Here is a 113,919-nt window from a genome sequence, read left to right as displayed (position 1 = left end):
GACTGACCGCGAGCGGCGACATGAGGAAGCAGGGCTTCACCGCGAGCACGGTGTCACGCGCCCGCCCGATCAGCTCCCGCACGGCCAGGTGCCGGGTCTCCTTCATACCTTCCCGGCGCAGCAGGGCAAGATCCTCCGGCTTGCGCGCGGCCGCCTTGCGTTCGCTGAGGACCGTCGCGATCGCCGCGGGCGCGCTGCCGGCGAGCGCCGCGTCCATCCGCCGGAACTCCTCGACCAGCCGGTCCCGCTCGGCCGAGCCACCCGGGTGCAGTCGCCGGTCCGAGCGGATCACCGCGTCGGCCCAGGCGGCCAGCAACGCCCGGTCGAGCAACTCCCGAATCCGCTCGGGCGGCACCCGCTGCTCGGCACAAGAGTCGACGGCCGCGTCCAGCCCGTGCGCGGCGAGCGCCCGCCGGGCGGCGAGGTGGCCGAACCACTCCTGCTGACCCGTGCGGTCCTCGATCAGGTCATCGAGGAAGCGGCTGGCGTACGCGTCGAGAGCCGCACCGATCTCCTCGTGCCGGGTGGTCGCGAACGCGGCGACGACACCGTTCCGGGCCTGCTCCCAGGCGCCGGCACGCTCGGCGAGGGCGCCCGCCGCCACGCAACCGTCCAGGGCCGCCGCCTGCTGGTCGGTCAGCGGCCGGTCCGTGCCCGTGGCGAGTCGCCGGGCGGCCGACGCCCAGCCGATCGCCTCGTCCAGGCCCTCGCCCAGGCCGGCCAGGGTCCCGTCCTCGTCTGTCCGCGACGCGAGCTCCTGCTCCGCCTCCACGACGGCCTTGCGCAGCCGGGCCAGGCGCAGCGCCTCGGCCAGGTCGACGTCCCGCTCGCAGGCTCGACTGTAGGCGCGCAGCACCGTCGCCGCGGCCTTCAGCGGCTCCACCCGGGCCCGCAGCCCCGCGATCTCCTCGCGGATCGTCTCGGCTTCCGGCTCGCGGACCCGGCGCGCCTGAGCGGCGATCCGCGCGAGCCCCGGCAGCGGCTTGCCCACCTGTTCGGCGACCTGCTGCACGGCCTCGGGCGGCGAGAGCCGCAGCACCTCACCAGCCACCTGCACCGCCTCGTGGATGGCGTTGAAGTCCGTGGCCTGGCGCCGCCAGTAACGGCCCAGCAGGGGCGCGTACTGCCGCTCGGCCGCGGCCTGCTCGCGCAGTGCCACCTTCCAGGCCACCGCTGTGCCCAGATGCGCGACCGCCTCGGCCGGAGCCATCGCCGGCTGGGCGAAGGCGGCCACCGCTTCCCAGTCCCGGCGGTACGCCCGGAACAGTTTCCGCAGGCCGCGGTGCACGTTGGTGAGCCGGTCGGCGAGCTGCTCCACCGGCTGCTCGACGATCGACTCGTGGAAGTAGCGGCGGGCCTGCGCCTCGGCCGCGGCCACCGCCTCGGCCGAGCGGCGCAGTGCGGTGGCCGCGGCCGACACGGTGGCGAGCACCCCGGCGCCGAACCAGAACGGCTCGGGGCGGTTCGGCCGCGACGCCAGGTCGGCGATCGCGGCCAGCCGGGACAGGTCGGCGAAGGTGACGACGGGCGGCAGGCCGAGCCGCGAAGCGATCGGGCCCAGGTCGTGCAGCGCCTCGTCGAGCACGTCGGCGTCCTCGGCGTGCCGGTGGGCGGCCTCCTCGGCGGCGTCCGCGGTGAGCGTGCGCGGTTCCAGAGCCGGTGGGGCGACGTCGGGCAGCTCGTGCCATTCGACGCCGGCGGCGGAGCGGACCGCTGCCCGTGCCTGCCGGACCGCGGTGAGGTCGCGGCTGCGGCGCTCGGCCGAGCGGCCGACGGGCTCCAGGCTCGTCGCGGTGAGCCATTCGCCGGGCACGCCGTCCGGGCGCCGCGCGGCGTGCGTGACCAGGGCGGCGAGCTTGCCGGCCTGGGAGGGCCGGGTGACGCCGAACGCCTCGGCCGCGGCCTGGTTGCGGCCGGCGACCTCGGCCAGCGAGCGCAGCGCGGCCCGGGCACGGCGGAGGCGGTCGTCGAGCGGTTCCCGCTCGATCACGTCACGCCAGAGGAAGTCCCCGGCGATGGGCCGCCAGCAGCGGGCGAGCTCGTCGGCGGCCTCGCCCAGGCGTTCCAGCGACTCGGGCGTCAGCGAGTTGACCGAGACGTCGGGCAGCGGGACCTCGGCCGGGCCCAGCACGCCCAGCACGTCGTAAAGGCTGCGTCCGAGCGGCTGGCGCACCTCGTTCATCGCGACGGCGTAGTCGCTGAGGCGTTCGCGCCGCTCGCGGAGCTGCTCGCGGTCTACCGGGCGGCCGGCGTCCGGTACCGGTTGGTCGTCGAGCGCCGCGGCGAGCTCGCGGGCCACCTCCTTCCGCGTCGCCTTGTGGCTGTGCAGTTCGAGCAGGTACCCGTCCAGGCCCGCGCCCGCGAGCCGGTTGTGCACGACCTCGAGCGCGGCCGCCTTCTCCGAGACGAAAAGGACACGCTTGCCGGCGTGCAGCAGGCAGCCGATCATGTTGGCGATCGTCTGCGACTTTCCGGTGCCGGGCGGGCCGTCGAGCACGAAGCTGTGGCCCTCGACCGCGGCGGCCACGCAAGCCCGCTGCGAGGCGTCCGCGTCGAGCACGAGCGGCATGTCCTCGGGCGGGGCCAGCCGGTCGATGTCGGCGATCGGGATCGGGTCGAATCCGGCACCCGGTTCGCCGCCGGCCAGCGCGCGGATCAGCGGGTGGGCGGCGATGCGCTCCTCGTTGTCGAGCAGGTCGCGGTACATCGCCTCCTTGTGGAAGGAGAACGTGGAGAGCAGGACCGTCTCGTCGGCGTGCCAGTCGCGGGTGCCGATGGCCTGCCGCACCTGGGCGAGGTAGTCGGGCACGTTCAGTTCGGCCAGGCTTCCGGTGGCGGGCAGGTCGACGCCGAGCCGGCGCAGGCGTACGGCAAGCGCGGGGTTGACCACGGGGTCGTCGCCGGTGGACCGCAGCTTGGGCACATCGCCCGGCCCGAGCGCGGTCAGCTCGACCGGGAGCAGGAGGATCGGGCTGGTGAAGGCGACGTCCTCCTCGTCGCGCCAGCGCAGCATGCCGGCGGCGAGATGCAGCACCGGCACGCCGCGGTCGAGGAAGTCCTGACGCGACTTGCGCAGCAGGCGGCGCAGGTGGCCGCCGAGCGCCGAGGCGGTGAGCTCCGTCTTGAACAGGCCACCGGCCTGAGGCTTGGCGCCGAAGGCGAGGAAGCCGTAGTCACGGCCGTCGCGGATCGCGCGGACGATGTCGTCGGCCGGTGGGCCTTGGACGTCGATGGTGCCGGTCTCCGACCGCTTGAAATTCAGCAGCCGGTTACCGGCGTCAAGATTGACCAGACCGTCACGCCAGGCACTCAGGGCCGCACGCTCCGCAGACAACTCGGACATGCAACACATTTCATCAACTGGCGCTCACGTTCGCTGGAGAATCACCAATCCAGCTCTTCACCAATAGTGGTCCTCGTCCGCCTTGCGGTAGTCGTTGATCTCGTCGAGACGGCCCTCGCCGGCCAGGCGGACCCACGCCGGGTTACCCAGCAGCACCCGGCCGAGGGCGATCAGGTCGTACTCACCTTGACGGCGGCGGTCGAGCAGTTCGGTCATCCGCGACGAGCCGATGAAGTCCCGGGTCAGGCCGACCGAGCCGACGGTGATCGACGGCAGGCCGGTGAGCCGCTTGGCCCAGCCGGCCAGGTTGAGCGGGCTGCCGTCGAAGGCGGGCTCCCAGAAGCGCCGCTGCGAGGCGTGCAGCACGTCGGCACCCGCGGCCGCGAACGAGCCGAGGATCGTTCCGAGCTCGTCCGGGGTGTCGGCGATCCGCGCCGCGTAGTCGCGCTCCTTGAACTGGGAGAACCGGACGATCAGCGGCATCGACGCCGGGATCTCGCGGCGGACGGCGCGGATCACCTCGGCCGGGAAGGCGGCCCGGTCGGCGCCGAAGCGGTCGGACCGGCGGTTGGTGCGGGGCCACAGGAACTCGTCGAGCAGGTAGCCGTGCGCGGCGTGGATCTCGACCGCGTCGAAACCGGCTCGCACCGCGGCCCGGGCCGCCCGGGCGTACGCGTCGAGCAGCACCGGGAAATCTCGGCCCGCCATGGCATGGGTGTCCGGGCGACCGGCCTCGGGCACGGCCGAGGAAGTCCAGGCCTGCACCCCGTCGACGGGCTCCCGCTGGCTGCCGAGATGCCAGAGCTGGGCGGCGATCCGGCCGCCGGCGGCGTGCACCTCGTCGGTGACCAGGCGCCAGCCCGCCTCGCGCATCCGGGGGACGTCCGTCTCATGACCGGCCGACGGGTGGTCGATCAGCACGCCCTCGGTGATGATCAGCCCGACGCCGTTCTCGGCGCGCCGGCGGTAGTAGCCGGCCGTGCGCGAGGTGGGCGTACCTCCCGGCGACTGCGAGCGCGTCATCGGCGCCATCACGAACTGACTGCTCAACGACATTCCGGCCAGCGTGACCGGCTCACTCAGGGCGCTTGTGGTCATCATGGAGTCACGGTAAAACTTGACATCCGTGTAAGGGTCAAGAGGAGTTTCTGTGATGCGTATCGGCGACCTCTCCGCCGCGACCGGCGCCAGCCCTCGTTCCCTGCGGTACTACGAAGATCAGGGCCTGCTGACGAGTTCGCGGAGTTCGGGCGGACAGCGGCACTACGCGGAGGCGGCCGTCGAGCGGGTGCGCCTGATCCAGTCGCTGCTCTCGGCCGGCCTGAACAGCGCCACGATCCAGGACGTCCTGCCCTGCATCAACAACGAGGCCATCCGTACGCCGTGGCTGGCCGCCCGCCTCACCTCCGAGCTCCAACGGGTCGAGTCGCAGATCGAGGACCTGCACCGGACCCGCACCGTCCTGGCCGGGCTGGTGAAGCAGTACCGCGTCGAGTGAAGTTGTCGTACCCCCGTGCCATGCTTCGGGGCGTGGAGGTCGACTTCGAAAGCGAACTGTGGATCTGGGACGCGCGTAAGGGTGAGAGCTGGACCTTTGTGACGCTGCCGGCGGAGGAGTCCGAGGACATCCGTCATCTGACCGAGGGCATACGGCGGGGGTTCGGGTCGCTGCGCGTGCGCGCCTCGGTGGGCAGCAGCACGTGGCAGACCTCGATCTTCCCGGGGAGCCAGAAGGGAGCATTCGTTCTGCCGATCAAGCGCGCCATCCGCGAGGCCCAGCGCCTGGAACCCGGCGACACGGCCGCGGTCACCGTCAAACTGCTCGACGTCTGAGACGGCCGGTCCCGGCGTACCACGCGGGCGCGCCGGGACGGGTGAAGCGGCTCAGAACCAGCGGCGACGGCGGTAGTGGCCGTGGTGCCGGTAATGGCCGTGATGACGGTAGTGGCCGTGGTAGCCGGGGGCCTGACGGTAGTGACCGTGGTGGCCGTAGCCGCCGGGGTAGGCGCCCGGGTGGCCGTAGGCGCCCGGATGCCCGTACGCGCCGGGGTGGCCGTAAGCGCCCGGGTGGCCGTAGGCGCCGGGGTGCTGCCCGTACGCGCCGGGGTGGCCATGGTGGCCCTGGCTGCGGGCGATTCGGTGGTTCACCTCGCGCAGCATGCCGTCGACAACCGCGTTGTGGCCGCCTCCGTGGCTGCGCTTCTGGAGTTTCGACGCGACCATCGAGAGCACGAACCTCTTGAATCCACCGCTCATTGGTGCCAGCCTCCCTGCCTGGGTGACCATCAACGGTACGTGGTCCGGTCGAGTACCAACTGTGACCTGGCTGGCGGTTTCCTGAGATCGGCGCCTACGCCACGCCGGGCCGGGCCGGGCCATCAGGGGGTTCCGCAGGTGCACGGCCTGCTGGCCGAAGGCGCCGTCCGCGTAGAAGCCGTTCTCCGCCACCCAGAACTGGTAGCCGTAGCCGCGCGCCGATCGAACGGGACGACATTCCCTGAGCCGCCGGGTCCGAGCGCGGGAGCACCATCAGACGAAGGTCGTCCAGGCCGGGGCCGTGGGCGTCGCCCGCAGGGGCATGCGCGCCTCGGCCGGGGTGCGGTCGCCCTTGCGCTGGTTGCAGCCGCCGCACGCGGCCACCGTGTTGGTCCAGGTGTTCAGGCCGCCGCGCGAGCGGGGCAGGACGTGGTCGATGGTCGACGCCGCCCGGCCGCAGTAGGCGCAGCGCCGGCCGTCGCGGGTCAGCACCCCGGCGCGGGACCACGACGGGCCGCGGCTGTGGCGCCAGCGGGTCACCACGTACGAGACGAGGCGCACCACCTTCGGCACGGGCCAGACGCCGATCACCGCGTCCGGCTGGGACTCGTGAACCTCGGCCACCCGCCGCACCAGCATGCGGACGGCGTGCCGCAGGCTGACCCGGTGCAGCGGGCCCAGATCCGCATTTATGACAAGTACGTCGCTCACGTTCACAAACTAAGGAGATCAGCGCGCGTTGATCAATCGAATAATCGCCTCACCCCTTGACCGCGCCCGCGGTCATGCCGGCCACGATGCGCTTGTTGAAGAACAGGAACATCAGCAACGGCGGGATCGTGATCAGCAGGATGTCCATGAACAGAAGGTTGTATTGCGTTGAGTACGCCGACGAGAAGTTGTACAAAGTCAACTGCACTGTCGCGTTCTGATCGCCCGGGAGGAAGTACAGCGGATTCGTGAAGTCGTTGAAGATGGTCACCGATTGCACGACCACCACCGTGATGATGACCGAGCGCAACAGCGGCAGAATCACCCGGAAGAACAACCTCAGCGGACCGGCCCCGTCGATGACGGCCGCCTCGTCCAGCTCCCGCGGAATCGTCGAGATGAACGCCCGGAACAGCAGGATGCAGAAGGACAGGCCGAACGCCACCTCGATCAGGATCAGCCCGGGCATCGTCCGGAACAGGCCCAGTTTCTGCAGCACCCAGATCGTCGGCACCACGGCCGGCGGAATGATCAGCCCGGACAGGACCAGGAAGTTGATCAGGCCGCTCCAGCGGGTCCGGCGGCGCTGCAACACGAAGGCCACCATCGCCGCCAGCACCACCAGGATCGACACGCTCGCCACGGTCAGGATCGTGCTGTTGATGAAGGCGATGATCAGCATGTAGTCGCGGGCCTGCACGACGTCGGCGAAGTTCTGCACGAACTGGAACTGTGTGGGCCACGAGAAGTCCAACTGCGACGCCTCCTGCCGTGACTTCACCGCGGTCAGCAGGATGAACGCGAACGGCACCAGGAACACCACGACGGAGAGCAGGATCGCGACGAGGCTGAGAAGAACGCGCGGGCGACGAGAAGAGGCAACAACGGTCACAAGTCCACCTCTTTCTTGTTGAGGTAGCGCGACAGCGGAAACACGATCGCCGTGACCAGCAGGAACAGCACCACGTTGCCCGCGGTCGAGAGCCCGTAGAACCCGGCCTGGTACTGCTTGTAGATCACCGACGCGATCACGTCCGAGGTGAAGCCGGGGCCGCCGCGGGTCATCGCCCAGATCAGGTCGAACGACCTCAGGCCGCCGATCAGCGACAGCAGGATCACCGTGAACGTGGCCGGCCGGGCCAGCGGCAGCACGATCCGGCGGAAGTTCTGCCAGGCCGAGGCGCCGTCGACGCGGGCCGCCTCGAAGTACTCCTGCGGGATCGACACGATGCCGGCGATGTAGATCAGCGTCGCCAGCCCCACACCCTTCCAGACGTCGACCAGGGCCACCGACAGCAGCGCGTACGACGGGTCGGTCAGCCAGCCCGGGCCGTCGATGCCGATCACCGCCAGCGACTGGTTGATCAGGCCCTGCTCCGGGTCCATCAGGATCGTGAAGGTCAGGCCGACCCCGATCGTGCTGACCAGCACCGGGAAGAACACCACCGAGCGCAGGTAGCCGCGCCCGATGATCTGCGAGGTCAGCAGGACCGCCAGCCCCAGGCCGAGCACGACCTTCAGGCCGGACGTCACGACCGCGTAGACGATCGTGTGAGTGAGGCCGGAGACCAGCGCCGGCTCCTTGAAGAACGTCACGTAGTTGTCGAAGCCGATGAACTTCGAGTCGAACAGCGTCCAGCGGGTCATGCTGAAGTAGAACGACGTCACGGTCGGCACGATGAACAGCACGGCGTAGACGAGCGCCGCCGGCAGATAGAACCAGTTCGGGTACGGGCTCTTGGCCCGCTTGCCGCCGGCCGGCCCGGCCGCGCGCGAGCGCGACCGGGCGGACGACTTCTCGACGATGGCAGTCAAGGTGACCTACCAGCCCGACAGACCGAGCTGTTGCGCCTGCTTCTTGACGTCCTCGTCGTAGAGCTTGGCGCCGGCGTCGGCCTTGCGGATGCCGGAGCCGACCTCGACGCAGATCTGCTCGAGGGCCGGGCCCTTGACCGGGGAGAGGAATTCCAGGGCCAGGCTGGACGCGCCCGGCTGGTCGATGTACGCCTGCATGTCCTTGACCGCCTGCGGCACGGTGTCCGGGACCTTGCAGCCCTTGACCGCGAACGGCCCGGTCGGCTGGGACGCCGCCGCCTGCGAGGCGCAGCCGTCGGGGCCGGCGACGAAGTCGAGGAACTTCTTGGCCGCCTCGGCCTTGTCCCCGGTGGTGCTCGACGGGAGGTAGACGGCGGACGGGCTCCACACGGTCAGGCCGTTCTTGGCCGTGTCACTTCCGGGGATCGCGAACAGGCCGATCTTGTTCTCGGTGCCCGGGTTGTCGGCGATGAGCTGGCTGAGCATGGCCGACAGGATCGGGTACTGGGCACCCTGTCCCTTGGCCAGTTTGGTCAGGCCGTCGGTCAGTTTGGCCGAGGCGAAGTCCTTGTTGATGTAGCCGGCGTCGTGGACCTGCTGCAGGTGCTCGAAGCCGGCCCGGGCGGGCGGCGACGTCGCGTACTTGGCCTGGTTCTTGGTGTATTTGTCGGCCCAGCCGGGCTCGGCCGCCTCGACGTTGTGGTAGTCGCCCAGGATGAACAGCTGGGAGGTCCAGGTCTCGCCGTACGTCTGGATGACCGGGTCGACGCCGGAGGCCTTGATCTTGGCGTTGTTGGCCATGAACTCGTCCCAGGTCTTGGGGACCTGGAGGCCGAGCTTCGCGTAGACGTCCTTGTTGTAGAGGATCGCGCCCGCCATGAAGTTACCGAACGGGGCGCCGTACACCTTGTCCTCGAAGGTCACCGTCTTGGCGAAGTTCTCGTCGAGGCGGTCGGTGAAGCCGTCGACAGCGGTCAGGTTCTTCGACGGCGCGAGCGCCTGGAACAGCGAGCCCGAGTTGTACTGGAAGACGTCGGTCATGTCGCCGGTGGAGAGCCGGGTCTTGACGATGTTGTCGCCCTCGGTGCCCTGCGGGCGGGTCTCCACCTTGACCGTGATGTCGGGGTTCTTGGCGGTGAAGTCCTTGGCCAGCCCCTCCGCGATCTTGACCGTCTCCGGCTGGTTGTCGGTCAGGAACGACAGGGTGACCTTGCCGCCGCCGCCCTCGTCGTCACTGCTGCCGAGGCTGCCGGCGCTGCAGGCGCCGAGCGCCAATGTCGCCGACGCGAGAACTGACAGCGCTATTCTGCTGCGTTTCATCGATGCTCCTTAAAGGGAGAGGAGGGTGTGCAGGCGGGCGGCGAGCTCGTTCCCGCCGGGGATGAAGCCGTGTGCGGTGGCGGCGTCGACGAACTCGCTCGCGGGGGCGTCGAGGAACGGCGCCAGCCGGTCGGCCAGGACGGCCTCGTCGTCGGCCACGCCCGCTTCGCGCGCGGCGGCCAAAGCCTTGTCCCAGCTGGGTTCGTGGTCCATCAGCTGCCGGAGTGTCAGGTCGGCGGTGCTTGCGCTTGCTTCTTGCGTGTACGGGTCGTCAGCCGTCCACGAGTGCTTCCCGTGCCCCACTTCGATCGAGTGGCCCGCACCGGGAACGGTCACGACGGCCCGGGCGCCGACCGGGATCACGACGTCGAGGCGGACCGATCCGTCGGCGCGCTCCCAGGAGACCGAGGCTTCCCCGTACGGCGTCAGATGCTTGGCCGAAGCACGCGTGAGGTGCCGGCTCAGCAGCGGGCGCACCTCGACGCGGCGGTAGCCGGGCTGCGCCGGGGCGAGGCCGGCCACCCGGCGGTGCAGCCAGTCGGCGACCGCACCGAGCGCGTAGTGGTTGAACGAGGTCATCTCGCCCGGGTTGATCGAGCCGTCCGGGAGCATGCTGTCCCAGCGCTCCCACACCGTGGTCGCGCCCATGGTCACCGGGTAGAGCCAGGACGGGCATCCGGTCTGCAGGAGCAGGCGGTAGGCGAGATCCGCCTCGCCCGCGTCGGCCAGCGCGTCGGTCATCAACGGCGTGCCGACGAAACCGGTGCTGATCCGGAATCCGGCCGTACGGACGAGATCGGCCAGCCGCTCGGCCGCGTGTTCGCGCTGCTCCGGGGTGGGCAGCAGCGCCCACTGCAGGGCCAGCGCGTACACGGTCGGCGCGTCGCTGAGTACCCGGCCGCCCGCTGTCACGTACTCCCGGGCGAACGCTTCCCGCACCCGCTCCGCGAGTTCGCCGTACTCCCGGGCCACCTCGCCGTCGCCGATCGCGAGCGCCGCCTTGGCCACCAGCGAGGCCGAGTAGGCCAGGTGGGCCGTGGCCACCACGTCGGGGTCGGCCTTGGCCCGGAACGGGTCGGCCGGCGGCGCGGCCGGGTCGAGCCAGTCGCCGAACTGGAAGCCGCCGCTCCACAGCAGGTCGGCCCCGGCGAGACCGGAGATCCGGTCGACCCAGGCCCGCATGCTCGGCAGCTGCCGCTCGAGCAGGCCCACGTCGCCGGTGCGCTGGTAGAGCACCCACGGCACGACTGTCGCGGCGTCGCCCCAGGCCGCCGCGGCCGGTCCGGGCTGGCGGATCACGTCGGGCACCACGTGCGGGACCGAGCCGTCCTTCTGCTGCTCGGCCGCGAGGTCGGCCAGCCAGCTGCCGAGGAAGCCGGCGGTGTCGAACAGGAACGTCGCGGTCGGCGAGAACACCTGGATGTCGCCGGTCCAGCCCAGCCGCTCGTCGCGCTGCGGGCAGTCGGTCGGCACGTCGACGAAGTTGCCGCGCATGCCCCAGACCACGTTCTCGTGGAAGCGGTCGAGCAGTTCGTGCGACGACGAGAACCAGCCCGTGCGCCGCAGGTCGGAGCCGACCACCACGGCTTCGACGTCCTCCGCGCGCAGCCCGTCGACGCCGGTCACCTCGGCGTAGCGGAACCCGTGGAAGGTCAGATTCGGTTCCAGGACGACTTCTTCAGAGCCTTCCCAGATGTACGAGTCGGTGGCGCGGGCCGTGCGCAGCGGGCGCACCCCGAGCTCACCGTCCTGGAGCACCTCGGCGTGCCGGACGACGACCTCCCCGCCGGCCCCGCCGCGCACCTTGAGCCGGACCCAGCCGACCAGGTTCTGCCCGAAGTCGACCAGGGTCCGGCCGGCGGGCGACGTGCTGACGGCGACGGCCGGGACGACCTGGGTGATCCGCACGGGCGGGCCGTCCGGCGCGACCAGCAGGGAGAGGTCGGCCTCGACCACGTCGACCGGGGTCTCGGGGCCGGGCGGCCGGCGCAGGTCGACGCTCTGGCCGTCGTACAGGTCGTCGGCGGTCACCGAGCTTTCCCGGGCGGTCCAGGAGCCGTCGGTGGCGAGCACGTGCACCGCGCCGTCGGTGGTGACGACCTCCAGTTGCGCCAGCAGCGCGAGCCGGTCCCCGTACACACCGTGTTTGCCCTGGAATCCGAGGCGGCCGCGGAACCATCCGTTGCCCAGGAGCACCTCGAGGCGGTTGGTCCCGGTCGTGATCAGGTCGGTGACGTCGTGGGTCTGGTAGCGCAGGCGGTGTTGATAGGCGGTCCAGCCCGGCGCCAGCTGCTCGTCGCCGACCCGGTGGCCGTTGAGGTTCGCGATGTAGAGGCCGTGCGCGGTGACGTAGAGGCGGGCCCGGACCACGCCGTCCGGGATGTCGACGACGCCGGTCAGCAGCGGAGCCGGCGCGCCCCAGGCGCCGATCTCGCGCGGGCTGACGAACCGGGCGGTCCAGTCGCCCGGGCTCAGGAGCCCGGCCTCGACCGTGCTCGGCGCACTCCACTCGCTCCACGAAGCGTCGTCGCCGGCGCGGACCCGTACCTTCGCCCGGTCGCGAGCCGCGAGGGGCGCACCCGGCCAGGGCACCAGGATCTGGTCGCCGGAGACGACCGCGAAGGTCTCGGCCGAGCCGTCGCGCTCGATCTCGATCTCGTAGCGGGTCTGCGCGTAGCCGTCGGGGGCGGCCGGAACCTGCCAGGAGAGGCGCGGGGTGGCCGAGCCGATGCCGGTCACGGGACTCAGATGATGATCGAAGCGGAGGTCGGTGGGTGCGGCGATGTCCGGCATTTCTCTCCAGAACTAGTGCGTGAAACGATTCAAAGGCGGCCGGGACGATCCGGTGATCGATGTTTCGGGCTGATGGCGAAACCGTTTCGCTTGGCACCGATCGTGCGTTGTGGCGCAGGCCACGGCATAGCCCGAGATGAACCGGAGGTAGCACGAAATTCACCTGGGGCCTACGGTGAGGCATGACCGACGAGCCCCCCGTCGAGACCACCGGCACGCTGCTGCACTTCATCGAGGGATCGGCCGTGTGGGCCGGGCACTACCTGCACGAGGACGCCCATCCGGTGCACACGCACAGCTTCGTCGAGATCGCGGTGATGACCGGCGGGCAGGGCACCCACCACAGCCTGGCCGGGCGGCACGAGCTGAGCGTGGGCGACGTGGTGCTGCTGCGGCCGGGCGTGTGGCACGGCTACGAGCAGTGCGTGGGCCTCGACCTGTACAACTGCTGCTTCTCGACCGAGCTGATGCGGCGCGAGCTGGCCTGGACCCGGCAGGACCCGCAACTCGGCCATCTGCTGTGGACCGGCCCGTACTCGGGTCAGCGCCGCGGCATCCTCTACGCCCACCTCGAGCCGGACCAGCTCGCCGGATCCCTCGAACACCTCGACGGCCTGCAGAAACTGCGCTCCCAGCCGCCGGCCCGCTACCGGGGCGACATGGTCGGCCGGCTGGTGCTCTTCCTCAGCACGCTGGCCCGCGTGGTGGCCGAGTCGGACGACCTGGCCGGCGACGCGGCCGGCATCCACCCGGCGGTCCTCGACGCCATGCGGATGATGGAGGCCCGCCCCGAGTACCAGTGGACGCTGACCGAGCTGGCGGCCGAGCTGCACCTCGCACCCGGCTACCTGGTCCGGCTGTTCAAGTCGGCGACCGGCCTGCCGCCGATGGCGTACCTGTCACGTCATCGTGTCGAACTGGCCGCGGCCCGCCTGCTGCACACCGACCAGCCCATCAACAAGATCGGCGAGTCGGTGGGGTGGCCCGACCAGAACTACTTCGCGCGCCGCTTCAAGTCGCACTACGGGCTGAGCGCGTCCACGTACCGGTCGCGCTTCACCCGTACCGTCAAGCGCTGAAAAGCCTTTCCAACTGGGAGTCCAGGGCGGCCAGCGCCTGCTCGGGGGTGTACTGGCCGCCGAGAACGTACAGGCCTAGGCCCTCCATCAGCGCCAGCAGCCCGGCCGCGTCATCGGCCCGCCCGCCGAGAAGGCTCGCGATGAAACCGACCATCTGCTCGGTCTCGGCCCGCAGGGCCGGTTGCGGGTGGACGGCCGTGTAGGCCAGGAAGGCCAGCGCCACCCGCCCGTTCTCCCGGCTCGGCTCGTCGAGCGGCAGCAGCGCGGTCACCAGCGCGCGCAGCAGCTCGCGCGGCGGCGGGTCCTCGCCGAGCCGGGCGACCGCCTTTTCCGCCCGGTCCCGGCTGCGCTCCTGCACCACCGACAGCGCGAAGGTCATCATCTCGTCCTTGGTGCGGAAGTAGTGCTGCACCATGCCCGCGCTCACGTCGGCCGCGGCCGCCACATGCCGCAGGCTGACCGCCTCGAGCCCCTGCTCCGCCGCCACCCGCATCAGGGCGTCGGCGATGAGCCGGCGGCGCTCGGCGTGGTCGACCTTCTTCGGCATGCCAGCGATGCTTTCACGCCGGTTCCGGCTGCCTCGCCCGGGCCGCCGCGACGAACCCGTCCGGGTCGTCCACGTAGATCCGGACGTCCCCGGCGTCCGCCCTTTCGATGTCCACGCTGGTCTGCCCGGCCATGACGATGTGCTTGACCCCGTCGACGACCTGAACGGACTTGTTCGACGGCAGCGAGCGGTACCGCTTGCTGACCGAGACCACGTCCGCCCACGGAATCGTGAAGTCGACGCCGTTGCCCAGCCGCACCCGGATCCCGTCGTCGCCGACCAGATGCGGATGCCGCCGCAGCCCCGCCGCGAAACCGATCATCCAGAGCAGCCCCCACACCCCGAGCGCGAGCACGATCCACCGCGCCGGCCCCCACGGCACCACCTCGCGGACGATCAGATCGAAGATCGGGATCTCGACGGCCGACAGCCCGATGAACACCCCCAGGATCGGTTTGACGACCCCGTGATAGGTGTACGCCATCTCGCCCTCCTTCAGAGGCACGGGCCGGCGCAGCATCCACGCGAACAGGTTGCGCCACATCGCCGCCTCGACGGCCAGAAGCTTCCTCATGCCCTCGTCACCGTTCCCGCTCGCCCGTCCACCGTCACGACCTCACCCGTCCGGATCCGCGTGGTGGCCCCGGGCACGCAGATGACGGCCGGGATCCCGTACTCCCGCGCCACCGTCGGCCCGTGCGCCATGACCGCGCCGGTCTCGGTGACCAGCGCCGCCGCCGTCAGGAACAGCGGCGTCCACCCCGGATCGGTCGTCGCGGTCACCAGAACCTCACCCGGTTCCACGTACGCGCCGGCCGGGTCCAGCACGATCCGCGCCTTCCCGGTCACCCGCCCGGCCGAGGCCGCCACCCCACGCAGATCGGCCCCGTCGTCGCCCGGCAGCGTCGCCTCGACATCGGTGCCGTCGGACAGCAGCGCCACCGGCACGGCCCGGCGCCGCATCTCGCGCCGATACACGGCCTTGCGGGCGTCGATCACGGCCCGCGCCGGCACGGCGTCCAGCTCCTCGACGGTCAGGAACATGACGTCGTCCGGGTCGTCGAACAGCTCGGCCCCGATCAGCAGCAACTGACGGCGTACCTGCTGAAGCCGGTAGAGCCCGGCGAACTTGCCGGCCTCCCGCAGCCCGGCCAGCTCCCGGGCCCGCCCCAGCAGAAACCCGGCGAGGCGGTTCTTGCGGCGCAGGTCGCGCAGCGCCCGCTCGGCCCGGTCCGCGGCCCGCGCAAACCGCCGATCGGGCGCCTGCTCCGGGTCGGTCACGCGCAGGCAGTTCTGCATGGCGGCGAAGACGGGCGCCGGATCCTCACTCCACCGCGGCACCCCGACGTCGACCTCGGCCGCGCCGCGATGCCCGTACGCCCGGAGAAAGGCACCCAGGCCGAACTCCGGCAACGCCCCCGCCAGCCATCGCTCGGAGAGCTCGCCCGGCGGGGTGCCGAGCAGAAGATCGCGGTGCTCCCCCACCTGCTGCGAGAGCCGCCACAGCGCGAGATCCATCTCGATGGTCACGTTGTGCGGCATTCCACCGAGCGCGGTGTGAACGTCGCCGTCGTTCTTCAGCAGATATCCCGGCACCGTCGCGGCGAGCATGCCGGCCGCAATGGGCCAAACCAGATCGTCCGGCGACTCACCTGTGCCCCATTCCCGAACAAAACGCACCCGTTCGGCGTGCGCCTCCTGCCCCCTCGGCTCCTGTCCCCTCGGCTCCCGCCCCCTCGGCTCCCGCCCCCTCGCCTCCTGCCCCCTCGGCTCCCGCTCAGCACTCGTAGCCGCCGTCTCAGGGCTCCGGTGCTGCGGGGCCGGCTCTGCCGCCGGAAGGCCGACAACTGGATCCGTATCGGCGGACACCTGGCGCATCCGCTCGACGGCGGCGGTGAGGCGGATCCGGGCCGCGGCCGGACGGGCCAGCGCGCGGGCGATGCCCGAGGCCGCGCGGAAGGCGGTACGTGGCGACGGGGTGGTGCGGCGCGGGGCGCTGCCTGGAACAGGCGCGAAGCGCGGGTCCGCCAGGACATGCCGGATGGCCGCCTGCGCTCGCGGGCCGAAGTCGACCGCGAGGAGCTTGACGAGCCGCTTGCGGGCCTTCGGGTCGCGTACCAGGTCGGTCATGTCGCCATAGAGGCGGCCGCCGATGTCGGTGATCTCGACGTGCAGGCCGAGCGGCTTGAGCATGGCGGTCACGAGAGCCTTCAAGGTGGACATGCCCATCGGCGTGGCCGGCTGGAGCATCCCCTGCACGTGCCCGAACTCCAGATAGACCCGCAGGTCCCCGGTCGGTGGCGGCAACGGGAAGAGTGTCGTGATCGGCCGCGATTGCAGGAGCCACAGCTCGCCGGCCTTGTCGAAGGCCCACTCGACATCCTGCGGCACCCCGAAGCGCGCCTGAAGCCTCTCGCCGGCGGCCCACAGGGTGGCGAGCGCTTCGCTGGTCAGGCAGCCACCCTCAGCCGGCCCTCCCCCGCGGAGATAGTGGTCGACGGAACCCTCCCCGTCCACGACGGCCGGTCCGGCACCGGCGGCCGCGTCGACCGCCATCTCGGTGCGGCAGCCGGTCACGGGATTGGCCGTGAAGAGCACCCCGGCCACCTCGGCTTCGATCATCCGCTGCACGACAACCGCGACATCACCGGAAGCGCCGCCACCCCGATAGGACGTCACGCGTTCCCCGGCGGCCGACCCGCGGCAGACCTCGATGGCAGCGAGCAAGGGTTCCAGACCCTCGACATCAAGCAGCGTCTCGTATTGACCGGCGAAGCTCGCCTCATCACCGTCCTCACCGGGAGCACTCGACCGCACCGCGACGCGGCCCCCACCAAGGGCGGCGTAGGCCCGCGCTATCTCAGCGCGCGGAAGCCCTCCGGCCCCGACTCGCACCCACTCACCGTCCTCAGCGCGCGCCCGCTCTCCGACCCCGACTCGCGCCCACTCACCGTTCTCAGCGCGCGGCCGCCCACCATCCTCAGCGCGCGGCCGCCCACCGGACTCGACACCCGTCGGGCCGCCGGCCTCAGCGCGCGGCAGGTCGCCCGCGTCGGTGGTGAGGCAGAAGCCGGGTGGGACCGGCTCGCCTTGCTGGATCAGGTCGCCGAGGGTGGCGGCTTTGCCTCCCACCAAGGGGCGCAGGGAGGCCGAACACTTCTCGAGGCCGATGATCTGCACGGGCGCACCTCCACGGTTTGGCAATGCAGTTGCATTGCGTCCACCGTAGCGCGGATGCAATACGACTGCAATGTCAAAGCTTGGCGTCAACACGCGGTTCACCGCGCGGAAACATTGACTCCGTGCAGGATGCATTTGTACGTTGTGTGCCTCGCTGGTTGTGGTCCCGGCCACGCCATCGACGCGCGCTCCGGTGGTGGCGGATTCCTTCGCTTCCGCCACCACCGGTGAAGCCGCCTCCGGTGAAGGCAGCGCCACCCCAAGCAGCGCCACCCCAAGCAGCGCCACCCCAAGCAGCGCCACCCCAAGCAGCGCCACCCCAAGCAGCGCCACCCCAAGCAGCGCCACCCCAAGCAGTGCCACCCCAAGCAGCGCCGCCGAAGGGGCGAACGGTGAGCCGCACCGGTGGAGCGCAATCGGTAGACAGTCATCGGTGGAGCGGCCGACGGTGGAGTCGGCGCGGCAACCCGGTTGGAGCATTTTGCGGGGAAAGCGGAACCTCACCCCCGTCCGGATCGTCTGATCCGGCATGACTCGTCTCCGCAACACCCTCATCGCCGCCGCCGCTCCGCTGGCGCTGCTCTGTGCCTGTGCGCAGCCGGACGGGGCGGGCGCGGCCCCCAGTCAGTCCAGCGAGCAGGCCGGTGCCCCCACGTCCGGGGAGGGGGCGAACTATCTGGTCGCGCGCACCGAGTCGTACGGCGGCTTCGTTCCGCCCGACCGGACCGTCGGGGCGCTTCCGGCCGTCAGCGTCTACGCCGACGGGCGGGTCATCACCGAGGGGCCCGTTCCGATGATCTATCCGGGGCCGGCGCTGCCCAACGTGCAGGTCAGCCAGATCAGCCCGGAGCAGGTTCAGGAGCTCACCCGTCAGGGCGCCGCGGCCGGCGTGCAGGACGGCACCGATTTCGGGCGCCCCAACGTGGCCGACGCGCCGACCACCCGGGTCACCGTGCGCACCGGGCAGGGCACCCAGTCCGTGGCCGTCGAGGCGCTGCGGGAGAGCCAGGCCAACGATCCGATGCTCACCCAGCCGCAGCGGGACGCCCGCAAGAAGCTGTCCGACTTCGTCGGCACGCTGACCGGGCTGGCCGGCGACGCCAAGAGCACCACGTACGAGCCTGAGGAGATGGCGGTGCTGGCCCGGCCGTACACGGAACCGGGTGGCTCCGATCCGAAGAGTCCCGAGGTCGCCTGGCCCGGTCCGGCGCTGCCCGGCCCGTACCTGAACGCCGCCTTCAAGATCGGCTGTGTGACGGTGACCGGCGCCGAGCTCGACAAGGTGCTGACCGCGGCCGGGAAGGCCAACGCCATGACGCCGTGGACGTCGGGCGGTGCCCGGTACCTGATCACCTTCCGTCCGCTGCTGCCCGACGAGTCGGGGTGCTCCACCTTCACCGTCACCAAGGGCCGGCGATGACACCGATCGGTGATCCGGTCGAGCCGGGCCCGGACGACGAGCGGGACGAAAGAGGGCCGGGACAGGCGACGCCCGTCCCGGCCCGGCCGGCATGCCGGCCCGCGCTCACTGAACGCCGAGGAGATCCACGACGAAGATGAGGGTCTCGTTCGGCTTGATCACGCCGCCCGCGCCGCGCGAGCCGTAGCCCAGGTGCGGCGGGATGGTGAGCTTGCGGCGGCCGCCGACCTTCATGCCGGCCACGCCCTGGTCCCAGCCGCCGATGACCTGGCCGCCGCCGAGCGGGAACTCGAACGCCTCACCGCGGTTGTACGACGCGTCGAACTCCCGGCCGGTCGAGTGCGCCACGCCCACGTAGTGGACGCTCACGTACTGGCCGGGCTTGGCCTCGGGGCCGTCACCAACGGTGATGTCCTCGATCACGAGCTCGGCGGGCGGCTCGCCCTCGATCGGGCCGACGTCGGGCTTGTCCATGAGTTCTCCTTCATTGTTTCGTCGAACCCGACCACTCAATCACAGCGCCCCGGACGCACCGACAGTGACGTGCTGAACGACTCACGCCGATTCTCCGTATAGCTCGTGGTGAGGATCTACCGTCTCGCGGCGTGCGCTCTCGCCGCGGCACTCGTCTGGCCGGCCGCGCCGGCCTCCGCGCACGGCTCGCCGACCACGCCGATCAGCCGCACGGCCGCGTGCGCGAGGGGCGGCGAGGACACGGACGGCGCCGCCTGCAAGGCCGCCCGGAAAGCCAACGGCGGCGGTTTCGGCTCGTTCGACAACCTGCGCATCGCGGGCGTGGGCGGGCGGGACCGCGAGGTGGTGCCGGACGGCGAGCTGTGCAGTGGCGGGCTCGACGCCTTCAGGGGCCTCGACCTGCCGCGGGACGACTACCCGTCGACGAAGGTCACCGCCGGCGGTTCGCTGAGCGTCAGGTACCGGGCGACGATCCCCCACGCCGGACAGTTCCGCATTTTTCTGACCAAGTCGGCGTACGACCCGTCGAAGCCCCTGGCCTGGGACGACCTCGGCAGCAAGCCGCTCCTCACGGTCACCGATCCCCCGCTGACCGACGGCGCCTACGCCATGAAACTCAAACTGCCACAAAGGACCGGACGGCACATTTTGTACGTCGTCTGGGAGACCTCGAGCACCCCGGACACCTATTACTCGTGCTCTGACCTGGTGTTCCCGGCGGCGGCCGCCGACACCGTGACTCCTCAGGCACCCGCGACACCCAAGGCGACGAAGGCTCCCACGAAGGCGAAGCCCGCAGCCGCGCCACCCGCCGCCACGAAAGCCCCTGTCGTGACAAATCGGACGACGACGGCGGCAGCGGTAACCGAGGAGGCGACGCCGGAAGCGGCGCGGGCCGTGACGCCGGTGGCGGACACCAGCAAGGTGACGCTGGGTCATCAAATCATCATCGGTGCGCTAGTGCTCGGCTTCGGCGCCGTGGCGTACGCCGTGATCACCGGCGTTGTCCGCAGACGCCGCGAAAACCGTTGAACCCCACCGAGAGCCGCTTCGTACTGATGGTCGTCGACAGCAGGTCCCGCGCCCCCCGGGGACAGACGAAAGGCCGAGCATGAGTCGAGTTGGCTACGGAGAGGCGTCGTTCGGAGCCGCGGATCCGGATGCGGAGTGCTCCGATCTGTACGCCTTCGTCAGCCCGGAGGCCCCGGAGACCGTGACCATCATCGCCAACTACGGGTTCCTCAACCTCGAGTTCGGCGACGACGTCCTCTACGAGATCCACGTCGACTACAACGGTGACGCCCGGCCCGACCTGACGTACCAGTTCCGGTTCCGCACCGAGCTGCGCCACCGCGACACGTTCCTCTACAACACCGGCCCCATCGAGTCCCTGGACAGCGAGAACTGGAACCGGCGCCAGTTCTTCTCGGTGACCAGGGTCGACGCGTACGGCAAGAGCACCGTCCTGGCCACCCACCTGCCGTGCCCGCCGCGCAACCTGGGCCCGGCCGCCACCCCCGGCTACGACGCGCTGGCCGCCGCCGCCATCGCCGACCTGCCTTCCGGCGAGCGCGTCTTCGCCGGTCAGCGGGCCGACGCGTTCTTCGTCGACCCGGCCGCCGTCTTCGAGATCGGCGAGAACACCCGGGCCGTGGCCACCGGACCCGCGACCGTCAACAGCATCGCCGTCCAGCTGCCGCACCCCGGCCGGATGATCGGCGTGTGGACCACCGCCAGCCGCCGCGAACTGCTCACCACCGGCGACGACGTCCTGGTGGGCCCGATGGTCCAGGTCGCGCGGCGGGCCAACCCGCTGTTCGCCGAATTGTTCGTGCCGGCCGCCGACCGGGCCCGCTGGAACGGCATGCCGCCCTCGGACGACAAGCGCTTCGCCGACCTGGTCGAGCACCCCGACCTGGCCGTGCTCCTGCCGGTCGACCACCCCGGTCACTTCCCGCGCCTGGAAGGGCTGACCGCGCGCCGGGCCGACCTGGTGGCGATGCTGCTCACCGGCCTGCCGGACGGCCTGGTCGACGGCCTGCACACCTTCACCGGCGACGTGCAGGCCGACATGCTGCGGCTGGACACGACGGTGCCGCCGTCGGCCGAGGAGAACCCGTTCGGCCTGCTCGGCGGCGACTTCGCCGGCTTCCCGAACGGCCGGCGGATCGGCGACGACGTCACCTCGGTCATGCTGCGGGCCATCGCCGGCGCGACCTTCCCCATGGTCGACGAGACGTACGAGCCCGACGACGCCGCCGCTCAGGCCGGCGCCGAGGCCCACCCCCGTACGCACGACGTGACCTTCCCCTACCTCGCGGCCCCGGAGGTTTTGCCGTGAGGCGCTCCGGGCACGGAGTGGTCGTGCTCAACATCGGTACCGGTATCGGCGCGCTCGTCATCCGAACGCCGCGCTGCATGCATGGTCATGACATCGAGATCAGCCCGGTGGAGGACCCCGCGCTGCGCACCCAGGCCACGGTCCGGGCCCGCTACGGGCGCGGCGGCGTCAACTACACAGTGGTCGTCGACTGTCTGCGCCCCGGCCGCTACACCATCTGGCGCGACCCGGTGACGCCACTGGCGGAGATCGATGTCCGGGGCGACCGGGTCGTCGAGTTCACCTGGCCGGTGACCGCACTCGCGGCGTGACCCACCGTGGCGGCATCCGGTCTAGGGTGGACGCCATGACGCGCGTGGACAAGCCCGTGCACGTCTCCCTGTCGACCACCGACGTGGAGGAGGCGCGGTCGTTCTGCCGCAAGCTGTTCTACGGGCCGTTGCAGGTCCACCCGACCGGTGACGTCTCGCGGTTCGCGTTCAGCGGCGACGTGGTGCTGCTCGGCCCGATCACGCTCGGCGAGATCAGCTACGGCGCCGACATCCACGTGGCCATCTCCGACCTGGAGACGGCCTACCACGTGCTGGCGCCGGTGACCGGCACGCTGCGCTCGCGTCATCGGGGCACGGTGGTGATGGCCGATCCGACGCGGGCCGCGGTCTACCGGCCGGTCGGCGACATCGACCTGGAGTGGCCGGGCAGCTGCCGGCTGCTGAGCGTCAAGGTGGAGCGGGCGGCGCTGGAGCGAGAGCTCGACGCGGCCCTCGACCAGCAGATCGTCTCGCCGCTGCTGCTCGGGGCGAGCTTCGATCTGATCGACGGCCCGGGGCGTACGTGGGCGTCTCTGGTCCGGCTCCTGCTGGCCGAGTTGCGGCACGCGGACGGGCTGGCCGCTCAGCCGCGGATGGCCGCCCGCTGGCGCGACCTGCTGGTCAGCGGCCTGGCCATGACGGTCGAGCATCCGTACGGCGAGGAGCCGGCCGGCATGCAGGGGCCGAACCGGCCGCGCACGGTGAAGCGGGCGCTGGACGCGATGCACGCCGAGCCCTGGCGGCCGTACACGGCGAACGATCTGGCGGCGATCGCCGGGGTCGGGGTCCGGGTGCTCCAGGAGGCGTTCCGGCAGCACGTCGGCATGTCGCCGCTGACGTACCTGCGCCGGCTGCGGCTCGACGGGGTGCACGCCGAGTTGTCCCGGTCCGACCCGTGGCAGGTGAACGTGTCCGAGGTGGCCTACCGCTGGGGTTTCACCCACCTCGGACGGTTCGCCGGCGCCTACAAGGCCCGGTACGGCGTACCACCGTCACAGACCCTGCGGGAACGCCGTTAGAGCTCGACTTTCTGGCCCTTGCCGATGACGACCACGCCGTTGTCGGAGACCGTGTAGAGCTTGCGGTCGCGGTCGAGGTCGACGCCGATCTGGGCGCCCTCGGGGATCACCACGTTCTTGTCGATGATCGCGTTGCGGATGATCGCCCGGCGGCCGACCGACACGCCCTCCATGAGCACCGCGCCCTCGACGTGGGCCCACGAGTTGACCCGCACGTTGGGCGAGATCACCGACCGTTCCACGAGCGAGCCCGACACGACCACCCCGGGCGAGATCATCGACTCGATGGCCCGGCCCTGGCGGTCGTCGTAGCCGTGCACGAACTTCGCGGGCGGCCACGAGCCGTAGTTCGTGAAGATCGGCCACTCGTGGTTGTACAGGTTGAAGATCGGCAGCGTGGCGATCAGGTCCATGTGGGCGTCGTAGAACGAGTCGAGCGTTCCCACGTCGCGCCAGTATCCGCGGTCGCGGTCGGTGCTGCCGGGCACTTCGTTCTCGCGGAAGTCGTAGACGTTGGCCTCGCCGCGCTCGACGAGCATGGGGATGATGTTGCCGCCCATGTCGTGCTTGCTGTCGGGGTCCTTCGCGTCCTTGGTCACCGCCTCGCAGAGCGCCCTGGTGGTGAAGACGTAGTTGCCCATCGACGCGTAGATCTCGTCCGGCGCGTCGGGCAGCCCGTCGACCTCTTTGGGCTTCTCGCGGAAGGCGCGGATGCGCTTGCCGTCCTCGGCCACGTCGATCACACCGAACTGGTCGGACAGCGACTTGGGCTGGCGGATGCCGGCCACCGTGACCGCGGCGCCCGAGGCGATGTGGTCCTGGACCATCTGCTTCGGGTCCATGCGGTAGATGTGGTCGGCGCCGAAGACGATGACGTAGTCGGGCGACTCGTCGTTGATCAGGTTGAGGCTCTGGTAGATGGCGTCGGCCGAGCCGGCGAACCAGCGGGGGCCGAGGCGCTGCTGGGCCGGCACCGGCGTGACGTAGTTGCCGAGCAGCGTCGACATGCGCCACGTCTTGGAGATGTGCCGGTCGAGCGAGTGCGACTTGTACTGGGTCAGCACCACGATTTTGAGGTAGCCGCCGTTGGCGAGGTTCGACAGCACGAAGTCGATCATGCGGTAGATCCCGCCGAACGGGACGCCGGGCTTGGCCCGGTCCGCCGTCAGGGGCATCAGGCGCTTGCCCTCACCACCGGCCAGAACGATTGCAAGGACCTTGACAGCCATGGAAGGACGCTAACTTTCCGCCAGCACAAGCGCCAGCCGAAGAGGGCAACTCGCCGTGATCGTCCCGGCGGACGGCCAGGATACCTGATCTTGAGCGTTCATGGGGAGGGAGTACTAGGCTGCGTGAGTGCTTCGAGTCGACCTGATCACACGCGAATATCCGCCGGAGGTGTACGGCGGCGCCGGCGTACACCTCGAATATCTGACCCGCGATCTGCGGGCCCTGGCCGACGTGCGGGTGCACTGCTTCGGGGCCCCGCGCACCGAGCCCGGCGTCACCGCCTATCCGGAGCCGGCCGAGCTGGCCGGGGCCAACGCGGCGCTGCGGACGATGGGGGTCGACCTCGAGATCGCCGCCGGCACCGAGGGCACCGACATCGTGCACAGCCACACCTGGTACGCGAACTTCGCCGGCCACACCAGCAAGCTGCTGCACGGCGTCCCGCATGTGGTCACCACGCACAGCCTCGAGCCGCTGCGCCCGTGGAAGGCCGAGCAGCTCGGCGGCGGCTACGCGCTGTCGTCGTTCTGCGAGCGGGTCGGCATCGAGAACGCCGACGCGATCATCGCGGTCTCCGGCGGCATGCGGCGCGACGTCCTCACCGCGTACCCGTCGGTCGACCCGGACAAGGTGCGGGTCGTCTACAACGGCATCGACACCGAGATCTACCAGCCCCACCGCGGCACCGACGTGATCGAGCGCCTGGGCATCGACCTGAGCCGGCCCAGCGTGGTCTTCGTCGGCCGCATCACCCGGCAGAAGGGCCTGCCCTATCTGCTGCGGGCCTGCCGGTCCCTGCCCGCCGAGACGCAGATCGTGCTGCTGGCCGGCGCGCCCGACACCAAGGAGATCGCGGCCGAGGTCGAGGGCCTGGCGAGCGAGCTGCGAGCCGCACGGGACGAGAAGGGTGTCATCTGGGTTCAGGAGATGCTGCCCAAGCACGAGGTCGTCCAGGTGCTCACGCACGCCACGGTCTTCGTGTGCCCGTCCATCTACGAGCCGATGGGCATCGTCAACCTCGAGGCCATGGCCTGCGAGACGGCGGTCGTGGCCACGGCCACCGGCGGCATCCCCGAGGTGGTCAGCGACGGCGAGACCGGCATCCTCGTGCCGATCGAGCAGGCCGAGGACGGCACCGGAACGCCGACCGACCCCGAGCAGTTCATCGCCGACCTCGCGACGGCGATGACTCAGCTGATCGAGGACCCGGCCCGGGCCGCGCAGATGGGCCTGGCCGGGCGGTGGCGCGCGATCGAGCATTTCAGCTGGTCGCACATCGCCGAGGAGACTCTCAAGGTCTACCGGTCAGTTCTCTGACGATCTGACGTGCGGCCGCCCGGCCACTGAGCCAGGCGGTCTGCACGCGGGGGCGGCCGAAGGCGTCGCCGCAGAGATAGACGTTCCCCCGGCGGGCGAAGCCCTCACGGCCCGTCCGGGGCTGGGCGAGGGGCCAGCGGAACAGCTCGACCGTGGGCTCGTCCTCGATGCCGAGCAGGTCGCCGGCCGCGCGAGCGAGCGCGGCCTCACCCCCGTACTCGAATTCTTTGAAGTAGCTCGCCGTCGAATGAGCGACGAGCACCGGAGCGCGATCGCCGCGACGGTCGCCGTCGTCGCAGAGCGTGGCCAGCACCGGATGATCGTTCACGAAGGCGCCGGCAAAATCGGGCCAGGTTCTTTCCGGGTACGTCAACACGGCCGTCAACACGGGCGACCAGGACTGTTCCCGGGCCTCGGGCAGGTCGGCCAGCCGCAGCGCCTGCGGCCCCGGCATCGCCAGCACCACGGCGTCGGCCGCCGGCAGCTCGGTCACCTCGGCCCCGAGCGTGACGTCGAGCCCGTCCGCGAGATCCTTGGCCAGGCTGCGCAGACCACCCGGCGCCGACCAGCGCATCGGTCCCGCGCCGTGCTGACCCCGGAACGTGTCGGTCCACGGGTGAGCCAGCCCGGCTACGCGCCACGACTGGAGCCGCCCCTGGAAGGACGGGTCGTCGGCGGTGACGTACGCGGCGCCGACGTCGACCGGCCGACCCGCCCGGGTGACACTCGCCAGGCGGCCCCCGACCACGTTGGCACGTTCGAGCACCCGTGTGGGCACACCCGCTCCGACCAGCTCACGAGCGCACGCCAGCCCCGAAATCCCCGCACCCACCACCACGACAGTCACACCCGGGAACTCTACGTGCGGCACACTGGTCCCCATGCTCCGCGTCCGCCGCCCACCCGTACGACTGACCTTGACCCTCGCCGCGGTCCTGTTCGCGACCGCCGTGCTGGGCCTCGGGCTGCTGCGAGCGGCGACGTACTCCGCGCCCGCCGCCTACTCCGCCCCGGTGCCGCCGGTGGCGTCGGCCCCGTTCACCGCCACCGCCTCCTGTGGCGCCTATCCGACCAAGGCCACCCGCGAGCTGCGCGGCATGTGGCTGACCACGGTCACCAACATCGACTTCCCGAGCAAGCGCGGCCTGTCCCCGGCGCAGGTCAAGGCCGAGTACCAGCGCTGGCTCGACCTGGCCGTGGCCCAGCGGCACAACGCGATCTTCGTGCACGTGCGGCCCTCGGGCGACGCCTTCTGGCCCTCGGCCTACGCGCCGTGGTCGGAGTGGCTCACCGGCAAGCGGGACGGCAAGTCCCCCGGGTGGGACCCGATGGCGTACATGGTCGACGAGGCCCACAAGCGCAACCTCGAGTTCCACGCCTGGTTCAACCCCTACCGCGGCACCCAGCCCGGCCCGGTCGGTCCGGGCGCCGACTTCCGCAAGCTCGCGCCGAACCATCCGCTGATCAAGCACAGCCAGTGGGCGATCGCCTTCCCGAAGGGCGAGACCGCGCGGCTCTACTTCGACCCGGGCATCCCCGAGGCGCGCAAGTTCGTCGAGGACTCGATGCTCGAGGCGGTCCAGAAGTACGACGTGGACGGTGTGCACTTCGACGACTTCTTCTACCCGTACCCGGTCGCCGGTCAGGACTTCCCCGACAACGCCAGCTACGCCCGGTACGGCGCCGGCAAGTCGAAGGCCGACTGGCGGCGCGACAACGTCAACACGCTGGTCCGCGAGATGAACACGCGGATCAAGGAGCTCAAGCCCTGGGTCAAGTTCGGGATCAGCCCGTTCGGCATCTGGCGCAACAAGACCACCGACCCGACGGGATCCGACTCCAAGGGCCTGGAGGCGTACGACGCCATCTACGCCGACACCCGCAAGTGGGTCCAGCAGGGGTGGCTCGACTACATCGTGCCGCAGCTCTACTGGACCATCGGGTTCGACAAGGCGGACTACGCCAAGCTGCTGCCGTGGTGGGCGGCGCTGGTCAAGGACACCAAGGTGCAGCTCTGGATCGGCCAGGCCGACTACCGGGTCGGCGAGGAAGGCGCCTGGAGCGACCCGACCCAGCTCGACCGGCAACTGTCCATGAACGACGAGTACGGCGTACAGGGCCAGGTGCACTTCAGCGCCAAGCAGGTCCAGGGCGACAAGCTGGGCGCGGTGACCCGGTACCGGGACAAACACTACGCGGCGCCCGCCCTCGTACCGGTGATGAAGCAGTTGCCGGCCGCGCCGCCGCCGGCGCCCACGCTGACCGGGGCGGCCCGCGGCGACGACGGAGCCGTGCACTTGCGGGGTACGAGCGCGGGGGCGAGCTGGGCCCTGTACCGGGTGAACGGCAAGACGGCCGACCTGGTGGCCACCGGTCGCGGCGGCACCGAGGTCGTCGACCCGGCGCCGCCCGCCGGACCGGCCACCTACTGCCTGGCCGGGCTGGACAGGTCGGGCAACGAGGGCGGGGTCAGCGCGCCGATCGCCGTCGCCGCGTAGTCCCAGAGCCGGTCGGCGGCCACCGGGTCGACCGACCACTCGGCCACCCCGAACATCGGCTCGGGGCCGCCCGGGACGACCTCGGCGATCTGGTTGTCCTCGTCGAGGTAGGCGCCGGAGACGCCCGCGAGCAGCGGCGACGCGGCGAGCAGCACCTCGCCGGCCGCGCCCTGCTCGGGGGTCTTGAAGCCGTCGGCGTGGATCAGATTGCCGTCGTCGTCCATGGCACCCATGGCCCGCATGGCCGCCGGGTCGATGTGGCGCTGGAGGTTGGTGTGGACGCGGCCGGGGGCCATCGCGTTGGCGGCGAGGCCGCGGCGGCTCAGCGCCACGGCCAACAACACCTCGGCCGCCTTGGACTGGCTGTAGGCCACCCACGGGTCGTAGGGGCGGCGCTCGAAGTGCGGGTCGTCGAAGTCGACGCCGGCCCGCAGTTGGGCGCCGGAGCTGACCAGGACGATCCGGGCGTCGTCGGTGAGGTGCTGCCGCAGGCCGGTGATCAGGGCATAGTGGCCGAGGAAGTTCGTCGCGAGCTGGAGCTCCCAACCGTTCTGCGCGGTTCGGCGCTCAGGCACCGCCATGATTCCAGCGTTGGCTATCACCGCGTCGAGCGGCTTTGTCCACTTCTTCGTGAAATCTCGGGTCTTTTCCAGGTCGCTCAGGTCAAGTTCCCGACGGGTCGGGGTGATGACCTCGGCACCGGCGTCCCGGAGGGCTTTCGCCGCCGCCTGACCGAGCCCCGAGCCGCCGCCGGTGATCAGGAAGCGCTTGCCGGTCAGATCGACACCGGCCAGCACCTCGGCGGCCGTGCTGGTGGCGGTGAAGGGAATGTTGATCGTCGTCATGGTTCGAGTGTGGCGCGCTCAGGCTGGACGGTGAATGGCTCAGGGTCCAGTATTGTTTCGTGAGCGTCCAATCCGATCCTCTGCATGACGTCCTCGCCCTTGTCGGTACGACCAGCCGGCTGTCGGTGGGGTTCGCGGCCGGCGGCGACTGGGCGGTGGCCTTCGAGCCGCCTCCGGCGGTCAAATTCAATGCCGTACGCCGGGGAAGCTGCCTCCTGCAGGTCGACGGCGTCACCTATCCCCTGTCGGCCGGCGACTGCTTCCTGCTGACCCGCCCCCGGGCGTTCACGCTGGCCAGTTCGCTCGACGTGCCCGCGGTCCCGGCCGGCCCGATCTTCGCGGCCGCCACCGGCGGCGTGGCCCACGCCGGCACCGGGTCCGGCGTCTTCATCCTCGGCGGCCGGTTCGGCTTCGGCGAGCGCGCCGAGGAACTTCTGCTCGACGCCCTGCCGGCGGTGATCCACGTGCCCGGGTCCTCGCCCGCCGCCGCGACCGTGCGCTGGGCGCTCGACCAGATCGACGCCGAACTGCGGGACCACCCGCCCGGGGCCGGACTGGTCACCGACCACCTGGCCCAGGTCATGCTCATCCACCTGCTGCGGCTGCACCTGCGGGCCCACCCGCCGGCCGGCTGGCTGTCCGGCCTGTCCGACCCGGTGGTCGCGCCCGCCCTGCGAGCCATGCACGCCCGCCCGGCCCACCCGTGGACGGTCGCCGAACTGGCCGCGGTCGCCGCCGTCTCCCGCTCCACGCTGGCCGCCCGCTTCAAACAGACCGTGGGCCAGGGTCCGCTCGACTACCTCACCCGCTGGCGCATCGAGCTGGCCTCGGCCCGCCTGCGCCGCTCCGACGGCACCATGGCGGCCATCGCCCACCAGGTCGGCTACGCGTCGGAGAGCGCCCTGAGCACGGCGTTCAAACGGGTGACCGGCGTATCCCCCCGCGACTACCGGAGCGCTCATCTCGTAACTGCGGGAAGATGAGCCATGAGCAGCGAGCGCCCGTCCTCCCTCGACGCCCACTTCGACCGCCTCGCACAGATCGCCGACGACATGGCCACGACGGCCGAGGCGAGCGCCCGCCTCCACGAGCAGATGGCCGGCACGCTGCCCTCCGCCGCCGAGCACGCCGCCCGTGACCGCCTTTTCGCCGCCGCGGAACGCCGGGCCGCCGAGGCGTACCGCGCCCACCGTCTGCCGCCCGAGGACGTACGGCAGGCCGTCCGCGCCGCCCGCCCCGGTCCGGAGGAGATGCGGCAGCTCGCCGACCAGCGGATCGTCGGCGGAGAGGAACAGTGGGACAGCCGGGAGAAGAGCCTCCGTGATCGCGAACAGAAGCTGCGCGACCGCGAAAGCTTCCTGGACCGGCGCGAGGCGTTCCGCAGCGACCGCCGAGCCGAGCGCGACCACGCCGCCGAGACCCGCGACCACGCCGCCGAGACCCGCGACCACGCCGCCGAGACCCGCGACCACGCCGCCGACGCCCGCGACACCCGCGCTGACGCCCGCGACCGCGCCGCCGACCAGCGAGAGATCGACTTCGAGACGGAACAGCCCCGCCCGGAGTGACGCGCGGTGTCACCGGCGGGCGATGACGCCGGTCAGGAAGATGTCCACGCCCGCCAGGAACTGCTCACGGTCGTCGTGGTCCGGCAGTTGCGAGGCCGCCTCCCGCACCATCGGGTCCGGGTCGTGGTACGCCCATTGTGCCGCCACGGTCTCCAGGTAGGCCTTGCGGTCCGCGTCGCCGGCCGCTCGCCGGGCCCCCGCGGCGTACTGCGCGGCCGCGCCGAGGACGTAGTTGACCAACGCCGATCCGGCGTCCGCCCGGGCCGGTCCGGGCACGCCGAGGCGCCGCAGGTGCGATCCGAGACTCTTCCAGATCCGGAACACGGCGGGTTGCCATGGTTCGCGGGAGAGTTGGGTCCCGACCCACGGGTGCGCGTCGATCGCGTCGAAGATCCCGAGCGCGAGAGCACGGATGGCCCGCTCGGGGTCCTCGTCGTCGCCGGCTCCGGCCGTCACCCGCCCGACGATCTCGTCCGCGGCCGCGGCCAGCAGCCCTTCCTTGTTGGCGACGTGGTGATAGATCGCACCGCGGCCGGTCGACAGGTGGGCCGTCAGCGCGCGGACCGTCAGACCCGCCTCGCCGTTCGCGTCGAGCACCTCGACGGCCGCCTCGACGATCCGCTCCCGGGAGAGCGCATCGCTGCGCCTGGTGTTTCGCGGCCTGGGGTCGGTCATGTCCATCATCTTGACACAGTTGGACCAGTGGTCCAACCTGACTTGGACCGACGGTCCAAACTTGTCGAGAGGATTCACATGACTACTCCTGTCACCATCGTCGGCGCCGGCCTCGGCGGCCTCACGCTCGCCCGCGTCCTGCACCGGCACGACGTGCCGGTCACCGTCTACGACGCCGAGGACTCGGCCCGGTCCCGTACCCAGGGCGGTCAGCTCGACCTGCACGAACACAACGGCCAGCGCGCCCTCGAGATCGCCGGGCTCACCGCGGAGTTCCGCGCGATCATCCACGCCGGTGGTGGAGCGCAGCGGGTCCTCGATCAGCACGGCACGGTGCTCGCCGAGGTACCCGACGACGGTTCCCTGGCCCGCCCGGAAGCGCAGCGCGGCGACATCCGGCGCATCCTGCTCGAGTCGCTGCCGGCCGGCACCGTGCAGTGGGGCAAGAAGGTCGTGGCAGCCACTCCCCTCGGCCTGGGGCGGCACGAGCTCAGCTTCGCGGACGGCTCGACAGTCACCACCGATATCCTCGTCGGCGCCGAGGGGACCTGGTCGCGGGTGAGAGCACTGCTGTCGGACGAGAAGCCGGCGTACGCGGGTATGAGTTACGTCGATACCTATCTGCACGACGTCGACGACCGCCACCCTGACGCGGCCAAGGCCGTCGGCGACGGCGCCATGTACGCGCTCACCCCCGGCCGGGGGTTCCTCGCCCACCGCGAAGCGAACAACACCATCCACGCGTACGTCGCGCTCGACCGGCCGGTCGAGTGGTTCGACGACATCGACTTCGCCGACGCCGAAGCCACCAAGGCGCGGATCGCGGCCGAGTTCGAAGGGTGGGCGCCCGAACTGACCGCCCTGATCACCGCCGCCGACACGGCGCCGGTCCTGCGCCGCGTCTACCAGCTTCCCGACCGCCACCGATGGGCCCGCACACCGGGCGTGACACTGCTCGGCGACGCCGCACACGTGACCGTCCCCGGCGGCGAAGGCGCGAACATCGCCATGCTCGACGGCGCCGACCTCGGCGAAGCGATCGCCGCGCACCCCGGCGACGTCGAAGCCGCCTTCGCCGCGTACGAGCAAGTAATGTTCGCCCGCGGCGAGGCCGAAGCGGTGGCCGCGCACGAGACTATCGACCTCATCTTCGGCGACAGCGCGCCCCACGGACTCGTCACCCTGCTCAACGGCACCGGCCAGGACGCCAGTTGACCCTCCTCTTCCTCGACGTCGACGGCCCCCTGCTGCCCTTCACCCACCGGTCGACCTCCCCGCCCGATCCCGCGCATCCGCTGCTTCAGCGCCTGAACCCGGCCGACGGCCCCCGCCTGCTCGCCCTGGGCTGTGACCTGATCTGGGCCACCACCTGGATGTCCGACGCCAACGACCTGGTCGCCCCGCGCCTGAGCCTGCCCCCGCTCCCGGTCCTGGATCTGCCGGCCGAGACCACTCCCCCGCCCCTGAACGGCCTGCACTGGAAGACCCCGTACATCACCGCGCAGGCCGATGGGCGGCCGTTCGTGTGGCTCGACGACGAGATCAGCGAGACCGATCGCTGGTGGACCGAGACCGCGTATCCGGGGCCGGCTCTGCTTCACCGCGTCGATCCTCACGTCGGCCTGGCCGAGGGGGACTTCGCTGCTGTCCGCTCATGGGTGGACGGGCATCGCTGACGCGACATTCGTTCAATACGGGGGCTGTCCCGGGGCCGCATCGTCGTCGGTATGACGGGACACGGGTTGCACGTCGTTCAGGACGGGCCGCGGCAAGGGCCGGCGCTGTTGCTCATTCACGGATCGGGGGCGGCGGCGTCGTCGTGGGATCTGATGGTTCCGTGGCTGGCCACGGTGTGTCATGTCATCCGGGTCGATCTGTCGGGCTGCGGGCAGTCGCCGCCGGCGGCGGGGTACGACGTGCCGGGGCAGGCGGCGCTGGTGGCGCGGGTGCTGGACGAACGGGGGCTGCGGGGCGTGGCCGTGGCCGGGCACTCCAGCGGCGGCTACGTCGGCACCGCCCTGGCCGAGAGGCGTCCCGAACTGGTGGGGTCGCTCACGCTGATCGGCACCGGGCCCAGCATGGACGCCCTGCGCCCGCAGCCGCTCGTGCTGCGCCTGCTGCTGGGGCCGCCGTTCGGGGCGCTCATCTGGCGGGTGCGGACGGACGCCTGGATCCGGAAGGGCATCGCCGCCACCGCGGCCCGGCCGGTCGACGTCCCGGACAGCGTGGTCGCCGGCGTTCGGGGGATCACCTATCGGAGCATGCGGAAGGTGTTGCGCGCCAACACCGCGTACCTGGAAGAACGCACCCTGCCCGAACGCCTCGCCGTCCTCGCCGTCCCGGTGCTGGCCATCTGCGGTGACGCCGACCCCAAGTGGGATCCGTCGGCGGCCCGCCGCTATCCCCGGGTCGAGATGATGCCCGGCGTCGGGCACCTCCCGATCCTCGAAGCGCCCGAAGCCACCAGCAAGCTGCTGCTGGACTTCGTGGGCGCCTAGTGTGGACGCATGCCGCGGAACTGGGCGTGGCCGGACGTGGAGGTCGCCGTGCCGCCCCGATCGAGCCTGCCGCCCGGGGTTCGCATGGCCGGGTTCCGTCAGCGTGCCGCCACCCCGTGGGACATCACCATGGTGGCCCATCCGTCAGTCACCCTGCTGATCGACCTGAGCGAGGGCGAGGGAGTCGACTACGACGGCGCCGGGCTGCGCGGCAGCGCCGTCATCGGGCTCCTGCCGGGCCGGCTCCGGGCGACCGGGCGGGCCCGGGTCGAGTGCCTGCAGATCCGGCTCGATCCGGCCGTGGCGGCGGCCGTGCTCGGCGAGTCACCCGAGCTCACCGGCCGGGTCGCGCCGCTGGGGGCGGCGTGGGAGGCGCGACTGCGCGCCGCCGCGTCGTGGGGTGAGCGGTTCGCCGTCGCGGCCGCGCTTCTGGAGCGGCGGGAACGCACCCGCCGGGTCGATCCGGAGGTTGCTCACGTCTGGCGGCGGACGCGGGTGAGCCGGGGCCGGGTACGGGTCGACGAGCTGGCCGCGGAGGTCGGCTGGAGCCGCCAGCGCCTGTGGTCACGGTTCCGTGCCCAGCTCGGCATCACCCCCAAGCGGGCCGCCCAGCTCGTGCGCTTCGACCGGGCCGCGCACCTGCTCGCCGCGGGGCACGCCCCGGCCGGGGTGGCGGGGGCCAGCGGCTACGCCGACCAGTCGCACCTGCACCGCGAGGTGGTCGCGTTCACCGGCTTGACCCCGGCCGCCGTCGCGACGGCGCCGTGGCTGGGCATCGACGACGTCGCCTGGGCGCCTTGACCGGTGGCGGACCATCTAAGGCATGATCACTGATCTCTCCCCCGAGCAGCTGGCGACGTACCGCAGCTCGGTCACCGCGCCGGACGACTTCGACGCCTTCTGGGCCGAAACACTCTCCGCCCAGGGCGACCTCGACGTGCGGACGCGTGAGGTTCCGACGAATCTGCGGACCATCACGACGTACGACCTGACGTTCCGGGGTTTCGGCGGCCAGGAGGTGCACGCCTGGCTGCGTGTGCCGGCCGGGGTCGAGGGGCCGCTGCCGGCCGTCGTGCAATTCGTGGGGTACGGCGGTGGGCGCGGCCACGAGCTGGAAAATCTGCTCTGGGCCTCGGCCGGCTTCGCCCACCTGCAGATGGACACGCGTGGGCAGGGCTCGGGCTGGAGCCTCGGTGTCACGCCCGACGAGGCGCCGTCGCCGCCGCAGGTGCCGGGCGTTCTGACCCGCGGCATCCTCGACCCGGCCGGCTACTACTACCGGCGGCTGTTCACCGACGCGGTCCGGGCCGTCGACGCGGCGCGAAGCCTGGACGTGGTCGACGGCGACCGGGTCCACGTGGTCGGCGGCAGTCAGGGCGGTGGCATGTCCCTCGCGGTGGCCGGCCTGCGCCGGGACCTGGCCGGGGTGGTGGCCTTCGTCCCGTTCCTGTGCGATTTTCCGCGGGCGGTACGGGTCACTGACGCCTTTCCGTACCGGGAAATCATCAATTATCTGGCCGTGCACCGCGGCGAGGAGGAGCAGGTGTTCCGGACGCTCGCCTACTTCGACGGCGTCAACTTCGCGGCCCGGGCGACGGCGCCGGCGCTCTTCTCGGTCGCGCTGCGCGACGCCGTCTGCCCGTCCTCCACCGTCTACGGCGCCTACCACAACTACGCCGGGGCCAAGGAGATGAAGATCTGGGAGTACAACGGTCACGAGGGCGGCGCCATCCTCGACGAGGAGAACGCCCTGCGGTTCCTGACCGGTGGGGCGGTCACTCGGTGAGGGCGAGCCGCACCCGCTCGGCGTACGGGGCCAGCTCGGCGCCGATCCGGGCCGACTCGGCCGCGGTGAGCGTGACCGCGGCCGGCCGCTGAGGCCGCCGCTCAAGCATCTCGGCCCGCAGACCGGCCGGCGGGTGCGAGGCGGACAACGACGCCCCGGCCCAGCGCCGCGCTTCGCGCAGTCCGGGCCCGGCGGGAGAGCAGGCGCAGCGCGGGCAGGCCGGCGGCCTGGTTGGCACGGGCGATCCGGGCCGCCGCCGGCAGGACGGCCGACGCGGCGCGACCCCGTTTACGTGTGTGGGAAAGCACTCTCTGTTCACCCGGAATCTTCCGGGACGGCGCCGGCGGGTCGTAACGTGGCGCGGTGACATCTGTGAAGCAGGAGCGGGTCGACAAGGTCGTCCGACGGGTCAGCGGCGCCGAGCGCACCTTCGCGGCACGGCATCCGGCCTTCACCGCGCCCATCCGGGCCTCGCTGGGCAAGCTGCGGGACGGCCTGGAGCGCGCCCACGACAAGAGCGAGCTGGCCACCGAGCGCGAGTGGTCCACGTACATGGCCTCGCTGGATCAGGGCCTGGCCGAGCTGGACGTCGAGGTGAGCCGGGCCGTCGAGGGCCGCGACAGCCGCAGCGTCGAGGATGTCCTGGCCCACCACACGTCGGCCCTGGAAGAGGCCGGCTGGCGCCTCCAGTTCTCCCTGACCAAGCAGGCCGCCGACTAGTCCTGCTCGCGCAGCAGCGCCCAGACCACCTTGCCCTCGCGGGTGGGCAGGGCGCCCCAGCCCTGCGAGGCTATGCGGACGATGTGCAGACCGCGGCCACCGGCCGGCTCGGGCAGGCGGCGGTCCCGGTCGTAGACGGCCAGGTGCAGGTAGGTGGTGCGCCGCGAGACCGGGCGGCGCAGCTGGCCGCGATGCGAGATGACGACGTCGATGTCGGTACGGGCGTGCCGGACGGCGTTGTTCACCAGTTCGGTGGCGACGAGCCGGGCCCGGGGCAGCAGCAGGGGCATGCCCCACTCCTCGCAGGCGGCGGTGACCAGCTGGCGGGCACTGGCCGACGAGGACGGGCGGGGCTGAAGCTGGAGCCGTACCTGGGAAGTCGTGGTCCGATGACTGGTGATCGCGGTGCGGGCCGATCGGATGGACGCGAAATGCGGCATCCGGGCGAGCTCCGGAGTCAGGTTGGCGGCGGCCATGCAGGTCACCACCGGCACGGGCGGCTCCATCCGCTCGCCCTGGGCGGCCGCGGTCAGCCAGAGCGAGGTGCTGCCGGCCCGCGGATCCTCGAACGCGGACAGGTCGAGTACCAGCCCGGCCGGATGGCCGGCCAGGCACTTGTTCAGCATCCGATACGACTCGAGCCACACCTGCCGGTTCCAGCGCCCGCGCACGCTCAGCTCGATGATGCCGGTGTCGTGGTCCACGACCGCCGTGACGGCCTTGTCGTCCCCTTGTCGACCCACGGACCGGGCATATCACGCCGACGCAACCGGAGCCAATCCCCTCCGCGACCATTCCGTCACCACTCGCGACACTGAGAGTGCAAATTGCAGGTGCGCACTTCGCCGCCGATCGCTATAAATCGACCATGTTCATCGAACTGGTCACCGGCGACATCACCACGTCGGCCACCGACGCGATAGTCAACGCGGCCAACTCCTCCCTGCTCGGCGGGGGCGGTGTCGACGGCGCCATCCACCGCAAGGGCGGCCCGGCCATCCTCGAGGAGTGCCGGGCCCTGCGGGCTTCCCACTACGGCCGGGGCCTCGCGACCGGCCAGGCCGTGGCCACCACCGCCGGCCGCCTGCCGGCGCGCTGGGTCATCCACACCGTGGGACCGGTCCACAGCACGGACGAGGACCGCTCGCCGCTGTTGCGCGCCTGCTACACCAACTCGCTCGACGTCGCGGCCGGGCTGGGCGCGCGTACGGTGGCTTTCCCGCTGATCTCGTCGGGCGTGTACCGCTGGCCCCGACCGGACGCGATCGCCCAGGCCCTGACCGCCATCGAATCGTCGACCGCCGACGTCGACTCGGTCCGCCTCGTCCTGTTCGACGACGAGACCCGGCGCCTCGCGGAGAAGGTCCATGGACTTCGCTGAGGCCTACGACGAGCTGAACGCGGACGACCACGACTACCGGAGACCGTCGAGGTGGCGTTGCCTCTGGTCACCTACGACACGTTCACCCACGACCGGCGAACCGGCGAACGCGAGGTGACCCGCGACGTGCTCGCCTTCCGCGCCCAGACTGCGCTGGAGACCTCCCTCGACGCGGCCGGGTTCACCGTCACCCACCGCTTCGGCGGCTGGCAGAAAGAGCCGGTGACCCGGGAGGCCCGCGAACTCGTCATGGTCGGGAAGACCTAGTCCAGGAGGCGGCGGGCGCCGGACAGTACGGGCTCTGGAGTAGGGCTTCGGTAGACGGCCTCCATGACCGCTTCGCAGGCGTCGCCCAGGGTGTTCAGGCCGACGGATGCGTTGAGCAGGACGTCGGCCGCCAGGTTCTGGGCGGCGGCCAGGTCGTGTTCCTCCATCGGCATGGGTGGCAACGTCCCGCGGATCTTCCCGGTGTCGAGTGGCGCGCCCTCGCGCAGCGCGGCGAGCGACGGGCCGGCCCACGGCTGCGTCATCAGCTGCGCGTCGTCGAGGACGCGTTCGACCGCCCACGCGGTGACGGCACGCCTCTGCCGGTCGCCGGCCTCGGCCAGCGCCTCGACGAGGGCGGGGTCGAGCCGCCACAGCGACGCCGCGTACCAGCCGGCCTCGCGCAGGCGCGGATCGTCGGGAACGTCGCCTTCCCAGGTCTCGGCGAGTTCCTCCTCGGTCTCCTCGGCCTGCCGCTCGGCCCGGCACCGGCGCAGGTCCGCGACCCGGCCGGCCAGCTCGTCGCGGGTCAGGGCGGGCTCGGGTCCTTCGCGGTGCCAGTACGCGGCGTACTCACTACTCTGCCGCACGATCCGGTCGACGCCGGTCGCCGGCCAGAACTGGAGCAGGTAGCGCCCGCCGGACTCCTCCACGTCCCGGTCGCGCCGCATGTCGGCGGCGCAGTAGCGCGCCCGGTAGACCCCGGGCGGCAGATCGATCGTCCCCGCGGACGAGTCAAGACCGCCGAGGGCCGTCGTCGTGTACAGGACCTCCACGACGTCGCGCCACTCGTCGCCGAGCGGCGCTCGGCCGCGTACAGCTCGATCCGCACCTGCACCTCGCCCGTTTGCAGCCCGGTGTGCATGAGCAGCACGCCGGGCACCGCGGCCCCGCACAGCCCGTTGACCTGGCCGCGGGCGGCGCCCTCCGGAACGAATTCGCTCTCCCCCAGGGTCAGGAACCCGTGGTGAACATGAACAGGCGCGTCCAGCAGCACCTCGACCAGCATCCGTTCCCCCGTTGTCGCGACGCCCTCAGATCATGCCAACTGCCGCGCCACAACGACGGTCTTTCGGAAGACAAAGGCCACTCGGCCTGCAGCGCCGACACTTCGTCGTGGAAGTGGTGTCGGCTTACTCGAACTCCGCCGCCACCTTCCTGCCGAAACCAGGAAACCTCATGCAAATCATTTACCGCCTGCATCACGAGTACGAAGCCCAGGCCCCGCTAAGGGTTGCCACGCGGCACAATGGCCTTCCATGCCAGTTCATGCCGCCGCACCCGATCAGAGCAAGTCTTAGCGCGCGAGAAGTCAGCTAGCCGCTTCTCCACCAATGGCATCGCTGGAGTCGGAGGAAGTCGCCGGCTTCGGTTCACCGGATGAAACTCTTGCGTTGGCCGCGCGGCGAAGGCGCAGGAAGGATCGCATCGAGGATGCCTGCCAGACCGATTGATCGATGATCAAAGAAATGAGCGGAATGAGAATCAAGAGCGCGAACGAGAGGCCCATCGAGGTGACTACGAACTTCAGTCCGACAATCGTGTCATCCCGTTTTGTCAAGACGTCGATACAGGCCAGCTCCGAAAGGATGGACGTGACCATTATTATCACATAAAGCAGCGTCAGAATTTGCGACGCGAGAAGCTTCCCAGCTATTGATCGCAACCTTTTTTCATCTAGGTCAGGGGCGCTTACCTGATCCAGGAAGGACTTCATTACCCGACGATGCGATCCGAGTTCCAAGGAGGCGGCGAACGCCAAGACGGGGATAGTCTGGGCAGCCGTTCCGGCAAACTGTTCAGTGAATTGCATCGCTGCATTCTGCCGCAAAATGGTTGGTCGATCCAGGTCGGCGAAGACATGAAAGCCGCATCGGCGGCAGGTTGCGGCTCGGGGCGCGGTCGCACGGCCGGGGTTCCGGTGCCGGGCGGTGGCTACCCGTATGCCGTCCCCGGAAGCGTCGAGCAGCGTCACGATCCGGCCCGGGTGGCCGGTCCGCTTTCGCGGGCCGGCCACCTTTATTTCGGGGGCGGAGAGAAGGCTTTACTTCACCGAGCCGAGGGAGAGGCCCTGGACCAGCTTGTCCTGGGCGGCGAAACCGGCGATCAGGACTGGCAGGGAGACCACGAAGGCGGCGGCGCACAGCTGGGCCAGGAACAGCCCCTGACTGGTGACGAACGAGGTGAGGAAGACGGGGGCGGTCTCCGCGACCGTGGCCGTCAGGACTCGGGCGAACAGGAGCTCGTTCCAGCTGAAGATGAAGCAGATCAGCGCGGTGGCGGCGATGCCGGGGGTGACCACGGGGGCGATGACCGAGCGCAAAGTCTTTGTCAGGCCGGCGCCGTCCATCGAGGCCGCCTCGAGCATTTCCACCGGAACCTCGGAAAGGAACGAGCGCATCATCCAGACGGCGATCGGCAGGTTCATCGACGTGTAGAAGAGGATCAGCAGCCAGATGTTGTCCAGCAGGCCGCTGTACTGGGCGAACAAGTACAGCGGGAGCAGGCCGGCGACTACCGGGAGCATCTTGGTGGAGAGGAAGAAGAACAGGACGTCGGTCCACTTCTTCACCGGCTTGATGCTCAGCGCGTACGCGGCCGGCAGGGACAGCAGCAGCACCAGGGCCGTGGAGATGATGCTGGCGGTCATCGAGTTCAGCAGCGGCGGCCACGGGCTGGCGCCGCCGGAGAAGAACTCGCGGTAGCCCTCCCAGGTGAGCGGCGCGAAGACCGCGGGCGGGTTCTGGGCGGCGTTGGCCTCGGAGTGGAACGAGGTCAGGACCATCCAGACGACCGGCAGTACGAACAGGATGCCGACCACCCAGGCCAGCAGGGAGAGCCAGATGTTGGCGCCCTCCTTGCGCTTCTTGACCGGGCGGCCCCGTTCGTCGCGGGTGGCGGGAACAGGTGCGGTGTCCGTGATGCTCATCGGCCTGCCTCCTGCTTGAAGAGCGACGAGACCGTACGCAGGGCGAACGTCGCGATGATGATGGTGCCGATCACGACGATGACCGCGGCCGCCGAGGCGCGGCCGTAGTCGTGGGCCTGGTAGAAGATCTGATAGATCGTGTACGGCAGGTTGGCCGTGCCGAGGCCGCCGGACGTGATGGTGAAGACGGCGTCGAAGTTCTGGACGATGTAGATCGAGCCCAGCAGCGCGCCCAGCTCCAGGTACTGCCGCAGGTGGGGCAGGGTCATGCTGCGGAAGATCTGCCAGTTGTTGGCGCCGTCGATGCGGGCCGCCTCGATCACGTCGAGCGGGCGGCCCTGCAGGCCGGCCAGCAGGATCAGCATCATGAACGGGGTCCACTGCCAGACCAGGGAGAAGATGACCGCCCACAGTGGCATGTTGCTGATCCAGTCCGGCTGGGGCGGGTTGTCCGAGCCGAACAGGCCCCAGATCCAGGTCAGCGCGCCGTTGAACAGGCCGTACTCGGGGTTGTAGAGGGCGTGCTTCCAGATCAGCGCCGCCGCCACCGGCACCACCAGGAACGGGGCGATCATCATCGTGCGGACCGCGCCCCGGCCCCGGAACTTGCGATCCAGCAGGATAGCGATGCCGAGACCCAGGACCAGGCTGATGAGTACGACTCCGGCCGTCAGCAGAATCGTCGTCCAGACCGCGTCGCGCATGTTGACGTCGGTGAAGACGCGCACGAAGTTGTCGAAGCCGGCGAAGCCCACCTCGTCGGGGTAGTAGGCGTTCCAGTTCATGAACGAGATGACCAGGGTGGCCACGAACGGCAACTGGGTCACCACGATCATGAAGATCAGGGCGGGCATCAGCGGGGCGCGGCGGGCCCAGGCCGAGCTGCGGCGGGCGACGCCGGACGGGGGTGGGCCCTCGGTGCCGACGCGGGACTTCTCGGCGACGGAAGTCATGGCTTTCCCTCCCGTGACTGGTAGCGCTCGGAGACGTCCTCGGCCAGGCGCTGGCCGCGTTTCAGCGCGTCCTCGACGCTCATCTGGCCGGCGATGGCCGAGCTCACGTACTGCGACACCTGGGTGCCCAGGTCGGTGAACTCGGGGATGTCGATGAACTGGATGCCGATCGCCGGGCGCGGCTGCACACCGGGGTTGCGGGGGTCGGCGCTCTCGATGGCCGACTTCGTCGGCTCGGCGAAGGCCGAGGCCACCTTCAGATAATCCTGGTTCTCGTACGTCGAGGCGCGCTTGCCGGCGGGGACACTGGACCATCCGACCTGCTGGCCGACCAGTTCCTCGTACTGCTTGCTGGAGGCCCAGGAGATGAACTTCCAGGCGTTGTCCTTCTTCTCGCTGGCCTGCTGGATGCTCCACGACCAGGCGTACAGCCAGCCGGACGACTTGGTCTTCTCGACCGGGGCCGCCACATAGCCGATCTTGCCTTTGACCGGGGAGTCGTCGGCTTCGAGGGAGCCGGCGGCGCTCGTGGCGTCGTACCACATGGCGACGTTGCCCTGGATCAGGTTGTTGAGGCACTCGGTGAAGCCGGCCTGCGGGGCGCCGTTCTCGCCGTGCGCCCGGACGAGGTCGACGTAGAACTTGGTGGCCTCGGTGAACTCGGGCGCGTCGACCTTGGCCGTCCAGTCCTGCTCGAACCACGTGCCGCCGAACGTGTTGACCACCGTGGTGAGCGGGGCGAAGATCTGGCCCCAGCCGGGCTGGCCGCGCAGGCAGATGCCGCGCATGCCGGGCTGTTCGCCGTCGACCTGGGCGGCGATGTCGGCCACCTGCCGCCAGGTCGGGTTGGACGGCATCTGGACGCCGGCCGACTCGAGCACGTCCTTGCGGAACATCAGGAACGACGACTCGCCGTAGAAGGGCTCGCCGTACAGTTTGCCGTCGTCGGCGGTCAGCGAGGTCGTCATCGGCTTGAGGATGTCGGCCTGGTTGAAGGCGGTGTCGGCGGCCACGTAGTCGTCGAGCGGGGCGATCCACTTCGACTTGGCGTAGATCGGGATCTCGAAGTTGCTGAGCGAGGCCACGTCGTACTGACCGGCCTGACTGGAGAACTCCTGGCTGATCTTGTCGCGGACGTCGTTCTCCGGAAGCACCGTGAAGTTGACGTTGATGCCGGTCTGCCTGGTGAAGTTGTCGGCGGTGAGCCGCTGCAGATCGATCATCTGCGGGTTGTTCACCATCAGGACGTTGATGCTGTTGGGGCCTTCGCCGCCCGGCCCGCCGCCCCAGCCCGCGCACCCGGTCAGGGCGAGCAGAAAGGCGGCGGACGCGGCGATCAGAGCGCGCGGATGCCTGCGGGACATGGGGCCTCCTCAGCGAGGCCCGGCGCCCTGTGACGCCGGTTACACCGGCCCTCAGTAGATGCCTGAGATCGACACCATGTCAACCTTTCGTCACGTTGCGTTGGATAAACGGGCATCAACGCCTGACCGGTAGTCCTATGTCGACGCCACGCGCGCCTCGGCCCCCCGAACGGAGACGACGTCGCCCGGATGCAGCTGGCGGCCCCGGCGGGTGTCCACCTCGCCGTTGACCGACACGTCGCCCGACGCGATGAGGACCTTGCCCTCTCCCCCGGTGTCGATGAGGTCCGCGAGCTTGAGGAATTGTCCGAGTCTGATCATGTCGCCGTCGATGGGTACGTCACGCATGCGTTCATGATGGTCCACGCGGAACCGAAAACTTTGCCGGACTCGTTGAACCTTTCCGGCTTGTGATCCGAACTACCCCTCGTGAGGCCCTTTCTCCTGACACACCGCCACCTGGCCCGCCGCGCGGGCATCCCCACCGCCGCCGCGCTGTTCGGCGTACTCATCGCGGCACCCGCCCTGGCCGACGTGACGGTCTCCCCGAGCACCGCGCCGCAGGGCGAGGGCGAGAACCTGACCTTCCACGTCACCAACACCGGCGACCAGCCGATCCACACGATCAAGCTGCAACTGCCGGACGACACCCCGGTGGCGGAGGTCTACCCGCTCTCGGTCGACAACTGGGGCCCGAAGATCGAGATGCGGGACCTCTCGACGCCGTTGCCGACCATCCACGGCGACACCAAGGCCACCGAGACCGCCGCCTCGATCACCTGGATCGCGATGCCCGGCAAGGACCTCGCCCCCGGCCAGGGCACCGATGTCCGCGTGGCCATCGGGCCGCTGCCCACCCTGTCGTCGATGCGGTTCACGGTCGTGACCACGTACGGCAATGGGAAGCCCGGGCCCTCGATGCCGCCGGCCGACCTGACGCTGACGCCGGGCACCGGAGGTGCACCGGCCGGGCACAACGCGCACGGCGGGGGTACGGCGGCGACCGGCACCACCGGCGACGCCGAGGCTCAGCTCTTCGCGCAGACCGTGGCCGACGCCGAGCGCGGCCCGTCGATCTGGTCGATCGGCGGCTGGGTCGTGGCCGGCCTCGTGCTGCTCGGCGGGGCGGTCGTGATGTTCCGCGGCCGGCACCGGGCCGAGCAGGACGACGACGAGTCCGACGAGCCGGAGCGGGAAGAGGCGAAAGAGGAAGAGAAGGAGCCGGTCACGGCCGGCACCAGCAAGTGGGCCTTCAAAGGCTGAGAAGAGACTCCCGCGATGGTGGACGCGGGAAACCGTCGTGATGACGCGCGTGGGGCGCGGCGCACGACCGGCGAGTGGGACCGTTGGGCACGGTTCGCGACTCGCGGACGAGGGGTGGGGTCTGCGACCCCACCCCTCGAGTCACACTGAAACGGTTCGAGGGCTCCGCAAGGCGTCGATGATCTCGCGCTGGACCCGGTCGGAGTCCTCGTGCGGCACCTGGCAGGTGCCGGCGGCCACGTGCCCGCCGCCGCCGTAGCGCAGCATGACCTCGCCCACGTCGACCGGCGAGGTGCGGTCCAGGATCGACTTGCCGCAGGCGAAGACGGTGTTGAGCTTCTGCCGGCCCCAGATGATGTGCATCGAGACCCGCGACTCCGGGAACAGCGCGTACACCATAAACCGGTTCCCGGCGTGGATCACCTCCTCCTCGCGCAGGTCGACCACGACCACGTCGCCCTCGAGGTGACTGACCCGCTTCAGCTGCTCGACGAACAGGTCGTACTGGGCCTGGAACAGCTCGGCCCGCTCGGCCACGTCGGGCAGGGACAGGATCTCGTTGACGTCCTGGTGCTCGATGCAGGCGTCGATCAGCTGCATCATCAGCTGGTAGTTGGAGATCCGGAACTCGCGGAAGCGCCCCAGCCCGGTCCGGCTGTCCATCAGGAAGTTCAGCAGGGTCCAGCCCTCGGGGTGCAGGATGTCGTCGAGCTCGTAGTGGGCGGAGTCGGCCTGGTCGACGGCGCGCATGAGGTCGTCGGAGACCTTGGGGAAGCGCTGGGCGCCCCCGAAGTGCTCGTAGATGACCCGGGCGGCCGACGGCGCGTCGGCGTCGATCACGTGATTCGCGAGGTTGCCCTCGTTGCGCAGGGTCTCGGAGTGGTGGTGGTCGAAGACCATGTGCGCGCCCGGCGCGTACGGCAGATTGGTCAGGATGTCGGTGGCGGTGACCTCGACCTCGCCGTCCTGGACGTCTTTCGGATGTACGAACTTGATCTCGTCGATCATGTCGAGGTGGCGCAGCAGGACCGCGCAGACCAAGCCGTCGAAATCGCTTCGGGTCACGAGCCGGTACTTCACGGGATCCCCCTCGGTGGATGCTTCACCCCATTTTGCCACCTTTGTCGCTGTATCCCGCGTCGCATCGAGGGATGGATCTGAACCGCGAGCGGTCAACTCTGCGTAGGGTTCTCCCGGAAGGTCCCGACGGTCGAAGGACACGCAGAATCATGGACAACGTCCCTCAGCTCATCCAGGAGCGCAGCGCTCCGCCCGCCACGCTGGTGATCTTCGGTGCGTCGGGCGACCTGACCCGGCGCAAGCTGCTCCCGGCCGTGGAGAGCCTCGCGCGCCACAACCGCCTTCCCGGCGAGTTCGCCCTGGTCGGCGTGGCCCGCACGCCGATGGAGGACGAGCAGTTCGCCGCCAGCGCCCTCGACGGCCGCACGCTCAGCGACAAGGCCCAGCTCGCCGGCGGCATCCGGTACGTGTCGGGTGGTTACGACGACCCCGAGACGTACAAGCGCCTGGCCGAGACCCTCGACGAGCTCGACGCCACCCGCGGCACCGCCGGTAACCGCCTGTTCTACCTGTCGACGCCGGCCGAGGCGTTCAAGCCGGTGATCAACGGGCTGGCCGGGGCGGGGCTCAACCACGCGCCCGAAGGCTCCTTCTCCCGGCTGGTCATCGAGAAGCCGTACGGCCGCGACCTGCCCACCGCCCGTGAGCTCGACGGCGTGGTGCACAGCGCGTTCGACGAGCACCAGGTCTTCCGCATCGACCACTACCTGGGCAAGGACACCGTCCAGAACGTGCTGGCCCTGCGCTTCGCCAACTCCATCTTCCAGCCGATCTGGGACCGCTCCTGGGTCGACCACGTGCAGATCACGGTGGCCGAGACGCTCGGCGTGGGCACCCGCGGCGGCTTCTACGAGCACGCCGGCGCCATGCGCGACATCGTGCAGAACCACGTGCTCCAGGTGCTCGCCCTGGCCCTGATGGAGCCGCCCGCGTCGTTCGAGGCCGAGGGCCTGCGCAACGAGAAGGCGAAACTGCTCCAGGCGATCCGGCTCCCCACCAACCGCGACATCGCCGACCTGGCCGTCCGCGGCCAGTACACCCGCGGCGGCACCCGCGAGGAACTGATGGCCGGTTACCGCGAGGAGACCGGCGTCGACCCGCTGTCGCGCACCGAGACGTACGCGGCGATGCGGCTCAACGTCGACAACTGGCGCTGGGCCGGCGTGCCGTTCTACGTCCGCACCGGCAAGCGGCTCCCGGCCCGCGTGACCGAGGTGGCCCTGCAGTTCCAGCGGCCCCCGCACCTGCCGATCCCGGCCAACCAGCTCACCGACCTCGAGGCCGACGCGCTCATCCTGCGCATCCAGCCCAACGAGGGCATCTCGCTGCGCTTCGGGGCCAAGGTGCCGGGCCACTCGTTCCGGGTCCGCACGGCGAGCATGGACTTCTCGTACGAGCAGACCTTCGCCGAGGAGTCCCCCGAGGCGTACGAGCGCCTGCTGCTCGACGCCCTGGTCGGCGACTCCACGCTGTTCATCCGCGCCGACGAGGTCGAGCAGTCGTGGCGGGTCGTCGACCCGATCATCGAGCACTGGGCCAACGACCACTCGCCGATCCCCACCTACGAGGCCGCCTCGTGGGGCCCGGCTGACGCCGACCGCCTGATCGGCCGGTCGGGCCGGGCCTGGAAGAACAGCATCTGACCGGCAACATCAAGCACAAATAGAACTTTTGACGCTGCGTACCACGCACCGAGCTTCGCCCGTCGATGTCGAGGGCGCCGAAAATGGCTAGGCGGAGCCGAGGCTGTTTTCGGTGTCCTCGGCATCGGCCTTTCGGGGCGAAGTTCCCGCCGTGCGAAGCGCGGCCAAAGCGAGCACAGCGTGGTCGTTCATGTTGGTCTCGGAGTGGATGACCTCGATGATGGTGCGATCCGTGTCGATCACGAAGGTCATCCGCTTCGTGCTGAGCGGGCCTAGTGGGAGTTTGCGCTTGACGCCCAGAGCCGCGGCCACGGTGTTGTCCGGGTCGCTCAGCAACGGGTAGTCGAAGTCGTACTTGTCCGAAAATTCCTTTTGTTTCGCCACTTTGTCGCGGCTGATTCCCACGCGCTGCGCGTTTATCGAACGGAACTCGGCCGCGAGGTCGCGGAAGTTGCAGGCCTCGGCGGTGCAGCCGGTGCTGAGAGCGGCGGGATAGAAGAAGAGGACCACCGGGCCGTCGGCGAGCAGAGCGCTCAGCCGGCGTGGCACGCCGTCCTGGTCGGGGAGCTCGAAGTCGTCGACGACATCACCCTTGTTTGCCATGGCAACAAGCTACTGCCCGGTAGTCGATTCGGCCATTGCGGCCCGCCTCCCCTAGGCTGAGACTTCCATCGAAGCCCCACCGAAAGCGACACCCCCCATGCAGGTCTCGGTCGCGCACCACCCCCCGAACACGGCCGTTGTCGTCCTGCGCGGTTCCCTCGACATCGACACCGCGCCCGCTCTCAAGGCGAACCTCAACCGGCTCGTCGAACGGCCCTCGCCCCGGGTCGTGGTCGACGTGGCCGGGCTCGACTTCTGTGACTCCATGGGGGTCGGCGTGCTGGTCAACGCGCACGCCCGCGCCTCCGAGCGGGACGGCTGGGTGCGCCTGGCCGCGCCGTCCGGATTCCTGAGGCGCCTGTTCGACACCCTGGGCCTGACGGATTACCTCGCGTTGTACCCGGACGTGGAGGCCGCCCTCAAGGAGTAGCGGCTCTGCTGCTGCGCTCGATCGCGCGTGCGCCGCTTCAGGCGGTCGAGTTCGGTCGACGAACGACGGCGGCTTCGCCGACGCCGCCCGCCGGCCGAACTCAACCGCGCGGCAACGCGCTCCTCACTGAGGAAGGGTGTTAACTCGTCACGCCGAAGACGATCCGGCCCAGGGTGTCCTCGGTGCCGGTGAAGCCCTCGGCCGGCAGGAAGGCGTCCTCGCCGAAGTCGACGTCGATGTCGTCGGCGGTGCCGCCGACGCCGTCCGGGCCCACGCCGAACAGGGTGGCGAAGCCGGTGCCGCCCGCGTCCTGCAGGTTCGCGACGGCGTCCTGGTTGTCGGTGTGGAAGTCGCCGAAGAAGTGGCCGGCCTCGTGCGAGATCACGTTGCTCAGCGCCTGGGCGACGAAGCGGATCCGGTCGCTCTGCGGCGTGAGGTAGGTGTTCAGCGAGGCCGGCGAGTCGCCGGCGGGCGCGCTGAGCACGTCCAGCAGCACGAGCGCCGTTTCCTCGGTCTCGAAGTTGCCGGGGTCGATGCTCTGCGCGATGCCGATCGTTTCGACGCCGGACTCCTCGATGGTGCCGCCGACCACGACCCGGCTCACGTTCGCCTTGCCCCAGACGTCGGCGTTGTCCTTGCTGTTGGCGATCTTGATCTTGAAGCGGCTGTTGAGGCCGCTCTGCTCGAGGTCGGTCTTGATGTTCTCGGTGACCCCGGCGACCACGGCGTCGATCACCGCGTCCTCGTCGGCGCGGGTCAGGCCCCAGCTGGTCAGGAAGGCCGAGAACGCGGTCAGGTCACGGTTGCCGGGACCGCCGAAGACGCCGGTGTTGACCCGGGCGCCGTCGAAGTCCAGGTAGAGCGTCTGCACCGGCTTGGCGCCCTGCAGCACCGGCCGGTACGCCTCGACCGTGATGTCGTACGCGCCGGAGCCGTTGGCCACGCCGATGTAGTGCCAGCCGGCCTTGGTCGCCACGTAGTCGGTGACCGCGTTGCCGCCGGCCGGCAGCGGCGAGTCGACCGGGTAGATGTACGACGCGTCCTGATCGGAGCCGTGCACCTCGCGCGGCACGGTGTCGTACACGGTCAGATAGGTGGCCGAGCCCTTCACCGAGCTGCCGATGACGTCGCCGGCCCGCAGCTTGACCGCGAAGAAGTCCTGGTCGACGCCACCCGAGGCCAGGGTCAGCGTGTACGGGCCCTCGGTCGGTGGCGTGGGATCGCCGATCCCGCCGCCGCTGCCCGAGTCGAACGGGTCGGCCGGCAGCCCGCCGTACGCGGAGACGGCCAGGTAGAAGTCGCCGCCGGTGGTGACCCGGTAGCTGATCCGGCTGTCGATCCCGGAGAAGTCGTCGTTGACGGCGAGCACCTTGCCGTCCGGGGCGAACAGCTGGAGCACGGTGTCCAGGGGCCCGGTCGGGGTGGCCGTCGTGATGGTCAGCACCTTCCCGGCCGGCGCGCTGAGCTTGTAGAAGTCGAAGTCGTTGCTGCCGTCGCCGGTCTGCCGGCCGTGCGGGCCGTCACCGATCTGCGACTCGATGACCGCGCCGCTGCGCCCGGCGCCGATGCCGGTGGCGCCGGCCAGCGGGATCGAGCCGTTGTCCTCGGGCGGGGCGGCCACGGTCGGCGTGGTCACGGTCTCGTTGTCGAGGCTGCCCAGGATGCGGATGTTCGGGTACTGCCCGGAGCCCGTGCCGTAGCCGTTGATGCGCTGGGCGTTGACCGGGATGTCGTTCCCGCCGGACGTGCCGTCGAGCTCGTCCTCGTCGACCACCACGGCCGGGGTGGCGGCCTTGGCCGAGGAAGCGGCGAGGGACTTGGCCCGCTGGGCCTGCTTGCTCTTCGACTGGGTCTTCAGGTAGTTGGCCCACCCCGAGTAGTCGACCTTGGCGGCGTCGGTCACCTCGGCCAGGTACGGGTTCACGCCCTTGGGCTTCGAGCCGTAGGGCGCCTTGGGCACGACCCCGATGCCGACCGCGAGCGACGCCTTGTCGGCCGCGGACAGCTCGTCGGAGTTCGGTTCTGCTTGGGCCGCGGCCGCACCCGGCGTGATGAGCGCCAGGCCGAGCGCGGTAGCGGACAGGGCGGCGATGCTTCGTCGCATTCAGTTCCCCCTTCATCCCGGCCATGACCCCCGCCACGGCCGGCATTCAGGACGTTACTGAAGACGCCGATCAATATCTATGCGTGTCGATGGTACGTAACATACGTGTCCCCTATGCGACGCTTCGCCCCCGTCGCCACATCGGTAACGTGAGAAGCATGTGCGTCACCCAGTTCTGGGGCGACTGGTGGGACGCCGTGGCGTTGTGGCGCTCCGGTGACCCGATGGATCCTGCGGCACTCTGCGGTTACAGCATCCTGTGGTGGGGCCGGCTCGGAAAGATTCTGCAGTTCGCGGCCGGCCTGACCGTTGTCCTCGATCTTGCCGGACCGGAACGACTGCGAGGAATCGGACAGCGCGCCGAAGAACGACTGGGCCGCACATCTCTGCGCGCCCTGCCATCCCGGGTACGCGGACAGTTCTCCTCGACACAGACGGCGATGGTGTGGGTGGCGGCTGTACCGGCGTGGCTTTTCGGTGTCGCCCTGCCGTTCTACTGGATGCAGGTCACGGTGCTGAAGTGGGATCGGGCCTTCGCGTTCTGGGCCTCGTTGACCACAGCCGCTTCGATCGCCCTGATCCGTGTCCCTCGCGTGGGCTGGTTCCTATGCGTGTCGATCAGTGTCGCGGTTTATGTAGTCGGGTACGTGAAGCACGGTATGCCCGATTACGACGACATGGCGTGGTGGCAGAAGGGCCTGCTGTCCCAGGAGGGAAGCGACTACCTGTTTCTCGTGGGTGCGCTCATCGCGTTGGTGGCCGGTGTGGTCTTGTTCGGAATCCTGGCCGGCGCTCTGATCATCGTTCTCAGCCTGGCAACGTCCCTGTACCTGGTGACGGTCATGGGAGTCAGCAGGTCGGCGGAGTGGACCCTCAACAACGCGAATCCCGGCCACGCGTTGCGTTATGCGGCGTTCGCCCTCTTCCTTCTCGGCTTCCACTTCGACCTTCTGGCCTCCTGAATCCCGTTCACAGAGCCTGTGCCCGTACGGACTCGAGTGCGGCGACGGCCGCGCCTCGGGCGCCGGCCATGTCGAGGTCGGCGACGAGGGCGAACGTGGCGGCGGCCTGCTGCTCGGCGCGGAGTTCGGTGCTCTCACGGACGGCGTTGAGGAACCACTGCCGGAAGCGCGGGGCGGCCTCCACCACGCCGCCGCCCAGCAGGTAGGCGTGGGGGTCGGTGAAGTTGGCGGCGATCGTGAAGAGCTTGCCGATCGCCTTGGCCTGCTGGCCGAACACCGCCAGGGCCAGCGGATCGTCCTTCTCGCCGTAGCCGCGCAGCAGCTTGGCCGCCTTGGGCAAGGGCTCGGCCGCCAGGGGGTGGTCGGGGAACTTCGCCAGCCAGTACGGCAGCAGGTTCTTCTTGATGCCGGTCAGCGAGGCCAGGCTCTCGACGTCGCCGGCGAAGCCGCAGTTGCACATCGGCACCGGCTGGTCGTCCTCGAGCACGCCGTGCAGCGGAATCTGCACGTGGCCGAGCTCGCCCGCCATGCCGGCCGCGCCGCTGACCACCTTGCCGTTCTCGACCACGCCGCCGCCGAGGCCGGTGCCGACGATCGCCGCCACCGACGACCTGGTGGCCGCCTCCTCGCCGAAGAGCCGGTAGTGCGCGTACAGCGCGGCGGCGTTCGCGTCGTTGGCGTAGAAGACGGGCAGGCCGATGCGGGCCTCGAGCGCGCCCCGGATGTCGAACCCGTGCCACGACTTCTGATTGAAGTTCGTCGAGCCCTTGGACGAGATCACGCCGGTGGCGCTGGCCGGGCCGGGCGTGTCCAGCCCGACCGCGCGGACCAGGGTCAGCGGGGTGCTGGTCAGCTCGAGGATGTTGTGGAAGGCCTCGGCCAGCGCCTCGATGGCCGACTCGGGGCCCTCGGTCACCAGACTCGGGTTCTCCACCAGACTATCGACGAGATACTGCCCCGTGGCGTCCAGCACGGTGGCGTTGTTGCAGGTCCCGCCGTTGTCGAGACCGACGACGACCCAGGAGGACGGGGTGCGTACCGATTCAGCCTGATCCACAGGCCTGAGCGTACGTCCGAGTCGCGCCGCGCGGTACAGGTGCGAGCGGATTGCGGGTGCGTTAGTCATGGTTGCAGCCGCGACGTCGCCGGCCGTACGGGTCGAACGTGCTGGCATGACGACCCGACGCACGCTCCTCGCCGCCGGTGCCGCCACCGCCGTCGCCACGGCCACCGGGATCGCGGCCGCCGCGCCCGCCGCCGCCGCGCCCGCCACCCCGCTGCTGAACAACGACCAGATCGCGCACCTCGTGCGCCGCGCCACCTTCGGTCCCACCCCGGCCACGCTGGCCGAGGCGCGGAAGCTCGGCCTCGACGGCTGGCTCGACCGGCAGCTGAACCCCTCGAAGATCGACGACGCCGTCTGCGACAGGCTGCTGGCCCGGTTGCCGCTGGCCGGCGCCTCCGTCGCGACCGTGCGGGCCAGGCTGGCCAAGCACTCGTACGACGCGTTCAAGCAGCTCGGCCGGGCCGCCGTGGCCCGCGCCGCGTGGAGCGAGCGGCAGCTGTTCGAGAGCACCGTCGCGTTCTGGGCCAACCACCTGCACATCACCGCGCCCTCCAGCGGCGTCTGGGACAGTCGCTGCGACTACGACGCGCAGGTGCTGCGCAAGCACGCCTTCGGCCGGTTCGCCGACATGCTCAAGGCGTCGATGCGCCACCCGGCGATGCTCACCTACCTCGACAACCGCAGCTCGACCAAGGCCCACCCGAACGAGAACTACGCCCGCGAGCTGATGGAGCTGCACACCGTCGGCCTGATCTACTCCGAGGCCGACGTGCAGGCCGGCGCCCGTCTGCTGACCGGCCTGACGGTGAACGCGTCCGGCGGCTACGTCTACGACGGCGCCAAGCACGTCACCGGCCCGGTCGAGATCCTCGGCTTCACGCACGCCAACGCGACCGCCGGCGGCGGCGAGGCGGCGGCCCTGGCCTTCGCCGACCACCTGGCCCGGCACCCGGCCACCGCGCAGCGCCTCGCCGTCAAGCTGTGCCAGCGTTTCGTGGCCGACGAGGCGCCCGCCTCCCTGGTCACCAAGCTGGTCAAGGTCTACCTCGACAACGACACGGCGATCACGCCGGTGCTGCGGGCCCTGTTCACCTCGCCCGAGTTCGCGGCGGCGGCCGGGGCGAAGGTCCGCACCCCGTTCGAGGACCTGATCGCCTCGATCCGGGTGCTCGGGCTCGGCCCGGAGGCCTCGGGGGTCAAGGCGCTCGACGCGCTCTACAACGCGACCGTCAACGCCGGGAACGCGCCGTTCCGGTGGAGCCCGCCCAACGGCTACCCCGACGTGGCCGCGGCCTGGTCGTCGCCGTCCGGCTTCCTGCTCAAGTGCAACAACCACCTCAACCTGGCCGCCGGCTGGTACCCCAGCCAGCTCACCCGTCCCGCCGACCTGCTCAAGTCCCTGGTGCCGACCCTGCCGGCGACGTACGGGGCGCTGGTCGACGCGCTCGCCGTACGGCTGACCGGGGCCAAGCTTCCGGCCCCGCACACGGCGGCCGTGCTCAGTGTCGCGGGCAAGCTGCCGACCAGTCCTCTGACCGCGTCCGACAAGTCGCTGGCCGGCCACGCGCCGTACCTGATCGCTCTGGTCCTCGACTCGCCGTCCTTCCAGCTGAGGTGAAGCCGATGTTCTCGTTCGACTGCCGCGAGACGCCAGTACGCCGCCGTACGGTCCTCGGGGGCGCCCTGGCCGGCGTGGCCGCGGCCGGCATCTCGACCACGACGGCGTACGCCGCGCCCGGCTACACCGGCGACACGCTGGTCGTGCTCTCGCTGCGCGGCGGGTTCGACGGGCTCTCGGCCGTCGTGCCGATCGGCGACGCCGACTACTACCGGGCGCGGCCGTCCATCGGCGTACCCAAAAGCCAGGTCATCGCCGGCGACGGCACCTTCGGCCTGAGCCCCGCGCTGGCCCCGCTGCTGCCACACTGGCAGAGCGGCAAGCTGGCCGCGGTGCACGCCGTCGGGCAGCCCAACCCGACCCGCTCGCACTTCGCGGCCATGGACGCGATGGAGAACGCCGCGCCCGGCACGTCGATCCGCACCGGCTGGCTCGACCGGATGCTCGGCGTCACCGGCGCCGCCGGCCCGCTGGCCGGCGTCTCGCTCGGCAATGCCATGCCGCATCGGTTGTACGCCGGTCCGGGCCCCGACGTCTCGATGGCCTCCATCGACGGCTTCACGCTGGCCGGTGACTCGGCCAAGCGCCCGCGGGCGGCCGCGCTGCGGGCCATGTACGCCGACGCGCCCGCGCTGCAGGGCGGCCCGGCCCTCGCGGCCGACCAGGCGCTGGCCGCCACGGCGTCGCTGCGCGGCGCCACCTACACGCCGGCCGACGGGGCCACCTATCCGGCGACCGATCTGGGCACGGCCCTGCGCGACGTGGCCCGCCTGATCAAGGCGAAGGTGGGCCTGGCCACGGCCACCGTCGACTGCGGCGACTGGGACATGCACGAGGGGCTGGGGACCGGGGTCAAGGGCCAGCGGATGTACGACAACCTCAACGAGCTGGCCCTGGCCCTGGCCGCGTTCGCCACCGACCTCGGGGCCGAGGGCATGGCGTCGGTGACGCTGCTGACGATCAGCGAGTTCGGCCGCCGGGTGGCCGAGAACGGCTCGCACGGCGTCGACCACGGGCACGGCAACGCCATGCTGGTGCTGGGTGGCGGCGTACGAGGGGGAAAGGTCTTCACGAAGTGGCCCGGTCTGGCGCCGGACGCGCTGGTCGCCGGAGACCTGGCCGCCACCACCGACTATCGCGCGGTGATCGGGGAGATCCTGCAGAAGCGCTGCGGCGTCGGATCGCTGTCCCCGGTCTTCCCCGACGTCTCGCCGTCATCCTTCGGGCTGGCCGCGGCGCGCTGATTCCACGGACGTTCAGGTGGCCGTCACTTTCCCGTCGCTCGGAGGCGTTGTGCTGGGTGAGTGTGCGATTCCCGGTCCCTCTAGGCTGGCCCGTGATGCAACAGGGTAACGGGCACGTCGTGGTGGACGTGGGACAGGACGACGGCTTCGTCTCGCTGCGGCGGCAGGCGCGCCCGCGCGCCGAGCGGTACGAGCTGGGCCGCTCGCTGCGCGAACGCGCGCACCGCTCGGAGATGGCGTTCTGGGCGCCGCCGCCCGGCCGGGCCGACCCCGTACAGCAGATCATCGAGGCCAACCAGGGCCGGCAGCCGTGGCTCGTCCCGGTCCGCGTCGGGCGGATGATCTCCTCGCCGTACGCGTTCCTGCGCGGCTCGGCCAACGTGATGGCCGACGACTTCGCCGGCCTGCCCTCGACCGGCATCACCCCGGTCATCTGCGGCGACGCCCACCTGGGCAACTTCGGCTTCTACGCGTCGCCCGAACGCGAACTGGTCTTCGACCTCAACGACTTCGACGAGGCCCACCCGGGCGCCTGGGAGTGGGATCTGCGCCGGCTCGCCGTCAGCGTCTACGTGGCCGGCCGGCAGAACGGCTTCCGCGAGGGCGCCTGCGCCGACGCGGTCGAACACTGCGTCGAGGAATACCAGGTGCAGATCGCCCACCTGGCCGAGCAGCCGCTGCTGGCCCGCTCCTTCGACCAGCTCGACGTCGACCGGCTGCGCTCGGCGGCCAGCCGGGCCAGCTTCCGCGACGAGATCGAACGGGCGGCCCGCCGCGCCCGGCGCCGCACCAGCGACCGGGCGCTGCCCCGCTTCACCGAGCGCCGCGACGGCACGGCCAGGCTGGTCGAGGAGCCGCCGCTGATCACCCGGCCCAGCGACCAGGAACGTGACCAGCTGGCGGAGGCGCTGGACGGCTACCTGAGCACGCTGCCGCCGCACTGGGCGCGCATCCTGGCCGGTTACCGCATCGTCGACATCGCGCACAAGGTGGTCGGGGTCGGCTCGGTGGGCCTGCGGGCGTACGTGGCCCTCTGCGAGGGAAGCAGCACCGACGACGTGGTGTTCCTCCAGCTCAAGCAGGCCCGCCGCTCGGTGATCGCCCGCCACCAGCACGGCGACTCGGCCTGGCACCGCCACCAGGGCCAGCGCGTCGTCGAATACCAGCAGGCCCTGCAGACCGTGTCGGACCCGCTGCTCGGCTGGACGACGGTCGGCGACACCCAGTTCTACGTGCGCCAGTTCCGCGACATGAAGGGCGCCATCGTCGTCGAGGGCATCGACGCCGGCGCGCTGGCCGACTACGCGGGCATCTGCGGCTACCTGCTGGCGAAATCACACGCCCGCACGAGTGGCGCCTCGATGATCGCGGGGTACATCGGCGGCAGCGGCAAACTGGCCGAGGCGCTGTGCCGGTTCTCCCGCGCCTACGCCGACCAGGTGGAAAGCGACCACGCGGCGCTGTCCACCGCCGTACGACAGGGCCGGCTCCCGGCCGAGACAGTCTGAGAGGGTTATTCGTTGAGCGGCCGTGTCTCCCTGGACAACCAGGAACTGCTGGACTTCTGGACCGAGCGCCACCTGTGCACGCTGACCACGCTGCGCGCCGACGGCTCGCCCCATGTGGTGGCGGTCGGCGCCACCCTGGACCCGGCCGCGGGCCTGGCCCGGGTGATCTCGTCGTCGATCTCGGCCCACGTCCGGCACGTGCGCGCGGGCCAGACCAGGGTCGCCATCTGCCAGGTCGACGGCCCCCGCTGGACCACCGTCGAGGGCCTGGCCGTGGTCCGCGACGACGCCGACGCGGTCACCGAGGCCGAGAAGCGGTACGCGGTCCGCTACCGCACTCCCCGGCCCAACCCGCAGCGCGTGGTCATCGAGGTCGACATCACGAAGATCCTGGGTTCGAGCCGCTTCACCGCCTAGGCCCCGCTCGTCAGTCGCGCCGGTCGGCGGCCCGGCGAATCCTCGCCTGCAGCATGACGACCGGCGCCACCCGGGGCTGAATCAGCGCCTTCACCGCCTGAGACGCGGCGATGCCGCCGGCCGCACCGGCCCCGGCGCCGGCCAGATCTCCCAGCCCGCCGGTGAAGTAGTCGGTCGCCACGCCGATGCCCACGAGCCCGGCGTCTATCCCCCACTGGCCCCAACCGTCCTCGAGCCGGCGCCGACGCCGGCCCGCCTTCGCTATCGCCTCGGCGAAGGTGTCCCGGAGTGCCTCATCGACCTCGTGCTGGCGCAGGCGCTCCAGTGCAGCCTGGTCGGCGTCCTCGAGGATCGCCCGGCCGGCCTTGGTCAGTGTCCGTTCCAGCCAGGCACGGAAGCGGACCGCTTGGGGGCTGTTCGCGATGTCGGCGAAATGCTCCGCCCGAATCTCCATGATCCGCTCGGCCGGGATGTCGAGCGCCTTCGTCACCGACATCTCCACGAACGGCGTGACGACGGTGGGCCGCCTGGCGGGCGCCGCCCGGAGATCCCGGAACGCGTTCTCGTTGAGGGAGAACCACGTCCCGAACTCCCGGGCGCTCGATCCGAAGTAGGCGACGTTCACGCGGCGGACCACCCGCCTGACGATCTTTCCGACTCCGGGCGTGTTCCAGTGTGGGCGCGCCACCTCGTTGCGAATGCGCCCCAGCGGCGACGACCGCGCACCGGCTCGCCGCCGCACCGCTTCCTTGATCGAGGGATCCAGAGCCGGCTCGGCGGCCAGGATCTGCTCGACGTTGGCGAGGAAGTGGGCGAGGAAGCGGTCCCGGTCTCCGGGCTGCACAGTCAGGATCCGGTGCTGGGCGTCCTTGAAGTAGTCGACACGGTCATCGATGTCGCGCAGATGCTTCCGGGTGACGGGAAGCCCCTGGTAGAAGACGGGGACCTCCGGGTCCTGGCGGGCGAACCTCTGACCCCACGAACTTCCGTACTCGGCCAGCGACCGGGCGTCTCCGGTCAGCAGAGGAACGATGTTGCCCTGGGCGAGCAGCGGCGAGTCCCGTCGAACGGCCTCGAACATGGCGGCCTCTTCGAAGAGGTTGCCCGCGTGCACGAGCACCCGGTTCCCGAAGAGGCAGCCCATACGGATCTTGGACGTCAACGCGCTTCGGGTCGTGCGGTGATCCTGGGCGATGCCACCCTCGAAGACATACACCGCGGAACCGCCTATGTCGTCCCGGCTCAGACGCTGCACCCTGGCCACGCGAACCCCTCTCCCGTGCCGGAAAGTCACCGTCGCCTCGACGGTAGGTGATGGCCCCAACGGTCACCGGGCCGGGCCGGGCCGGCTGAACACCCCCGACGGGTCGTAGTGGGCTCGCAGGCGCCGCACCCGGCCGGTGTTGGCCAGGTAGTACGCGTCGTCGGGCAGGCCGGGTACGGGGAAGTTCGGGTAGGCGCCGCCGGTGCCGAACGGGTGGGTCAGCTCGTACGAGTCGTCCAGCCACTCGCCGGGGTGGTCGCCCGGTGCGACCGTGGCGGTCTGCTTGAGCAGGAAGAGGGCGTCGCGGTGCGGGAACGCCGTGGCGCCGGCGGGTACGCGGTTGTACGCGCCGGCCCACGGCGTGAAGTCGAGTTCCCGCTCCTCCCCCGGCCGCCGGTCGCCGGCCAGGCGGGCGATCAAGTCGGCCGCCGGCACGGTGGAGCGGAAGAACTCCGAGCGCGGGTACGCGTGGCGGGTGCCGGGAGCGTCGTCGCCGGCGAGCCAGCGCTTGGTCGTCCGGTGGGTGCCGTGCCGCCGGTCGTCGGCCGCCGGGGTCGCGCCGAGGCGCCGGACCAGGCTGTCCACCGTGGCGTGATCGGGTGCGGCGCCGAAGACGCTCACCGTGAGCGCCCGGTCCGGTTCGGCCGGGGCGGTGACGACCAGGCTCGGCGCGACCGCCTCGTCGAGGTCCGGCAGCAGGCTCAGCCAGGCGCCGAGAACGGTCGCGGCGGCGGCCGCCGGGAAGGTGAGCCGGAAGGCGGTCGAGTCGGGGGCGGGCACCGTCCGGAACGTCAGCGAGGTGACCACGCCGGGCGCGCCGCCGCCGCGGAGCAGCCAGAGCAGATCGCCGTCGGCCTCGACCGTGCGGCCGTCGGCCAGCACCACTGTCGCGGCCAGCAGGTTGTCGCAGGTCAAGCCGTGCCGGCGGCCGAGGATGCCGAGACCGCCGCCGAGGGTCAGTCCGGCGATGCCGACCGTGGGCCCGCAGCCGGCGGCCAGGGTCCGGCCGTGCGCGGCCAGCACGTCGTCCACCTCGGCCAGGAGCGTGCCGCCGCCGATCACGGCCCGGTCGCCGTCGACCCGCACACCGGTCATCGCCGCGTCGATCACCACGCCGTCGGTGCTGGACCTTCCGGCGAAGCAGTGCCCGCCACCGCGTACGGCCAAGGGAAGGTGGTGACCCAGCGCCAGGGCGATCGCGGCGGCGACCTCGGACGGCGTGGCACAGCGCACCACCGCCGCCGGGCGGATGCCGGCGAAGCGGGCGAGCACCATCAGCGGACCCAGACCCGCAGCTCGCCCACGGGGGTGAAGCCGCCGTCCCGGGCGGCGGACAGGGGCTCGCCGCGCTCGTAGCCGACCAGGGGGCGGTCCGGGAAGTACACGGCGACGGCCGCGGCGAGCTCCGCCCAGTCGACGTGATGACCGGGGACGGCGTACACGTTCGACACGTCGACCGTGCCGCTGCCGAGGCGGGCGACCGCGCCGGCCACGAGGTGACCGCCGGCGCGGCGGGCCAGGATGCGGAAGTGCGCGCGCCGCAGCAACGGCGGCAGCAGGACGTCGCGGGTGTCGTGGTGGCTCGTCCACTCGGCCAGTTCGGGACCGGTGGTCACCGCCGACCACTCGGACGACGCGGCCGGGCGGGCGGCTTCCCGGTGAATCCAGGTGGCCGAGAACAGCAGGCCGAAGCCGGCGCCGGAAAGGTCCATCGCCGCGAAGCTGTCCTTGACCCCGCCGTGTTCCCGGCCCTCGAGGCGGGCGAGAACCCGGTCGGCGGTCACCTCCGGCTCGACGGCGACCGCGTCCGAGTGCAGCGGTGGCGGCGGATCGAGCGCGCTCCAGAGCCCGTCGGACAGGACCGAGCCGACCCCGTGCAGGGTGCAGAGATCCTCGTACCAGCCCACACTCGCGTCGACCGCGCTCCGAAGCCGGGGGTCCATGTCGTCAGAGTGCTCCCGCCACGTTGGACAGCGCCTGGGTGAGGTCGGCCAGGCCGAGATGGCCGAAGCCGACCCGGACGATGCGGTCATCCTCGCCGAACCAGGCGCCCGGAGCAACACGCGTCCCGGTCTCGCGGAGCCGGGCGTGGAACTTCTCGACGTCCAGGCCGGCGGGCAGGCGCAGGCAGCACAGGGGGCCGCCGTCCGGGGTGACGATCTCGACCGGCTGGGCGGCGGCCCAGTCCAGCAGGAGGTCCAGGGCCTCGCGCAGGAACGGGCCGCTCGTGGTGCCGCGCCGCAGGACCCGGGTGGCCAGGTGCTCGTCGATGGTGGAGCAGGCGATGGCGGTCTCGAACTTGGCCGCGCGGGCCCGCTCGTACAGCTCGGCGTCGGTGGTGGTCAGCCAGCCCACGCGCAGGCCGGGAGCGCCGTGGGCCTTGGAGACCGAGGAGCAGGTGACGATCCTCGGGGACAGGGGCGCGGCGCTGTCCGGGACGGCGGCGTCGCCGTACACGGACTCGCCGTAGGTCTCGTCGACCAGGATGCGGGCGCGCGGGGCGCGGCGGGCCACGAGATCGACGAGAGCTTGCAGGTCGCGGGTGTCCACCCGTACACCGGAAGGGTTTTGGGGTGAAGCAAGCGAGACCAGGTCGGTGCGCGGGTCCAGGGCGGCCTCGACGCGGTCCACGGGCAGGCGGTACGCGTCGTCGAAGCGGGCGTCGACGACATCGACGCGGGCGCCGCGCGACTCCGGCCCGGACCGCGCGGGCGGGAAGCAGGGGCCGACGAGCAGCACGTGCTCGGCCGGCAGCAGTGACATGGCGTGGATGGCGCCGACCGTGACCAGCACGTCGTCGGCGGTCACGCCGGCACCGGCCGCGATCAGCTCGCGCAGGTCGCGGTCACCGCGGGTGGTGCCGTAGCCGAGCGGGACGTCGGCCAGCCCTTCGAGGTCGTCCGCGCCGAGCCGCAGCGGCGGGCAGGTGCTCTCGGCCAGGTCGTACCGGACCGTGCTGTCGATCAGGGCTGTCATCGCGCTCATGGCACCGATCCTCGCCAACCGGGGTCTCGCCAGGCAGGGCCAATGCCTCTAGATTGGTCTGTCGATGGAACCAATCGGCATCGTCGAGCGCCTGGGCCGCTGGGCGTCCGGGCGCGGCGCGCTCTACCTGCTGCTGGCCGCCCGGCTGCGCACCCTCATCGCCGACGGCGAACTGCCGCCGGGCACCCTGCTGCCACCGGACCGGGCCTTGGCGTCGGCCCTGGCGGTGGGCCGCAGCACGGTGGTGGCCGCCTACGACCTGCTCGTGGCCGAGGGCCGCATCGTCCGCCGGCAGGGCAGCGGCACCCGGGTCGCCGGCCCCGCCGCCGGTCCGGCGAAGCCCACCACCGAGGTGCCGGCGTTCCTGCACCTGCTGGAGCCGCGCGACGGCGTCCTCATGCTGGCCTGCGCCGCCCCCGACGCTCCCCCGCCGGCGCTGCTCACCGCGTACGCCTCGTCGCTGGCGGACCTGGCCGCGATCAGGGGCGACATCGGATACCACCCGACCGGGCACCCGGCCCTGCGGGAGGCGCTGGCCGAGCGGTACCGGACCCGCGGCCTTCCCACGACCCCCGACCAGATCATGGTGACCACCGGCGGCCAGCAGGCGTTGACCCTGCTGGCCAAGGCCCTGATCCGCCCCGGCGACCAGGTGCTCGTGCAGGCGCCCACCTACTTCGGCGCCCTGGAAGCGTTCCGCGAGGAGTCCGCGGTCCTCCAGACGTTGCCGGTCGACCTGCGAGGATTTTCCAAGGTCAAGCCCGCTTTGGCGTACGTCATCAGCACCTTTCACAACCCCACGGGCGCCGTCCTGCCGCCGGGAGAACGCCACCGCACCGCCCGGGCCGGCTTCCCGCTGATCGACGACGAGGCCCTGGCCGACCTGGGCTTCCCCGGCCACGAGCCACCCCCGCCGCTGGCCGCCCACAACGACCAGATCATCACCGTCGGCTCCCTGAGCAAACTGATCTGGGGCGGCCTGCGCGTCGGCTGGGTCCGGGCTCCGGCCCCGCTGATAGCCCGCCTGGCCCGCATGCGCACGGTCTTCGACCTGGGCGGCAACGTCCCCGCCCAGCTGGCGGCGGCCCACCTGCTCCCCCGCCTGGGACCGGAGCTGGCCCGGTCGGCCCAGCTCCGAAAGGCCCGCCACGACCACTTACGAGCCGAACTGGCCCGGTGGTTGCCGTCGTGGCACGCCCCCGCCGTCGAGGGCGGCCAGACCCTGTGGGTGAGGCTCCCCCACGGCGACGCCCGGTCCTTCGCCCAGCAGTCCCTACGCCACGGCGTCGCCGTCCTGCCGGGCCCGGGCCTGGACCCGTCCGGCGCCAGCCAGAGTCACCTGCGCCTGCACTTCCTGGCGTCCCCCGCAGACCTGACCGAAGCCGTACGCCGCCTGGCCGCGGCCTGGTCCTCGTACGATCCGCGCCCGGCCCCCTACCCACCCGCGATGGCCGTCTGAGGTCGCCTCGTCGCCACCGGCTCCCGACGTGGACAGCCGAGACGATCAACGCCGGAATCGCGATCCGCACCGGGACGCCGTCGAGCTCGGGCTGCCCCATGGCCGCCGGCAGCGCCGCCATGCCGGCTGCGGATCCGCCCGCCACGGCGAGCGCCGCTTTGACAACACCGGCCCGGTGCCAGCGATGCTTCAACTGAGAGCGGGCCGTCATGTTCATCCAGAGGAGTGCGACGAGCTCGCTGGTCAGAAACGGCCGTCGGAGGTGAAGGGGCCCACCTTCGAGGGGAGGACCAGGCCGGCTGTGGACAGGGCGGTGAGCAGGTCCAGGAGTTCGCGGCGGGTCAGGACGCCGGGATTGGTGGGCTCGGGATGAGGTAGGTCCAGGGCTCGGGCCGCCTCGACGGCGCGGGTGGCTATCGCGGCCTCGACCGCCCAGAGGCGGTGGGCTCGCATGGCCAGGTGGGCGGAGGCCGTGAGGTCGCTGTGCAGGCGTAGCAGGCGGCGCAGGTCGGCGGCCAGCTGTTCGATGGGTGGGCCCATCGGCTGGGGCGGCAGGGGGTGCATGGTGCGCCAGCGGTCCGCCACGGCGCCGCACCAGCGGGGGGCGTAGACCACGGCGGCGCCGATCAGCGTCGGGGCGGCGACGATGAGGGCCAGCTTTCCCAGGTCGAGGGCGGACACGTTTCGACCATCCGCCCGGGGCGGGGCGAGCGTCAAGGCGATAACAGTCAGCGCGAAATGTGTTGGATGGCCGACTCGGGAACGCGCTACTTCTAGCGGGTGTGCCGCGGCTCGGGACCGCACCATCGGGGCCATGGAACTTCCCTTGATCGGCCGGGACGGTGAGATCGAGCGTTTCGGGGTGCTGCTGCGCCGGGCCGCGCCGGGGCGGCCCGCCGTGCTGGTCCTCGACGGGCCGCCGGAGATCGGGTGTGGACGGCTGTTGCGGGAGCTCGCGGAGGCGGGGCGGCGGTTCGGGGCGGCGGTGGCCACGTCGCCGGGGCGGATCGTGCTGGTGCGGGACCGGGCGGAGCTGCGGCCGGGTACGGCCGACCCGCGCTTTCCGGAGCGGCTGGCGGCGTCGGCGCCGGTGCTGGTGGTGACCGAGCGGCAGCCGGTGCTGGCCGGCCCGCCGGCGGAGGTGCATCGGGTCGTGCTGGGGCCGCTCGGGCGGGCCGACGTCCGCCGGCTGATCACGGCCCGGCTCGGGGCGACGGCCGATGACCGGCTGGCCGACCTCGCCCGGGTGGCGGCGGGACGGCCCGGGGCGATCCTCGACCTGATCGCCGGGCTGCACGAGGAAGGCCTGCTGCGGCTCGGCGAGCCACAGCGGCGGCAGTGGCGGACGGTGACGGTGAGCGGGGTGGCGCGGCTGCCTGAGCGCACGCGGGTGCGGCTCGCGCATCGGCTGGACACGCTGTCGGCGCCGGCTCGGCATCTGGTGCAGGCGGTGACGGCGGTGCGGTCGCCGGTGTCGCCGGCGCGGCTCAGTGAGCTGCTCGGCGGCAGCGTGGTGGGGCTTCTCCCGGATGTTGAGGAGGCGCTCGATTCGGGGCTGCTCGTGCCGGTTGGGGACGCGCTCGCGTTCAGTCATGAGCTGGTGCGGGCGGTTGTCGAGGCGTCGATGCCGCACTCGGTGGTCGCGGCGCTGCGGCACGAGCAGGGGCCGCCCCGGAGGCCGCGGGCGCGGAGGGCGGTGGCGCCGCGCCCGCTGACGGCCGACTGGAGTCTGCTCAGCGCGCGGGAGCTGGAGGTGGCCGAGCTGGTCGGGCTGGCCCTGACCAATCAGCAGATCGCCGGGCGGCTGGGGCGGTCGCCGCACACGGTGAACTACCACCTCCGGCAGATCTTCCGGAAGTTCGGCCTGGCCTCGCGGGTGGAGCTGGTGTCGCTGCTGCGGCTGCGAGGTCAACCGGGCGTGCGGTAGAGCCAGTCGAGGGCGTCCGCCGGCGCCGCCGCCAGCTCACGGTCGCGGCGCCGCTGCGCGGGACCGTCGGGCAGGTGGTACGAGGTCAGGCCCGCGCGGGACATCGCGGAGACCCGTTCGGCCCGTGGGCGCCGCGCCGCCTCGAAGCGGGCGAAGGCGTCCGGGTGGTGGCGCAGCAGCGGGGCCAGCGCGGCGGCGTCCTCGATGGCCTGCCCGGCGCCCTGGGCCGCGAACGGCAGCGCCGGATGGGCCGCGTCGCCGATCACCACCACCCGGCCGTGATGCCAGGAGGTCAGCGGCACCCGGTCGAGCAGGGGGTGGCCCACCGGATCCGCCATCAGGTCGATCAGGCGGCGGGCCTCCGGATGCCACCCGGCGAAGGAGAGGTCCGCATGCCCCTGAGGGACGACGGCGACCACGTTGACGCCTTCGCCGATCGGGTAGGCCACCACATGACGGGCGGGGCCCAGCCACACCACCACCCGGTCGAGGTCGGCGGGCACGACCGCCCGGTACGCGACGTAGCCGCTGTCGCGTGGCCGGTCCCGGGCGATGGTGCCGCGGACGACGGAGTTCAGGCCGTCGGCGCCGATCACGACGTCGGCGTCCAGGTCGGCGGCGGAACGCACGAGAGCGCCGAGACGTACGGGCGAAGCCAGCGCGGCGATCAGGTCGCCCCGGCGCATCGTGTAGTACGGCGTCGCGTACCGCTGAAGGCCGATCCGGGCGATCACGGAGTTGTCCCGCCACCGGCGGATCTCGCGGTAGGCCGGCCGGGCCGCCCGGGCGAACACCTGTCCGTCCAGGAGGGCCGACGCGTTCGGGGAGATCTGAATGCCGTAGCCCTCGAACGGCAGAGCGGCCTGCCGTTCGTACACCTCGACGCGGTTGAAGCCCTGCCGCCGCAGGGCGAGGGCGGCCGTGAGGCCACCGACGCCCGCGCCGACGACGGCGATCTCAGTAGTAGCGCAGCGCACGGTCCCAGTCCTCGCCCGGGCCGTAGAAGCTGCGCGGCTTCATGATCTCCGGTGGGGCGGTCAGCGCCGCCACCGGCACCAGCGTTCCCGGCGGCACCGCCTCGACCAGCGCGTCCCCGGCCAGAGCGGCCGTCAGGTCGCGCACCGCCGCGTAGCGGTAGCGGTCGGCCACCTCGATCTGCACGTACAGGCCCCGGTCGGATCGGCGGGCGCGCCAGAACATCACCCCGTACGAGATCGGCAGCCGGAACACCGCCTCCTCGAGGTCCAGGACGGCGGCGCCGCGCCCGAGGACACGGACCACCGGCAGCTCCGATCCGCACGGACAGTCGCCGTACGACACCTCCACCCGGTCGCCGATGTGGTAGCGCAGCAGCGGCATCGCCTCGCGCACCAGCATCGTCACGACCAGCTCGCCGGCGCCCTCCGCCGCGCAACGGCCGGTCGAGGGGTCGTACACCTCGAAGATGGCCCGGTCCGCCCAGAGATGCAGCCGGCCGTGCGGGCATTCGCCGGCGAGGCCGCCGGTCTCGCTCGAGCCGTACTCCTGCACGACCGGGGCCCGCCAGATCTCCGCGATCCGGTCCCGGCGGGCCTCGCTCAGCGGCTCGCCCGCCACCAACAGCGCCCGCAGCGCCGGGAAGTCACGCAGGCCGGCGTGGGCGGCCGCCGCCGCCCAGAGCAGGGTGTCGGTCGGCAGTGACCAGGTCAGGGTGACTTCCAGGTCGTGCAGCAACTGCACCACTTTGCGGTACGGGGTGGCGAGCGACCGGTTGTCGGCCGGGACCACGGTCGCGCCGCGGGACAGCGCCGCCGCCTGCGCGACATGCCCGGTCAGCATGAGCGCGTACGGCGTACGGACCAGGAAGGTGTCGGACGGTTCGAGGCCGACGCGCACCCGCGCGTACCGCTCGACCAGGTCGTCCCAGTCCTCTTTCGTGTAGTACGACGCCGTCGGCGTGCCCGTCGTCCCGCTCGACTCGTGGTAGGTCGCCAGCCGCGACCGGTCCACCGCCAGCATCCCGAACGGGTAGGCGTCCCGCAGATCGGCCTTGGTCGTCAGCGGATAGTCCGCCAGCTCGGCCCGGTTGGCCGGCACCCCGTCGCGCCTCCGGCGGTAGAAGGGTGACTTCGCCGCCGCCGCCAGCGCGGCCGGCAGCAGCGAGTCCTGGATCTTGGCGAGGTCAGAGTTCATGGCAGAGCTCGTCGATCGGGTAACCGACGTGCCGTTCCCGGCCGGGCAGGTGACCGAGGACCTCGTCGCCCGGTTTCAGCTCGGTGGAGTTGAGCACCGCGCCACCCGGCCCGAGCACCCGGACGTGCCAGTCGTCCTGCACGATCAGGTTGACGCGTTCGCCGGTGGGCGCCACCGCCTCGACGGACAGCAGCGGCCGCGTCTCGATCTTCACCCGGCCCACCGTCACCGGGCGGGTGCGGCCGTCGGCCCGTACGGCCAGGACCGTCGCCCCCGCCTGAAGCTCGCACAGATAGCGGGTGCGTTCGTGGTCGGCCAGCGTGTACGACATGATCGCGCCGGCGTTGACCCGGAACGGCCGCATCGGCATGTACGGCAGCGGGTGGGTCTCGCTGACGCAGAGGATCAGGCCCTGCGAGCGGGAGCCGACCAGGATCCCCTCGTCCTGGTTCAGGTAGGAGCAGGTGTCCACGCAGGCCCGCTCGCCCGAGCCGCTGTGCCGGACCCCGGTGACGGTGAGCGTGACCAGCTCGATCTCCGGCGAGCCGCGCCGGACCAGCTCGGCCAGCTTGGTGGCGTCGCCGGGACCGTCCGGGCGCAGCAGCACGCCGTCCGGGCCGCGTTCCAGCACGGACAGGTGCACCGAGGCCTCGTCCAGGCTGCCGACCTCGGTGATGATCCGGCCCGGCGCGCCGTCGGCCGCGGCCAGCACGATCTCGAGGGGGATGTGCGTGGGGTCGTGGAAGCGCAGCACCGTGAGCTCGTCGCGGCGGACCCGTTCGCAGGCCAGGCCGAGGCTGTCGGCGTCGGTGACGTCGAGCCTGGTCCCGAACCGCACGTCCGGGCGATCGGCCCCCAGGCGCGACGGGTCGGTGAGGACGAGGTCCGCGGTCCCGAAGTCGGCGCTCTCGAGGTCGGCGTTCTTGAGGTCGGCGTTCTTGAGGTCGGCGTTCTTGAGGTCGGCGTTTTCGAGGTCGGCGGGCAGATCGGGGCCGGAGACGGCCAGGACGCGGGTGACGGTCGGCGGCAGGCCGGCCAGGTCGGCCGGGTCGTCGGCGACGATCGCCTCGAACCGCAGGTGGACGGCTTCCTCGGCCGCCTCGCGCCGCCACGGCCCGGCGCCGCGCAGGTCGAGCCAGCATTCCCGGGCGGTCATCTGGCCACCGCCGGCGTCCGGTCGTGCACGACGGCGGCCAGCCGGCGCAGCACGGCGGCCGGGTCGGGAGAGGTGAAGACCAGCCGGCCCACCGCCACCCCGGCCGCGCCGGCCCGCATCGCCGCGGCCATCCGGCCGAGCCCGGCGCCCGGATCGGGCCCGGGCGCGCCCCCGGCCGCCAGCACCGGCACCACGGCGCCCGCGATGATCCGGGCGGTCGCCTCCGGGTCGTCCGGCAGCGCGGTCTTGACCAGGTCGGCGCCCATCTCGGCGGCGACCGCCACGGCGTGCGCCACCAGCTCCGGCGACCGGCCGTCGCGGACCGCCGGCCCCCGCACGTACATCATCGCCAGCAGCGGCAGCGACCAGCGATCACACTCCTCGGCCACCGCGGCCAGGTGCGCGATCTGCGCCGCCTCGGTGCGCGAGGCCACGTTGACGTGCACGCTGACCGCGTCGGCGCCGAGCCGCAGCGCCTCCTCCACCGTGGCCACCGGATATTTCGCGTCCGGGTCGGCGGCCAGGCCGGTGCTCGCGGTCAGTTGCACGATCAGGGACAGGTCGCGGAACCGGGCCGGGCGGATCCGGCGGGCGGCGCCCTTGTGGACCACCACCCCGTCGGCGCCGTGCTCGGCCAGCCGGCCGGCCAGTGTGTCCAGGTCGGCGCCGAGCGGGCCGGCCTCGAGAGCGTGGTCGAGCGGCACCAGCAGCAGTGCGGAGCGGCCGAGGCGCCCCCGTCGAAGTCGTCGTCCGAAGGATGCGGTCGCGTCCATCGCGGACCCCCTTTCATCAGGAAAAACGCTATTGACGGACCGGCACCGGACGGCACTGCTCGTCCGAGTGGGACCCCGGCCGGGGTGGCGTCATCGCAGCTCGGCACGCTTCGCGGACATTGACCTAGCCGAATGGGTAGTTGACCCGTGACGGGTACCCGCGCCCGATGCGCCGGGCACCGCTTCGTGATACGTATGAGGCCGATGAGGTCCCCCGACATGATCCGGCGGCTGGTCGGCCGGGAAGCCGAGGTCGAGCTGCTGACCCGGGTCCTGGACGACACCGCGGCCGGCGCCGGCGGCTGCCACGTGGTGACCGGCGCCCCCGGCATCGGCAAGTCGGCGCTGCTGCACGTCGCGGCCCGGCTGGCCGCCGCGCGCGGCATCGCCGTCGCCGCCCGCGAGGCGTTCCGGCTCGACCAGGCGGCACCCCTGGTCACCCTGGCCGGCGCGCTGCGCGAGTGCACCCCCGAGGCGCCCGCGTTCGCCTGGCTGACCCGGCAGGAACCGGAACGGGCCGATCCGCTCGGCGCGCTCCAGCGGCTGCGGGCGTCGCTGGAGGAGGCGGCCGGCGAGCGGCCCCTGCTGGTGATCATCGACGACGCCCAGTGGATGGACGAGCTCAGCGCGCTCGCCGTCCGCGAGCTGATCCCCGGGCTGGCCTCCTCGCCGGTGCGCTGGCTGTTCGCGCACCGGCCGCCGTCACCCGACGACCGCGAGACACCCGGTCACCAGCTCATGCGCTGGTTGCAGCGGGACGGCGTATCACCGATGCGCCTAGGTCTTCTGCCCGAGCGGGCCATCGCCGAGCTCAGCGTGGACGTGGTGGGCGCCGAGGTCGACAACACCGTGGTGGCGCTCGCCGCCTCCTGCCTGGGCAACCCGCTGCGGACCGAGCAGCTGCTCAAGGCGCTGGTCGCGACCGGGCAGCTGGTGGTGGCGGACCGGGTGGGCTCGGTGGTCGGCGACGATCTGCCGTCGAGCTTCGTCGACTCGGTGCGGGAGAACGTGGAGACGCTGTCCGAACCGGCGGCCTGGCTGCTGCGCTCGGTGTCGGTCCTGGCCCGCCCGTTCACCCTCGACGAGGCGGCCCGGCTGACCGGGCACAAGCCGGCCGAGCTCTATCCGCCGATCGACGAGGCGATGGCCGACTTCCTGGTCGAGGACGCGAGCGGCGGCCTGGCCTTCGGCCACGACCTGGTCCGGCAGGCGGTCTACAACACCGTGCCGCGGCTGATGCGCGAACAGCTGCACCGCGAGGCCGCGACCCTCGACCGGCCCGCCCTCGAGGTGGCCGAGCACCAGCTGCGCAGCGGCCGCTCCGGCGCGGACGACGCGGTCCGCATGGTCCGTTCGATGGCCCGCGAGATCGCCCGGGTCGCGCCCGGCGCCGCGGCCGACGTCATGCTGCGCGCGCTGGCCGCGGCCGAGCCGGGCGACCCGGGACGGCCCGCGCTGATCGCCGACACCGTGGGCTTGCTCGCCGCCGCCGCCCGGCTGGCCGAGGCGCGGGAGCTGGGCGGTCAGGTGCTCGGCGCCGGCCTCGACACCGAGACCGAGGCGCTGGTGCTGCTCGGCCTGGCCGAGGCCTGCAAGCACGGTGGCCTCAACGAGATGACCGTGCGCTACTCCGACCAGGCGCTGCGGCTCACGGGCGTCCCGCTCGCGGTTCAAGCCCGGCTTTACGCCGTACGGGCCCACGCGCTCTGCTACCTCGGCGCGCTGACCGAGGCCGACGAGTCGGGGGCCCGCTCCGACGATCTCGGGCGGCGGGCCGGCGAGTACGGGGCCGCGGTGTTCGGCCTGGCCGGGCGCAGCCTGGTCGCCTTCGCCGAGGGCCGGCTCGGCGACTCGCTGGCCCATGCCCGGGCCGCGACCGAGCTGGCCGACCGCGAGGGCGGCGAGGCGGCCCAGCGCCATCCGCGCATCTGGCTCGGCGGGGCCCTGACCGTCCTCGACGAGTTCGACGAGGCCGAGGAGGTCATCCGGGCCGGGCGCCGCGAGTCCGACCGCTCCGGCTCCTCCTGGGCCGAGCCGCTGTGGCATTACTTCCAGACCTCTTTGCTGTACGCCCGGGGCCGGCTCGAGGAGGCGGCGGTCGAGGCCGAGTCGGGTCTCGGGGTGGCCGAACGGCACAACGCGCACGCGCTGGCCATGCCGCTGCTGGGCATGCTGATACGCGTCGCCGTGCTCCGCGGCGACCTGCCGGCCGCGCAGGAACACCTCGGCCACGTACGCCGGCTGGCCGAGGGCGGTGTGACGGCCGTGCCCGAGGACGTGCTGTGGGCCGAGGCCGTCCTGATGGACGCCTGCGGCCAGACGCCGGCCGCGTTCGTGCTGCTGCGCGATTTCTACCGGACGCTGCCCGAGCGCCCGGCCCTGCTCGCCAACGACCCGGCGGCGGCGGCCGAGCTGGTTCGCATCGCCCGCGACGCCGGCCACCCGGGCGAGGCCGTGGCCGCCGTGCACGCCGCCGAACGGCTGGCCGCCGCCAACCCGGCCTCGCGATCGGCCGCGGCCGGACACGCGTACGCCGACGGCGTCCTGAACCGGAGCCTGGAGAAGCTGCTCGCGGCGGCCGACCGGTTCCGCGCGATCGGCCGGCCGCTGGCCCTGGCGGCGGTGCTCGAGGACGCGGCCCGGCTCGGCCGGGGGCCCTGGGGCGACGAGGCGCTGACCCTCTTGACGGCGGCCGGCGCCGACCGGGCCCGCCGCCGCGTACAGGACATGCTCGGCACCGGGATCGCCGTCGCACCGGCCGACACGTGCCTTCCCCAGCTCACCCCGGCCGAGCGCAAGGTGGCCCTCGAGGTCGGCACCGGCCGCACGAACATCCAGATCGCGGAGGCCCTCTACATCTCGCGGCACACCGTCGACGCGCACCTGCGCAACATCTTCACCAAGCTCGGCATCCGCCGGCGGGTCGAGCTCGCCACCCTCGTCGTGCAGGAGTGCGGCGCCCGAACCACGTGAACACGTGATGTACGAACGACGCGGGCTGACGAGGATGGCGGAGTAACCCGCCCATCACCCCCACCGCCAAGGGGACGCCGATGCCGACAGCCGCGTTCCGGACGCCGGTGCTCGTGGCCGGAGCCGGTGTCACCGGCTCGCTCACCGCACTGGAGCTGGCCCACCACGGTGTGCCCAGCATGGTCGTGGAGCGCTCCGGGGGTCCACCCCGGATCCTCGAGCCCTTGCTGGTCAACGGCCGCAACATGGAGCTGCTGCGCCGCCTCGGCCTGGCCGGCGACCTGCGCCCGGCCGGGGTCGACCCGGACGGCCCGGTCGACGTGGTCTGGGCCCGCGCCGTCGACCGGGAGCCGCTGCTGGTGTGGCGGCTGCCCTCGGTCACCGAGCTGCGCGGCACGTACGCGGCGACCGCCGACGGCACCGCGCCGATCGAGCCGTACCTGCTGATCGCCGGCTCCCGCCTGGCCGCGCGGCTGCGCCGGGCCCTGGACCATCCGCTGATCGAGCTGCGGTCCCGCTGGACCCTGACCGACCTGCGCACCGAGGCCGAGTGCGTGGTCGCCACCGTGATCGACGCCGGGTCCGGCCGGCGGCACGTGATCGAGGCGGCCTACCTGGCCGGGTGCGACGGCGCCGGCAGCACGGTACGCCGCTGCGCCGGCCTCGAGATGGACGATCTGGGCTCGGCCGCGACCTATCTGACGGTGGCCTTCCGCGACGCCGGGCTGGCCGCCCGGTGGTCGCACCCGTCGGCGGTGATCACCGGCGGCAGCACGGTCCTCACCGGGCACGACGGCGACCTGTGCGTCGCCCACCTGCCCCTGTCCGAGGGCGACGAGGCCGCCGTGGCCGACCCGGCCGGCCTGCTCGCGCAGCGGCTCGGGCTGGCCGGCGACCCACCGGAGATCATCGGGGTCGCACAGCGGGCGGGCACGCCGTCGGTGGCCCGCGCCTACCGCCGGGGCCGCGTCTTCCTGGCCGGGCAGGCCGCACACCAGGCCGAGCCGCCCGGCAACGACGTCGACACGTGCATCGGCGACGCCGTCGACCTGGGCTGGCGGCTGGCCGCCGCCGTGCACGGCTGGGCCGGCGAGCACCTGCTGGCCGGCTATCAGGCCGAGCGCCGGCGGCAGGCCCTGCTCGACCGGGAGCTGGGCCGGCGGGCCGGGCAGACCCGCAGCCGGTTCCAGCGCCTGGTGGCCTCGGGCGCCGACCGGGAGGTGCTGGTCGACATCCTGCGGCAGGAGGCGCCCCAGCTCGACCCGGCCGGCACCGGACCGGCCGGGATGACCGGCGCCCCCGGATTTCGGCCACCGGCCTTCCGGCTGGCCGGCGGTGAGCAGTTCTTCGACCGTCTCGGCCCGCAGCTCACCCTCGTCGACCTCACCGACGACCAGGGCGGCTGGCCGCTGGTGACGGCGGCCCGGGCGCGGGGCGTGCCGATGCGCCACCTGCCGATGGCCGGGGCGCCGATGCCGGCCGCCTGGTGCGGGCGACTGGTGCTGATCCGGCCCGACCAGCAGGTGGCCTGGCGGGCCGACGGGCCGCCGCCCGACTGCGACGGCGTGCTCGACCAAGTGACGGGCGTACGACACCAGTTATACGAGAACGCGTGATGCGAGGGCCGGATCACTCCGGCGACGCTCGACATCTCCCAGCGGATCAGGGATGGGACAGAGGGACGATGTCAACAACGATCATCGAGGACCTGGGGCAGACCACGATCGCCGGCTGGTACACCCGGCTCGCCGGCAACCCCTGCCCCCGGCGCAACCACTGGCAGACGAAGATCATCTACTACGAGGCCGTGGCCGAGCTCCTGGCCGGCCGGCCCGAACGTCCACTGACCTGGAAGACCATCGTCGGCGCGGTCCGGCCGCGCGGCTGCCGCAGCACGTTCTACGAGGTGACCGGGGTCCGCGCCCGGCACGCCATGGTGGGTGAGCTGATCGCCGAGGGCGGCATGCGCTCGATCGAGATCGCCCTGCGCTACCAGCGGCCCGACCCGGTCGAACAGCTCATCGACGAAACGAAGGTGTGGTCGTTCTGGCCGTACCGGCAGCACTTCGCCGAACGCGCCGCCGACCCCGGCGACTCGCCCGAACCGGTGCTGCCCGCGCTGCGCGAGGCGCTGCTGGCCTGGGCCGGCCGCTATCCGGCGCTGGCCGCGGCCAACGCGTACCGGCCGCCGGCCTGCGCGGTCGAGGACCTGGCCGTGCTGCACCGGGGGCGGCTGGCCGCCACCCGGGCCGAAAGCCGGCTCACGGAGGTTCTCCGGCACGCCCGCTGAGGCCATCATGGACACATGGCCGACCGGTTCCCGCGGCGCACCGGATGGCCGCCCGGCACGTTCCTGGGCGGCCTCACGCCGGCCGCCGCCGGCGAACTGCTCGGCCTGAGCGCCCGGCACCGCTACCAGGGCGGCCGGCCGATCCTGCGCGAGGGGGCGCTCGGATCGCACGTGGTGGTCCTCGAGAGCGGTTTCGTCAAGGTGACCACGGCCGACTTCGCGACGCTGCTCGGCCTGCGCCTGCCGGGCGAGCTGATCGGCGAGATCGGCCCGTTGACCGGCAGCCCGCGCAGCGCGACGGTGACCGCCTGCGGCACCGTCCACGCCGGCGTGGTCACCAAGGACGCCTTCGAGGAGTTCCTGCGCCGGCATCCGGCGGCCTCGACCCTGGTCATGGCGATGATCGCGCGGCAGCTGAGCTGGGCCAACCGGCGGCGCAGCGACTTCGCGGTGTACCCGGCGCCGGTGCGGCTGGCCCGGCTGCTGGCCGAGATCGCCGAGACGTGCGGGCGGGACCGGCCGGACGGCGGCGTCGAGATCACGGTGCCGCTGAGCCACCCCGAGCTGGCCGCGATGATCGCGGTGTCCCGGGCGACGGTGCAGAACGCCGTGCAGGAGTTGCGGGCGGCCGGGCTGATCGCCACCGCGTACCGGCGGATCGTCGTGCTCGACCAGGCGGCGCTCGCCGCTATCGGGTTCGGACCCTCTTCTATCGAGCCCGGCCCCTCGGGACCAGACGCGTGATCGGCATCGGCGGGGCCGGCAGGGGCGGGCCGTCGTAGCCGTGGACCTCGCCGAAGCGGGGCGTGTGATCGGCCCAGTCGGCGCGCATCTGCACGATCTCGTCGTGATCGCGGGCCACGAAGTTCCACCACATGACCAGGCGTTCCGCGAAGGGCTCGCCGCCGAGCAGGAGCAGGCGGGAAGCCGACGAGGCGGACAGGCGCAGGGATCGGCGGCCGTCACCGGCGTACAGCAGAGGACCTGGCTTGAGGGTGGTGCCGTCGACCGTGGGAGCGCCGTCGAGGGTGAGGAGCGCGTATTCGAAGGCGGGATCGAGGGGCAGGTCGACCTCGGCGCCCGCGTCGAGGCTCAGCTCGGCCCCGATCAGCGGGGTGTGGGTAACGGCCGGTGAGGTGACGCCCTCGAACGAGCCCATCAGGACGGTCACGGCGAGGCCGTCCCGGGTGACGACGGGCAGATCGTCGTGGTGGGCGAAGGCCGGGGCCATGTCCCGTACGGCATGAGGCAGCGCGACCCAGAGCTGAACGCCATGCAGGATCGGGGAATGGCCGGCCGGAGTCTCCTCGGAATGGGCGATGCCGCGACCGGCGGTCATGAGGTTGAGCTGGCCCGGGCGGATCTCCTGCACCGAGCCGAGGATGTCGCGGTGCAGCACCTCGCCGGCGAGCAGCCACGTGACGGTCTGCAGGCCCGTGTGCGGGTGCGGGGCGACGCGCATCCCGGGGGTTCCGGTGAGGTCGACCGGTCCGTACGCGTCGAGGAAGCACCAGGCGCCGACCATGCGCCGGCCCTTGGCGGGCAACAGGCGGGTGACGGCGAAACCGCGGGGGCCGCCGAGCGCGACGGGTGTTCCTTCGAGCAGCTCGCTCATGGGCAGAGTTTAAATGCGAGACGGCGGTGGGGCGCGCTCCCACCGCCGCCTCTCCCGGCCACGCCGCGCAGAAGTTCCCTCACACCGTCATGGGGGGCAAGTCGGTGTGAGAGCCCTGAGTTAGCGCGGTGGCGACCGTTGGAAACGGGGGCGTGGTCGCCGGCCGGGGCTGGGGAGGTCTGTGTGCCTTGCTCATCCACCGTGACATCCGATAGCACCAAGATCCGTGAAAAGCCACGGTGGCCTTCGCCACTTTGTTACCAGTGGGTAGCCCTAAAGAGGTCCTCAATACGTGTTTAAGAGTGCCTTAAGTTGAGCGATCACCTTTGAACCCCATCCCGTGGTTGTCCGTACTCTCCCTCGACGAACCACGCCCCGAGCCTCGGGGAGCGCTCCCGGGGGCGGTAGCGCTGTTCGCAAATCCGTGGTTAACCTTCCACATCCACCGCGTGGGAGGGGACGATCCGGGCACGCGTGACAGACGGGGGGCAGCATGCCGCGAGGGGTCGCCTCATGAGTTTCGAGGACGACGAATACTGGGACGAGGAGTACTCCGAGTACTCCCTCGTGCCGAACGCGGCCGTCGTTCAGGAGCGTCCCTTCGTACGGCGCAACGGCCCCGAGCCGGTGATACCCACCAAGCGCTCGGCCAGCGACGAGGACACACCGGTCGACGAGCTCGCGGCCCGCCGCCAGCGCCGGGCCGCCTTCGACACCCAGCGCCCGAGCTGGCTGGACGACCCGGACTTCGCCCCCGTGGACACGTCCCAGCCCAACCTGGCCGGCGACGACTTCGACGACGTCGACTTCAATCGCCCCGAACTCGGCGCCGACTTCGAGAACCCGGAGTTCCCCATCGCCGACGGCGGCGCCCGCCGCCACGACAGCAACCTGCACGACGACATCGACGAGCCGTTCGACCACCGCGACCTGGTCGCCTACGGCCACGGCCCCGAACCGGGCGCCGTCACGGTCGGCTGGGACGAGGACTACTCGGAGCCCACCCCCGAACGCCGCCCCGGAAGCCGCTGGCGCCGCCTGGCCGGCAAGGCCGCCCCGCCGGAGAGCCGCAAGCGGGGGCGGGGCCGCCCCGCCGATCCCTCGCCCTCCCCTTCCCCCGAGCGGACACCCTCCCCTTCTCCCGAGCGGGCGCCCTCCCCTTCTCCCGAGCGGACACCCTCCTCGGACGGCCGTGGGCCGGCGCCTTCGCCGCGCCCCGCTCAGCAAGGTGGCCGGCGCACCGAGGGCGACATGCGGCCCGCGGCGAGCGGCCGCGCCCGCGTACCGGAGGCACCGGCGCCGGGCGACCCCATGGACCTCTACCGCCGCCCCGGCCAGGAGCGCCCGCGCCGGGTGGCCGACGGCGACGGCACCGTCCGCGGCGACCGGCCCAACCGGCCCGCGGAGTCCTCGGAGGACCGGGCGGCACCGAACCGCGGCCGCCCCTACGACTCCTACGGCGACCCACGCCGCCGCGCCGACGACCCGCGTCGCGCTCCGAACGACTCTCGCCGGCAGGACGGTTACTACGCCCCCGGCTTCCCCGTCGACGAGCGCGGCCGCCGCACCGACATCCCCTCCGCCGACCCACGTGCACGCCGCGACGCCCCCATCGACGAGCGCGGGCGCCGTACCGACGCCCCCGCCGACGAACGTGCGCGCCGGACCGGTGACCCCACCGACGAGCGTGCGCGCCGCAGCGGTTTCCCCACCGACGATCGCGGGCGCCGCACCGGCGAACGCACCGCGATGATCTGGGACGAGCCACCCCACCGCGACGACGCGGACCCACGCGACCCTCGCCGCAGCTACGAGGACGACTACCGCGGCAGCTCCCGCCGCCGAAGCGACCGCGTCAGCTTCGACCTCGACGACCGTTTCGAGCTCGACGAGCGTTACCCGGCCGACCGCCACCCCGCCGACGACCCGCGCGACCGCCCGGACCGCCGGCGCCACTCCGACCGCCGCCAGGCTCCCGCCTACGACGACTACTACCCGGCCGACGCCTCCAACGACCGGCGCCCAGCCGACGCGTACGACGACCGCCGCCGGGCCGAGACCTACGACGGCCGCTATCCCGCCGAAGCCCGTCCCGCCGAGACCTACGACGGCCGCTATCCCGCCGAAGCCCGTCCCGCCGAGACCTACGACGGCCGCTATCCCGCCGAAGCCCGTCCCGTCGAGGCCTACGACGACCGCCGTCCCGCCGAGGCCCGTCCTGTCGAGGCCTACGACGACCGCCGTCCCGTCGAGGCTTACGACGATCAGCGCTCGTGGCCCTCGCAGGCGGCCGACGGGCGGCGCCCCTGGCCGGCCGAGCACGACCCGCTGGACGAGCGCTGGCCCGCCGAGGCCGGCGACTCGCAGAACTGGCCCGCCGAGGAGCCGGCCGCTCGCGGCCCCCGCACCATCGACGGCGAGATCCTCGACGACCGCCCCGCCCGCACGATCGAGGGCGAGATCGTCGCCGACCGCCACCGCGACGAACCGGAGGCAGCCCGACCCGAGCCGGACCGGGTTCCCGCCACCACCGCACCGAGCGACGAAAGCCACGAGCCCGCTTCCCAGGACTCGCCCGACGACGCCACCCCCAGCGGACCGAACGACAACCCGCGCGTCCTCAGCAAGGCGTCCCCACCCGCGCCCCCAAAGGTGATCGGCAAGGAGACGCCGCCCCCCACTCCACGCGTGGTCAAGGCCGACCCACCCACGGCCCCTCGCGTCGTAGGCACCCACGCCCCCACCCCCGCCGCACGGGTCGTAAGCCCACCGCCGGCCGCACCCGTGACCCCGCCGCAGCCGACCCCGCAACAGCCCGCGGCCACCACACACCAGCAGCCCCCCGCTGCCCCGCCACCGGCACACCAGCAACCCGCGGCTGCCCCGCCACCGGCACACCAGCACCCCGCCGCTGGTCAGCCCGGCGTGAACCAGCAGCCCGCGGCTGTCCCGCCACCGGCCCGCCAGCAGCCCGCGGCTGTCCCGCCACCGGCCCGCCAGCAGCCCGCGGCTGTCCCGCCACCGGCCCGCCAGCAACCCACCGTCGCCCAACCCGGTGCACACCAGTACCCCGCGGCGGCCCAGCCGGGAACACACCAACGGTTTGAGGCGCCCCAGCCTGGGGCGCACCAGCAACCCGCCGCCGCCCAACCGGTTGTGCACCAGCAGCCCGCAGCTCCCCAGCAGGGAGCACACCAACGCCCTGAGCCAGTCCAGCCTGGGGCACACCAGCAACCCGCCGCCGGCCAGCCCGGAGCACATCAACGGCCTGAAGCTTGGGCACACCAGCAGCCCGCCGCCGGCCAGCCCGGCGTGGACCAGCAGTCGGGGGCACATCAACGGCCTGAAGCAGGCCAGCCTGGAGTACACCAGCAACCCGCCGCCAGCCAGCCCAGCGCGAACCAGCAAAGTGCCGCCAGCCAACCGGGGTCACACCAATGGCCGGCAACAATCCAGCCCGGAACACACCAGCAACCGGCCGCGAGTCAGCCGGGCGCCCACCAGCAACCGGCCGCGAGTCAGCCGGGCGCCCACCAGCAACCGGCCGCGAGCCAGCCGGGCGCGCACCAGCAGCCTGCCGTTGGTCAACCGGGGGTTCACTCGCAGCCTGCGGCCGCTCAGCCGCAGCGGCCGGCTGCTGCCGTACCTCCGCCGGCTGCCCCGGGTGGTGCCGCGCCGCACACCGGCCATGCCGCAGGCGTCGAGACCAGCGCCTCGTCGCCGGCGCGAGCCGGCGCGGACGATGCCGGAACCAACACCGGCGGGCCGCAGCCAACGTCGGCCATGGCTCCGACGCAGCCTCTCGGTCCCGCGCGCGCTCCGCTCGACGCCGACCACGGCACCGACGGACAGCACGCTCACCGCGAGCCGGCCCACCGTCCGCCGTCGTCACCACAGGCTCCGCCGGCCGCCGGCCGGGTCACCGCCGCGCCCGCGCCACCGCCGGCCGGCGGTGGCTCCCCCGCGACCACGAACTCGCGCCTCGGCCTCCCGCCGCAGCAGCAGGACGGTTCGGCCCAGGCGTTCGACGGTCCTCACCCTGGCTACGGCACTCAGGAGCACCGCCCTCGCCGCAGCCCGCGCACCGCGCACGTCATGCTCTCCGAGTCGGACGGCCCGTGGTCCATGGTCGCCGACCAGGCACCTCCGCCGGCCCTGCCCACGACCGGCCTCACGCCGCCGGTCTCCCCCGCGGCCCCACGGCCGCCGGCGGACCACCAGGCGCCTTCGGCCGCCCCAGCCGCCCCTGTCACTCCGGCCATCTCTTTCCCCGGCGCCGGGCACCAGCCGCCAGCCCCGGCGCAGGACCTCGCTCCGCAGTCCTACGCCGGTCCGGGACCGCAGCCCTACCCCCAACCGCCGGCCGTCCCACACGCCGCGCCGCAACACCACCCGCAGCACAGCACCCCGCCCCAGCCCCACCCGACGCACGGCAGCGCCACCCAGCAGGCCCACCCCATTCCGGGCAGCGCCGCGCAGCAAGCCCGCCCGGGTCACGGCATCGCCGCGCAGCAGGCCCATCCCACGAACGGCAGCAGCGCCCAACAGGCCCACCCGGGACACGGCAGCACCCCGCAGCAAGCCCACCCGGGACACGGCAGCAGCGCGCAACAGGCCCACCCGGGACACGGCAGCACCCCGCAGCAGGCCCACCCGACGCAGGGCAGCACCGCGCAGCAAGCCCACCCGGGACACGGCATCGCCGCACAGCAACCCCATCCCATGCAGGGCAGCGCCGCGCAGAAAGCCCAGCCGCTGCACGGCAACGCCCCGCAACAGCCCTCGGCTCAGGGCAACGCCGCGCAGCAGCCCTACCCGGCCCACAGCAGCGCCCCGCAGCTGCCCGACCAAGGGCGGGGCAGCGTCCCGCAGCAGCCTCCGGGGCAGAGCGGCGTCCCGCAGCATTCCCAGCTGGGGCAGGGCGGCGTCCCCCGGCAGGCTGGTCCGGTTCAGCCGGCCCCGGTGCCTCAGGGCTCGCCGGCTGGTCAACGGCCACCGGTCAACGCGCCGCAGAGTTACACCCAACCGGGCGCTTCGCCGCAGCCGGAACCGGCGTCACAGAACCAACCGGCGAACGGCACGCGGTCCACGGGCCCGACGGCGTACGCGCAACCGGATCCTCTGCACCAGGCGCGTTCTCCGCAGGACGTCCACCGGCAGGTTCAGCCGAACCAGCACCCGGCCCCGCAGGTACCCGCGCCCGATGCTGTTCGTGCGCCTCAAACCGGCGGGCGAGTGGAGCCCTCTCCCTGGGCGCCCAGTGGTGCTGCGGGTGCACCGGCTGTTTCCGCCGATCCTTCGGCTCCGCCGGTGCCCGGTGGACCGATCGCACCGACGTCCGCGCCGCCGGGCGTCGATGACGATCCGACCGCCTATCGGCCTGTGCCGACCGGGTCGGCGGCGAGCGGGCCGATGCCGTCGCGTTCTGCTTCGCCGGGTTCGCCTGCCGCGTGGCCGCCGCCCTCGGCAGCTCACGCCCAGAACTCGGTCCCGCCCACGCCCGCCGCGGCACCAGGCCGACCCGTGCCGGATCAGATGGCGCACGGCCGGACCACGCCCGGTCAGACAGCGTCTGTTCAGCCCGGTCAGGCTGCCGGCGGTTGGGCGGCGCCGGTCCAGGCCGAAGCTTCCACGCCCGCGGCTCGGCCGGGGTCCCTCGGTGATGTGCGGCCGGTGCCGGGTGGGCCGATCTCGCCGGCTGGCGGGTCTCGGCCGACGTCGCTTGCTTCGGCGCCGGTCAGCGCGCCGGCAGCTGCTGGTGGTGGTGGTGCTCAGGGGACCGCGCCGACGGTTCCGGCGCAGCGCCCGCCCGCAGACAGCCCGGCTCCGCAGTCAGCCGGGGACGGCCGGGCTCCGCAGTCAGCCGGGGACGGCCAGGGTCCACAGACAGCCGGGGACGGTCGGGGTCAGCAGTCAGCCGGGAACGGCCAGGGTCCACAGACAGCCGGGGACGGCCAGGGTCAGCAGTCGCCGCCGGCGTGGCCTAGCGCTGGGCGGCGGCCGGAATCAGGTACCGCGCGGCATGCCGGGCCGGCGCGAGCCGAGGACGACGGTGCCCCCGCGGCCGAGAAGCCGGGCGAGCAGCGGCTGGGTGCGCATGCCGCGCCGTACATGGATCCGGATGGGACGCTGCACAACCTGCGGCCGATCGCCCGGCTCGAGGTGTCCGGGCCGGACGCGCAGCCACCGCGTCCCGCCGATACCGAGTTCGGCGGCATGTGGTTCACCTCCAAGGCCGAGCCGGACGCGGGCCCCGCGCCGGCCGCGACCGAGGCCGTCAGCGACACCGCAGCCGTGACAGGTACGGCCGCCGGCAGCTCAGCGGCCAGCGGCACCACGGCAGGCGACGCAGCCGCCGACAGCGGCGAGCCCGCCAGCAGCCCGGAGGCCGCCGGTCGGGAGCCCGCCACCCACCCCGGAACGGCGCCCACCAACGGCGCGGAGCCCATGGGCGACGACACATCGCCCCAGACCGCCGCTGAGCGGGACGACAAACCGGTGCTGAAGCGGTCCAGTGACGGCGTGGTCATCGATCTCGACGTCACCAGCCTCTTCCGTGCCATGGCCCTGGGCAATGTCGCCGACGTGGGGCCTTCGGTCGACGGGGAACCGGGCGACAGCACTGACGGGCCGTCGACGATGGATGCGGAGGTTGTTCGCAAGCGGATCGAGCAGCGGATGCTCGCCGAGGCCGCCGAGCGGCGGCGGGAGCCGGAGCCCGAGCCCGAGCGGCCCACGCTGTCCGCGGCTGACCTGGAGGCGATCCGGTGGCGGCTCGACGGTGGCACCCTGCGGGAGGTCGTCGAGGACCGGGAGGCGCTGCGGGAGCTGGGCGAGAAGCTTGACGGGCCGCTGGCCGACGAGGTCGACAACGTCGCCAAGGCCGGGCTTCTGAGCGTACGGGCGGAGGTGTACCGCCTGCTCGGTGAGCTCGGCATGGCCGCCGCCGCCAGCCGGCTCGCTCTGGCGCACGCCGAGTCGGCCCGGGACGTGCAGTCGATGGTCATCGCTCAGGCCGAGCTCGCGCACATTCTGCGGTTGCGGCGCGACTTCAAGGAGGCGGACCGCCTCTTCGCGAAGGCCACCTCCGATGACGTTCCCGAGCTTCTGCGCAGCGTCGTGCACGAGAACGCCGGCCGCAGCTGTTACGACCAGGGCCGTCACATGGAGGCTTTGGACCATTTCGCCAAGGCCGTACGTCTGGGCCGGCCCGACGACAGCGAGCTCGCCGCCCGCGTCGGCGTCTGCCTGGAGGCCGTCTACATCCATGTCCTGCGCGACGGCTGGGGCCCGTACCCGCGCAGCCGCGAGGACATCCTCGGCGTACAAAAAGAAGGCGTACAGACAGAAAACGTACAAAAAGAACCTGAGAAGGAAAAAGAACCGGCCGCCTTCGACGAGCCCACCGCCGAGCAGCCGATCGTCAGGCGTAGTTAGCCGAGGTCGACGGCCGCACCCGGTCCACGTTCTGCCGGGCCGCGGCCGGGTGGGCCATGGCCGTGCGGCCCCGGCCGCCCGACTTGGCCTCGTACAGGGCCGTGTCCGAAGCCTTTATCAGCTCGTCGCCCGTTTCCGCGTGGTCGGGCAGCAGCGCGATGCCGATGCTCAGCCCGGGCGGCCCGCCCGGCAGGCCGTCCATCCCGTCCAGCGCCGCCCGCACGTCGTCGGCCGCCCGGCGGGCCGCCATCCGGTCCGTGCGGAGCAGCACCACGAACTCGTCGCCGCCGAGGCGGGCCACCACGTCGTCGGGACCGGTCGCCGTACCGCAAAGTGCCTTTGCCACATGTTGCAGCGCTCGGTCGCCGACCGCGTGGCCCCAGGTGTCGTTGATCTTCTTGAAGTAGTCGATGTCGACCGTGAGCAGGGCCAGCGGGCTGTCGGTGCGGTGTGACCAGGACACCGCGCGGGCGAGCTCGCTGTCGAAGGACCGCCGGTTGGCCACGCCGGTCAGCGGGTCGGCCAGGGCCTGCGTCTCCAGCACCTCACGCAGCGTGTCGTTGCGCCGGCGCAGGCTGTAGACGACGACCATGGTCAGCCCGAACGCCACCGTCAGCGAGAACCAGTCGGAGAGGGCGTGCCCCGTCGTGAGCACCCGGAAGGCCACCGACGCGTGAGCCAGGGAGATCACGGCCAGGGTGACGGCCATGAGCCGGCGGCTCAGGAAGTTGGCCGAGTACAGCACCGGCCACAGATAGAACAGCTGGGCGCCGGTGCTGGCGTCGGCGGAGAGCTGGTTCAGGGTCGTGATGAGCGCGGTCGCGAAGAACGGCGCGATCAGCCACCAGCTGTGCGGCACCTTCTCGGGCCGGCGCAGGCACATCAGCCCGCCGACGACCAGGAACGTACAGATGACGATGGTGGCGATGACCCAGCCGAGCGGCCGCGAGCCGGGCAGGACGACGCAGGTGACGAAGTTGGCGGGAGCGGCCGCCAGCATCAAATACGCGACACTCCGGGCAGCGCCCGGCTTGTCGCGGATGCGGAACGGCACTCACGTCCTCCTCGTCTCCCTTGACCCTTCGGCGAGGACCGCCTGTTCCTGAGTCTTGTCCCGTCCCGCCAGCGTCACTCCGGCACTGGCCAGCGTCACCAGCACCAACGCTACGAGTTCGGCGCCACCCAGCCGCTGACCGAGGATGATCAGCCCGGCCACGGCCGCCGCGGCCGGTTCGAGGCTCATCAGGATCCCGAAGACCTGGGTCGGGATCTTGCGGAGCGCGTGGATCTCCAGGCCATAGGAGAGTACGGACGAGAGCAGCGCCACCGCGGTCGCCGCGATCAGCCATGACGGGTGACCGGCCAGAGCCGGCACGGCGCCACCGCCGAACGGCAGCGCGATCAGGGCCGCGACCGACAACGACACCGTGAGGCCACCGGCGCCCGGCACGAGACCGCCGAGGCGGGCGCTGCACACGATGTAGCCGGCCCAGAACAGCCCGGCCAGGAAGGCCAGGAGCAGCCCGGTGATCGGGGCCGAGCCGCCGTTGTCCAGGCCGAGCAGCAGGACACCACCGGCCGCCATCAGGGCCCACAGCAGGTCGAGCAGCCGCCGCGTCTGCACGAGCGCGAGCAGCAGCGGGCCGAGGAATTCTACGGTGACCGCGATGCCCAGCGGCACGGTGCGGATCGCCTGGTAGAAGATCAGGTTCATGCCGGCCATCACGACGCCGAGCAGCGCCGCCGCCAGCCAGGCCGGCCGGCTCCACGACCGGATCCGGGGCCGGGTGACCACGGCGAAGATCACCGCGGCCAGGGCCAGCCGGAGGAACGTCACCCCGTTGGCGCCCAGGTCGTCGAAGAGCCCGTGCGCGATCGAGCTGCCCACCTGCACCGAGGCGATCGCCGTGAGGACGAGCAGCGGCGCCGGCGGTTCCCGTCTCATGCGGCTCAGCCTTCCCGACGCCACCGCCGCGACCGCAGCCGCCCGGTCACTCTGTGCGCAAGGCGACAACGGGGTCGAGCTTGCCCGCCCGCTGCGCCGGCACCACGCCGAAGACGATGCCGACGGCCGCCGACACCCCGAAGGCCAGCGTCAACGACCACCACGTGATCGCGGCCGGCACCGGCGACAGCCGATCCACGAGAAGGGCGGAGGAAATTCCCAAGGCCATTCCCAGTACGCCACCAAGAGTCGTCAGAAGCACGGCCTCCAACAGGAACTGCACGCCGATGTCGCGCGGCCGGGCGCCGACGGCCTTCCGCAGCCCGATCTCCCGGGTCCGCTCCCGCACCGACACCAGCATGATGTTGGAGACGCCGACCCCGCCCACGAGCAGGCTGATCCCGGCGATCGCGGCCAGCACGCCGGTGAGCACCCCGAGGATGTCGCCGAGCACCCCGAGGATCTGCTCCTGGGTGACGGCGCTGAAGTCCGACTCGGGATGCCGGTCGCTGAGCGCGGCCACCACCGCCGTCCCGAGCGCGCCGATCCGCTCCCGGTCCGGCGCCCGGATGGCCAGCCCGTCGATCCGGTCGGTGCCGAGCAGCCGCTGCGCCGCCGTGACCGGCACGTGCACCTCGCTGTCCCGGTCGACGCCGAGGCTCTGTCCCAGCCGTTCGAACGTCCCGATCACCCGGAACCGCACCCCGCCGATGGTGACCTGCCGCCCGATCGGATCCCGGTCCCCGAAAAGCGACGTCGCCACACCGGCCCCGAGCACAGCCACCCGCCGCCCGGTCGTCACATCCGTACGCGTCAGATAAGACCCTCGATCAAGCTTCCGTACGAACACCGTGGGAGTGGTCTCCAGCACCCCCTGCATGCTCGCGAAGGCGGACCGCGACCCGGCCCGAACCGTCTCCCCCGAACTGATGGTGACCGCCACCCGATCGCGATCCCCCACCACCCGGGTGACGGCGTCCACGTCATCCATGGTCAGCGTCGAGGCGGTGGGCGCCGCCCCCGCTTGGAGCCGCCCCGGAACCACAAGTAGGAGATTGCTGCCGAGCCCTTCCACCTGCTGCTCGATCTGCCGCTTGGTCCCGGTGCCGATCGCCACCAGAGCCACCACGGCCGCCACCCCGATGACCACACCGAGCATGGTCAGCACACTGCGCAGCCGATTGGCCCGCAGCGCGTCGATAGCCACCCGCCACGCCTCAGCCAGCCTCACTGGCCCTCCCCCACCGGCCGCGAGCGCGGGCTGTCCGGACGATCCGGCTCTCGCTGAACACCGGCTCGCCCCAGATCACGAGGCTCAGGCGAAATATCGGACGCGGGCGAAATCTCCGGCCGGGAGGAAGTGCCCCGCGCGGGCGAAATGTCCGGCGACGAGGAGGTGCGCGGCGTGGGCGAAATGTGCGGCAGGGAGGAAAGACGTGGCGCGGGCGAAGAGTCCGGCAAGGCGGAAGTGCCCGGCGTAGGCGAAATGTCCGGGTCGGCGGAGGGGCGCGAGGTGGGTGAAAGGTCCGGCAAGGGAGAAGGACTTGGCGCGGGCGAAGGGTCCGGCAAGGGAGAAGGGCTTGGCGCGGGCGAAATGTCCGCAAAGGAAGAGGGGGCCTGCGGAAATGAAGGGCTCGACGTAGGCGAGATGTCCGGCGACAAGGAGAAGGCGGGCGGCGCCGGAGGAGGCGAGGGCAAGGGCGACGCGGGCGAAGGCGACGAAGAACCGGCTCCGGGCGATGTGGGTGGGGGCGAGGGTGAAGAGACAGAAGCGGCCGTTTCAGGCGGCGAGGGTGGGGCGGGTGGGGGGTCGACGATCAGGCCGTCGCGCATGAGGATCTGGCGGTGGGCTCGGGCGGCTACGTCTCTGTCGTGGGTTACCAGGACTATGGCTACGCCGTCGGCGTTCAGGGACTCCAGGAGGGTCAGCACCGACTGGCCTGTGGTGGAGTCCAGGTTGCCGGTGGGCTCGTCGGCCAGGAGGACCGAAGGGCCGGTCACCAAGGCTCGGGCGATGGCCACCCGCTGCTGTTCGCCGCCGGACATCTGGTTGGGGCGATGGTCCAGGCGGTGGGCCAGGCCTACCCGTTCCAGCATCTCCGCGGCTCGGGCCCGGCGTTCGCGGCGGCCCACCCCGCGGTAGACCAGGGGTAGCGCCACGTTGTCGCGGGCTGTGGTTCGGGCCAGCAGGTGGAAGGACTGGAAGACGAAGCCGATCGTCTCGTTGCGCAGGCGGGCCATCTCGGCCGGGTTCAGGGTCGACACGTCCCGGCCGCCGATCAGCAGCTTGCCGCCGCTGGGGCGGTCCAGGCCGCCCAGCAGGTGCATCAGCGTCGACTTGCCCGAGCCGGAGGTTCCCACGATCGCCACGTAGTCGGTCGCCGAGACCGTCAGTGACACCCCGCGCAGCGCCGGCACCGAGACGCCGTCCAGGTCGTAGGTGCGGCTGACGTTCTCGGCCACGATGGCGGCGGGGGCGGTCACGGCGCCTTGTCGCCGGGCTGGATCTCGTCGGCGCCGGAGACGGCGATCCGCTGGCCGGCGTTCAGGCCGTCGGTGATCTGGACGACGTCCTCGCCCTGCACGCCCAGGGTGACCGGCACCCGCTCGTACCGGTCGCCGCGGACCGTCCAGACGGTGTCCTTGCCGTCGACGCTGATGATCGCCGAGGCCGGCACCGTCACCGCGTCGTCGGCCTCGCGCACCTGGAGGCGGACGACGGCGCTCATCCCGGGGCGCGGGGTGGGCGCGTCGGTGCCGGCCGTGTCCAGGTCGAGGCGGACCTTGTACGAGACGCCGCCCCGCGCGGACGTCGTCGGGAGCAGGTCGATCGAGCGGACCTTGGCCCGGTACGAGGCGCCCGTGGCCGCGTCCAGCTCGACGGTCGCGGCGGTGCCGGCCTTGACCAGCAGGACGTCCGTCTCGTCGACCTCGGCGGTCAGGCCCAGCCTGCTCACGTCGACCACCGTGAGGATCGGCGTGCCGGCGGCCACGAAAGCACCCCGCGGCACGGCCTCGTCCACGCCGGGAAGAGGAGAACCGCCGGGAAGAGATGAACCACCGCCAGGAGAGGAACCGGGAGGGGCGCCACCGGACAGCAGGTCGGTGAGGGGGCTGCCGCCGCTAGCCACGCCGCCGAGCTGCACGACGCCGGCGACCGGGGCGCGCAGCGTCAAAGCCTCGACGGCGGCGTCGGCCAGGTCGTACGCCTGCTCGGCCTGCAGCCGCTGGGCCGAGGACAGGGAGTTCACCGCCTCGCCCAGGGACGCCACGCCCTGCTGGACCGAGCGGAGAGCGGCCGCCGCCGCGGCCGAGGCCAGGTTGTACTGCCGGCGGGCCGCGTCGACCTGCTGCGACAGCGCCTGGCGGAGAGCCGGGTCGGTGATCTGGGCCGCCGCCGCTCGAGCTTCCTGGTACGCCTTCTCGGCGTTGGTGTCCGTCTGGTGGCGTACAGCAATAAATGCCGAGGTGTCACCCACCGTGACCGAACCGCCGGAGCTCTGCTCGACGGCGCGTTCCGCGGCGCGCCGGCGGGCCTCCAGCTCGGGAGAGTCGATCACGGCGACCACCTGGTCCTTCGAGACCTGCTGGCCGGCCTCGACGCGCAGTTCGGCCAGGGTGCCGGAGGCGGGAGCGCTGACCGTGGCGGCGGCACGGGCCGTCACCGAGCCCGGTGCCTCGACGATTTCGGCCACTGTGCCGAGGGTGGCCTGGCCGAGACCGACCCCACTCTTGTCGTCGCCGCACGAGGCGGCCGTGGAGCTGACCAGGAAGATCATCGCGGCGGCGATCACCAGGGGGCGTGAGCGGGTCACGCCCGCCACTCTATGCCGCGGCGGGAAATGAACCCCCTGAGCCGCCGGATCCGTAAAGAACGGAGCAGCGCCGACCGATGAACAAGGGGTGGAAATGATTAGCGCCGACGAGCTGACGGTCGTGCATCACGATGACAGCGTGAGCCGGTTCACCGACGTGCGGTACACGCTGAACCGGGACGGCCTGTGGCTGGTCACGTCGGGCGGGGTCGAGCGTCATTTCGGGGCAAACGAGGTGCTCACCACCCACGCGCGGAGGCGGGCCGCGTAACGCGACCCGCCTGGCGGACGACGTCAGGTGCCGGGGCGGCGGCCGAACGTCTTGACCGTCATCCCGATCTTGCCGATGCCGTAGTACGCCTTGGCGTCGACCGGCAGCAGGTTGACGCAGCCGTGTGAGCCGCGCCACTTGTCGTGGATGTACGTGGTGGTCTGGTGGAAGCCCATCCCACCCTTGAAACGCTGCCAATAGGGCAGCCAGACCTCGTACGGGTCGGACCACTCCTTGGTCGTGCGCTTGTTGATCTTGTACTTACCGGCCGGCGTCCGGTAGCCCTTCATGCCGGTGCGGACGACGGTGAACGGCGTGATGCGCTTGCCGTTCTTCATCACCCACGAGGTCTGCCTGGTCAGGTTGACGCAGAACGTGACCCCGGACTTGGCGGCCTTGCAGTCGGCCACCTTGGTGTTCGCCAGGCGCGTGACCACGTCGAACGTGGTCGGGCCGGCGAGACCCTGAGCCGGCTGGATGCCGTACCTCTTCTGGAACTTCTTGATGTTGGCGCAGTCGGTCGCGGACTGCTTGCCGTCGACCGACATCTTGCCGAAGCCGCCGAGCTTGTTGAGCAGCGTCTCGACCTGCTTCTGGTACTTGCCCGTGGCGCAGCCAGCGGCTGCGGCCTTGGTCACGACGACCGCGGCCACAGGCTTGCTCACCACGGCGCCGGCACCGGCCGGTGACAGCGCCACGGCGCCGAGACCCCCGCCGACCAGGACCGCGATCGCGGTCCCGGTGAGGCGGGCGGCCACCCGTCTCACTCCCAATGTGGTTCCTCCCCAGGAAATGTGTTCGCATATCGAAGCACAGCCGTGCGACACACAGGTCCCGGGGAAGCGCCGTGGCGCGAATCCGGTAGTCAGTTGGCGTACAAAATGGACTATTTCATCGGGGTGGCGAAGTCCTGCACCCAGTACGTCGTGTGTTCACGGTCGATCGCCAGGCCGATGCCCATTTCCTGCAGATCACAGTTGAGGATGTTCTCGCGGTGCACCCGGCTGTGCATCCAGCCGTCGACGACCTCCCACGCGCTGTCCGCGCCCCGCGCGATGTTCTCGCCGTAGCGCTTCCAGTCGTAACCGGCGCGGCTCACCCGGTCGCCGGCACTGTCGCCGTTCGGCGAGTCGTGCTCGAAGTAGTCGCGCCGGGCCATGTCGGCCGCGTGCCGATTGGCGGCCTCGATGAGGCGCCGGTCAAGCTCCAGTGGTGCACAGCCACCCTGGCGCCGGTTCTGATTGACCAACACCAGGACCCTTTGCTGTACGGGGGCGGACGGGCTCGCCGAGATGTCGGCCGCCGTGACGTTCCGCCGGGCCGCGTCCATCACGCTGGACGGCCGCTGCACCTGCTGGCGCTGCACCTGCTGGCGCTGCACGCCGGCCCGCTGCGAGGCGGCCCGCTGCTCCGCCGCGCGCTGAGCCGCCGCCCGCTGCGCCGCCGCCCGCTGGGTGGCCGCGCGCTGAGCCGCCGCCCGCTGGGCCGCCGCTCGCTGGTCGGCCGCCCGCTGGGCGTCCTGCTGACGGTAGGAGAAGGCCGGCCGCTCCTCGTCCGAATTGTCGTAATCGTCGATCGAGTTGTCGTCGTCGCTTACGTTCGGGCGGTCGTCGGAGTCCCGGTAGTCGTCCGGCTCCTCGTCCACATCTGAATACCGGCCGTCGTCGGAGTGATCCGCCCCGAAGAACGGCCACCCGGGGAAGGCGAACCCTCCCCACCCCTGCGTGTCCGGCCTCTCGCCGGCATCCGCGGTGGTTGCCGCGACACCGCCCGCGAGCAACAGTGCCGACGCCGCCGCGCAGACGACCACTACAGGTTTCCGCATGCCCCGTAAACCCCATCGATTCCCGGGCGCCCGGCCTTCTCCGGTGCGCCGCTCGCCGGGGATCAACGTCACGACCCGGCCGCGGTCACTGACCTTCCGGCCGGCCGTATCCCGGCGCCGATCGGCGGCAATGCCTTCGATCCGCGGGGCGAGCAGGGGAAATACCTCGCTGGAGGGCAGCACGGGTGTCGCACAACCGCACAGACAATTCGGACAGTTCATTCGTACGGGGTAAGCCTGCGAGGTTGTCTTGGCAACCGGCCGGACGGTCCCGCCACAGTGGCCGGACTGGCAAGGTCTTCGCGGTGCGTAACCGATACCTGGATCTGCTTCGTGCCGCCGCCATCGTCCGGGTGATCGTGTACCACCTGTACGGCTGGCCGTGGCTCTCCGTCCTGCTCCCCGCCATGGGCGTGATGTTCGCGCTGGCCGGCTCGCTCACCGCCGCCTCCCTGGACAAGCGCGCGGCGGCCCAGGTGGTCACCTCCCGGCTGCGGCGCCTGCTCCCCCCGTTGTGGCTGCTGGGGCTCATCGCCGTACCGGTGATGCTGGTGACCGGCTGGGCGGCCGAGAGCGACGGCGAGCACCCGTTCAGTGTGCCGAGCCTGCTCTTCTGGCTGGTGCCGATCGGTGACCCGCCCGGCAGCGACCAGGCCCTCGACGTGTGGGAGCCGCTCTGGTACATCCGGGCCTACCTGTGGTTCGTGCTGCTCTCCCCGGTGCTCTACCTCCTCTACCGCAAGGCCGGCTGGGCCGCTGTCGCGCTGCCTCTGGCGATCATGGCGGCGCTGGACGTCACCGGCTTCACGCTGCCGGACACGGCCGACGCGGCGCTCTGGGACTTCGTGACGTACGGCGCGTGCTGGGTGGCGGGCTTCGCCCACCACGACGGCCGCCTGACCCGGCTCAAGCTGTGGATCGCGGGCCCGGTGGCGCTCGTGCTCGCGGCCGGCGCCTACTACTTCATGCGCGACGAGGGCACGTACGACCTGAACGACATCTCCGAGGCGCAGGCGCTGTGGTCCCTGGCGTTCGTGCTGATCGCGCTCCGCTGGCAGCCCTCGATGGCCTGGCTGCCGAAGGTGAAGCCGCTGGACCGCACGGTCACCCTGATCAACAACCGGGCCGTCACCATCTACCTGTGGCACAACATCGCGATCGCCGCGGTCTGGCCGGTCCTGACCTTCCTGGCCCTGGACGACCTGGGCGACCGCATCGGCCACGCCGGCGACCTGCTCGCGGCCTTCCTGCTGACCATCCTGGCCGTGCTGGCTTTCGGCTGGGTCGAGGACCTGGCCGCCAAGCGCCGGCCCCGGCTCTGGCCGGCCGGCCCCTCCACCCGCTCCGCCGACGCGCCCGTCGGTACCGTCGCCAACCCCGCCAGCCCTTCCGCTCCCGCCGCTCCCCTCAGCGCCCCCGCCGCACCGAGTCGCGCCTCCAGGGTCAGCGACACGGCGTCCGCGATGGCCAACCTCGGCGACGCCAAGCGCCGGCAGACCGCCGCCTCCGCGATGCACCGTCTGCCCGCCAATTGGCCACCGATCCCCCGCGCGGAGAACCGCGGCCCGGCGGCGCCCGACCCAGCGGGGCCCGGCACTTCGGCACCCGGCTCATCGGCGACCAGCCCGATCGATCGGCCGGACCCGGTGGCGGCCGACCCGCACACGGACGACCCCGGCCTTCCGGTGGCGGGCCGCCGCGCCGGCGCGCTCGGTGGCGATCCCGGAGCCAAACCCGCCCTCCCGGCCGGGTGGGGCGCCTCGCAGGAACCCCGGGAGTCAGGCCCCGACGACGCGACGGAGTGGTTCCGGGGACAGCACGCCCGGGACTGATCCGGGGGCGGAGCCGAGGAAATCTCGTAAATGACGGATGAATCACTACTAATCTGACGGAATGCGGCAGTACGGACTAGCGCCGGTGCTCCCCGGGAACGAGGGCGCCGGAGTGTCGGCCCTCGTCTTCCGGGCCGGGCCTCTGCTCTGCGCGCTGCGGCTGGACGAGGTCATCGAGACCATGCGGCCGCTCGAGACCCGGCCGCTGGCCGGGACGCCCGCCTTCGTGCGCGGGATCAGCGTGCTGCGGGGCGTGCCCACCCCCGTGATCGACGTGTCGCGGCTGCTGGGTGGCGGGTCGGCCGAACCCGAGCGGTACATCGCCGTGCGCACCGACCGGGGCGCCGTCGCCTTCGGCACCGGCGCCGTGCTGGGTGTGCGCAACGTCGAGGCCGAGCCCTCCGGCGGGCACCCGGCCCTGCTCGGCGGGGGCAACAGCCGCCTCGTGGCCGGGGTCGGCACCCTCGGCACCGAGCCGCTGCTGCTCCTGCAGAGCATGCGGGCCGTGCCGGACGACGTCTGGGAAGCCGCCGCCGCCGCGGGCGTGGCGCCATGATCGGCGCGAACGATCTGATCCGTTTCCGGGAGCTGCTGGCCCGCCGGCTCGGCTGGACCTTCGCCGACAACGATCTGAGGCAGCTCACCGGGACGCTGCGGGAGCGGGCCGGCGCCAGCGGGATGGGCGTCCGCGCGTACCTCGACCGTCTGTCCGCCCGGTCCTGGCCCGAGGAGATGGCCGTCCTGGTCGAGCGGCTCAGCATCACCGAGACCTACTTCTTCCGGCACGGCGAGCAGTTCCAGGCCCTGCGCGACGAGGCGCTGCCGGAACGGGTGGCGGCCCGGCGGGGTCAGCGCGTACTGCGGATGCTCTCGGTGGCCTGCTCCTCCGGCGAGGAGGCGTACTCGCTGGCCATCACCGGCCTGACGGTGCGGCCGGACAGCGACTGGATCATCGACGTGACCGGTGTCGACGCCAATCCGGCGGTGCTGAGCCGGGCCGAGGCCGCCCGCTATTCGGACTGGTCGCTGCGGGAGACGCCGGACGACGTACGCCGCAAGTGGTTCCGTCCGGAGGAGGACGGGTACCGGGTCGCCGACGAGGCCAGACGGCTGGTGCGGTTCAAGCGGCACAACGTGGCCGAGGACGACCCGCAGCTGTGGCGTGACGGCCGGTACGACGTGATCTTCTGCCGCAACCTGCTCATGTACCTGACCCCGGACGTGGTGTCGGCGCTGGTCGAGCGGATGACCGCGGCGCTGGCCCCGGGCGGGTTCCTGTTCCTCGGCCACACCGACTCGCTCGGCAGCCGGGCCGACGGCCTCGAACTGCGGCAGAGCCACCACGTCTTCTACTACCGCAAGACCGACAAGTCCCCCGCCGCTGTCGCGCCATCCGTTCCGGAAGCCGCGGCGCCGGCCGAGAAGGCGGAGCCGAAGGAGACCACGTACAACCAAGCTCTGCTCCTGCTCCGTGAGGAGCGCTTCGCCGAAGCCCTCGACCTGATCGACGGCGAGCGCGGCACCCTGCTGCACGGCGTCCTGCTGGCCCAGTCCGGCCGCCTCGGGGAGGCGATCGCCCTGGCCCGCCGGCTGATCGAGGAGAACGGCCTCGACCCGGACGCCCACCAGCTGCTCGGGCTGTGCCTGGAGGGCGGGTCGGCCGTGGCCGAGGCGATCGGCCAGTACCGTCTCGCCGCCTACCTCGATCCCGGCTTCGCCCTGCCCCGGATGCGCCTGGGCCAGCTGGCCCGGCGCGGCGGCGACGACCGGGCCGCCGCCGGCGAGCTGGAACGCGCCCTCGACCTGCTGGCCCGGGAGACCGAGGAGCGGATCACCCTGTTCGGCGGTGGCTTCGGCCGCCTCGCGCTGACCGTGCAGTGCCGCTCGGAGCTCGACGCGTGCGGGGTCCGGCGATGAACACCGTCGTGAGCCGCCTCGAGGAGCTGCGGAAGGACTTCGACCGCTCGTTCGCCGACCCGGTCCGCAGCCACGACGACGAGCAGGTCGAGCTGCTGGCGATCCGGGCCGGTGGGCGCCCGTACGCCATCCGCCTCTCGCAGACCTCGGGTCTGCACCCGGACCGCCCGGTCACGCCGCTGCCGGGCCCGCAGCCGGCCCTGCTCGGCCTGGCCGGTTTCGCCGGGCAGGTGGTGCCCGTCTACGACCTGGCCGCGCTGCTCGGCCATCCGGTCGGCGAGCGGCCGCGCTGGCTCGTGCTGGCCGGCGGCGACCCGGCGCTGGGCCTGGCCTTCCACGACCTCGACGGGCACATACGGGTCGCCAACGCCGACATCGTGCGGGAGGCCGGCGGCAGCGGGGCCGTCGGGAGCGTCCGCGGCATGGTCGGGCTGCCCGGCGGCGTCCGCCCGATCATCGACGTTCCCGCGACGCGCGCCACCGTGCACGCGCTGACCGGACACCAAGTCACCGACCAGGAGGCCGCACGATGATGGCGGGACGCACCTTCGGCACCAAGCTGGCGGCCGGTTTCGGCCTGACGCTGTTCCTGACCCTGCTGATGACCGTCACCTCGCTGGTGGCGCTGCGCTACGTGCTGCACACCAAGGACGCCGTGATCGACTCGGCGCGGGTGAACCTGGTCGGGGCCGAGGCGCTGAGCGCGCTCATGGAGTCCCGGATCGCCGACTACCGCGGCTACCTGCTGACCGGCACCGACGAATACCTCAGCGGGACGAACACCGACCGCTCCAAGTTCCTGGCCCAGCTCGAGTCGCTGCGCGAGACGATCGACAACCCGACCTCGAAGACCATGCTCCAGAAGGTCGCCGATTCCGAGGCGATCCACGCCGGACTCGTGTCGGGGCTGATCACCCAGCGGGCGAAGATCACCAACCTGAGAAGCGTGGCCCAGTTCAGCGGCAACGAGGCGGTCAAGGCGGCCCGGGTCACCGTGCAGAAGGCCATCGCCGACCTGATCGCGCAGGTGCAGCGGACGGTGAACGCCAAGAGCGACGCCTCGTCGACGCACGCCATGTGGGCGATGATCTTCATCATCGTGATCGGCGTGTTGCTCATCGGCGGCGCGGCCGGGGTCGCCTGGAAACTCAGCCGCGATCTGAAACGGGAGGTCGGCGCGGCCGTCGGGCACATCCAGAGCTCGTCGGCCCAGCTCGAGGCGGCCGCCGCGCAGCAGGCCGCGGGCGGCCGCGACCAGGCCAGCGCGATGAGCGAGATCACCACGACGATCAGCGAGCTGCTGATCACCTCGCGGCAGATCGCGGAGAGCGCCCAGCGCGTCTCCAAGGTCGCCGAGGAGACGGCGGAGGCGGCGCGCACGGGCGACGCCACGATCGACCAGACCCGCGCGTCGATCGCCGCCATCCGCACCCAGGTCGACCAGATCGTGCAGCACATGCTGGCCCTGGGCGAGAAGTCGCAGCAGATCGGCGGCGTGGTCGACCTCGTGTCCGAGCTCGCCGAGCAGACGAACATCCTGGCCATCAACGCGACCATCGAGGCCAGCGGCGCCGGCGAGTGGGGCCGCCGGTTCGCGGTGGTGGCCGAGGAGATCCGCAAGCTGGCCGACCGGACCGCGGCCAGCGCCAAGGAGATCCGCGCCCTGATCGAGGACGTCCGGGGCGCGGTCAACACGACGGTGATGGCCACCGAGATCGGCGCCAAGGCCGTGGACTCGGGATCCCGGCAGTTCGACGACGCCACCAGCTCGTTCCGCCGCATCGTCGGGCTGGTCTCGACCACCAGCGACGCCACCCGCGAGATCGAGTTGTCGACCAAGCAGCAGACCACCGCGGTCGAGCAGGTGAACGTGGCCGCCTCGGACACCGCCCGGGTCACCCGGGAGACCGAGGCCAGCGCGGTGCAGACGAAGCAGACCGCGGCCCACCTGACCACGCTCTCCAGCGAGCTGCTCGACCTGGTCGGCACCGGGCGTCACTGATGGCCGACCGCGATCCGCTGCGCTATTTCCGGATCGAGGCCGCCGAGCTGGTCGACCAGATCAGCGCGGGCGTCCTCGATCTGGACCAGCAGCCCGGCACCGAGGTGGTGGCCCGGCTGCTGCGCTACGCGCACACCCTCAAGGGCGCGGCCCGGGTGGTCAAGCAGCCGGAGATCGCGGAGCAGGCCCACGCGTTCGAGGAGGTGCTGGTCCCGCACCGCGACGACGCCTCTCCCCTGCCGGCCGACGAGATGCGCGAGCTCCTGCGCCTCAACGACGAGATCGCGAGCCGGGTCGCGTCCCTTCAAGGTCAAAATCCGGGTTCCGAGGTACGCGGGGTGGAAGCGGCCCCAGCACAGGAGACGCCGCCACCGCCCGATCCGGCGGCTCCCCCTCCGGAACCCGCCGAGACCGCCCCCGCGCCCGAGCGGGCCGTCACCGCCGACCTCGACGAGCTGCTGGACGCCATCGGTGAGGCCAACTCGCGGATCGCCCCGCTGCGGGACGGCAGCCGCACCCTGGCCACCCTCCACCGCCGGGTGGAGACCCTCGGCGACCGCCTGCGCACCGGCCGGATCGGCGGCGACGACGCCGTCACCCGGGGCAGCGTGCAGCGCCTCGCGGCCGACCTGGGCGCCCTCGGCCGCCGCCTGGTCGACGCCGTCGACCAGGTCGAACGGGAACTCGACGAGGTGCGCGGCCGGGCCGAGGGCCTGCGCCTGGTCCCCGCCGGCACCATCTTCACCGCCCTGCGCCGGGCCGTGCGCGACGCCGCCGACGCCGACGGCAAACGGGTCCACTTCCACGCCACCGGCGCCGACGTGCGGATGGGCCCGCAGCTGCTCAACCAGGTCAGCGGCGCCTTCCTGCACGTGGTGCGCAACGCCGTCGTGCACGGCGTCGAGCCGGAGCCGCTGCGCCTGGCCGCCGGCAAGCCGGCCGAGGGCTCGGTCACCGTGCACGTCGAACGGCGCGGCCGCTGGGCCGAGTTCCGCTGCACCGACGACGGGCGCGGCTTCGACCTGGACGCGCTGCGCCGCACCGCCGTGGACCGCGGCCTGCTCTCCCCCGGCGCCGATTCCGATCCGCGCACCCTGATCGACCTGGTGCTGCACGGCGGCATCAGCACGTCGCCGGCGGTGACCGACGTCGCCGGCCGCGGCATCGGCATGGACGTGGTGCGCGACGTGGCCGACCAGCTCGGCGGCAGCGTCTCGATCGACAACCGGCCGGGGCTCGGCGCCACCGTGCTGCTCGTCGTGCCGCTCACCCTGCTGAGCATGAACGGCCTGCTGGTCGAGGCGGGCGAGCACACCGTCACCATGCCGCTGGACGCGGTCCGCCGCTGCGTGCGCCTCTCGGCCGAGCAGACCTCGGTCGCCATCGACACCGGCCGGCTCGCCCACGAGGGCCGGGTGGTGCCGTTCCTGCCGCTGTGCCGCGCCCTGCATCAGGAGTCCGAGCTGACCGGGACCGGGGTGGCGATAGTGCTGAGCGCCGACGGCGAGACGGCCGCGATCGGCGTCGACCGGCTCGCCGGCACCACCACGCTGGTCGCCCGCCCGCTGCCCGACCTGGCCCCGGCCGCCCCGGTGATCGGCAGCGTCTCGATCGACCTCGACGGCAATCCCCGTCTGGTGCTGGACCCGCACGGCCTGGTCGCCCAGGCCCGCCAGGTCGGGCCCACGGCCGGCGGCCCGGCCACCGACACCACCGGCCGCCAGTTGCCCATCCTCGTGGTCGACGACTCGCTGACCACCCGCATGCTCGAGCGCAGCATCCTCGAGTCGGCCGGATACGAGGTCGACCTGGCCGCCTCCGGCGAGGAGGGCCTGGAGAAGGCCCGCTCCCGCGAGTACGGGCTGATCCTGTCTGACATCGACATGCCCGGCATCGACGGCTTCACCTTCGTGGCCGAGACCCGGGCCGACCCCACCCTGGCCCGGGTGCCGGCCATTCTGGTCAGTTCCCGGGCCACCGCCGAGGACCGCCGCCGCGGCGCCGAGGCGGGCGCGTCCGCGTACGTGGTCAAGGGCGAGTTCAACCAGGAAGAGCTCCTCTCGCACATCCGGAGGCTGATCCTTCGATGATCCGTGTCCTGCTCGTCGAGGATTCCGCGACCATGCGCAACCACCTGCGCGAATCGCTCGCCGCCGACCCGGAGCTCCAGGTCGTGGGCGAGGCGACCGACGGCCCCGACGCCGTCGCGATGGTGGCCCGGCTGCGCCCGGACGTGGTGACCATGGACATGATGCTGCCCACGATGAGCGGCCTGGTCGCCACCGAGCACATCATGGCCGAGCATCCGACGCCGATCCTGGTCGTCTCGTCGGCCGACCGGCAGGAGATGTTCAGCACCTACAACGCGCTCGCGGCGGGCGCGGTCGACGTGATGGAGAAGCCGCGCGGCGACGGCAGCGACGCCGACTGGGGCCGCCGACTCTGCCAGTCGGTGCGGCTGGTCTCGCGGATCCGGGTGATCACGCATCCCCGGGCCCGGCTGGACGGGCGGCCCAACGCCAGCCCGCCACGCGCGGCCGCGCCGGCCCCGGCCACCGTCGGGCCGGTCACCGAGACCTTCCGGGCGGTGGCGCTGGGCGCCTCCACCGGCGGGCCGGGCGCCCTCACCGAACTGCTGCGGGCGCTGCCCATCGGGTTCCAGCCGCCGGTGCTGTGCGTGCAGCACATCGCGGCCAGCGAGCCGTTCGCGGTGGCCTTCTCCGACTGGCTGGCCGGGCAGACCGGGCGCGACGTGGCCTACGCGCGCGACGGCACGCCGATCGGCGCGGCCACCGGCCGGGTGGTGCTGGCCCCGCCCGACCGCCACCTGTACGTGCGCGACGGCGTGCTGCGGCTCAGCGACGCGCCGCCCCGGCACTCGTGCCGCCCGTCGGTCGACGTGCTGTTCGAGTCGGTGGCGGCCGAGTTCGGCTCGGCGGCGGCCGGCTGCCTGCTGACCGGGATGGGCCGCGACGGCGCCGACGGCCTGCTGCGGATGCGCTCGCGCGGCGCCGCCACCTTCGCCCAGGACGAGGCCAGCTGCGTGGTCTACGGCATGCCGCGCGAGGCCGCCCTGCTCGGCGCGGCCGCGTACATCATGCCGCCGGCCCGGATAGCGGCCCGGCTGGTCGACCTGCAACCCTCCGGGAGCCGGCGATGACCCGGCAGGTGCTGATCGTCGACGACAGCCTCACCGTGCGGATGGACCTGCACGACGCCTTCAACGCGGACGGGTTCGCCACCATCCTGTGCGCGTCCGGGGCCGAGGCGCGGGCGGCGTTCGTGGCGGCCGAGTTCGACGTGGCCGTGCTCGACGTGATGCTGCCCGACGCCGACGGACTGGAACTGCTGACCGAGCTGCGGGGCATGCCGAGCCGGACGGGCGTGGTGACCGTGCTGCTGTCCAGCGAGGACGAGGTGGCCGACCGGCTGGCCGGGCTGCGCACCGGCGCCGACGAGTACGTCGGCAAGCCGTACGACGCCGGTTACGTCGTGGCCCGCACCCGGCAGCTGCTCGGCGACGGGCCCGTGCGGGCCGACGACCGCACCACGATCCTGGTCATCGACGACAGCATGACCTTCCGCGAGCAGCTGCGGGAGCTGCTGGAGGGTGAGGGGTACGCGGTGCTGACCGCGCCCAGCGGCGAGGACGGCCTGCGCACGGCGGCCGACCGGCGCCCGCAGGCGATCATCGTCGACGGTGTGATGCCCGGCATCGACGGCGCCACGGTGATCCGCCGGGTCCGCCTCGACCCGGCGCTGCGCGACATCCCGTGCATCCTGATGACCGCAGCCGACGACTACGCCACCGAGCTGCAGATGCTCGACGCCGGAGCGGACGCGTTCGTCCGCAAGCAGCAGAACCTGGCGATCGTGCCGGCCAAGCTGAACGCGGTGCTGCGGCAGAGCGCCGAGCAGCTGCCGATCGAGGTCACCGGCAGCCTGCACGGCCCGAGCAAGGTCCTGGCGCTGACCCCGGACAAGGATCGGTTGTCCGATCTGGCCCACGCGCTGCGGGCCGACGGCTACGACGTGGTGCCGGTCGCCGGCATCGACGACGCCCTCGACCTGCTGGCCGAGCAGCCGGTCGACTGCATCGTGCTCGGCATGGGCCTCTCCGGTGACCTGGGCCGCGACGCGTGCCGGCGCATCAAGGAGGTGCCGGTGATCGGCGAGACGCCGGTGGTGATGACCGGCGCCACCGACGAGGACATGCTCGAGTGCCTGGCCGCCGGGGCCGACGACTACGTACGGACGGAGTCCGGGGCCGAGGCGTTGCGTGCCCACGTCCGTACGCAGATCCGCCGCAAGCAGTCGCACGACGAGAGCCGCCGCATCCGCGAGGAGCTGATGCGGCGCGAACTCGACGCGGCCGAGGAGCGTTCGGCCCGGCAGCTCGCCGAGACCCGGGCCGCCCTGGTCGAGGAGCTGGAGTGGCGCAACCGCGAGCTGGAGGCGTTCTCCGGCTCGGTCTCGCACGACCTGCGCGGCCCGCTGCAGGTGATCAGCAGCTTCGCCGAGCACATGCTCGACGACGAGGACGACCCGCTCAGCGAGGAGGCCCGCCGCCGGCTGGGCCGCATTCAGGCGGCCGCGCTGCGGATGGCCGACCTGGTCGAGTCGCTGCTGATCCTGGCCCGGGCCAGCCGCGGCGACCTGCGCCGGGAGAGGTTCGACATGACCGCCACCACCTGGTCGGTCATAGGAGAGGTGGAGGCCCGCGAACCGGGCCGCGAGATCGGCTTCACCGTGCACGACGCGATGACCGCCGACGCCGACGAGGGCCTGGTCCGGGTCATCCTGGAGAACCTGATCAACAACGCGGTCAAGTTCACCCGCAAGGTCGAGCGCCCGGCGATCGAGGTGGGCCGCACGCCGAGAGGCTTCTTCGTCCGCGACAACGGGGCCGGTTTCCCGGCCGGCAAGGCGGGCGAGCTGTTCCGCCCGTTCGCCCGGCTGCACAAGGCCGAGGAGTTCCCCGGCACCGGCATCGGCCTGACCACCGTGCACCGCGCGGTGGAGCGCCACGGCGGCGAGATCTGGGCCGAGGGCGAGGACGGGCGCGGCGCCACCTTCTGGTTCACCCTGCCGCCGGCGCCTCCGGCCGATCCGCCGGGACCGGAGCGCCGGGGCCAGGCGCGGCGTCACGGTTAGCCGACACCTCGTCCATGTGCGTCTCGGCCCAGCGTTTGAGTGCGCGCATCGTCTCGTGCAGGGAAAGGCCGAGCGGAGTCAGCTCGTACGAGACGGTGACCGGGACCGTCGGCGTCACGGTGCGGCTGACCAGGCCGTCGCGCTCGAGCGAGCGCAGCGTCTGGGTGAGCATCTTCTGGCTGACGCCGGCCAGCAGCCGGGACAGCTCCGAGTAGCGCATCGCCCGCGGCTCGCCGCCGCAGTCCGGCCCGCTGCCCAGCGCGCTCAGGATCAGCGTGACCCACTTGCCGGAGATCCGCTCGAGCAGTTTCTGGCTCGGGCACAAGGCCAGGAACGCGTTGTACTCCGCCTTCGCTTCGGCCCGCCGCCGCGCCGCCGTCGTCGTCGCCATGCCACCCGCCCGTGCCTAACGCACCCTGAGGTGCCCACTTCCCAATGGAGAGTTACCAGCTCAGAGTAGAGCGCATGTCAAACACTTCCCTTCCCGGCGGCACCTGGACGCTCGGGGACCTGACCGTCACCCGCTTCGGCTACGGCGCCATGCAACTCGCCGGCCCGTGGGTGATGGGGCCGCCGGCGGACCGCGAGGGCGCCCTGGCCGTCCTGCGCGAGGCGGCCGAACTCGGCATCACCCACATCGACACCAGCGACGCGTACGGCCCACACCTCACGAACCGGCTGATCCGCGAGGCCCTGCACCCGTACCCCGCGGACCTGCACGTCGTGACCAAGGTCGGCGCCACCCGGGACGCCCAGGGCGGCTGGCCGCCGGCCCGCGACCCCGACAGCCTGCGCCGCCAGATCCACGAGAACCTGCGGAACCTGGGCCTGGAGACCCTCGACGTGGTGAACCTGCGTCTCGGCACCGCCGAAGGCCCGCAGCCGGGTTCGGTGGCCGAGGCGTTCGCGACCCTGGCCGGCCTCCAGCGGCAGGGCCTGATCCGGCACCTCGGCGTGAGCAACGCGACCGCCGACCAGGTCGCCGAGGCGCGGTCGATCGCCCCCATCGTGTGCGTGCAGAACATGTACAACCTGGCCCACCGACACGACGACGCCCTGATCGACGAGCTGGCCGCCGACGGCATCGCCTACGTGCCGTTCTTCCCGCTCGGCGGCTTCAGCCCGCTGCAGTCGGGCGCACTGACCGCCGTGGCGACCCGGCTGGAGACGACACCGATGTCCGTGGCCCTGGCCTGGTTGCTGCGGCGCTCCCCCAACATCCTGCTCATCCCGGGCACGTCCTCCGTCGCCCACCTACGGGAGAACGTGGCCGGGGCCGCCCTCACCCTGACCGAGGACGACGCCGCCGAGCTGGAGAAAATCGCCCTGTGACGTGGAGGCCGCGGTGCCTGGCCGGAGCCACGTGCCGCGGCTAAACTCCGCCGCGGAGGGCCGGACCATATCGAGGACGGCGGGGCCGAGACGAGGATGTGGCCGGTTGACCCATGGCGGACGACCTGAGCAGCTGAAGCCCTCGATCACCGGTAAGGCCGCCCTAACGATCGCGCAATGCCGAGAGATCCATCGTCTGGCCGTGGCAGGCCGGGAGTCGACAATCGCGAGGGACGCCGGTGGCCGGTTGGCCGAAGCGTTGCTGCGCCGATCACGATTCGCTGAGGTAGCGGCTCTCGCCAACGCCACTCTTTCACTTGGCAAGGACGCAGATGCGTTCTATCACCTAGGCAGGTCCCTTGCCTCGACAGGGCAGAGCCGCGAAGCCTTGGCTAAGTTCCAACAGGCGTGGGATTCGCACCGCGAGGCGGGCAACCACGCCGGCGAGGCGTCTGCCCTCTCCGGCATAGGACTAACCTACAACCGCATCGGTGATCACCGACGCGCCTTGATGTACTACGAGCAGTCGCTTCGCATCACCCGAGAGATAGGCGACCTCGCAGGCGAAGCCACGGTCCTTCAGAATATCGGTCTCGCACACAAGGACCTTGGAGACCTGAGACAGGCCCTAGCTTACTACGAGCAGGCCTATTCCATTACCCAGAAAGAAGGCGACCGCGCAAGAGAAGCAACCATTCTCAGCAATATCGGTGCCGCATACGGTGGCCTGGGAGACCAGCAGAAGTCCTTGGGTTACCTACATCAGTCCTTGCCTATACGCCGACAGGTCGGCGACCGTGCAGGCGAGGCAGCGACCCTTCACAACATTGGCGCCGCGTACGACAATCTTGGAGATTGGCAGCAAGCTCTGGCTCACTACCACGAGGCCTTGCTCATTTACCGAGACGTCGGTGACCGCCCGGGAGAAGCAGCCGCACTTCACGGTGTTGGCCTCGCGCAGAACCAGCTCGGTGACCAGCAGGGCGCCATGACGTATTACGAGCAGGCTCTGGCGATCGCCCGAGAGTTCGAGGCTCGAACCATTGAAGCGACTACGCTCAGCGACATCGGCCAAATCCGCTTCGGCCGAGGTGATCTCGCGGGCGCCAAGCAAGCGATCGATGAGGCGCTCAAAATTGTGCGCGTCATAGGTGACCGAAGCCTCGAGGCTGTGCTGGAATTCAACTTGGCCGCCTTGTTCACCCACATGGAACGACGGGACGACGCCGTCAAGACTCTATGCCGGGCGATATCCTTGGCGGAACAAACGGAACACCCAGCGCTGGCCGACATGCGGGAATTTCTCGTTCGAATCCAGCAGTAGGCCGTGGAGCAGGACAGGCCCGTGCAGTCGCCGGCCGGCGACTGCACGGGTGCGGCTTTCAGTTGGCGTACGTGAGGCCGTCGGCGATGACCTGGGGGCGGCCGGCGGTGCCGGCGACCACGATGGTGAAGGTGTGTGCCTTGGCCGGCATGTTGCGGACGAACAAGGTCTGGCGGTACGCGGTGGTGGCGGCCTTGGTGTCGAGCGTGGCCACCTTCGTCCCGTCGACGTAGACGTACACGACGCCGGTCGCCTTGGTGCGGGTGAAGGTCAGGGCGGCCGAGCGGCCGTTGAACGTCCACGACAGCTTGGCGTTCTTGGCGCTCGCGGCCAGGGCCTTGCCGCCCAGGTAGGCCGAGCCGGACCGGGCCGCCCAGGTGCCGGTGCGCTTGGCCGAGGTCTCGGGGACCTGGGTGACCTTGCGCGTGGCGGCGGCGGCCCGGCTGTTGCCGGCCAGGTCGCGGGCGGTGATCGTGTACGTCAGGGCGGCGTTCGGGCGTACCGACGTGTTCCACGCGGTGGCGGCCGGGGCCAGTGTCGCCGAGCCGGGCGAGGTCGTCTTGCCGGTCTGGGCGACCACCCGCACGTTGTCGGCCGAGCGCCAGACCACCGATACCGGGACCGAGGTGGCCGAGTACGTGCCGGTGCGCAGCATCACCGACGGGGCGCCGGGGAAGGTGGGCGGCGTGGCGTCGGCGACGATCCGCACGGCGGGGGTGGTGTCGGCGACGCCGGTGGCGTGCACGGCCCGGACCGCGATGGTGTGCGAGCCGGCCGGGACGGCCACGGTCGCCGTGCGCGCGGTGCCGGCCACGGTGGCGACCACGACGCCGTTGCGGAGGATGTTGAAGCGGTTGACGTTGCCACCGGTCAGGGTCCAGTTCACGGTCGCGGTGGTACGCACGTAGGTGACACCGGCCGACACCGTCCCGGCCACGTTCCTCAGCGCCAGGCCCGGCAGCGCCGCCTTGGCCCGGATGGCGCCGAGCAGCGGGTACATCGCGTCTCCGGGGCATGCGGTGTTATAGCCGGAGCTGGCCTCGCTAGTAGGCACCCGCTGGCCGTCCTTGTGGCCGGAAACTCGCGGGAACGTGACCTTCGTGCCCTTCGGCCAGATACGGCCGTCCACGCCCTCGACCATCTCTCCCGTCGTCGCAGGGTCGAAGCCGTAGGCGGTGAGCCGTGCCGCCGCCAGCTGCGAGATGGTCTTCAACGCGGCGGCGGATGGCTGGAGTTTGGTGTAGTCACCGATCAGGGCGATGCCGACCGAGGCTGTGTTGAACCCGACCGTGTGGGCGCCGATGACGGCCTTGGTGGCGCTGCCCTTGCGACCCTCGTAGAGGGTGCCGCACTTGTCGACGATGAAGTTGTAGCCGATGTCGTCGAACTTGTCCTCGAGGTCCCGCGCCATCATGCTGCGGAGGATCTTCGGCGTGTTGGCGCAGCTCTCGTCGTTACCGAAGGCAGTGTGGTGTACCCACACCACCTTGACGCCCTCGGTGGCCACGTCGGCCGGAGCCTTGACCGTGTCCTCGAGAGCGCCCCACTGGGCGCGGGTCACCATTGCCGGCATGGCCGCCTTGGCCACGACGGGGGCCGACGTGGCTTCGGGGGCGGCCGCGGCGGCCGACGCCGGGGTGGAGGGTTCGGCCAGCATGCCGCCGCCGGCGCCGCCGGTCGGCGGGGCGTCCGGGTCGATCAGGTTGAGCCGCAGCCCGGCCGGCAGGCCGGTCGCCGTGGCGCCCTCGACGCGGGCGGCCACCCCGTCGGACGGCCCGGCCCACAGCGGCTCCGTGCGCCCGCGCACGCGCGCCGCCTCGGCCGGCCGGTCGGCGGCGGCCTCGGCGACCTCGAGCGACTGCCAGTCGGTCCAGGCCCCGGTGGCGGCGCTGCGGGTGCGCACCTGCACGGTGCCCTTGGGCGCGGCCTTCGGGTCGTCCCAGCTCACGCTGACCATGCTGAACTTCGTGGTGGCCCGCTGCGGCAGATCGACCTTGCCGGCGGCGGACGCGCCCAGCCCCACCTTGGTGACGACGGTGCGCACCGGCGCGTTGGGCAGCACCGGCGCCTGCGACTCGGGCGCCGCGGCCGCCACCACGGGCGCCGCCGACGCCGTGGACGCCGCCGCCGGCGCCGCGGCGGCGGAGGTTGCCGCGGCCGTCGTGGCCGCCGGTTCCTGGAAGGCCAGCGGCGCGGCCGCCGAGTCGGGCCAGGCCAGCGCGGCGATGCCGCCGCCGGCCGCGAGCACCGCCACCGCGGCCCCGATCGATAGTGCCACCTTGCGTTCCACGCGATCCCCCGTCGATCTGGAATTGGCCGCGTGAGAGTACCGGACCGGTGATCAGGCCTCCATCCCGAACCAGGGCCGGCAGGGATCGAAGCCCTCGATCGTGACCTCGGCGCCGGGCCAGCGTTCGGCGGTGAGCCGGAAGTGCCGCAATTCGGCGACCTCGCCGGAGGTGTCCACTATGCGGCTGAGGCCGTTGTCGGCGTACCCCAAATGTCTCGAGACCCCGAGCGACGCCGCGTTGACCGTCGTCGCCGAGCTGATCGCCGCGACGGCCCCGAGGCGGGCGAAGGCGAAGCCGAGGACGGCGGTACGCATCGCGATCCCCACGCCGCGCCCCCGGACCTGCGGGACCAGCCACGACGCGGTGTCCACGGTCCGCAGGGCCGGGAAGTTCTCGCCTTCGAGGGTCTGGACCCCGACCAGCTCACCGCCGTACGCGACGGCGAAGTGCAGCACCCAGGAGGCGGGGTCCCAGGTGCCTAACGCCTTCCAGTAGCCCTGGCAGAACAGCCGCCGCTCGTTGCCGGCGAAGCTCTGCGCGGGCCACATGGCCAGGCGCGGGTCGTGCCCGGCGTCGCCGGGGAGCACGGCGGCGAGCTCCGGCAGGTCCGCCTCGCGCATCGGCCGCAGCACGACGTCGCGGTGGACCAGCCGGAGCCCGAACAACGGCCAGAAGTCATCCATGCATGACTGTCTACTCCGTTCCGAGCGCCGCCACCGGGCTGACCTTCGCCGCCTTGCGCGCCGGCAGCACCCCGGCCAGCGCGGTCAGCGCGATCAGCACCACGAAGACCACCGCGAGCTGGCCCACCGGAACCGCCAGGGGCGCGTTCACGCCGAGCGCCTTGACGGCCAGCAGCGCGTACGGGACGCCCAGGACCAGCCCGATGGCCGCGCCGATCACGCCGTACAGCGCCGACTCGGCCGTCAGCATGGCCCGCAGGCCGCCCTGGGACAGACCGACCGCGCGCAGCACCCCGGACTCGCGGACCCGTTCGACGACCGACAGGGCCGTCGTGGTGCCGACGCCGACCACCGCGATGGCCACGGTGAGCCCGATCAGCCCGAGCGCGATCACCAGCAGCAGGGTGAGCTGCTCGTCGATCTGGTCGCGCTGGTCGGCCAGCACGTCGGTGTGGAAACCGGCGCCGGCCACGCTCTCGTCGATCGCGCGCTTGCCGTCGGTGCGGCCCTTCTCGCCGCTCTCGGCCGCGTCGGCCAGGACACCGGAGTACGTGGCGGGCGCGCCCAGCTTCGTCAGGTCGCCCGGGTCGAGCACGACGGCCGAGCCCAGCGGCCCGGAGTCGGGCAGTCGCGCGGCGATCGTGAACGTCCCGCTCCGCTTGCCGGCCACCAGCGTGATCTTGTCGCCCACGCCCAGCCCGGTCGTCTCGGCGGTGAAGCCCGAGATGACCGCCGAGCCCGGCTTGAGGTCCTTCACCGACCCGGCCGTCACGTCGAGCTTGTCCAGCTCGGGCAGCGAGCCCATGGTCAGGTCGACCGCGGTCAGCCCCTCGACGTTGCCGATCTTCGTGGTGATCCGCCGGTACGGGGTGACGTGGGTGAGCTCGCGGCGATCGCGCAGCTTGTCGACCAGCGCCACCGGCATCGACGCCAGGTCCTCGCCGGTCACCTCGTAGTCGGCCGGCGCCGAGGCGGCGGCCTCCCGCTCGGCCAGCACCCGGATCGACGCGCCGCCCACCAGCGCCCCGGCGATCAGGGTGACGCCGAGCGCGACCACGACCGAGACGGCGGCGGCCCGGCGCGGCGCCGCGCCCACCCCACCGGCGGCCAGCCGGCCGACCGGCCCCGAGCGCCGGATCGGCGCGCCCAGCAGGGCCAGCACCGGCCGCACGAGCACCGGGCCGAGGGCGACCAGCGCGAAGAAGGCCAGCGCGCCCGATCCGACGACGGCGAACAGCATCGGCGTCGGGTCGTAGTCCTTCGGGTCACGGCCGGGCAGACCGTTGATGACGTACGCGGCCGCGAGCCCCGCCCCGGCCGCCAGCACCAGGCCGGTCACCCAGCGCAGGGCGCCGATGTCGCGGCGGGAACCGGTCGTGCCGGAGCTGCGCAGGGCCTCCAGCGGTGACACCCGGGCGGCCGAGGCGGCCGGCGCCAGCACGGCCAGGACGGTGATCAGGACGGCCAGCGCGACCGTGCCGAGCGCGGCCGGCACCGGGAAGCCGGGCGAGGAGATCTTGAAGCCGAACCAGCCGGTCACGACCGGCAGCAGGTGGCCCAGGCCGAGCGCGATCAGCACGCCGGCCAGGCCGGTGACCAGTCCGGTCAGGGCGCCCTCGGCGGCCAGCGACCGGGTGATCGAGCCGCGGCCGGCGCCGACCGCCCGCAGCAGGGCGAGCTGGCGCATCCGCTGGGCGAACATGATGCGGAACGTGGAGGTGGCGACCAGTCCGGCCGCGACCACGGCGATCGCGACGAACATGGCGATCACCGCGAAGACCGCGTTGACGCCGGACGCCTTCGCCTCGGCCTCCTCGAGGCGCACGTCGGCGCCGGTGGCCACCTCGGCGCCCTTGGCGATCGCGGTGACGCGATCCTGGACGCCCTCGGCGCCCGGGGCATACCGGAGTTCGACCCGGCTGGCCTGCCCGACGCCGGTCATTGCGATGACGGCGCTCGTCGGGGCGTACGCCTGGAAACCGTAATCGTCGCGGGCCTTGACCAGGCCGACCACCGTGACCCTGGTCGGCGGCAGGGGTTTGCCGTCCTCGGAGTAGCGCAGCTGGACGCTGACCGTCTGCCCCAGCGCGAGGCTCATCCGCTCGGCCGTGCGCGGGGTGACGGCGATCTCGCCCGCCTTCTGCGGATAGCGGCCCTGGGTGACAGTGGCCAGCGCCAGCGGCCCGCTGCCGGGGTCCGACTGGAGTTGCAGGTAGTCGTCGGTGCCGACCATGCCGCCGGCGTCGATCCGGGCGACCGCCTCGGCGACCCCGGGGACCTGGCCGATCGCGGCCGCCGTCTTCGTGCTGATGTCGCCGTTCCGGACGACCAGGTCGACCGCCTCCGGCGTGCCGCTCAGACCGTTGAGCACGCTGCGCTCGGTGATCTGCTGGGCCAGGACCGACGCGTAGACGACGAACGAGACGACCAGCACGGCCAGGCCGGTCAGCAGCAGCCGGGTGGGGCGGCGGGCCACGCCGCGCATCTGGGTACGCAGCACGCTCATCGGGCGGCCGCCAGTCCCTGGAGCGCGTCGGTGACGCTGGCGGTGTCCGGGCGGTCGATCTCGCCGGCGACCCGGCCGTCGGCCAGCAGCACGACCCGGTCGGCGTAGGCGGCCGCGCCCGGATCGTGGGTGACCATGACGATGGTCTGCCCGAGTTCCCGTACGGAATTGCGCAGGAAGAGCAGCACCTCGGCGCCGGACCGGGAGTCGAGGTTGCCGGTCGGCTCGTCGGCGAAGACCACCTCGGGGCGCGAGACCAGCGCGCGGGCCAGGGCGACCCGCTGCTGCTGGCCGCCGGAGAGCTCGCCGGGCCGGTGGTCGAGGCGGCCCGTGATGCCGAGCGTCTCGGTGAGGTGCGTGTAGAGATGCCGGTCGGGCTTACGGCCGGCCAGCTCCAGCGGCAGCGTGATGTTCTGCGCGGCGGTGAGCTGCGGCAGCAGGTTGAACGCCTGGAAGACGAAACCGATCCGCTCCCGGCGCACCTTCGTCAGCACCTTGTCGGACTGCTTGGTCAGGTCGGTGCCGCCGAGCAGGGCCTGCCCGCTGGTGGCGGTGTCCAGACCGGCCAGGCAGTGCATGAGGGTCGACTTGCCGGAGCCGGACGGTCCCATGATCGCGGTGAACTGGGCGCGGGCGAACCCGACGGTCACGCCGTCCAGGGCCCGTACGGCGGTGTCGCCGTGGCCGTAGACCTTGGTCAGGTCGACCGCGGCGACGGCCGCCATCGTGTCGGGGAGTACGGGCGTCTGCATGGAATCTCCACTGGGCGTCGTGTCGTTGAGTACGACGCCCATGCTGGTTCTTTTGATCAGCCCCGCACATCCGCCCGCGGCCAGGGATCCGGATCTGCCTTTCGGCCGATGAAGGCGCGCTCACCTGCAACTACGCTGGGTCACGATGCAGACGAACACGAACCGGTTGATCCTGCTCCGCCTCGGGCAGTTCCTCGCGCTGGCCGCCATGGCCGTGCTCGGGTTGTTCGACGTCGCGCAGGGCCTGCTGCGCGACTCGGAGCTGCTCGGCCTGCTCCAGGTGCTCCTGGCGATCGCCGCCGCGGTCGTCTGGCTGCCCGCGCACAAACAGGGGTCCACCACTCTGCCGAAAGTCGCAGTGGTGCTCGGCCTGGCCTCCCTGACCATGACCGTGACGGTCGTCCTGGCCTACCGCAGCGACTACAGCTACCTGAGCTGGGGCCTGGCCGAGTCGGCGGCCCTGCTGGGCGTGCTGTTCGTGCTGGCCCGGCGGGCCAAGCCCGGCTGGGCGGTGGCCGGCGTCATCGCGGTCGGCGCGGCGGTCAGCTTCCAGCCGCTGCGCGGCGGCCAGGGCGCCGAGTTCGTCATCTTCGGCCTGATCCAGGCCCTCGCCGGGGCCGCCGCCATCGGCGTCGGCATCTACCTGCGCATCCTGGAGAGCTCCCGGGAGCGTGCGGTCGACGCCGTACGCGCCGAGCAGCGCGCCGAGTTCGCGCGCGACCTGCACGACTTCATCGCCCACCACGTGACCGGCATCGTCGTGCAGGCCCAGGGCGCCCGGTTCATCGCCGAGCAGGACCCGAAACGGGTGCTGCTGGCCCTGGAACAGATCGAGGAGGCCGGTGCCGAGACGATGGCCTCGATGCGCCGCATGGTCGGCGTGCTGCGCGACCCCTCCTCGTCACCCGACGCGCCCCTGGCCCCGGTGGCCGGGCTGGGCGAACTGCCGGTCCTGCTCGACCAGTTCAACTCGGCCGGCGGGGCGACCGCCCGCATCCACGTCGACGGCGACGCCGACGGCCTGCCGGTGGAGGTGTCGACCTCGGCCTACCGGGTGGTGATGGAGGCCCTGACCAACGTCCGCCAGCACGCCCCGGCGGCCCGGGTCGCCGACGTGTGGGTCCGCCGCACCCCCGACTGGCTGCTGGTGCGGGTGGCCAACGACGGTGTCCCGGCGCGCGCCGTCACCCCGAGAGATCGTCCGGGGTACGGTCTCGTGGGCCTCACCGAACGGGTCCGCGCGGTCGGCGGCCGGATCACCGCCGGTCCGGGCATCGAGGGCGGCTGGGTGGTCGACGCGGCCTTCCCCATTCCGTAAAGGCGGTTTCTTCAGGTGATTCGCGTACTGATCGCCGACGACCAGGCGATGGTCCGTACCGGCTTCGGCATGATCATCGGCGCTCAGCCCGACATGGAAGTCGTCGGCGAGGCCTCCGACGGCGTCGAGGCGGTGGCCCTGGCCCGCAAGCTGAAGCCGGACGTGGCGCTGTTCGACATCCGCATGCCGAAGATGGACGGCCTGGAGGCCCTGCGGCTGCTGGCCGGCCCCGGCGTGCCCGACCCGCTGCGCATCGTCGTGGTCACCACGTTCGACCTGGACGAGTACGTTCACCAGGCCCTGCGCAACGGCGCCGCCGGCTTCCTGCTGAAGGACTCCGGCCCGGCCCTGCTGATCGAGGCGGTCCGGGCCGCGGTCTCGGGCGACGCCCTGATCAGCCCCTCCATCACGGTCCGCCTGCTGGAACACCTGTCCCCGCCGGCGGCCGCGACCGACGAGGGCGGCCTGTCCCCACGCGAGCTGGAGGTGGTGAAGCTGACCGCCCGCGGCCTGACCAACGCGGAGATCGCGGCCCAGCTGTTCATCTCGGTCGGCACGGTGAAGACGCACCTGGGCAGCATCCACACGAAGCTCAACACCCGGAACCGGGTGGAGATCGCGGCCTGGGCCTGGGAGCGCCGCCTCGTAGGCTGAGGCCATGACCTCACTACAGCCCGTCGACGAGTCCTGGCAGCGCGGCCTGGCCATCGTGGCCCACCCCGACGACCTCGAGTTCGGCACCGCCGCCGCCATCGCCCGCTGGACGGCGCAGGGCAAGGACATCACGTACGTTCTGCTGACCAGCGGCGAGGCCGGCATCGACGGTCTGGACCCGGCCGAGGCGGCCCCCGCCCGCGAGCGGGAGCAGCGCGAGTCGGCCGCCATCGTCGGCGTCGAGCAGGTCGACTTCCTGGGCCTGCCGGACGGCGTCCTCGAGTACGGCGTACCGCTGCGCCGGGAACTGACCCGGGTGATCCGCACCCACCGCCCCGACATCATCATCACGAACAACTTCCGCGACAGCTGGGACGAGGCCGGCCAGGCCCTGAACATGTCCGACCACATGGTCACCGGCCGAGCCGTCCTCGACGCGGCCCGCGACGCGGCCAACCGCTGGATCTTCCGCGACCAGGGCCTGGACAAGTGGTCGACGCGCGAGGTGTGGGCCGCCGGTTCCCCCCGCTCAACCCACGGCGTCGACACCACAGACACGTTCGACCTGGGCGTCCGTTCGCTGGAGGCCCACGCCGCCTACCTGAACGGCCTGACCTCAGGCTCCTTCGACGCCGAGGAGTTCCTCGAGGGCTTCTCGCGCCAGTCCGGCACCCGCCTGGGCGTCCGCTACGGCGCCTCGTTCGAGGTCTTCAACCTCGGCCTCCTGTAAGCCGGGGCTTCACCGGCGGCCGGGCACGCCGCGGCGGGAGGAACGCAGCTCTTCCAGGGTCACACCGCCCACGACGCGGGCGATGTTCCCGTCGTGGTCGTCGCCGGCCAGCCGCCGCGCAAGCTCGTCGAGGTCGGCGATCTCCCCGAATTTCGCCCGCAGCAGCGCCCGCATCCCCTCGACGCGGCCCTGCTCCAGGCCCTGCTCCAGGCCCTGCTCCAGCCCTCGGCGAGCGATCTCGCGGCCGGACTCCGTCTGCTCGAGAACGTTGTTCATGCCTCTCCTTCGCAGAGCTTCCAGAAATTGGACCGCCAGGACACCTTGCACGAGCATACCCAGCTCGACCTGGACAAGCTTCTCCTCAGGCGAGCTGATCGCGGCAATCCGGTCGGCGACCTGTTCGACGACATCGGGTGGCGGTTTCTGCGACCACAACGCAAGCGGCGCCAAAGGCCCGGACAGCAACTCGCCCGGGTCCAGGTCGCCGGGAATGTCAACAGACAGATAGTCCATCTGGACCCGGTCACGGGTGAAGCGGCCCGGATAGCCACCGCCCTGCGGCCAGAGCACCACCTGATGGATCCGGTGCGTCGAGCGCCGGTGCTTGACCGCCAAGCCCGCCCAGTAGCCCACCATCCGTTCCTCGAAGTCCTCGGTGCGCTGGACCTGGATCTCGAAGTGGTAGAGGTCGGCGGGCTCGTCGTTGTCGTACTGAACTTCCAATATTTTGTCGCACTGGAGACTGCGTTGCCGCAGCTGCTCGGTCGGCCTCTCCACCACAACGGCCCCATCGTCGAGCTGTGCGCCGCAGAATACTTTCAGCGCGTCGCGGGGATGAGCCCCTAACAACGCTTTGTACAAGCCGTCGAAGTCGCGGGGAGGCGCCGCTCGCGCCGACGCGACATCGAGGGGCACGCTCTCAGGCATCATTCCTCCTCCGAC

At 71.7% G+C, this 113,919-nt stretch carries 99 protein-coding genes and 1 pseudogene (1 of these 100 running past the window's edge); 49 read left to right on the top strand and 51 right to left on the bottom strand.

The features are described 5' to 3' along the window. Both AB0C26_RS30060 and AB0C26_RS30055 read right to left on the bottom strand, forming a co-directional pair. A protein-coding gene (locus AB0C26_RS30060; RefSeq protein WP_360254322.1) for a DUF4011 domain-containing protein crosses the window boundary here: on the bottom strand, positions 1-3,343 show its 5' portion. 1,334 nt of this gene lie to the left of the window's left edge; 3,343 of the gene's 4,677 nt are visible here — the first part of the coding sequence; the start codon lies at positions 3,341-3,343; the stop codon falls past the left edge of the window. A 57-nt stretch (positions 3,344-3,400) separates the two neighbouring features. After that, the gene (locus AB0C26_RS30055) at positions 3,401-4,444 is read right to left on the bottom strand and encodes a 12-oxophytodienoate reductase (protein ID WP_360254320.1); all 1,044 of its coding nucleotides are present in this window, start codon (positions 4,442-4,444) and stop codon (positions 3,401-3,403) included. Between the two features lie 52 nt (positions 4,445-4,496). On the opposite strand from AB0C26_RS30055, the gene AB0C26_RS30050 reads away from it, so the two are divergent. Continuing rightward, the gene (locus AB0C26_RS30050) at positions 4,497-4,841 is read left to right on the top strand and encodes a MerR family transcriptional regulator (protein WP_360254318.1); all 345 of its coding nucleotides are present in this window, start codon (positions 4,497-4,499) and stop codon (positions 4,839-4,841) included. 32 nt (positions 4,842-4,873) lie between these two features. Further along, positions 4,874-5,176: a DUF1905 domain-containing protein gene (locus AB0C26_RS30045; protein WP_360254316.1), complete on the top strand. Its 303-nt coding sequence runs from the start codon at positions 4,874-4,876 to the stop codon at positions 5,174-5,176. Between the two features lie 51 nt (positions 5,177-5,227). On the opposite strand, the gene AB0C26_RS30040 is transcribed toward AB0C26_RS30045, so the two are convergent. The 6 genes from AB0C26_RS30040 to AB0C26_RS30015 form a co-directional block, all read right to left on the bottom strand. Further along, positions 5,228-5,599 (bottom strand): hypothetical protein, encoded by a 372-nt coding sequence (locus AB0C26_RS30040; protein ID WP_360254314.1) that lies wholly within the window; start codon positions 5,597-5,599, stop codon positions 5,228-5,230. A gap of 273 nt (positions 5,600-5,872) precedes the next feature. Beyond that, complete coding sequence (locus AB0C26_RS30035) at positions 5,873-6,310, bottom strand: HNH endonuclease (RefSeq protein WP_360254312.1); 438 nt, start codon at positions 6,308-6,310, stop codon at positions 5,873-5,875. A gap of 49 nt (positions 6,311-6,359) precedes the next feature. Continuing rightward, complete coding sequence (locus AB0C26_RS30030; protein ID WP_360254310.1) at positions 6,360-7,202, bottom strand: carbohydrate ABC transporter permease; 843 nt, start codon at positions 7,200-7,202, stop codon at positions 6,360-6,362. Next, complete coding sequence (locus AB0C26_RS30025; RefSeq protein WP_360254308.1) at positions 7,199-8,125, bottom strand: sugar ABC transporter permease; 927 nt, start codon at positions 8,123-8,125, stop codon at positions 7,199-7,201. Before AB0C26_RS30025 ends, AB0C26_RS30030 begins: the two co-directional genes overlap by 4 nt. Before the next feature lie 6 nt (positions 8,126-8,131). Beyond that, positions 8,132-9,445 (bottom strand): extracellular solute-binding protein, encoded by a 1,314-nt coding sequence (locus AB0C26_RS30020; RefSeq protein ID WP_360254306.1) that lies wholly within the window; start codon positions 9,443-9,445, stop codon positions 8,132-8,134. Between the two features lie 9 nt (positions 9,446-9,454). After that, positions 9,455-12,238 carry a family 78 glycoside hydrolase catalytic domain gene (locus tag AB0C26_RS30015; protein ID WP_360254304.1) on the bottom strand — a complete coding sequence of 928 codons (2,784 nt, stop codon included), beginning with the start codon at positions 12,236-12,238 and terminating at the stop codon, positions 9,455-9,457. 182 nt (positions 12,239-12,420) lie between these two features. On the opposite strand from AB0C26_RS30015, the gene AB0C26_RS30010 reads away from it, so the two are divergent. Further along, positions 12,421-13,317 (top strand): AraC family transcriptional regulator, encoded by an 897-nt coding sequence (locus AB0C26_RS30010; RefSeq protein ID WP_360254302.1) that lies wholly within the window; start codon positions 12,421-12,423, stop codon positions 13,315-13,317. Here AB0C26_RS30010 and AB0C26_RS30005 read toward each other — a convergent pair. Genes AB0C26_RS30005 through AB0C26_RS29995 form a run of 3 tightly spaced genes read right to left on the bottom strand, consistent with a single transcriptional unit; the run spans position 13,307 to position 17,044 of the window. After that, complete coding sequence (locus AB0C26_RS30005) at positions 13,307-13,864, bottom strand: TetR/AcrR family transcriptional regulator (RefSeq protein ID WP_360254300.1); 558 nt, start codon at positions 13,862-13,864, stop codon at positions 13,307-13,309. The two genes, AB0C26_RS30010 and AB0C26_RS30005, sit on opposite strands and share 11 nt — an antisense overlap. 13 nt (positions 13,865-13,877) lie before the next feature. After that, complete coding sequence (locus AB0C26_RS30000) at positions 13,878-14,438, bottom strand: hypothetical protein (protein ID WP_360254298.1); 561 nt, start codon at positions 14,436-14,438, stop codon at positions 13,878-13,880. Continuing rightward, on the bottom strand, positions 14,435-17,044 hold the full coding sequence (locus AB0C26_RS29995) for a PEP/pyruvate-binding domain-containing protein (protein WP_360254296.1): 2,610 nt from the start codon (positions 17,042-17,044) through the stop codon (positions 14,435-14,437). Before AB0C26_RS29995 ends, AB0C26_RS30000 begins: the two co-directional genes overlap by 4 nt. Before the next feature lie 529 nt (positions 17,045-17,573). Here AB0C26_RS29995 and AB0C26_RS29990 point away from each other — a divergent pair. After that, complete coding sequence (locus AB0C26_RS29990) at positions 17,574-18,464, top strand: hypothetical protein (protein WP_360254294.1); 891 nt, start codon at positions 17,574-17,576, stop codon at positions 18,462-18,464. A gap of 105 nt (positions 18,465-18,569) precedes the next feature. Here the strand turns inward: AB0C26_RS29990 and AB0C26_RS29985 are convergent, their stop codons facing one another. Beyond that, on the bottom strand, positions 18,570-18,938 hold the full coding sequence (locus AB0C26_RS29985; RefSeq protein WP_360254292.1) for an FKBP-type peptidyl-prolyl cis-trans isomerase: 369 nt from the start codon (positions 18,936-18,938) through the stop codon (positions 18,570-18,572). A 105-nt stretch (positions 18,939-19,043) separates the two neighbouring features. On the opposite strand from AB0C26_RS29985, the gene AB0C26_RS29980 reads away from it, so the two are divergent. From AB0C26_RS29980 to AB0C26_RS29965, 4 genes are all read left to right on the top strand, one after another. Further along, the gene (locus tag AB0C26_RS29980) at positions 19,044-19,970 is read left to right on the top strand and encodes a lytic polysaccharide monooxygenase (RefSeq protein WP_360254290.1); all 927 of its coding nucleotides are present in this window, start codon (positions 19,044-19,046) and stop codon (positions 19,968-19,970) included. Positions 19,971-20,049: 79 nt separating this feature from the next. Next, entirely contained in the window at positions 20,050-21,279 is a 1,230-nt protein-coding gene (locus AB0C26_RS29975) for a DUF4331 domain-containing protein (RefSeq protein ID WP_360254288.1), read from the top strand. A gap of 23 nt (positions 21,280-21,302) precedes the next feature. Next, positions 21,303-21,590: a phospholipase gene (locus AB0C26_RS29970; RefSeq protein WP_360254286.1), complete on the top strand. Its 288-nt coding sequence runs from the start codon at positions 21,303-21,305 to the stop codon at positions 21,588-21,590. Between the two features lie 35 nt (positions 21,591-21,625). Beyond that, on the top strand, positions 21,626-22,609 hold the full coding sequence (locus tag AB0C26_RS29965; RefSeq protein WP_360254284.1) for an AraC family transcriptional regulator: 984 nt from the start codon (positions 21,626-21,628) through the stop codon (positions 22,607-22,609). Here the strand turns inward: AB0C26_RS29965 and glgC are convergent. Continuing rightward, positions 22,606-23,838 carry a glucose-1-phosphate adenylyltransferase gene (gene glgC / locus AB0C26_RS29960; RefSeq protein ID WP_360254282.1) on the bottom strand — a complete coding sequence of 411 codons (1,233 nt, stop codon included), beginning with the start codon at positions 23,836-23,838 and terminating at the stop codon, positions 22,606-22,608. The two genes, AB0C26_RS29965 and glgC, sit on opposite strands and share 4 nt — an antisense overlap. Positions 23,839-23,965: 127 nt before the next feature. On the opposite strand from glgC, the gene glgA reads away from it, so the two are divergent. Further along, positions 23,966-25,156 carry a glycogen synthase gene (gene glgA, locus AB0C26_RS29955; RefSeq protein WP_360254280.1) on the top strand — a complete coding sequence of 397 codons (1,191 nt, stop codon included), beginning with the start codon at positions 23,966-23,968 and terminating at the stop codon, positions 25,154-25,156. Here glgA and AB0C26_RS29950 read toward each other — a convergent pair. Continuing rightward, positions 25,131-26,003, bottom strand: a complete 873-nt coding sequence (locus AB0C26_RS29950; RefSeq protein ID WP_360254278.1) for an FAD-dependent oxidoreductase — start codon at positions 26,001-26,003, stop codon at positions 25,131-25,133. The two genes, glgA and AB0C26_RS29950, sit on opposite strands and share 26 nt — an antisense overlap. Before the next feature lie 34 nt (positions 26,004-26,037). Between AB0C26_RS29950 and AB0C26_RS29945 the strand changes: the two genes are divergently transcribed. Then, positions 26,038-27,654 carry a family 10 glycosylhydrolase gene (locus tag AB0C26_RS29945; RefSeq protein ID WP_360254276.1) on the top strand — a complete coding sequence of 539 codons (1,617 nt, stop codon included), beginning with the start codon at positions 26,038-26,040 and terminating at the stop codon, positions 27,652-27,654. Here the strand turns inward: AB0C26_RS29945 and AB0C26_RS29940 are convergent. After that, positions 27,582-28,499 (bottom strand): SDR family NAD(P)-dependent oxidoreductase, encoded by a 918-nt coding sequence (locus AB0C26_RS29940; protein WP_360254274.1) that lies wholly within the window; start codon positions 28,497-28,499, stop codon positions 27,582-27,584. The two genes, AB0C26_RS29945 and AB0C26_RS29940, sit on opposite strands and share 73 nt — an antisense overlap. Before the next feature lie 59 nt (positions 28,500-28,558). On the opposite strand from AB0C26_RS29940, the gene AB0C26_RS29935 reads away from it, so the two are divergent. Together AB0C26_RS29935 and AB0C26_RS29930 are read left to right on the top strand one after the other, a co-directional pair. Continuing rightward, positions 28,559-29,482, top strand: coding sequence for an AraC family transcriptional regulator (locus tag AB0C26_RS29935; protein ID WP_360254272.1), 924 nt, complete (start codon positions 28,559-28,561; stop codon positions 29,480-29,482). A 3-nt stretch (positions 29,483-29,485) separates the two neighbouring features. Continuing rightward, the gene (locus AB0C26_RS29930) at positions 29,486-30,067 is read left to right on the top strand and encodes a hypothetical protein (protein ID WP_360254270.1); all 582 of its coding nucleotides are present in this window, start codon (positions 29,486-29,488) and stop codon (positions 30,065-30,067) included. A 9-nt stretch (positions 30,068-30,076) separates the two neighbouring features. Here the strand turns inward: AB0C26_RS29930 and AB0C26_RS29925 are convergent, their stop codons facing one another. Next, a complete protein-coding gene (locus AB0C26_RS29925) occupies positions 30,077-30,742 on the bottom strand; it encodes a TetR/AcrR family transcriptional regulator (protein WP_360254268.1) in 666 nt (221 codons plus the stop codon). A 78-nt stretch (positions 30,743-30,820) separates the two neighbouring features. Here AB0C26_RS29925 and AB0C26_RS29920 point away from each other — a divergent pair, with 78 nt between their 5' ends. Genes AB0C26_RS29920 through AB0C26_RS29900 form a run of 5 tightly spaced genes read left to right on the top strand, consistent with a single transcriptional unit; the run spans position 30,821 to position 35,026 of the window. Then, positions 30,821-31,957, top strand: coding sequence for an NAD(P)/FAD-dependent oxidoreductase (locus AB0C26_RS29920; protein WP_360254266.1), 1,137 nt, complete (start codon positions 30,821-30,823; stop codon positions 31,955-31,957). Then, a complete protein-coding gene (locus tag AB0C26_RS29915) occupies positions 31,954-32,418 on the top strand; it encodes an HAD domain-containing protein (RefSeq protein ID WP_360254264.1) in 465 nt (154 codons plus the stop codon). Before AB0C26_RS29920 ends, AB0C26_RS29915 begins: the two co-directional genes overlap by 4 nt. 51 nt (positions 32,419-32,469) lie before the next feature. After that, positions 32,470-33,240 (top strand): alpha/beta hydrolase, encoded by a 771-nt coding sequence (locus AB0C26_RS29910; protein ID WP_360254262.1) that lies wholly within the window; start codon positions 32,470-32,472, stop codon positions 33,238-33,240. 9 nt (positions 33,241-33,249) lie between these two features. Beyond that, entirely contained in the window at positions 33,250-34,041 is a 792-nt protein-coding gene (locus tag AB0C26_RS29905; protein WP_360254260.1) for an AraC family transcriptional regulator, read from the top strand. A 25-nt stretch (positions 34,042-34,066) separates the two neighbouring features. Continuing rightward, positions 34,067-35,026, top strand: coding sequence for an acetylxylan esterase (locus AB0C26_RS29900; RefSeq protein ID WP_360254776.1), 960 nt, complete (start codon positions 34,067-34,069; stop codon positions 35,024-35,026). Here AB0C26_RS29900 and AB0C26_RS29895 read toward each other — a convergent pair. After that, a complete protein-coding gene (locus AB0C26_RS29895) occupies positions 35,016-35,264 on the bottom strand; it encodes a hypothetical protein (RefSeq protein ID WP_360254258.1) in 249 nt (82 codons plus the stop codon). The genes AB0C26_RS29900 and AB0C26_RS29895 overlap by 11 nt on opposite strands. A gap of 125 nt (positions 35,265-35,389) precedes the next feature. Here AB0C26_RS29895 and AB0C26_RS29890 point away from each other — a divergent pair, with 125 nt between their 5' ends. Next, complete coding sequence (locus tag AB0C26_RS29890) at positions 35,390-35,746, top strand: hypothetical protein (protein ID WP_360254256.1); 357 nt, start codon at positions 35,390-35,392, stop codon at positions 35,744-35,746. Here the strand turns inward: AB0C26_RS29890 and AB0C26_RS29885 are convergent. After that, positions 35,743-36,489, bottom strand: coding sequence for an ATP-binding protein (locus AB0C26_RS29885; RefSeq protein WP_360254254.1), 747 nt, complete (start codon positions 36,487-36,489; stop codon positions 35,743-35,745). The genes AB0C26_RS29890 and AB0C26_RS29885 overlap by 4 nt on opposite strands. A 125-nt stretch (positions 36,490-36,614) precedes the next feature. On the opposite strand from AB0C26_RS29885, the gene AB0C26_RS29880 reads away from it, so the two are divergent. Then, the gene (locus AB0C26_RS29880) at positions 36,615-37,127 is read left to right on the top strand and encodes an O-acetyl-ADP-ribose deacetylase (RefSeq protein WP_360254252.1); all 513 of its coding nucleotides are present in this window, start codon (positions 36,615-36,617) and stop codon (positions 37,125-37,127) included. 51 nt (positions 37,128-37,178) lie between these two features. Next, positions 37,179-37,394 carry a hypothetical protein gene (locus tag AB0C26_RS29875; RefSeq protein WP_360254250.1) on the top strand — a complete coding sequence of 72 codons (216 nt, stop codon included), beginning with the start codon at positions 37,179-37,181 and terminating at the stop codon, positions 37,392-37,394. On the opposite strand, the gene AB0C26_RS29870 is transcribed toward AB0C26_RS29875, so the two are convergent. The 6 genes from AB0C26_RS29870 to AB0C26_RS29845 all read right to left on the bottom strand — a co-directional run bounded on the left by AB0C26_RS29870 (position 37,391) and on the right by AB0C26_RS29845 (position 42,985). Next, positions 37,391-38,167: a hypothetical protein gene (locus tag AB0C26_RS29870; RefSeq protein WP_360254248.1), complete on the bottom strand. Its 777-nt coding sequence runs from the start codon at positions 38,165-38,167 to the stop codon at positions 37,391-37,393. The genes AB0C26_RS29875 and AB0C26_RS29870 overlap by 4 nt on opposite strands. A 536-nt stretch (positions 38,168-38,703) precedes the next feature. Continuing rightward, positions 38,704-39,366 carry a hypothetical protein gene (locus AB0C26_RS29865; protein ID WP_360254246.1) on the bottom strand — a complete coding sequence of 221 codons (663 nt, stop codon included), beginning with the start codon at positions 39,364-39,366 and terminating at the stop codon, positions 38,704-38,706. A 69-nt stretch (positions 39,367-39,435) separates the two neighbouring features. After that, the gene (locus tag AB0C26_RS29860) at positions 39,436-40,320 is read right to left on the bottom strand and encodes a carbohydrate ABC transporter permease (protein WP_360254244.1); all 885 of its coding nucleotides are present in this window, start codon (positions 40,318-40,320) and stop codon (positions 39,436-39,438) included. Continuing rightward, positions 40,317-41,273: a sugar ABC transporter permease gene (locus AB0C26_RS29855; protein ID WP_360254242.1), complete on the bottom strand. Its 957-nt coding sequence runs from the start codon at positions 41,271-41,273 to the stop codon at positions 40,317-40,319. The genes AB0C26_RS29860 and AB0C26_RS29855 overlap by 4 nt, the downstream gene beginning before the upstream one ends. Further along, the gene (locus AB0C26_RS29850; RefSeq protein ID WP_360254240.1) at positions 41,270-42,637 is read right to left on the bottom strand and encodes a sugar ABC transporter substrate-binding protein; all 1,368 of its coding nucleotides are present in this window, start codon (positions 42,635-42,637) and stop codon (positions 41,270-41,272) included. Before AB0C26_RS29850 ends, AB0C26_RS29855 begins: the two co-directional genes overlap by 4 nt. A 135-nt stretch (positions 42,638-42,772) precedes the next feature. Beyond that, entirely contained in the window at positions 42,773-42,985 is a 213-nt protein-coding gene (locus AB0C26_RS29845) for an RNA-binding S4 domain-containing protein (protein ID WP_360254238.1), read from the bottom strand. A gap of 81 nt (positions 42,986-43,066) precedes the next feature. Here AB0C26_RS29845 and AB0C26_RS29840 point away from each other — a divergent pair, with 81 nt between their 5' ends. Then, entirely contained in the window at positions 43,067-43,900 is an 834-nt protein-coding gene (locus AB0C26_RS29840; RefSeq protein ID WP_360254236.1) for a DUF1775 domain-containing protein, read from the top strand. Positions 43,901-44,041: 141 nt separating this feature from the next. Here the strand turns inward: AB0C26_RS29840 and AB0C26_RS29835 are convergent, their stop codons facing one another. Continuing rightward, positions 44,042-44,965: an exopolyphosphatase gene (locus AB0C26_RS29835; RefSeq protein ID WP_360254234.1), complete on the bottom strand. Its 924-nt coding sequence runs from the start codon at positions 44,963-44,965 to the stop codon at positions 44,042-44,044. 164 nt (positions 44,966-45,129) lie between these two features. Here AB0C26_RS29835 and zwf point away from each other — a divergent pair, with 164 nt between their 5' ends. Beyond that, positions 45,130-46,623: a glucose-6-phosphate dehydrogenase gene (gene zwf, locus AB0C26_RS29830; RefSeq protein WP_360254232.1), complete on the top strand. Its 1,494-nt coding sequence runs from the start codon at positions 45,130-45,132 to the stop codon at positions 46,621-46,623. A gap of 87 nt (positions 46,624-46,710) precedes the next feature. Here the strand turns inward: zwf and AB0C26_RS29825 are convergent, their stop codons facing one another. Next, positions 46,711-47,226, bottom strand: coding sequence for a peroxiredoxin (locus tag AB0C26_RS29825; RefSeq protein ID WP_360254230.1), 516 nt, complete (start codon positions 47,224-47,226; stop codon positions 46,711-46,713). Between the two features lie 97 nt (positions 47,227-47,323). Between AB0C26_RS29825 and AB0C26_RS29820 the strand changes: the two genes are divergently transcribed. Next, positions 47,324-47,656, top strand: a complete 333-nt coding sequence (locus AB0C26_RS29820; RefSeq protein WP_360254228.1) for an STAS domain-containing protein — start codon at positions 47,324-47,326, stop codon at positions 47,654-47,656. Positions 47,657-47,795: 139 nt separating this feature from the next. Here AB0C26_RS29820 and AB0C26_RS29815 read toward each other — a convergent pair whose 3' ends face one another. Next, positions 47,796-49,760 carry a PPC domain-containing protein gene (locus tag AB0C26_RS29815; RefSeq protein ID WP_360254226.1) on the bottom strand — a complete coding sequence of 655 codons (1,965 nt, stop codon included), beginning with the start codon at positions 49,758-49,760 and terminating at the stop codon, positions 47,796-47,798. Between the two features lie 23 nt (positions 49,761-49,783). On the opposite strand from AB0C26_RS29815, the gene AB0C26_RS29810 reads away from it, so the two are divergent. Then, positions 49,784-50,722: a hypothetical protein gene (locus tag AB0C26_RS29810; protein WP_360254224.1), complete on the top strand. Its 939-nt coding sequence runs from the start codon at positions 49,784-49,786 to the stop codon at positions 50,720-50,722. A gap of 7 nt (positions 50,723-50,729) precedes the next feature. On the opposite strand, the gene AB0C26_RS29805 is transcribed toward AB0C26_RS29810, so the two are convergent. Then, entirely contained in the window at positions 50,730-51,779 is a 1,050-nt protein-coding gene (locus AB0C26_RS29805; protein ID WP_360254222.1) for an ROK family protein, read from the bottom strand. Positions 51,780-51,894: 115 nt separating this feature from the next. Here AB0C26_RS29805 and AB0C26_RS29800 point away from each other — a divergent pair, with 115 nt between their 5' ends. The 4 genes from AB0C26_RS29800 (at position 51,895) to AB0C26_RS29785 (ending at position 56,575) form a co-directional block, all read left to right on the top strand. Further along, positions 51,895-53,406, top strand: a complete 1,512-nt coding sequence (locus AB0C26_RS29800) for a DUF1800 domain-containing protein (RefSeq protein ID WP_360254220.1) — start codon at positions 51,895-51,897, stop codon at positions 53,404-53,406. A gap of 5 nt (positions 53,407-53,411) precedes the next feature. Next, a complete protein-coding gene (locus AB0C26_RS29795) occupies positions 53,412-54,650 on the top strand; it encodes a DUF1501 domain-containing protein (RefSeq protein WP_360254218.1) in 1,239 nt (412 codons plus the stop codon). Between the two features lie 95 nt (positions 54,651-54,745). Continuing rightward, positions 54,746-56,158, top strand: coding sequence for a DUF2252 domain-containing protein (locus AB0C26_RS29790; RefSeq protein ID WP_360254216.1), 1,413 nt, complete (start codon positions 54,746-54,748; stop codon positions 56,156-56,158). Positions 56,159-56,170: 12 nt separating this feature from the next. Beyond that, a complete protein-coding gene (locus tag AB0C26_RS29785; protein ID WP_360254214.1) occupies positions 56,171-56,575 on the top strand; it encodes a TIGR03618 family F420-dependent PPOX class oxidoreductase in 405 nt (134 codons plus the stop codon). A 10-nt stretch (positions 56,576-56,585) separates the two neighbouring features. Here AB0C26_RS29785 and AB0C26_RS29780 read toward each other — a convergent pair whose 3' ends face one another. The 4 genes from AB0C26_RS29780 to AB0C26_RS29765 all read right to left on the bottom strand — a co-directional run bounded on the left by AB0C26_RS29780 (position 56,586) and on the right by AB0C26_RS29765 (position 60,824). Then, entirely contained in the window at positions 56,586-57,839 is a 1,254-nt protein-coding gene (locus AB0C26_RS29780) for a hypothetical protein (RefSeq protein ID WP_360254212.1), read from the bottom strand. Between the two features lie 63 nt (positions 57,840-57,902). Further along, complete coding sequence (locus tag AB0C26_RS29775) at positions 57,903-59,114, bottom strand: FAD-binding oxidoreductase (RefSeq protein WP_360254210.1); 1,212 nt, start codon at positions 59,112-59,114, stop codon at positions 57,903-57,905. After that, a complete protein-coding gene (locus tag AB0C26_RS29770; RefSeq protein ID WP_360254208.1) occupies positions 59,114-59,782 on the bottom strand; it encodes a hypothetical protein in 669 nt (222 codons plus the stop codon). The genes AB0C26_RS29775 and AB0C26_RS29770 overlap by 1 nt, the downstream gene beginning before the upstream one ends. 4 nt (positions 59,783-59,786) lie before the next feature. Next, entirely contained in the window at positions 59,787-60,824 is a 1,038-nt protein-coding gene (locus tag AB0C26_RS29765; protein ID WP_360254206.1) for a pyridoxal phosphate-dependent aminotransferase, read from the bottom strand. Positions 60,825-60,888: 64 nt separating this feature from the next. Between AB0C26_RS29765 and AB0C26_RS29760 the strand changes: the two genes are divergently transcribed. After that, complete coding sequence (locus tag AB0C26_RS29760; protein WP_360254204.1) at positions 60,889-62,283, top strand: PLP-dependent aminotransferase family protein; 1,395 nt, start codon at positions 60,889-60,891, stop codon at positions 62,281-62,283. A gap of 243 nt (positions 62,284-62,526) precedes the next feature. On the opposite strand, the gene AB0C26_RS29755 is transcribed toward AB0C26_RS29760, so the two are convergent. Further along, positions 62,527-62,964, bottom strand: coding sequence for a hypothetical protein (locus tag AB0C26_RS29755; protein WP_360254202.1), 438 nt, complete (start codon positions 62,962-62,964; stop codon positions 62,527-62,529). A gap of 133 nt (positions 62,965-63,097) precedes the next feature. Here AB0C26_RS29755 and AB0C26_RS29750 point away from each other — a divergent pair, with 133 nt between their 5' ends. Further along, positions 63,098-64,210, top strand: a complete 1,113-nt coding sequence (locus AB0C26_RS29750; RefSeq protein ID WP_360254200.1) for a helix-turn-helix transcriptional regulator — start codon at positions 63,098-63,100, stop codon at positions 64,208-64,210. Here the strand turns inward: AB0C26_RS29750 and AB0C26_RS29745 are convergent. Genes AB0C26_RS29745 through AB0C26_RS29730 form a run of 4 tightly spaced genes read right to left on the bottom strand, consistent with a single transcriptional unit; the run spans position 64,192 to position 68,311 of the window. Then, positions 64,192-65,187 (bottom strand): FAD-dependent monooxygenase, encoded by a 996-nt coding sequence (locus tag AB0C26_RS29745; RefSeq protein ID WP_360254198.1) that lies wholly within the window; start codon positions 65,185-65,187, stop codon positions 64,192-64,194. The genes AB0C26_RS29750 and AB0C26_RS29745 overlap by 19 nt on opposite strands. Further along, entirely contained in the window at positions 65,168-66,382 is a 1,215-nt protein-coding gene (locus AB0C26_RS29740) for an AMP-binding protein (protein ID WP_360254196.1), read from the bottom strand. The genes AB0C26_RS29745 and AB0C26_RS29740 overlap by 20 nt, the downstream gene beginning before the upstream one ends. Then, positions 66,372-67,538, bottom strand: a complete 1,167-nt coding sequence (locus tag AB0C26_RS29735) for a 3-dehydroquinate synthase II family protein (RefSeq protein WP_360254194.1) — start codon at positions 67,536-67,538, stop codon at positions 66,372-66,374. Before AB0C26_RS29735 ends, AB0C26_RS29740 begins: the two co-directional genes overlap by 11 nt. Next, positions 67,535-68,311 carry a 2-amino-3,7-dideoxy-D-threo-hept-6-ulosonate synthase gene (locus tag AB0C26_RS29730; protein WP_360254192.1) on the bottom strand — a complete coding sequence of 259 codons (777 nt, stop codon included), beginning with the start codon at positions 68,309-68,311 and terminating at the stop codon, positions 67,535-67,537. The genes AB0C26_RS29735 and AB0C26_RS29730 overlap by 4 nt, the downstream gene beginning before the upstream one ends. 219 nt (positions 68,312-68,530) lie before the next feature. On the opposite strand from AB0C26_RS29730, the gene AB0C26_RS29725 reads away from it, so the two are divergent. From AB0C26_RS29725 to AB0C26_RS29710, 4 genes are all read left to right on the top strand, one after another. Next, positions 68,531-71,284: an AAA family ATPase gene (locus AB0C26_RS29725; protein ID WP_360254190.1), complete on the top strand. Its 2,754-nt coding sequence runs from the start codon at positions 68,531-68,533 to the stop codon at positions 71,282-71,284. 80 nt (positions 71,285-71,364) lie between these two features. Then, the gene (locus AB0C26_RS29720; RefSeq protein WP_360254188.1) at positions 71,365-72,900 is read left to right on the top strand and encodes an FAD-dependent monooxygenase; all 1,536 of its coding nucleotides are present in this window, start codon (positions 71,365-71,367) and stop codon (positions 72,898-72,900) included. A gap of 68 nt (positions 72,901-72,968) precedes the next feature. Beyond that, entirely contained in the window at positions 72,969-73,574 is a 606-nt protein-coding gene (locus AB0C26_RS29715) for a hypothetical protein (protein WP_360254186.1), read from the top strand. Positions 73,575-73,589: 15 nt separating this feature from the next. Further along, positions 73,590-74,318, top strand: coding sequence for a Crp/Fnr family transcriptional regulator (locus AB0C26_RS29710; RefSeq protein ID WP_360254184.1), 729 nt, complete (start codon positions 73,590-73,592; stop codon positions 74,316-74,318). Here the strand turns inward: AB0C26_RS29710 and AB0C26_RS29705 are convergent. Further along, positions 74,284-75,189 (bottom strand): pirin family protein, encoded by a 906-nt coding sequence (locus AB0C26_RS29705; protein WP_360254182.1) that lies wholly within the window; start codon positions 75,187-75,189, stop codon positions 74,284-74,286. The genes AB0C26_RS29710 and AB0C26_RS29705 overlap by 35 nt on opposite strands. A 513-nt stretch (positions 75,190-75,702) precedes the next feature. On the opposite strand from AB0C26_RS29705, the gene AB0C26_RS29700 reads away from it, so the two are divergent. After that, on the top strand, positions 75,703-82,626 hold the full coding sequence (locus tag AB0C26_RS29700; protein ID WP_360254180.1) for a hypothetical protein: 6,924 nt from the start codon (positions 75,703-75,705) through the stop codon (positions 82,624-82,626). Here AB0C26_RS29700 and AB0C26_RS29695 read toward each other — a convergent pair. The 5 genes and pseudogenes from AB0C26_RS29695 to AB0C26_RS29675 form a co-directional block, all read right to left on the bottom strand. Further along, a complete protein-coding gene (locus AB0C26_RS29695; protein ID WP_360254178.1) occupies positions 82,613-83,680 on the bottom strand; it encodes a GGDEF domain-containing protein in 1,068 nt (355 codons plus the stop codon). The genes AB0C26_RS29700 and AB0C26_RS29695 overlap by 14 nt on opposite strands. Beyond that, the gene (locus AB0C26_RS29690; RefSeq protein WP_360254176.1) at positions 83,681-84,571 is read right to left on the bottom strand and encodes an EamA family transporter; all 891 of its coding nucleotides are present in this window, start codon (positions 84,569-84,571) and stop codon (positions 83,681-83,683) included. Between the two features lie 46 nt (positions 84,572-84,617). After that, a complete protein-coding gene (locus AB0C26_RS29685) occupies positions 84,618-85,802 on the bottom strand; it encodes an ABC transporter permease (RefSeq protein WP_360254174.1) in 1,185 nt (394 codons plus the stop codon). Between the two features lie 581 nt (positions 85,803-86,383). Then, positions 86,384-87,055: pseudogene (locus AB0C26_RS29680) on the bottom strand (ABC transporter ATP-binding protein); the annotation flags it as partial. Next, positions 87,052-88,386, bottom strand: a complete 1,335-nt coding sequence (locus AB0C26_RS29675) for an efflux RND transporter periplasmic adaptor subunit (RefSeq protein ID WP_360254172.1) — start codon at positions 88,384-88,386, stop codon at positions 87,052-87,054. The gene AB0C26_RS29675 and the pseudogene AB0C26_RS29680, both read right to left, overlap by 4 nt. A 94-nt stretch (positions 88,387-88,480) precedes the next feature. Here AB0C26_RS29675 and AB0C26_RS29670 point away from each other — a divergent pair, with 94 nt between their 5' ends. Further along, positions 88,481-88,657: a hypothetical protein gene (locus AB0C26_RS29670; protein ID WP_360254170.1), complete on the top strand. Its 177-nt coding sequence runs from the start codon at positions 88,481-88,483 to the stop codon at positions 88,655-88,657. A 23-nt stretch (positions 88,658-88,680) separates the two neighbouring features. On the opposite strand, the gene AB0C26_RS29665 is transcribed toward AB0C26_RS29670, so the two are convergent. Both AB0C26_RS29665 and AB0C26_RS29660 read right to left on the bottom strand, forming a co-directional pair. Continuing rightward, positions 88,681-89,430: a L,D-transpeptidase family protein gene (locus AB0C26_RS29665; RefSeq protein WP_360254168.1), complete on the bottom strand. Its 750-nt coding sequence runs from the start codon at positions 89,428-89,430 to the stop codon at positions 88,681-88,683. 113 nt (positions 89,431-89,543) lie between these two features. Then, positions 89,544-90,482, bottom strand: coding sequence for a CAP domain-containing protein (locus AB0C26_RS29660; RefSeq protein ID WP_360254166.1), 939 nt, complete (start codon positions 90,480-90,482; stop codon positions 89,544-89,546). A gap of 305 nt (positions 90,483-90,787) precedes the next feature. On the opposite strand from AB0C26_RS29660, the gene AB0C26_RS29655 reads away from it, so the two are divergent. The 8 genes from AB0C26_RS29655 (at position 90,788) to AB0C26_RS29620 (ending at position 101,387) form a co-directional block, all read left to right on the top strand. Next, positions 90,788-92,314: an acyltransferase family protein gene (locus AB0C26_RS29655; RefSeq protein ID WP_360254164.1), complete on the top strand. Its 1,527-nt coding sequence runs from the start codon at positions 90,788-90,790 to the stop codon at positions 92,312-92,314. A 61-nt stretch (positions 92,315-92,375) separates the two neighbouring features. Next, on the top strand, positions 92,376-92,870 hold the full coding sequence (locus tag AB0C26_RS29650; RefSeq protein WP_360254162.1) for a chemotaxis protein CheW: 495 nt from the start codon (positions 92,376-92,378) through the stop codon (positions 92,868-92,870). Beyond that, the gene (locus tag AB0C26_RS29645) at positions 92,867-94,231 is read left to right on the top strand and encodes a CheR family methyltransferase (RefSeq protein WP_360254160.1); all 1,365 of its coding nucleotides are present in this window, start codon (positions 92,867-92,869) and stop codon (positions 94,229-94,231) included. The genes AB0C26_RS29650 and AB0C26_RS29645 overlap by 4 nt, the downstream gene beginning before the upstream one ends. Continuing rightward, a complete protein-coding gene (locus tag AB0C26_RS29640; RefSeq protein WP_360254158.1) occupies positions 94,228-94,764 on the top strand; it encodes a chemotaxis protein CheW in 537 nt (178 codons plus the stop codon). The genes AB0C26_RS29645 and AB0C26_RS29640 overlap by 4 nt, the downstream gene beginning before the upstream one ends. Continuing rightward, positions 94,761-96,233 carry a methyl-accepting chemotaxis protein gene (locus AB0C26_RS29635; RefSeq protein WP_360254156.1) on the top strand — a complete coding sequence of 491 codons (1,473 nt, stop codon included), beginning with the start codon at positions 94,761-94,763 and terminating at the stop codon, positions 96,231-96,233. The genes AB0C26_RS29640 and AB0C26_RS29635 overlap by 4 nt, the downstream gene beginning before the upstream one ends. Further along, entirely contained in the window at positions 96,233-98,323 is a 2,091-nt protein-coding gene (locus AB0C26_RS29630; protein WP_360254154.1) for a response regulator, read from the top strand. The genes AB0C26_RS29635 and AB0C26_RS29630 overlap by 1 nt, the downstream gene beginning before the upstream one ends. Further along, positions 98,320-99,393, top strand: a complete 1,074-nt coding sequence (gene cheB / locus AB0C26_RS29625; protein WP_360254152.1) for a chemotaxis-specific protein-glutamate methyltransferase CheB — start codon at positions 98,320-98,322, stop codon at positions 99,391-99,393. Before AB0C26_RS29630 ends, cheB begins: the two co-directional genes overlap by 4 nt. After that, entirely contained in the window at positions 99,390-101,387 is a 1,998-nt protein-coding gene (locus AB0C26_RS29620; RefSeq protein WP_360254150.1) for a response regulator, read from the top strand. Before cheB ends, AB0C26_RS29620 begins: the two co-directional genes overlap by 4 nt. On the opposite strand, the gene AB0C26_RS29615 is transcribed toward AB0C26_RS29620, so the two are convergent. Next, complete coding sequence (locus AB0C26_RS29615) at positions 101,314-101,778, bottom strand: helix-turn-helix domain-containing protein (protein ID WP_360254148.1); 465 nt, start codon at positions 101,776-101,778, stop codon at positions 101,314-101,316. The two genes, AB0C26_RS29620 and AB0C26_RS29615, sit on opposite strands and share 74 nt — an antisense overlap. A gap of 74 nt (positions 101,779-101,852) precedes the next feature. Between AB0C26_RS29615 and AB0C26_RS29610 the strand changes: the two genes are divergently transcribed. Continuing rightward, the gene (locus AB0C26_RS29610; RefSeq protein WP_360254146.1) at positions 101,853-102,719 is read left to right on the top strand and encodes an aldo/keto reductase family oxidoreductase; all 867 of its coding nucleotides are present in this window, start codon (positions 101,853-101,855) and stop codon (positions 102,717-102,719) included. Positions 102,720-102,825: 106 nt separating this feature from the next. Continuing rightward, positions 102,826-104,043: a tetratricopeptide repeat protein gene (locus AB0C26_RS29605; protein ID WP_360254144.1), complete on the top strand. Its 1,218-nt coding sequence runs from the start codon at positions 102,826-102,828 to the stop codon at positions 104,041-104,043. 58 nt (positions 104,044-104,101) lie between these two features. Here AB0C26_RS29605 and AB0C26_RS29600 read toward each other — a convergent pair whose 3' ends face one another. The 4 genes from AB0C26_RS29600 to AB0C26_RS29585 are packed head-to-tail and all read right to left on the bottom strand — an operon-like array spanning position 104,102 to position 110,275. Further along, entirely contained in the window at positions 104,102-106,333 is a 2,232-nt protein-coding gene (locus AB0C26_RS29600) for an N-acetylmuramoyl-L-alanine amidase (RefSeq protein ID WP_360254142.1), read from the bottom strand. Between the two features lie 51 nt (positions 106,334-106,384). Then, on the bottom strand, positions 106,385-107,017 hold the full coding sequence (locus tag AB0C26_RS29595) for a GNAT family protein (RefSeq protein WP_360254140.1): 633 nt from the start codon (positions 107,015-107,017) through the stop codon (positions 106,385-106,387). A 10-nt stretch (positions 107,018-107,027) separates the two neighbouring features. Continuing rightward, positions 107,028-109,523, bottom strand: a complete 2,496-nt coding sequence (locus AB0C26_RS29590) for an ABC transporter permease (protein ID WP_360254138.1) — start codon at positions 109,521-109,523, stop codon at positions 107,028-107,030. Beyond that, a complete protein-coding gene (locus AB0C26_RS29585) occupies positions 109,520-110,275 on the bottom strand; it encodes an ABC transporter ATP-binding protein (protein ID WP_360254774.1) in 756 nt (251 codons plus the stop codon). The genes AB0C26_RS29590 and AB0C26_RS29585 overlap by 4 nt, the downstream gene beginning before the upstream one ends. A gap of 145 nt (positions 110,276-110,420) precedes the next feature. Between AB0C26_RS29585 and AB0C26_RS29580 the strand changes: the two genes are divergently transcribed. The 3 genes from AB0C26_RS29580 to AB0C26_RS29570 are packed head-to-tail and all read left to right on the top strand — an operon-like array spanning position 110,421 to position 112,977. Continuing rightward, positions 110,421-111,593 carry a histidine kinase gene (locus AB0C26_RS29580; RefSeq protein WP_360254136.1) on the top strand — a complete coding sequence of 391 codons (1,173 nt, stop codon included), beginning with the start codon at positions 110,421-110,423 and terminating at the stop codon, positions 111,591-111,593. 15 nt (positions 111,594-111,608) lie between these two features. Beyond that, positions 111,609-112,247: a response regulator transcription factor gene (locus AB0C26_RS29575; RefSeq protein ID WP_360254134.1), complete on the top strand. Its 639-nt coding sequence runs from the start codon at positions 111,609-111,611 to the stop codon at positions 112,245-112,247. Between the two features lie 4 nt (positions 112,248-112,251). Continuing rightward, positions 112,252-112,977 (top strand): PIG-L deacetylase family protein, encoded by a 726-nt coding sequence (locus tag AB0C26_RS29570; protein WP_360254132.1) that lies wholly within the window; start codon positions 112,252-112,254, stop codon positions 112,975-112,977. A gap of 9 nt (positions 112,978-112,986) precedes the next feature. Here the strand turns inward: AB0C26_RS29570 and AB0C26_RS29565 are convergent, their stop codons facing one another. Continuing rightward, the gene (locus AB0C26_RS29565) at positions 112,987-113,904 is read right to left on the bottom strand and encodes a hypothetical protein (protein ID WP_360254130.1); all 918 of its coding nucleotides are present in this window, start codon (positions 113,902-113,904) and stop codon (positions 112,987-112,989) included. Positions 113,905-113,919 lie beyond the last annotated feature (15 nt).

Origin of the sequence: Actinoplanes sp. NPDC048796, assembly GCF_040650035.1 — a bacterium.
Taxonomy (GTDB): Bacteria; Actinomycetota; Actinomycetes; order Mycobacteriales; family Micromonosporaceae; genus Actinoplanes.
This window is presented reverse-complemented; position numbering and strand designations above follow the sequence as displayed.

Bases quoted from the DNA above. Each gene is read 5' to 3' on its own strand.
- AB0C26_RS30055 (WP_360254320.1), bottom strand. From the start codon at position 4,444: ATGATGACCACAAGCGCCCTGAGTGAGCCGGTCACGCTGGCCGGAATG.
- AB0C26_RS30050 (WP_360254318.1), top strand. From the start codon at position 4,497: ATGCGTATCGGCGACCTCTCCGCCGCGACCGGCGCCAGCCCTCGTTCC.
- AB0C26_RS30040 (WP_360254314.1), bottom strand. From the start codon at position 5,599: ATGAGCGGTGGATTCAAGAGGTTCGTGCTCTCGATGGTCGCGTCGAAA.
- AB0C26_RS30020 (WP_360254306.1), bottom strand. From the start codon at position 9,445: ATGAAACGCAGCAGAATAGCGCTGTCAGTTCTCGCGTCGGCGACATTG.
- AB0C26_RS30015 (WP_360254304.1), bottom strand. From the start codon at position 12,238: ATGCCGGACATCGCCGCACCCACCGACCTCCGCTTCGATCATCATCTG.
- AB0C26_RS30010 (WP_360254302.1), top strand. From the start codon at position 12,421: ATGACCGACGAGCCCCCCGTCGAGACCACCGGCACGCTGCTGCACTTC.
- AB0C26_RS30005 (WP_360254300.1), bottom strand. From the start codon at position 13,864: ATGCCGAAGAAGGTCGACCACGCCGAGCGCCGCCGGCTCATCGCCGAC.
- AB0C26_RS30000 (WP_360254298.1), bottom strand. From the start codon at position 14,438: ATGAGGAAGCTTCTGGCCGTCGAGGCGGCGATGTGGCGCAACCTGTTC.
- AB0C26_RS29990 (WP_360254294.1), top strand. From the start codon at position 17,574: ATGACTCGTCTCCGCAACACCCTCATCGCCGCCGCCGCTCCGCTGGCG.
- AB0C26_RS29985 (WP_360254292.1), bottom strand. From the start codon at position 18,938: ATGGACAAGCCCGACGTCGGCCCGATCGAGGGCGAGCCGCCCGCCGAG.
- AB0C26_RS29975 (WP_360254288.1), top strand. From the start codon at position 20,050: ATGAGTCGAGTTGGCTACGGAGAGGCGTCGTTCGGAGCCGCGGATCCG.
- AB0C26_RS29965 (WP_360254284.1), top strand. From the start codon at position 21,626: ATGACGCGCGTGGACAAGCCCGTGCACGTCTCCCTGTCGACCACCGAC.
- glgC (WP_360254282.1), bottom strand. From the start codon at position 23,838: ATGGCTGTCAAGGTCCTTGCAATCGTTCTGGCCGGTGGTGAGGGCAAG.
- AB0C26_RS29945 (WP_360254276.1), top strand. From the start codon at position 26,038: ATGCTCCGCGTCCGCCGCCCACCCGTACGACTGACCTTGACCCTCGCC.
- AB0C26_RS29940 (WP_360254274.1), bottom strand. From the start codon at position 28,499: ATGACGACGATCAACATTCCCTTCACCGCCACCAGCACGGCCGCCGAG.
- AB0C26_RS29930 (WP_360254270.1), top strand. From the start codon at position 29,486: ATGAGCAGCGAGCGCCCGTCCTCCCTCGACGCCCACTTCGACCGCCTC.
- AB0C26_RS29925 (WP_360254268.1), bottom strand. From the start codon at position 30,742: ATGACCGACCCCAGGCCGCGAAACACCAGGCGCAGCGATGCGCTCTCC.
- AB0C26_RS29920 (WP_360254266.1), top strand. From the start codon at position 30,821: ATGACTACTCCTGTCACCATCGTCGGCGCCGGCCTCGGCGGCCTCACG.
- AB0C26_RS29910 (WP_360254262.1), top strand. From the start codon at position 32,470: ATGACGGGACACGGGTTGCACGTCGTTCAGGACGGGCCGCGGCAAGGG.
- AB0C26_RS29905 (WP_360254260.1), top strand. From the start codon at position 33,250: ATGCCGCGGAACTGGGCGTGGCCGGACGTGGAGGTCGCCGTGCCGCCC.
- AB0C26_RS29880 (WP_360254252.1), top strand. From the start codon at position 36,615: ATGTTCATCGAACTGGTCACCGGCGACATCACCACGTCGGCCACCGAC.
- AB0C26_RS29860 (WP_360254244.1), bottom strand. From the start codon at position 40,320: ATGAGCATCACGGACACCGCACCTGTTCCCGCCACCCGCGACGAACGG.
- AB0C26_RS29855 (WP_360254242.1), bottom strand. From the start codon at position 41,273: ATGACTTCCGTCGCCGAGAAGTCCCGCGTCGGCACCGAGGGCCCACCC.
- AB0C26_RS29850 (WP_360254240.1), bottom strand. From the start codon at position 42,637: ATGTCCCGCAGGCATCCGCGCGCTCTGATCGCCGCGTCCGCCGCCTTT.
- AB0C26_RS29845 (WP_360254238.1), bottom strand. From the start codon at position 42,985: ATGCGTGACGTACCCATCGACGGCGACATGATCAGACTCGGACAATTC.
- zwf (WP_360254232.1), top strand. From the start codon at position 45,130: ATGGACAACGTCCCTCAGCTCATCCAGGAGCGCAGCGCTCCGCCCGCC.
- AB0C26_RS29825 (WP_360254230.1), bottom strand. From the start codon at position 47,226: ATGGCAAACAAGGGTGATGTCGTCGACGACTTCGAGCTCCCCGACCAG.
- AB0C26_RS29820 (WP_360254228.1), top strand. From the start codon at position 47,324: ATGCAGGTCTCGGTCGCGCACCACCCCCCGAACACGGCCGTTGTCGTC.
- AB0C26_RS29815 (WP_360254226.1), bottom strand. From the start codon at position 49,760: ATGCGACGAAGCATCGCCGCCCTGTCCGCTACCGCGCTCGGCCTGGCG.
- AB0C26_RS29810 (WP_360254224.1), top strand. From the start codon at position 49,784: ATGACCCCCGCCACGGCCGGCATTCAGGACGTTACTGAAGACGCCGAT.
- AB0C26_RS29800 (WP_360254220.1), top strand. From the start codon at position 51,895: ATGACGACCCGACGCACGCTCCTCGCCGCCGGTGCCGCCACCGCCGTC.
- AB0C26_RS29795 (WP_360254218.1), top strand. From the start codon at position 53,412: ATGTTCTCGTTCGACTGCCGCGAGACGCCAGTACGCCGCCGTACGGTC.
- AB0C26_RS29790 (WP_360254216.1), top strand. From the start codon at position 54,746: ATGCAACAGGGTAACGGGCACGTCGTGGTGGACGTGGGACAGGACGAC.
- AB0C26_RS29775 (WP_360254210.1), bottom strand. From the start codon at position 59,114: ATGGTGCTCGCCCGCTTCGCCGGCATCCGCCCGGCGGCGGTGGTGCGC.
- AB0C26_RS29770 (WP_360254208.1), bottom strand. From the start codon at position 59,782: ATGGACCCCCGGCTTCGGAGCGCGGTCGACGCGAGTGTGGGCTGGTAC.
- AB0C26_RS29765 (WP_360254206.1), bottom strand. From the start codon at position 60,824: ATGAGCGCGATGACAGCCCTGATCGACAGCACGGTCCGGTACGACCTG.
- AB0C26_RS29760 (WP_360254204.1), top strand. From the start codon at position 60,889: ATGGAACCAATCGGCATCGTCGAGCGCCTGGGCCGCTGGGCGTCCGGG.
- AB0C26_RS29750 (WP_360254200.1), top strand. From the start codon at position 63,098: ATGGAACTTCCCTTGATCGGCCGGGACGGTGAGATCGAGCGTTTCGGG.
- AB0C26_RS29740 (WP_360254196.1), bottom strand. From the start codon at position 66,382: ATGAACTCTGACCTCGCCAAGATCCAGGACTCGCTGCTGCCGGCCGCG.
- AB0C26_RS29735 (WP_360254194.1), bottom strand. From the start codon at position 67,538: ATGACCGCCCGGGAATGCTGGCTCGACCTGCGCGGCGCCGGGCCGTGG.
- AB0C26_RS29730 (WP_360254192.1), bottom strand. From the start codon at position 68,311: ATGGACGCGACCGCATCCTTCGGACGACGACTTCGACGGGGGCGCCTC.
- AB0C26_RS29725 (WP_360254190.1), top strand. From the start codon at position 68,531: ATGATCCGGCGGCTGGTCGGCCGGGAAGCCGAGGTCGAGCTGCTGACC.
- AB0C26_RS29720 (WP_360254188.1), top strand. From the start codon at position 71,365: ATGCCGACAGCCGCGTTCCGGACGCCGGTGCTCGTGGCCGGAGCCGGT.
- AB0C26_RS29715 (WP_360254186.1), top strand. From the start codon at position 72,969: ATGTCAACAACGATCATCGAGGACCTGGGGCAGACCACGATCGCCGGC.
- AB0C26_RS29710 (WP_360254184.1), top strand. From the start codon at position 73,590: ATGGCCGACCGGTTCCCGCGGCGCACCGGATGGCCGCCCGGCACGTTC.
- AB0C26_RS29705 (WP_360254182.1), bottom strand. From the start codon at position 75,189: ATGAGCGAGCTGCTCGAAGGAACACCCGTCGCGCTCGGCGGCCCCCGC.
- AB0C26_RS29700 (WP_360254180.1), top strand. From the start codon at position 75,703: ATGAGTTTCGAGGACGACGAATACTGGGACGAGGAGTACTCCGAGTAC.
- AB0C26_RS29690 (WP_360254176.1), bottom strand. From the start codon at position 84,571: ATGAGACGGGAACCGCCGGCGCCGCTGCTCGTCCTCACGGCGATCGCC.
- AB0C26_RS29670 (WP_360254170.1), top strand. From the start codon at position 88,481: ATGATTAGCGCCGACGAGCTGACGGTCGTGCATCACGATGACAGCGTG.
- AB0C26_RS29660 (WP_360254166.1), bottom strand. From the start codon at position 90,482: ATGCGGAAACCTGTAGTGGTCGTCTGCGCGGCGGCGTCGGCACTGTTG.
- AB0C26_RS29650 (WP_360254162.1), top strand. From the start codon at position 92,376: ATGCGGCAGTACGGACTAGCGCCGGTGCTCCCCGGGAACGAGGGCGCC.
- AB0C26_RS29645 (WP_360254160.1), top strand. From the start codon at position 92,867: ATGATCGGCGCGAACGATCTGATCCGTTTCCGGGAGCTGCTGGCCCGC.
- AB0C26_RS29640 (WP_360254158.1), top strand. From the start codon at position 94,228: ATGAACACCGTCGTGAGCCGCCTCGAGGAGCTGCGGAAGGACTTCGAC.
- AB0C26_RS29635 (WP_360254156.1), top strand. From the start codon at position 94,761: ATGATGGCGGGACGCACCTTCGGCACCAAGCTGGCGGCCGGTTTCGGC.
- AB0C26_RS29630 (WP_360254154.1), top strand. From the start codon at position 96,233: ATGGCCGACCGCGATCCGCTGCGCTATTTCCGGATCGAGGCCGCCGAG.
- cheB (WP_360254152.1), top strand. From the start codon at position 98,320: ATGATCCGTGTCCTGCTCGTCGAGGATTCCGCGACCATGCGCAACCAC.
- AB0C26_RS29620 (WP_360254150.1), top strand. From the start codon at position 99,390: ATGACCCGGCAGGTGCTGATCGTCGACGACAGCCTCACCGTGCGGATG.
- AB0C26_RS29615 (WP_360254148.1), bottom strand. From the start codon at position 101,778: ATGGCGACGACGACGGCGGCGCGGCGGCGGGCCGAAGCGAAGGCGGAG.
- AB0C26_RS29610 (WP_360254146.1), top strand. From the start codon at position 101,853: ATGTCAAACACTTCCCTTCCCGGCGGCACCTGGACGCTCGGGGACCTG.
- AB0C26_RS29595 (WP_360254140.1), bottom strand. From the start codon at position 107,017: ATGGATGACTTCTGGCCGTTGTTCGGGCTCCGGCTGGTCCACCGCGAC.
- AB0C26_RS29590 (WP_360254138.1), bottom strand. From the start codon at position 109,523: ATGAGCGTGCTGCGTACCCAGATGCGCGGCGTGGCCCGCCGCCCCACC.
- AB0C26_RS29585 (WP_360254774.1), bottom strand. From the start codon at position 110,275: ATGCAGACGCCCGTACTCCCCGACACGATGGCGGCCGTCGCCGCGGTC.
- AB0C26_RS29580 (WP_360254136.1), top strand. From the start codon at position 110,421: ATGCAGACGAACACGAACCGGTTGATCCTGCTCCGCCTCGGGCAGTTC.
- AB0C26_RS29570 (WP_360254132.1), top strand. From the start codon at position 112,252: ATGACCTCACTACAGCCCGTCGACGAGTCCTGGCAGCGCGGCCTGGCC.
- AB0C26_RS29565 (WP_360254130.1), bottom strand. From the start codon at position 113,904: ATGCCTGAGAGCGTGCCCCTCGATGTCGCGTCGGCGCGAGCGGCGCCT.